This is a genomic window from Streptomyces noursei (assembly GCF_016917755.1).
Classification (GTDB): domain Bacteria; phylum Actinomycetota; class Actinomycetes; order Streptomycetales; family Streptomycetaceae; genus Streptomyces; species Streptomyces yunnanensis.
Genome location: NZ_CP070326.1, coordinates 7,772,140 through 7,886,222, shown reverse-complemented (window position 1 = coordinate 7,886,222; position 114,083 = coordinate 7,772,140). Strand labels below are relative to the sequence as shown.

Genomic DNA, 114,083 nt, shown 5'->3' with positions numbered 1-114,083 from the left:
GCCGCCGGCGGCAGGTCGGTGACGAGGTCGATGGCCTCGCTCGCCCAGACGGGCAAGGGGGTCACGGCGCCGCGCGTGACATCGTCCTGGTAGGCGAGGCGGGCCGCCGCCGGGTCCGCCGCGAGTTCCGCTTCCCGGCCCCGCCATTGGTCGAGGTGCGGGTGACCCAGTGTGCGAGCCGTGTACTTCGAGGGCCAGCGGGAGCTGCGGGCGATGTCGAGGATGCGGTTGCGTTCCGTGTCCTGCCCGCGTCCCCGGACCAGTGCCTCGGCGATCGAGGGGTCGACCAGTGCCTCGGCCGTTGCCTGGAAGCGGGTGCCGATGAGCGCCCCGGCGGCACCGAGGACCAGTGCGGCGGCCACGCCGCGGCCGTCCGCGATCCCGCCGGCCGCCAGTACCGGCACACCGTCCGCCAGATCCACCACGACCGGCACGAAGGGCAGCGTGGACCGCCCGTGCCGGGCGCCGTGCCCACCGCTCTCGGTGCCCTGCGCCACGATGACGTCGGCGCCCAGGTCCACCGCCTGCCTGGCCTCCTCCAGGTCGGTGACCTGCAACAGCACCGCCGCACCGGCCGCACGGACACGCTTGATGTAGGGGGTCGGATCCCCGAAGGAGAACATCACCGCTCGGGGGCCGTACTCCAATGCCTGCTCGATCGCCGCGACGCTGGTCGCCCAGGTCTGGAAGCCGACACCCCAGGGCTTCCCGGCCCCGGCCGCGATCGGCAGCTCGCGCGCCAACCACTCCGACTCCCCGCCCCCGGCGCCCAACAACCCGAGCCCGCCGCCGCGCGAGACGGCCGCCGCCAACTCACCGCCGGCCGATCCGCCCATCGGCGCCAGTGCGATCGGGTGCCGCACACCGAACAACGTGGTGAACGCCGTGGACAACGTCATGACTGTCATGATCACCTTTCCCGTCAGGAGGAGGAGACCGGCGCGGTGGCGCCAGGTGTGTCAGGTGCGCCGGACGCGGGGACCGCCGCTCGATCCGTGCCGTGCTGCGGTTCCCCGGCGACCAGCAGGCGGTAGCCGTAGTCCACGGCGTCCTGACCGAACAGGTCGGCGTGGCGGCGCTGCCAGGCCCCGGATTCCAGGTCCGCGCGCAGTCTCTCGATCGCCGGTTCCACGACGGACGGCGGGAGTTGGGCGAAGGTCGAGCTGGCACGCCGGACGGCAGGGGCGAGGTAGCGCTCCGGGCGGCGCCAGTAGGCGATCTGGAATCCGTCGGTGAAGTCGTGCGGGATGGCGAAGGTCAGCACCGTGTGCGCGTCGAGTGCCTCGACCACCTCGGACAGCGGGGTGAAACGGGCGTGTTCGAGCCGCCGGATCTCCGGCAGGTACTCCTCCAGCAGCCACAACTCCCGGAGATGCGTCGGGTCCCAGGTGAAGACGACCTGACGGCGGGCGACCCGCCGCAGTTCGCTCAGTCCACGGTGCAGATCGGGCCAGTGGTGCACCGTCATCACCGCCATCGCGGCGTCGAACGCACCGTCCTCGAAGGGGAGTTCCTCGGAGCCCGCCAGGACCTTCCGCGAGCCAGGATGCTGGTCGAGCATGACCTGCGAGGGGTCCACCGCGGTCACCTCCGCGTCCATCGGCTCGTAGGAACCGGCACCCGCACCGACATTGACGACCGTACGCGCCCCGGCCAGGGCGTCGCGGATCAACGCGGCCAGCCGCGGGTCCGGTTGCCGCCCCCGACGGTAGCCGATGCCGATGCGGTCGTACGTCGCCGTGGCCGGACTTCCCCCGGCGGCAGAAGCAGTCATGCCCTCGATCCCACCAGGGCGATCACCCGCCGGGCCGGGGATTTAGTCTTGGCCGAATGTTGGTACTCCGGCTTGATCTGGACGGCCTGGCCTCCGTCCGCTTCGCGTGCTCCCCCCTGCAGGAGACGGTCCAGAGCCTGCGTGCCTGGCGGAGCCCGGTCCGCTTCGCCGCCCATCAGCCCCTCCTCCGGCAGTCCGCCCCGCTCCTCAGGCACCTCGACTGGCCCCTGCTGCAGGCACTGGTCGGGCCCAGCCGGCTGATCGCCGACTTCCTCACGCCTCATCCGCCGACACCCAGCACCGACATCGACGACGAATTCGCCGTCCTCCGCTCGACGCCGCCCGACCGCGTGACGAGCGAGCTGCTCCGAGCCGCCGACGGCCGTCCCCTGCACCCGCTGCTCCAGGAGGCCCGCACGGACCCCGACGGCCTGCTGGCGCGCATCGCCGACGCCCTGCACACCTACTGGCTCCTCGTGATCGCACCGCACTGGCCACGTATGTACGCGGTGCTGCGCGCCGACATCCTCCACCGGGCCCGGCGCCTCGCCGACGGCGGCGCGGCCGCCCTGTTCGCGGACATCGACCCGCACCTGACCTGGCAGTCGGGCACCGGCACCCTGGCCGTCGACGCCTTCCCCGCCGAACACCACGACCTCGCCGTGGACGGGCGCGGCGTCACGTTCACCCCCTCCCTGTTCTGCGACCACGCCGTCACCGTCGTCGATCTCGACCTGCCGCCCCGCATCTGGTACCCCGCTCGCGGCCTCGCCACGGTCTGGCACACCCAGACATCCGCCCCGCGCACCGTCCTGGCAGACCTGCTCGGCCGCACCCGCGCCCGCATCCTCACCCAGCTCGCGGAACCCGCGAGCACCACCGACCTGGCCCACCGACTGGCCCTCAGCCCGGCAACGGTGAGTCAGCACCTCGGCGTCCTGCACCGCGCCGGACTGGTCACCCGGGCCCGCCACGGACACCTCGTCCTCTACCTGCGCAGCCCACTGGGCGACCAACTCCCCGGCTGACCGGCCCGACACCGCGGGGGGCGAACACCGGGCGGAGGGGGGTGTGTTGGGGTGCGGTTGGATGGGGGTGCGAGGTCGGGTGCGGCTCGGATGAAGCGGTGGGCGGAGATGACTGACCCGGAATGGTGGGACGACAGCGCCTATGAGGCCGAGTTGCGGCGGTCGCGGCGAGTGGCGCGCTTCGGGTGGGCCGCGATGGTGGCGATCGGCGTCGGCACGACAGCCCTCATGGCCCTGGCCGCATGTGCCGTGATCGTGGGATTCGTGATGCTGGCCGTTGGCCAAGACTATTGACGGTGGTCGGCCCGCTCCTCGCGGTTCGCGGGGCCGACGACGAGAGCGGCGGCGCCGCCGCGGTCCGCCGTGTGCGGTGCGTCGCGTCACCGTGCGAACCCACCGGGCCCGCGGGCCGAGTCCACGGTCGCGAAGTGAGCCGCGCCACATGCTGTCACAGTCGTCGACCGCACGGTGTCTTGAGGCCGGAACCCTGGAAACGAAGGAGACACCATGACCGGGAACACCGAGGTGGTCGTGATCGGCGGCGGTTACGCCGGAGTCATGGCGGCCAACCGCCTGACGCAGCGCAACGACGTGACGGTGACGCTGATCAACCCGCGCCCGACCTTCGTCGAGCGGATCCGCCTGCACCAGGTGGTGGCCGGCAACCACCACGCGGTCGTCGACTACCGGGAGATCCTGCCCGACGGCGTACGCCTGGTGGTCGACACCGTGACCCGGATCGACGCGGCCGGGCACAGCCTGACGCTGACGACCGGCGACACGATCGGCTACGACTACCTGATCTACGCGGTGGGCAGTGGCAGCGCCGATCCGCGCGTGCCCGGGGCCGCCGAGTTCGCCCACCCGATCGCCGGTCTGGAGGAGGCGCGGCGGCTGCGGCCGGTCCTCGCCGCCGCGCCTGCGAAGGCCCCGGTGACGGTCGTCGGCGCCGGTCCGACCGGTATCGAGACCGCCGCCGAACTGGCCGAGTCCGGCCGCTCCGTGACCCTGGTCTGCGGCCGGGTCCTCGGCCCCTACCTGCACCCCAGCGGTCGGCGCTCGGTCGCCGGGCGACTGGCCCGACTCGGGGTGAAGGTCATCGACGGCCCCGACGCGAAGGTGACGGCGGTGACCCGCGACGCCGTGCGGCTCGGTGACGGCCGCACGCTGCCGAGCGAGGTGACCATCTGGACCGCCGGATTCGGCGTGCCCGACCTGGCCGACCGCAGCGGGCTGAGCACCGATGCCCTGGGGCGACTGCTCACGGACGAGACGTTGACCAGCGTGGACGACGCGCGGATCGTTGCGGCCGGGGACTCGGCGGCGCCGTCGGACCTGCCGTTCCGGATGAGCTGTCAGGCCGCGGGGCCGCTGGGTGCCCAGGCCGCCGACACGGTGCTCAGCCGGATCGCGGGGGAGCGGCCCGCGACCCTCACCGTGGGGTTCGCCGGCCAGTGCATCAGCCTGGGGCGTCGGGTGGGCATCTTCCAGTTCGCCAGCAAGGAGGACGCCGCGAAGAGGTACTACCTGGGCGGCCGAGCGGGCGCGAAGCTCAAGGAGTTCATCTGCGCCGGCACCGTCAAGCAACTGGTGGACGAGGGACGCAAGCCCGGTTCCTACCGCTTGCACAGGATGTTCAAGGAGGGCAAGCGCCAGGAACTGCTGCGGGCCGGGCGCGACGGGGCGCCCGTCACCGCTGAACGCGGCGCCTAGCCAGGCATGGTGGCCGACTCGTTCGACGGCCGTCGTTCGGCGGCCGGCGGTCCGGGGCGGGCCGTGCGCGTCCGAGCTCCTCGTGATGGGACCCGGGGCGTGTGCAGGGACCGAGTTCGGGCCGGTCCCTCCCCCCCCCCGGGGGCGCCGGCCCGAACGCACGACGCCTGCGGCGCCGGGCCGTTGCTACGGGCGGACGAGGAGGATCGAGTTGATCGGCGTCAGGTCCTTGTCCACGTAGTAGCCGACACCGAGGTAGCCCTGGCAGTCGCCGGTTCCGTTGACGCCGGTGCAGGTGCGGGCCGTCGCGCCGTCCGTCTGGTTGTTCAGGACGTAGTGCTGCCCGAACTGGTTGTGGAGGTTGTGGGCCCCGTAGCTGTAGAAGGCGAGCGACGGGCGGTCGCCGTTCCACCCGGCGTTCTGCGGGTAGACGCACACCGCGCCGGACGGGCAGCCGTGCAGACTGCCCGCGGCCGGGGCGGCTTCGGCTCCGGTCGCACCGACCATGGCGAGCGCCGCCACGGCACCCGCCAGCGCGCCGGCCTTGATGATCTCTCGCATGTTCTTCCCCCTCTTGCGGTCCGGTGGCGCGACCGCCCGACTCCCCGCCCGCGGGCGGCGTGAGGGGACGCATCGCGGCCGCAACATCGCTGTTGCACAACGGATTCTGCACGAAATGCGGCGCAGCGCGCTATTCACTCTTTAGGGTGAATGTGGGGATAGGTGGCGATGAGGGGGCGGCGGGTCGGGCGGTCGGCGGCGGACGCCGGACGAGTCAACGGTTCTGTCCTGGCGGCGAGTTGGCGTGCGAGACCGGGTGATGCGCGCGCGGTCAGGCCCGGGTGGGCGTTCCGGCGGTCAGGCTCGCCCGGATCGACGCCGCGGTGTGGCACAGCAGGTAGCGAGTGCGGACGGACGCCGCGAGGACGGGGTTCAGCAGGTCGTCGGGGCCGGTCACGCTCAGTGCGACGGCGCGCTCCGGCGCTTCCGGGCACGGCACGACGGTCGCCAACTCGGCGGTGTGCGCGTCCGGCTTCGGAGCGAACACACAGCGGCCGTCGTGCGGCAGGGCCAGTGCCTGCGCCGCCGCGCAGGTGGGCGGCAGCACGTCACCGGTCGCAAGCCGCTGCGGGCTGTTGTCGGGCCGGAACACATGGTGGATGATCTGGGCGCCGCACGGATGGGCCACGGCGAGCCGGACGCTCATTCCGCTGCGCGAGGCCAGTTCGTCGGTCCAGATCATGGCCGCGGCCCGCAGGCAGTTGTAGTCCTGTGGTGGGGCGGCGGCCCGGTCGTCGAGGTGTTGCGCCGCCAGCCGCAGGGTCGAGACGGCACGGCGCAGCACGGTGGTTGTGCGGTCCATGGTGAACAACTCCTCACCCGGGTTCGACGCGGATCCGGTCGTCGACCGGTCCCTCGGTCCCTTCCGCCACCGTAGGGGCCGGGCCCGGGCCGTGGTGTCGGCCGTCCGGGGGGACAGGAGGTGGACGCGAGGGGGCCGGTCGGTGGACGTGCCGTGCACTGATCGGTGGACGGAGGCGTCCACCGATGACGTGTCGCCGAGGACCCGAACAGCTCGGCCGCGACGCCGGCTTCGGGCCGTCGTCATCCCGCTCGGTCGTTGGCGGGCCACAGCCAGCGGTGCGCCAGCACGGTGATCAGCCCGCCAAGGAGGTTGAGCGCCACCCGGACCGCGGCCGCGTACCAGGGCACCGACTCGTCGAAGTCGCTCAGCAGCAGGAGCAGCACGGGCGAGGCCAGGGCCCAGTAGGCGTAGTTGGCAGGGCGGAAGGCGTAGGCCGCGGCGCCGGAGACGCCCACCACCGCCGCCACCGCGTACGCGCCCGGGTGGGCCAGCAGCAGCCCGGCGGCGACCACCCCGCCCACGCTGTTGCCCAGCACCCGCTTCGCGGACTTGGTACGCGTGCCCTCGGGTGTGGGTTGGAGCGTCAACAGCAGGGACGTGACCAGCCAGTGGCCCTCGCCCCACAGCGAGCCCTGCCAGCCGGTGGCCACTGTGGCGGCCCCGCTGAGCAGCGCCAGTCGGCCGGCATGGCGCACGGTGGCGGTCGAGGAGCCGGTCGTACGCGCCGGGCCCGGCGTGCCGCCCGGAGTCGTGGCCGGCCGCAGTGGCAGCAGCAGGGCGGCCGTCCACAGGCACCCCACCAGTTGGGCAAGGCCGGGCAGCACCAGGGGATGCGCACCGTCGCCGGTGATGCCCACCAGCAGCACGGCGAGGGCGGCGGTGGTCCCCATCCGGGGCAGCAGCGCGCCGAGGAACGCCGCCACCGCCACCCCCGGCGCCAGGGCCGCCACCCCGCTGCCCGCCAGGGCGACGAAGACTCCGGCCGCGGTCACCCCCACCGTGCGGACCGCCAGGCAGCGAGCCCGTTCGGCTCGGCCCGCACCGTCCGGGAAGGGCATCGCCACCAGCACCGCGGGCATGGCGACCGACGCTCCGGTGGCCGGATGCCCGGCCCAGGCACCCACCACCAGTGGCGCGGCCAACGCCACTCCGGCCGCGACGCCGTCGGCGTACCGGGGTCGTCCCTCGGGCCGCAGCAGGGCGGTGACCGTATCCGACACCACGCGAACCTTCGAACGGATCACCACGGCACCACGGTACGGGCTCGGTTGCGGCATCACGTGAGGGCGCGCCTCCTCCGGCAGGAGGGGCGGGGCGTCTGCGGTTCCCGCACGGTGAGGGGCTGTCTTGGGTGGCCGGACGAGTCGGCGGGGCGGCATCGGATGGGGGGCCGTGGTTCACCGCCGTTCGGACACCGGACGGTGTTGCTGGGCCCGTCCGGCGGCCTCGGAGCGGACGCCGAGCCGCAGGTCGCTCAGGCTGGCCAGGAGGGTGCCCAGCACCGCGACGCCGGCTCCGGTCAGGAAGATGACGGAGTACTCGCCGCGGTCGGCCGGGCCCGTCGCGAGGGCCGGGGCGACCCCGCCGCCGGCGAACATTCCTGTTACGTACAGTGACACCATCGTGCCGCGCACCCGCGGCAGCACGGTGGCCGCCCCGGAGGCGCGAGGAGTTGGTGAACATCCACCCACCACCGAGCAGGGCAGTGGCCACCACCACGGTGGACAGCCGGCCCCCGGTCGCGGCGACCAGCAGAGCGGCGGTCGCCAGGACACCCCCGATGGCGATCAGCCCCCACCGGGGCACGTGCGCGGTCAGCGTCCCGTACACCAGGGACCAGCCCAGCCCGGCGAGCCCGAAGACCGCCGAAATCAGGCCGGCAACCGAGGCCGAGGCGCCGTGGTGTTGCAGCAGGGCGGGCAGGAACGTCACACAGCCCAGCACCACGGCGCCCATCAGGAACCCGCACAGGATCACCAACATGGCCGGCCGGGCAGGACGAACACACAGCGCCAACTCGCCGCGCTCACGATGACGCCGCCCAGGGCGATACCGGCGGCGATGGCCACCAGCACGGTCGTCCTGGCGAACCGGTCGAAGGCCGACCAGAATCCCGCCGTCACCAGCACGAACGGCATCCGGTCCGGCTGACCGGGCTGCCGTGTCGGCGGTGCCGCCTGCTTGGCCGGGGCCATGATTTCACCGTAGCGGCGCCTGTCCGTGCGCTCATCTCCAGGCCGGACCGGTACCGGTGACGGACCACTCCGAGCGGGCCGTCACTCCAGCAGGCGCCGCCTCATCGCCTCGGCGACGGCGGCGGCCCGGTCCGAGACCCCCAGCTTCTCGTACAGCCGCTGGGTGTGGGTCTTGACCGTGCTCGCGCCCAGATACAGCTCCGCCGCCACCTGCGGGATGCTCTTGCCCTCGGCGAACCCGCGCAGCACCTGCCGCTCGCGCTCGGAGAGGACGGGCGTGTCGCGATCGGCCCGCATCCTGATCTCCTCGGCCAGCCCACCGGACGCGTCCTCCGAGATCACACGGCCACCCCGGGCGACCTTCAGCACCGCTTCCACGATCCGGGTACGCGGGGCGTCCTTGCCGAGATAGCCGTAGGCACCCTCCTCCACGGCCTGGTACACGACCGCGCTGTCCGTGGTGGCGGTCAGCAGGAGCGCCCGGGTCGGCAATCCGTCGCGGGTCATGGCGTGGATGACGGCGATGCCGTCCATCGACGGCAGCCGGTAGTCGAGTACGGCGACCTGCGGGCCGAATTCTCGGATCGCCTGGAGCGCCGACTCGCCGTCCGCGCATTCCGCCACCACGTCGATCTGCCCGCTGAGCTGGAATCCCCGGGTGAGCCCCTGGCGGTAGACGGGATGGTCATCGGCGATCACCACGGTCACCGGCCTGCCGGAATCGGTCTCCATGCCGTCACTCCCGTCAGGTGCGGAAACGGGAAACAAGCACCTGAAGCACAACGTAACCGTCGGTCATGGAGATCACAAAAGCTGGACCGCGGAGGGGGGCGAAAGCCGGACGGGGGAGGGGGCGCCACCCGTCCGATGGCCCGTTCGGCCGATCCGCCCTGGGATGAACCATCCGTATCGTGAAATTCGAGGAAAAGGGATGAGGAGGGATCACTCATGATGAACACGGTGAATGCGGTGCGCCGCGTGGTGGTCGGCGTCAACGGCTCGGTCGGCAGCTCCCGCGCCCTGCGACGGGCCGCAGACGAGGCACGTCGCCACCACGCACAACTGTGCCCGGTGATGATCTACTCCTCCCCCCAGGGCGACTACATCGACATGCTCTGGCCGCCGGACGCGGAGACGGAACACGAACTCGCCAGCGACGCCCGGCACCGCCTGGCCGGCATCTGCCACCGCGTCCTCGACCAGCAGGGGGACGGTCCGTGCTGCGCCCCCGTGGTGGCTCGCGGCCCGGCCGGTCCGCTGCTGGTGCAGGCCGCCGACCGCGACGGCGACCTGCTGGTCATCGGCGGCGGCTCACGGGGCATGCTCAGCCGCTTGGTCAGTGGCTCGGTGGGGCGGTACTGCGTGCGGCACGCGGAGGGCCCGGTGCTGGTCGTACCCGACGAGGAGTCCGCGGACGAGGCATCCGACGCCGCCTGAGGGGGGTCGGGGCAGGTCGCTCAGGACGGAAGGCGCACCTCGACCGTGGTCGGGCCGCCCGGCGCACTGTCCACCTGCCACTGTCCGCCCGCACTCTCCACCCGTGCGCAGTGGCTCGCCAGGCCGATATGGCCCTCGTGCAGCCGCTGTTGGGCAACGGCCGGGGTGAATCCCCGGCCGTTGTCGTGCACGGCGAGCACCGTTTCGCCGCACTGCGTGCGCAGGTGCACGGAGACCTCGGTGGCCCGTGCGTGTTTGACGACGTTGGTCAGCAGCTCACGTGCCACGGAGTAGAGGAGTTCCTGGTGGGCGAGCGGCGCGGGTGCCTGGATGTCGTACTCCACGCTGAACCCGCCGCGCTGGGCGCATCGTTGACCCATGGCCTTCAGGGCCGGCCCCAGGCCCTTCGTGGACAGCGCCTGCGGGTGGAGATCGACGATGATGCCGCGGATCTCCCCGATGGTCGTGCGCAGCTCCGAACGGATCCGGGTGAGCGGGTCGCCACCGGCCCGTTCGGGCACCTCGTCCAGGTCCTGCACCGCGACCGTCAGGGTCTGTACCGGCCCGTCGTGCAGCGCGTCCGCGAGGTCGCCGCGCTCGCGGCTCTCCGCCTGGAGGGCGTCCTCCAGCAGCAGTTCACGGGATCTGAGCAGGTCATCGATCCGTTGTGTGCGGCGGTTCAACAGCTTGGCGATGACGACGGAGGCCAGCACGGTCCACAGCAGGTACGTCTGGTCCGACAACACCGACCAGGTCCAGTCGGCGCGATGCGTCGGCAGACCCGGAACGGACATCACGGTGTAACCGGCCATGCAGATGAGGCCGAAGACCGCGGTCACCACGGGCAGCTGCCAGAGGACGGTGGCCATCGGCCACATGAAGTAGGCATAGCGCACGGCGGAGTTCCGCCCACCCGACACGGCAGCCAGGGCAGTGATCAGGGTGAGGTCGACGACCAGTGCGGCCGCCGCGCCGCGCGCATCGGTCACCGGCCACCGGTACACCCACAGCAGGCGGCCTCCCGCCCACAGCGCATAGCCGGCCGCCAGCAGGCCGAAGGGGAGCGCCGCGATGGAACGGCCGGCCTGCAGCCCGGCCGGGACCAGCGGCACCAGCATCAACAGGCGGACCCACGCCACGTGCCGGGAGGTCTCCGCCGCCGTGTCACCTGCTGTTCCCCGGGACCACGGCGGCAGCGGAACGAGGCGCCCGAGGGGGCGGTCGCTTCTGCGACGGTGCATGGTGCGACATTACCGAACGGCTGGCCAGCGGGCCGGCGATGACGGGCCGTCGGTTTCCGTCCGTATGGCGGGCGGTCGCCGACCGCACGCCGTACGCCCCCACCGCGGGCCGGTGCCGCCGCGCGGCTGTCACGGCTCGTAGCGCAGCAACAGCGCCGCGGCATCGTCGTGGAGCGAACCGCCGGTGTGCGCGCGGACATCCGCGTGGAGCCGGGACAGTACGTGCTCGGGGTCTCCGGCCTGCAGCGTGGCCAGGCGCTCAGGCAGCGGATAGAACCGTCCGGCGCCGTCACGGGCCTCGGTGATGCCGTCGGTGTAGAGGAGCACCGCGTCGCCCTGCCGTACCGGGTGGTGCAGCACCGGCGGGCGGACGTCCTCCGGCGGCAGTACGCCCAGCGGCGGCACCGGATCCGGGGGATCCAGCGGCACCGGCGCCCGGCCCGGTTGGAGCATCAGGGGAGCGGGATGCCCGCAGTTGACCACCTGGAGCGCGGCGGACGTGCCGCACTGCGGTGTCGGCAGACACAGCATGGCCAGGGTCACGAACTCCTCCGTGCCGGGCGGCAGGCTGCGGTTCAGGGAGACGGCGATGCGGCGGACGACCTCCGCCGGGCAGTGTTCGTCATGGGCCGCCTCGCGGAAGGCGCCCAGCACCACGGAGGCGGCGGCCACCGCCGGCAGGCCCTTGCCGCGCACATCGCCGATCAGCGCCCGCACACCCCACCGGGTCAGCACCACGTCGTACAGGTCCCCGCCGATCCGGGCACAGGCCGCCGCGGCGGAGTAGTCCACCGCGATCCGCGCGGGTCCCAGGCGTGCGGGCAGCGGGCGCAGCAGGACCTGCTGGGCCACCTCGGCGGTGACGCGGACCTGGGCCAGCTCGCGGTCCTGGCGGGCCCGCGCCCACACGGTGGCGCAGCCGATGACCGTGGTCAGGGCGACGGCGTCCAGCGTGGCGAGATGACTGGCGAGCAGGACCTCGTCGGTGCGGAAGGCGTCGATGAAGCTGGCGGCCGCGGTGACCACACCGAGCTGCACCGGGTACCAGACCCGGCGTCCCACCGCCGCGGCCAGCGCCGGCACCGCCGCCAGTGCCGGCGCGATGACCACCCAGACCGGCAGCGCCGCGTCGACGGCCACCAGCACCACCAGCAGCGCCCAGGGCAGAAAGGGCGCCCAGGCCCGGCGCGACAGCACCACGCCGCCCGCCGGGGCGTGACGCGCAGGCACGTCGCCGGTGCACAGCACGTCGCTCGGGTCGCCGGTGGACAGGTCATCGCGGAGGTACCGGGACTGCCGGTGCATCGTGTACATCGCACCCTCGGGGCGGGAGTCGGTCGCTTGTCTCCCCCTCACGCTAGGAGCGCGCTGATCTGCGGGGGATCGGCCGTCCGGCCCACCGGCGGGCCCGGCGGCGCCGGCCGATCGGTGGACCCGCGGGCCCGGTTGCCGGCCGTATCGGTGACCGGGGCCTGGTGTGCGGAGAACGCTCAGGCGGCGTCGTCGGCGGAGTGCACCAGGAGCACCGGGCAGTGGGCGTGCCGCAGGCAGTAGCGGCTGACCGAACCGTGCAGCAGCCGGTGCAGCGAGCCGTGCCCGCCGTCGCCCACCACCAGCACGTCGGTGTCCCGGGCGGCACAGGCCACCAGGGCCATCCCGGCCGGTGCCCGGACCGTCCGGGGCAGCACCCGCGCACCGTTGCCTGCGGTGCCGGTGCCGAACGCCTCCTGGCAGGCCCGCGTCAGCGTGGCATCGGCGTCGCGCTCCCAGTGCGCGCGCACGTCCGCCGGTGCCGGGTGGACGGCGTCCGCCGCCTCGCCGCCCGGGGGCGCCCAGGCGTGCACGGGGCACAGCAGCGCGTGATGGCGGGCGGCCTCCTGGGCGCCGCGTCGGAGCGCCGCGACGCTGCCGGGCGAGCCGTCCACTCCCACCACCACCCGCTTGACCATCGTCGACATCTCGCCACGCCTCCTTCTTCGTCGTCCGGGGAGTTCCGAAGATAGGAGGCGGTGCGGGGCGGCGGCATCGGTCGAACGGTTGAAACGGCAGGGGACGGGTGCGTCGATCGGCACGGGCCAGGCCGCTGGCTGCCTGCCCGCCCTTGTCTGTGGGGCCGTCACTCGCCGGGTGCGGTGGGCGTCTCCTGGCCGGCCGCGGCCAGCGCCCGGAGCGTCGGCAGTGCCGCGGTGAGGGCGGCGCGCTGGTCGTCGGTGAGGGTGGCCGGGGTGTCGGCTGCTCCGGCAGCCTGGGCGCCGACTCCTTCAACACCGCCGCCCTGCGCGCGACCGCCGCCCTCGCCGGCCCCGCGATCGGCCTGTACATATGGGACGGCCGGGCCAGCTCAAGAACGCCCTCGACTGGGCGTCCCGCCCCTACGGCAGCTCCGCGCTCTCCGCCAAGACCGCCGCCGTCATCAGCGCCAGCCCAGCGCCTACGGTGCCCAGTGGGCCCAGGAGGAACTGCGCAAGGTCCTGACTGCCTGTGGCGCGCGGGGCATCGACCAGGGTGTGGCGATCACCGAGGCCCATACCGCCTTCCACCCCGACAACTCCCCGCGCGATCCCGGCCTCCGCGCCCGCCTGGCCGCCCTCGTCGAGGGACTGCACCGCCACGTCACCGGGTGACTGCCCAGGGCCCGCCGGTGGACACCGCGATCCACCGGTGGGTCCGGCGCCTGTGGGATGGGCCGGAGCAGCCGCCCGCGGTGACGATCGAACCCGTGCCTGTACCGAGGAGAGTGGGGAGGCGTAGCGGTGTTCGGAGCGTATCGGGCGATGTTGTCGGCCCCCGGGGCCCGACCGCTGGTGGCGGTGGGCTGGTTGGCGCGGATGCCGCGCGCCATGATCGGCCTGGGCCTGGTGGGCCTGGTGTCCGGGCGGCACGGCAGCTACGGCCTGGCCGGCGCGGTCTGTTCCACCTTCGTCCTGGCCAACGCCGTGATCAGTCCCTGGGTGGCACGCGCGGTCGACCGGTACGGGCAGCGCCGGGCCGCCGTGCCCGCGCTGATGGTCTCCTGTGCGGGACTGGTGACGCTGGTCGCCTGTGGCGTCCTCGTGCTGCCGGGCTGGGTGTACTTCCCGGCTGCGGTCACCGCCGGCACCCTGCCCAACGTGGACTCGATGCTGCGCGCCCGGTGGAGCGCGCTCTACCGCGACGACCCGAGGTTGCACACCGCCTTCTCGCTGGAAAGCGTGGCTGAGAACGTGACCTTCGTCGCCGGTCCGATACTGGCACTGTGCCTGGCCACCGGCATCGCCCCCGAGGCGGGTGTACTCAGCGCTCTGGCCTGCGCCCTCGTCGGCACACTGGCCCTCACCGGGCAACGTGCCACCGAACCCGCCCTCGCCGCGCGCCACCTCCACACCACGGCCCCGTCTCTGCTGCGCAACGGCGCGGTGTGGGTGCTGTGCACGGTGTTCGTGGGCGTCGGTGCGGTCTTCGGTTCGCTGGACGTCACCTGCGTCGCCTACGGGGCCTCCCTGGGGCACAAGGCCGCCGCCTCGCTCGCCCTGGTGTGCCTGGCGGTCGGGAGCACGCTGGCGGGACTGGTGATGGGCGGGCTCCAATGGCGCTCCACGTTGCGTACGCGCCTGTTGCTGAGCACTGCCGTCTTCGCCCTGCTGCTGTTCCCGCTGTTCGTGGTCGACGGCCTGCCGGCACTCGGCGCGGTCCTGCTGCTGTCCGGGATGTTCGCCTCGCCGAGCATGATCACCGCCAACTCCCTTGTGCAGCGCCTGGTTCCGGCGGTGCGGCTGAACGAGGGGCTGAGCTGGTTGCTGTCCGGTCTCTCGGTCGGCATATCGGCAGGCGATGTGCTGGCAGGTTGGGCCATCGACACCGCAGGCCCGCATGCCGCCTTCGTCACCCCGGTGGCCTGCGCGGTCTTCGCGGCACTGGCCGTCGCCGCCGGGTGGAGGGCGATAGCGCTGTGAGTCTTACGGCTGCCGCCGCGCAGTGGGTGCGCCGGGCCCGCCGGCCCGCACGTGCGTCAGCGGCGGAACGGCCCGCCTCCGCGTGTCACTTCTCCCCGCGGACGACCCGACCGACGGCGTTGCCGAGATACTCGCGCTCGTCGTCCCGCAACGGGGGCAGGGGGTGGCGTGGGCCGGGTGGAGGGAGTCGAAGAGCAGGGCGACGGAACGGGCGCGCATCGAGGCGGTGGTGCCTGGCAGGGCCAGGCCCGCGATGCCCATCACCAGGCAGTGCGGGATATCGGCTTCGGTGAGGTCGTCCCGGACCTCTCCCGCTTCCTGTGCCCGTACCAGCAGCGGGTGCAGGGAGTCGCTGAACTGCTGGAGTGCGTCGACGGCGCCGTCGTGATCGCCGGTTGGGCGGCGATCGTCGCCGTCGTGGTGTCGTTGCTGGCGGTCAACCGATTCCGGTGCCCGGCCGGTGCCCGGCGTGGTGGTTTCGGGCGACGGCTCCCTGGCCATGCTGCAGTTCCAATTCGACGAACAGACCTATGAGTTGCCGTCCGGCACCATCGACAGCCTCGTCACGGCCGCCCGGCAGCAGGCCGACCGCGGACACCTGGAGGTACTGCCCTCGGCGACGATGACGGAGCTGCCCGAGGTCGTCGGCGTCGGCGTCGGCGAGATCATCGGCTTGGTCGTCGCGGCCGTCGTCCTCCTGGTCGCCCTCGGATCCCTGGTGGCCGTCGGACTGCCCCTGCTCGTGGCCCTGTCCGGCGTCATCGTCGGCGTGGGCGGCACCTTCGCGCTCTCCAGCGTCTTCGAGATCCACTCGCTCACCGCCATGCTGGCCCTGATGCTGGGACTGGCGGTCGGCATCGCCCTGACGTTGCTGCCCGCCGCGCTGGGCCTGGTGAAGGAGGGTATCTGCTCCACCCGCGCCCGAAACCGGGCCCGGGACCGTGTGAGCAACCCCGAGGGGCGCGGCACCCGGTGGGGGAGTGGCCTGGCCCGTCGCAGGGGGCCCGCATTCCTCGCCACCTGTCTGGTGACGCTGGCGCTGGCCGTACCGCCGTCGACATGGAACTCGGCCTGCCCTCCCAGGCCAGCTATCACCCCGACACCGCACAGCGCCGAACTACCAGGAGGTCAGCAGGGCATTCGGTCCCGGCTACAACGGCCCGTTGATGGTCGTGGCGCGCTCCATGGACCAGGGACACCCGCTCGCACCGCAGACCCTGGCAGCCGTCGCCCGCGACCTCAAGGCCACCGAGGGCACCGACTCGGTGAGCCTCGCCGCGCTGAACTCCACCGGCAGCACGGCCGTGTTCGGGCTCGTTCCGCAGGACGGCCCCGACGACGAGGGCACCAAGCAACTCGCCACCGCGGTGCGGGCGAAGAGCCGGGACATGAGCGCGGCACACGGCGTCCCCCTGGGCACCACCGGCTTCACGGCGCTGGCCATCGACGTCTCGGACAGCCTGGCCGACGCGCTGCCCCTCCACCTGCTCACCGTCCTGGGACTGTCGCTCGTCGTGCTCCTGTTGGTATTCCGCTCCATACTCGTCCCGGTGCTGGCCACCGCGGGATTCCTGCTCAGCGTGGCGGCCACCTTCGGCGCCACGACCGCGGTCTTCCCATGGGGCTGGCCCCAGCCGCTGCTGGGGCTCGACGCGGCCACCCCCGTGGTCAGCCTGCTGCCGGTCGTCGTCACGGGGGTGTTGTACGGACTGGCCATGGACTACCAGATGTTCCTGGTCACCTCGATGCGCGAGGCGCGCGTGCACGGCGCGGACCCGGTAGGGGCCACGGTCCGTGGGTTCGCCCAGGCGGGTGCGGTGGTCGTCGCCGCGGCCACCATCATGGTGGCGGTGTTCTCCGGATTCATCTTCAACGGTCAACCCGTGATCAAGCAGCTCGCCCCCCCACCGGCACCACGTCCGCCCGTCGTTCCGGTCCCGCCGGATCAGGCGATGTCGGCTTGGTGCCGGTGGGCGTGCCGGCGGAAGTCCTCGCCGAGCCGGGCCAGTTCGGCCGCGGAACAGACCCGGCACACCTCGGGGAAGAGCCAGCTCTCGCAGTACCAGACATGCCGCTTGAACGCCGACGCCAGGGCCTGGACCCGCTCGTCGAAGCCGGCATCTCGGACCGAGGCCGACACCGCCGGGTACAGCGTCCGCATCACTTCCGCGTACTCGTCCTCCACCCGACCGGCCAGGACGTCGCCGCCGCGCACCTCGCACCGCACCACCGGCAGCAGGAAGCGACGCTCGGCCACGGCGTGCCGCTCGAACTCCGCGGCGGCGTGGCACACGAGCCGCTCGCGGTCCGCTTCGGCGGCGCAGTCGATCCGATCGAACACGGTCTGGATCGCGCGGTGGTCATGCTTCAGCTCCCCGGTCAGGTCGGACCGGTGCATGGTGTGCGTCATGGGAATTCCTCTCGGGCCATGAAGGGGGCGACGGGACGGATAATGCGATGCATTCGTCCCCGTTTTGCTCCTTGCGCCTTGCGCTTTACGTCCCCCGCTTTACGTCTTCTGCATTCCGCTTTTCGCCCTCCGTTATCGTGCGGAAAGCGGGCGGGGAATGCGCGCGGGGTTTTCCATGGCGCGGTGCAAATGTCTGACCTCGACGTTACCGGGGGCGCATGGCCGAGGGGATCGGCCGAACGGAGGGTGGGGTGGGGGAACGGTGCTCCACCGGTCCGGTCCGGATCGTCGCCGACTTGTCCCCCGCCGCCTCCTCCGGTCGCCCGAACCGCTCAGTGCCCCTCCGCTCCTACAGTCGAAACGGACCGGGCCCGGAAGACATCGGCGCGCCGCGCTGCCGCCGGTGTACCGAGTCCCCGACGCAGCCCGCCGCCCGCCGCACTCACGGGGGCCGCGTCCCTCACCACGGCGCGGCAGCGGGGGCTGCCGGCTCTTCCACGCCCCACCGCGAGGTCTGCGCGGGGCTCCCGAAGTGAGAGAGAACGATGATGCTGCTGCCCGGCCAGACGTCTGCCCGCACCGGTCTCGACCGTCGCACCGTGCGGCCCCGCAGCGGGACCGGATCGACGGACCTGCGCACCCTCCGCGGGCGCATGTTGGCCCTGGTGTGCTGTCTGGCGGTCCTCATGGTCGGCCTCGACAGCACCGCCCTGAACGTCGCCCTGCCCGACATGCAGCACCCACTGCACACCTCCGTCTCGGGCATGCAATGGGTGATCGACGTGTACAACCTGGTCGTCGCCGCGCTGATCATCCTGGCCGGTTCGACCGGGGACCGGATCGGTCGACGCCGGATCTTCGGCCTCGGGCTGCTGCTGTTCGGCCTCGGCTCCGCGCTGTGCGCGCTCGCCGCCACCCTGCAGGTCCTCATCGCCTGTCGGGTCGTCCAGGCACTCGGCGGAGTCATGATCGCCCCCGTCTCCCTCTCGGTGATCACCCACTCGTTCACGGACACCGCCCAGCGGAGTCGGGCGATCGGCATGTGGAGCGCGGCCTTCGGCACCGGGCTCGCGGTCGGCCCCCTCGTCGGCGGCGCCCTGGTCGCCGCCGACGGCTGGCGCTCGATCTTCTGGATCAATGTGCCCATCGCGTTGTCCACCCTGGCGCTGACCCGTCGGTTCGTACCGGAGTCGCGTTCGTCGGAGGTCCGGCGCACCGACGTCCTGGGCCAACTGCTGGTGGTGGTCCTGCTCGGCGCACTGACGTACGCGATCATCGAGGGCCCGCGCCATGGTTGGAGCGCGCCGCCGATCCTGACCTGCCTGGCCGCCGCGGCGGTTGCCCTCGTCGCCTTCGCGGTATGGGAGCGCAACTGCCTGCAACCCCTCGTCGACCTGTACTTCTTCCGCAGCGTGCCGTTCACCGGATCGGTGGGCATCTCCGTGGCCTCGTTCGCCGCGCTCGGCGGGTACCTGTTCGTCAGCACCCTGTACCTCCAGGACGTGCGGGGCCTGAGCGCGTTCGCCGCCGGGTTGTGGATGCTGCCGATGCCTCTGATGACGGTGGCCTGTGCTCCGGTGGCCGGCCGTCTGTCGGGCAGCCAGGGCCCGCGTCTGCCCCTGGTGCTCGCGGGTGTCGCGATGGCGTCCAGCGGCCTGCTGATGGCCGTCTGCCACGGGCAGGACCAGGCCGTGTCGCTGTGCCTCGCCTACGCCCTGTTCGGCGCCGGGATCGGCCTGGTGGACGTACCGGCGACGGCGCTGGCGGTGGCCGGCATGCCCCGGACCCGCGCGGGCACCGCCTCCGCCATCACCATGGCCGCCTGTCGCATCGGCGTGGTCCTGGGAGTGGCGACCTTCGGGGCGGTGCTGTCGTTGGGACTGACCCACGGTCTGCACCCGGGCCCGGGCGGCAGGTTGGCCTTCACCGCGGCCTTCGGGCAGGCCGAACAGCCGGTCTGGTGGATCGTCACCGGCTGCGGAGCCGCGGTGGCCCTGCTGGGGCTGTGCGTCACCGGCACGTGGGCCCGGGCCACCGCCCACCGCTCAGCCATCGCCCTGGACACCGCCCCCGCGGCGGGGCACACCAGGACATGACTGGCCCGCCTCTCTCGTCACCCGTCCCATACGGTGGGCACTGCCAGGGCTTCGCTGTCCGGCGGATCAGAACCATGGCGGATACGCAACGCGTCGACGGCAACCCGACCCACGGAGCCACGGGAGACCGGTGGCGGTCCCGTGGCCCGTTGCTCGCGGTGTGCGCCGGGTACTTCATGGTGATCCTGGACGTCACGATCATCAATGTGGCCGTGCCGGTGGTGGGCCGGGAACTGGGCACCTCCCTCACCGGGATCCAGTGGATCACCGACGGGTACACCCTGGTCTTCGCCGGGCTGCTGCTGACCGGTGGCGCCCTGGGGGACCGGTTGGGCAGCCGGCGGGTCCTCTGCTGGGGCGTGGCGGTCTTCCCCCTGGCCTCGCTCGCCTGCGCACTCGCCCAGAACCACCCGGCCTCGCTGGTCGTGGCCCGGCTGGTGGCGGGGGCCGGCGCGGCGCTGATCGTGCCCGGTTCCCGCGCCCTGCTCCAACAGGCGTGCCCCGCGCCCGCTCGCGGGCCTTCGGACCGTGGGGATCCATGGCCTGGCATCGCCGCATCCGCCGGCCCGCTGCTCGGTGGGCTCCTGGTCACCACGCTGGGCTGGCGCTGGGTGTTCCCCATCAACCTGCCGGTCGGCGTCGCCTGCCTGGCGCTGACCCTGCGGTGCGTCGCGCCCTCGCGCCGGCACGCCGCCCGGTCCCTGGACTGGCCGGCCCAGTGCGCCGTTGCGGTGATGGTCGCCCTCTTGACCGTCGCCCTCAACGAGGCCGGCCGGCGCGGCTGGTTCGACCCGGCGGTCCTGGCCATGGCGGGACTCTCGGCGGTGTGCGCAGCCGCCTTCGTACTGCGCGAGCGGCTGGCCCGCATGCCTGTGCTGCCGGTGCGCCTGCTGCGCTCGCGCGCGAGGGGCGGGGGAGCCGCCATCGGCCTGCTGTTCGACTTCGCCTTCTACGGCATGGTGTTCACTGCCAGTCTCGACTTCCAAAGACAGCGCGGTTACAGCGCTCTGGAGACCGGAGTGGCCCTGTTGCCGGCCGTGGTGATGACCACGTTCGCCTCCGCTGTCCGGCCGACTGGCCCGCCGCACCGGCCACCGGTCACTGGCCCCTGGTGGTCGCGGGCATGCTGGTGGCGGCCGCGGGCCTGGCGGGCTGGGCGGCAGCCGGCCCCAACCCCTCGTATCCCTTGCTGGTGGCCCCGATGATGGCCGCCGGATTCGGAACGTCCTTCGCCCTGACCGGTTCCACCCCGTCGGTCATGACCGCCGCCCCCACCGGTTACGCAGGCACCGCCTCCGCCCTGTTCAACACCACGCGCCTGACGGCGCACGGGCCCGATGAGGGGAGCCGCCCCACCAGCGTCCGGCACGCGCGCTCAGTAGCGATAGCCGAGGTCCGCCGTCCGGCCGGCGCGCAGGTCGTCCAGCACCCGATCGACGCGGGTGGCGTCGTACGCGATGCCGGTGAGCCACGCCTCCAGGTCGGCGACGAGGACGACGGCCGCGGGCCCGGTGCCGGCGCCGTGGGCCGTCGAGGCGATCAGCGGGCCGGATTCGTCGGCCAGGTATCCGCCGCGCTCGTGGGGCTCGACGTCGCCCGAACGCCGGACCAGTTCGGCCGCACGGCGGCAGTCGTCGGCCACGCGGGCGGCGAGGTCGACGAGTTGGCCGGCGACGGCCGGCGGCGGCGGGGTGGTATCGGTGGCGTGTTCGGTGAGCAGCAGCGCGCCGCCGCCCACGGTGCTGTAGCCGGCGGCCATGGCGAGTTCCCAGGGCAGTTCGGGGTTCTTCCTGGAGGCCCCTTCGGTGCGGTACTGGGCGTAGGCGGCTTGGACGAGCCGGAGGGTGCGGTCGGCGTCGCGCAGCACCTCGCCGTCCGCGGCGGCAACGCCCTGGCCCCTGGGCGGCAGGCACAGCCGTTCGGTGAGGTCCTGGCATGCCTGGGCAGATGCCGCCATGAAGCGGACCACGGAGCGCCGGAGTTCGTTCTGCGCACCCCGGGGCCAGGCGAGCAGGGCGGCGGTGGCACCGATGAGACCGCCGATCAGCACGTCCAGGAAACGCCACGTGGGAATGCCCAGGCTGGGCGGTTCGACCTGTGCGAAGACGGTCACCAACGTGAGCGTGAGCGCCGCCTGGACCCAGACCGGCCCCAACAGCGGCCCCACCCCGAAGCCGAGGAACACCACCAGGGGAGCCGCGACCATGTAGACGGCCGGGGTGTTACCGGCGACGACGACCAACGAGGCCGCCACCACGGCACCCAACCCGGTGCCGAGGAACGCCGGTGCCAAGGCTCCTCGGGTGTCCGAGGCGGAGGTGCGCAGCAGGCTCAGCGTGGCCAGCAGGACCCAGAAGCCGTGCGGCAGGTTGAGGCTGCCGACGAGGAGCCTGGCCCCGGCGAGGGCGAGGGCCGCCCGCAGCGCGTTCTGGAACAGCACCGACCGCGGCGTCAGATGCAGGCGCAGTCGGTACCAGTAGCGGACGGGGGCGCTGACCGTGGCGTACCGGAAGGGGGTGTCCAGGCGGCGCCACAGGTGCTGCGGCGGTGCGCCGAAGGCGATGCGGGCGGCCTCGGTGAGCAGCACTCCGGCCGCGGCCGTGTCGTGGACGACCGCGGCCAGGCGCAGTTGTCCGGGGCTCGCGGTGCCGACCGTGGCCCGGCGGGCGCATCCGAAGGAACGCACCGACTCGGCCAACGTATCGGTGGCCAGTTCCTCGGGAGCGGCGGCACGGAGGACGCCGGCAGCGCGCCGCAGGCTGCCGGCGGTGGAGTCGAGAAGGCGAGCGGCGTGAGGAGCGGGACCGTGCCGGTCGAGGGCGATCCGATCGAGTTGGTTGACCAGATGACGCAGCGCGGCCCGTACGTCGTACAGACCGCGGTGCCGCAGTGAGGCTCCGGTGGGGCGTTCGGGCAGCGCGACCTGCGTCAGTCGGGTGGCGAACAGGGTCTGGCTCACCCTGTCGTGCGGGGGAGCGACGGTGTCGTCGGACGGCTCCGCGATGCGGCGCGCCAGTGCCGTGCAGTACTCGGCGGTGGCGTCCACCGCGTCGGCGAGCAGCACACGGTACGGCGGCGGCAGGGGACCCTGCCACAGCAGCCGGTCGACGAGCGCGGCAGCGAGCATGCCGACGGCCAGTCCACCGAGCCGCTGCCCGAGGGATTCCGGGGCGTAGGGCGGGAAACAGGGCAACAGGTAGTAGAGCTGGAACGAGGTGGCCAGTCCGCCGGTGGCCGGGCCGCCCACGCCCAGGTAGGACGTGACGAAGGTGACGACGAACATCCCCAGTGCCGCGCTCCAGGAGTGCGCGGCCAGAAAGGTCCCCGCGGTGACCAGCAACAGTCCCACCGGCAGGGCGGCGAGCAAGGGGGCGGTGCGCTCGCGCGCGGTACCCGGCAGCCGGGAGAAGAGGGTGATCGGAATGGCCCCGAACAGCGCATAGAGCGCCATGGCCGGCTCGTTGAACCCGTACCGCAGCAGATAGAAGACGCCGAGGCTGGCGAGCGTGGCCCAGAGCGCCCGGCGCAGTTGCGCGGCCGCGTCGGGACGGCGCAGCACCCAGCCGAGCGGGCCGCGCCGGCACACCCGGTTCACCAGCCGTTCCTTCCGCGCCGTACCGCCCGGCACGACGCACAGCCGTGCGCGAGCCCGTCGGCGGTCGACGAGGTCTGGCGGGGGCTCGTTCCCATGGACTCAATCTAGGCGGCGGCCGGTCGGCTGCAACCGGTGTCCACACGGCACACGGCGTTTCGACGACCGCACCGGCACCCCTGGCAGCTCCTCCGTGTCCCCTCCGCGTCTCCCGTCGGACTCCGCCGGAGCAGCGCCCTGCGGCAGCCGCAGCGGGGTCACTGGGCGGGGGAGACGTAAGGAGTAGAGGGACGGGGTGTCGAGTCTGCGGGAGACGAGCATGGCTCCGCAGACGGTGAAGAGCAGGGAGACCATCAGCCTGTGTCCAGAGCGTTGTTGCTGGCCTTCACGAGCGGGATCAGGGCCTGGCTGCAGTGGAGGTTCGCCGTCGAGATGCCGACTGGGAATCCCGACATCCCGACAGGGAAGCTCGACCGGTCCATGTCGCCGCAGGAGCCGATTTCGTCGAGGACCGGGCGGTGGTGCTTGGCTCACATCCTGGCCTTCGTCCACTCGGTGAACCTGCCGTGGGCCGTCGCACCGGACGGCCCGAACGACGCGGCAGGCAACTGCTGCCACGTACAGCCCGACGTCGCCACGAACACGATCGCCGCCAGCACCCCCCGGTCACCGTGGCAACGCCGGCCGCCACCCTCAGGCCGCGAGGGCGCCTCCGGCGCCACCCGCCGGAACAACTGCCACAACCCATCCGGCACCAGCCGCTCAACGATCCCCACGCCGGCAGGCTACCGACCTTGAGGAAAATGCCCGCAGTCAGCGGCCCAGTCGGGCCCGCTTGTCAAACCGGAGCAGCACCCGGACCAGCCGCCACATTCCGGCCGCCGCTCCAAGCAAGGCGCCCCCCACCAGCACACTCTTCTTCGCTGGCCCAGAGACGCCAAAGGCCAGTGTGAGAGTCAGAGCGACGGCGAAGACCGCCGCAGCCAGCGCGATGGCAGTCACCAGGGCGAAAACGATCTCCACCGTCATTGCGTCCTTTTCCCACCGTGACTCGCGCCCCATGTCCATGCTGCAAGTCTTACATCACGGTCAAGCCATGATGCACCGGACAGCCGGCCTCTCACATGCGGAGGCGAAACGCATTGACCGCCGACCTCCAGGTCGTCGGCGAGGGGCCTGTCTGGAGTCGTGAGCACGTGGCGGGCGCTGGTCCGTAGCCGTCGCGCGCCCCGGTGCGACGGATCGGGCCAGGCCGGCAGGGACAACTCCCTGTCGGCCTGGCCCGTCAGTCGGTACCGGCGGTGGTCGGACGCCGTGCGGGTGTGTTCATCCCTTCCGCAGGCCGCCGGTGCCGTTGCGGTGCTTGAGGGACTGCTGCGGGTCGTAGCCGGGGAAGGGGCGATCGAAGAGCCAGTTGTAGAGCATCTCCCGACAGATCTGCGGCTGGAACGCCGGCACCTGGTGTCCGGAGCCAGGCACGCTGACCTGCGTCAGGTTCCTGTGGTGGCGCACGAATCCCTTCGGGTTCCCCTGCGCCTGCGTCCAGACCATGCGGGGAGCGTTGCGCCATTCCGCGTGCGCGTGTTCGCCCTTCTGTCGCATGAGGTCGTCGAGGACCACCTCGGTGCTCCGGTATCCGCAGGCGGTGTCGAAGTTCCCGGTGTAGAGCAGGGTCTTGTAGCCCTTGTCGAGGACCTCGGCGTACTGCCCGGAGCAGTCCGCCATGTTGCCGTTCACCAGCCATTCGGCGACCGGGCCCTCGTTGTCGGCGCACTGCCAGGTGACGCCCGCCGGGACGTGCAGGGACTCCTTCACGTTCTTGCTGTCGAGGTAGGCGCGCAGCGCCCCCATGGGCAAGTCGTCCCACCGCCGCACGTCGTAGAGGTCGAAGTTCCCGCCGTATGCCAGGGTCGTGGTCACCAGGTCATTGCCGAGCTTGGTGGCCTTCGCCATTTCTCCGGCATCGAGGGCGGCCTGGTAGTCGGCGTGGGCGTCGTACAGGGCGTCCCGCTGGCTGATGCCGAGGAACCCGGTCGTGTAGACGTAGTCGATCATGGCGCGGAGCGACAGCTCGGGTTTGATCCAGCCGTTGCCGACCGCGATGCCCTTCAGGTTGATGTGCCGTCCGCCGGCCTTCCGGCGGTTCTGCTGGTCGATCTCCAGGGCGATCGTCGGCACGTACTTGCCGGCGTAGCTCTCCCCGCAGACGTACACCGGGCATTGCGCGTACTCCGGGTGTGCGGCGAAGAACTCCTGGAGGCCCTCCCAGAACATCCGGCCCAGGGTGCGCTCGTCCTGGACGTACTCGCCGACGTCGGAGTAGCTGTATCCGGTGCCGATGGGCTGGTCCCAGTAGACGACGTGTGCTTCCTGGTTCCAGGTGTTGGGGTTCACCGATACGGTTCCGGCGGCATCGTCGCCGATCGACAGCGGCCCGTTCTCCAGGAACAGACCCAGCAGCGAGGAGGCGCCGGGCCCGCCGTTGAGCCAGATCAGCAGCGGCGTCCGGCTGATCAGCTCCTGCTGGTCGTGGACCGCGACGTGGGGGTTGCAGGTCTGGCTCTCGAAGAACCAGTAGAACAGGTGGTTCTTGGTTCCGGGGAAGTCCTTGCTGTCGATGTGCACGTGCCCGGAGTAGGAGCGGACTTTCCTGGTGTCGCCGGTGTAGAAGTCGATGCGCAGGGTGTCGGGAACGTTCGCCGGAATCGACCCGACGAGGTCGTCTGAGGACACGGTTCACCTTCCGTTCGGCAGCGGGATCACGGAGCCAGAGGGCGGCGCCGTCGGGACTGCGTGTGATAGGCGCCGGTGAACAGCCCGGCCGTGCGCTTGGGTTGCTCCAGGACGCCGATGCGCTGGCCCTGGAGCAACTGCAGGGCGGGGAACCGTCCGGGTTCGAACAGCAGAATGTTCAGCGACCCGCCGTACATGAAGTTCCCGATCTGCTCTCCCTTTTCCACCGGGACCGGTTGCTTGATCGGGCTCTTGAACTTCTCCAGGAAATTCACGGAGGCGATCGAGTTGAGGCCGACGGGCACCACGCCGACGTACCCTTCGCCGTCTGGTTTCCCCTCCACGTCCAGGTACCGCGTCTTGATGATGACGTATCCCCGGCGGAAGTTGTCGAACATCGCGTAGTCGTAGCCGTAGCCGACGTTTCCCTTGTTGAGGAGTTCGGGGAAGTCCCGCATTCCGTAGTAGACGCCGCCGATGTCATCGCGGGCCTCCACCACCTCACCCCTGACCGGGGAGTGATACCAGTGGTAGCTGTCTGGCATCAGGATGCAGGACACCGCGGTTCCGCCGAGAAAGCGTTGGGCGTGCTCGGAGTTCTCCAGCAGCTGCTTGACGTTCATGGTCACCGTTTTGACCGGGATCGGCGTGGTCTCGGTCAGGTCGTCGACGATCATGTTGATGACACAGTCCGCCGGGGCGACCACCACGCTGTCGTCGCCCTGGGCGTCGATCGGCCGCTTACCGTCCTTGAGCTGCCGGATGAAGAAATCGTTGAAGCTGTTCCAGGGGCCGGGCCGGTAGTCGGCCATACGCTTCGTCCCGAGTTCCTTGACCCACTCCTCGATGAGTTCCTGGGACTCCGGCGTGTCCGCGTCCATCTGCAGGCCCTGCAGGTGCGTGAAGTCGGCGGTCATCTTGTACCCCGGGCCCGAGGTCGCAAAGACCATGCCGTAGTCGTTCTCGTAGGTGAGCCAGCTGAACTTCTCGATGTAGTCCAGCCCGTTGTTGACCCCGGGATGCCACTCGTACCACTCCCTGAAGAACTCACACAGGCAGTCGAAGTCCCGGTCCTTCCAGTCGTATTGGACCTCGACAGGGGTGTCTTCCGGGTACGGGACCACGTTCTTGACCGCGGCGTCGTACATGGTCTTGAAACCCTCGTGGTCGTTCTCGTACCACAGGGTGATCTTCTTGATGAACTCGTCGAGGCTGTCCGAGTACTGTTCCTCGCCCTGCATCACGTTCTCCTGTCTCCTGCCGCCTGAGGGGACGTTGACGACCCCGGTGTCCGTGAACGGTCGCTCTCGGTGCCTGGGAAGCGGCGGGGGAGCGTGGTCACGCCGTCCCCGCCGCTGTGTGAGGTGTGCGGTCAGCCGCAGAGGGGGTTGACGGCGAGGTCGTCGACGTTCACCGCGTATCCGTCGCAGCCGCCGCGGATGTTGGAGAAGTGGTACTGCAGGTGGGGCCGGGCCACGAGGGGCTTGACCAGTGAGACGTACTGGTAGGCGTCACCGTGGCCGGCGTCCTGGAGGATGTCGTACGCCTCGTCGGGTGTCAGGGCGGCCTGGTCGGTGATCGGCATGACGCCGCCCCACGACGACGTGTGGTAGATCGGCTGGTCGATCTCGCCCTCAAGCGTGGCGTGGAGTTCGATGGACTTGATGCGGGAAGCACCGTCACCGGTGTTGTAGACGAGGCGCCAGTCTGTCACCTGCGACATGTCCTGGGTCTTGCCGCTGGGCGAGCTGCCGTCTGCCACCATGAGCGTGGCGTTCGGGAACGTCATGTGGACCTCGTCCGCGGCCGCGTCGAGGAGTTGCTGCAGGGACAGCTGGTCCGCCGCCTTCACCCCCTGGCCGACCGACGCGGAGGCCGGCGTGGCCGCCTGTGCCGCACCGGTTCCCGCTATGCCGGTCACTGCCAGTCCGCACGCGACGATGACGGCCGCGACACTGTTCCTGAGCTTCATTGCCTCTCCGTTCTCTTCTCGGAAGGGGACATGCTCGTCCGGCACCGCGTCGGCACAGGGACGGCGATTCGCCTGGACCGACAGGAAGCTCTGAGCGCGACCCAACCATTCCGTCACGATGAGTGCTCACTCAAGAGCGAGATGTAGCCACGGAGTTGGGGGTGAGCGTGCGGCCAAGACGACCGAAATCACCGCCGCTGCCTGGCGCAAGGCAGCGGCGGCAGATGCCGCGGGAAGGGGGGAGGCCGTCGCTGGCAGTCGTCGGTGACCGGCGCCTCAGGCGAGCGGCACCAGCACCCACACCGTCTTGCCACCCGCCGGGCCAGGGATGACACCCCACGAGCCGGCGGCCACATCCATCCGCAGCAGGCCCGCCCCGACTCGACCTCCCCGGGCCGCGTACCCAAGGCGGATGCCCGCTCCTCGCACGCATTGACGACCTCGATACGCAGCATGCCGGCCTCGGATTCGAGGGCCGGAAGTCGCGACCCGGCAGCTGCCCCTGGGGCAAGGCGGGGCCGCGAGTTCCGGGGCGTGCGCCCTGATGCGCGGGCCGTATGCTCTGATGCCTCGATCGAGGGATCGTCGGTCGGAACGTTCATGGGCAGGATTGCGGCCGGAGATCTTGCCCCGGATCCGGTCGGTCTTCTGGCGAGGCCCACGAGCGCGGTTTCCGTGCGGCTGCGCGTGAGGTCATGTGCGCCCGGGCCCCGCGGTGGTCAGAGCCGGCCGGCGGCGAGAGCGAGCTATGCCTGTCTGTGGCGTGTTCCCTCGCGGCAACGTCCTCGGCCCGGGCGCACGCCTCACCCCATCGTTCCCGCCCCCATGGCCGGTCCCCTCGCGTTCGGAACTGCGACAACCGCACGCTGCCCGTGGCCGGTGACAGCCCGGTCGGTTCGCGCAGAACGCCCGTTCGCTCGCGGAAAACGGTCCGGTCCGACCGGACACCGCGTCGGACCGGTGGGGGAGTCTGTCGCGGTGGTGGCCGTGCTACGCGACCTTGGGGCCGCAGCGCATGCCGATGTAGACGCAGGCTGTGCCGTCCTCCAGCGTGGAGAAGACCACCGGCATGTAGTCCTGGCTGAACGCCGCGCCCACCCCGGTGCCCGCGAAGACCGTCTCCGTCACCGGGACCAGGTCTATTTCCAGGGGCTCGGAGAAGTCCTTCATGCCGTCGACGAACTCGTACACCGCGTGGGCCGCACCGTCCCGCTCGGTCACGGTGATGACCACGCCCTCGCGCCGGTAGGTGCCGACGAGCGGCGCGAGGTCGACCGTGGGCGGTTGGGCCGGAGGGGCGAAGGGCTCCGGCATCGTCACCCCGGCCAGCTCGGCCAGGAGTTCGCGGTAGAGCGCCGCGTACAGTTCGCGCGCACCGCCGCCGTTGGTGAGCAGCGCGACCGCGACACCCGCCGAGGGCACCACGCGCAGATAGCCGTACTGCCCGATCGAGGCGCCGTCGTGCCCGTATCCGCGGACGCCGTTCCAGTCGTACAGGGTCCAGCCCAGGCCCCAACCGTCCGCGCTGACGGTCCACTTGTCGGGGGAGTCGACCTCGCGCCGCTGCATCAGTGCGACCGTCTCTTCGGAGAGCACGCGCGTGCCGTCCTGCGCGACACCGCCGTCGAGGTGCATCCGCGCGAGCCGTGCGACGTCACCGGCCGTGGCGATGACCCTGCCGTAGGGGCCCGCCGAGCGCGGCATCAGGTCCCAGGACGGTGCCGGGTCCGGATCCTGGCCCGCTTCGCCCAGGTGCCCCATCGCCGCACGGAACCGCAGCGCCTCCTCGGGAAGCGTCATGGTGTGCGTGAGGCCGAGCGGGGTGAGGAGCAGGTCCTTGAGGGCCTCGTCCCAGACCTTGCCCGTGACCACCTCGATGATCCGGCCGAGCACGTTGTACCCGATGCCGCTGTAGGAGATCGCGGTGCCGGGCGGGCAGTCGAGCGCCACGTCCTTGGCGGCCTCGACGTACTTGGCGAGGCAGTCGTCGCCGCGCCCGCTGTCGTAGGTGAAGTCGCAGGTGAGACCGCTTGTGTGGCTGAGCAGTTGGCGCGTGGTGATGGACCTGGTGGCCTCGGGGTCGGCGACCGAGAACTCCGGCAGCACGTCCACGACCGGCGCGTCCAGGTCCAGTTGACCCGCATCGACGAGCCGCATGATCAGGGTGGCGGTGTAGATCTTGGCGATCGAGCCCATCTGGTAGACCGAGTCGGTCGTCGCGGTGACGCCCGTGCCGCGGTGGAGCACGCCGCTGGCCAGCTCGTGGACCGTCCCGTCCACGAGGATCGCGAGGGACGCGGCCGGAACGTGGTGCTCGGCGCGCAGTGCGTCCAGTCGGCTCTGCCAGTGGGCGAGGTCCAGCTTCTTGCCCGTCGAGTCCCTGGTCCCCCAGTCGCCCTTGGCCTCCCAGTTGCCCTGCGCGTCCCAACTCACGTTCTCGGACATGTCGACTCCCCTTCGATGCGTACGTCGTTCTCCCGATGTGAACACTGTACGCACGAAGTAACGCTGTACGCAAGGTGCGTACGGCGTGCGCTAACGTGAGGGGACGACGGACGTGGGACGACACGGGACGAAAAGGAACGAGGGCCGCATGCCGAACGACGAGAAGCCGACCACCTCGGTGTGGACCCGGCCGCGCCCCCGGCAACGGGAACACCTGACCCGCGAGCAGATCGTCGCCGAAGCGATCCGCCTGCTGGACGCGGAGGGCGTCGAGGAGCTCAGCATGCGCAAGCTCGGCACCCGCCTGGGCACGGCCGCCACCTCCTTGTACCGACACGTGGCCAACAAGGACGAGCTGATCGAGCTGGTCGTGGACGACGTCTACGGCGAACCGGACGTACCGACCGTCGTCGACGGGACCCGGTGGCGGACGGCCGTCACCCACACCGCCACCGAACTGCGGGCCATGACCCTGCGCCACCCGTGGATCGCCCCCGAACTGGGTCAGGTCGGCCTCGTCCACATCGGCCCGAACGCCATGCGGATGTCGTCGGCGCTGCTCGCGCAGTTCGAGGCGGCGGGCTTCCCCGCGGACGAGATGGACCAGGCCATGGCCACGCTCATGGCGTACGTCATCGGGATCGCGACCGCCGAGGCCGCGTACCTCTCGGTGATCGCCCGCAGCGGCCAGACCGAGCAGGAGTGGGTGGCGGGCCTGCGACCGGCCTTCGACGAGGCCACACAGGAGCACCCCCGGCTGCGCGCGGGAAGCTCCGCCCAACAGGACGTGCATCCGCAGCGGATCCGTGACGACAACTTCGCGTACGGGCTCGACCGGGTCCTCGACGGCCTGGCGGCCCGACTCACGGCCTAGTTAGGGCGGGCCGCCTGCGATCTGCTCGACGTCATCGACGCCGCGGGCGGGGAAGTACGGGGTTACGCAGGCTGGACGCTGTCAGGGGCCGTGGCGGCTCGGGGTGCGGGGCCGGTCGGCCGACGGTTGGGACTACCGGGCCGAGCGCTACCAACACGTCAACGCACCACCTGTGTCCCAAAGTCCGGTCCTCCACCACGACGTGGACCTACCGGATGCCTGGTGGCACGACCTCCACCGGGCACTCGACCACCTCGCGTTCGTCGACACCAGCCGCCAGGCGGCACGCGAGCGGTACATCCCCACCATGTCCCGCAGCGGCCGCACGGTGCCACGGGTTGCGGCCTCGGCGCGCTCGGGCGGAATCCCGTACCGTCCGGCATGCACGATCTGCTGCTCGACGTAGTCAGGTGGTGCCACGGCCCCGGCCGCGGCCCTTAGTTGCTCGCCCACCTTCTCGGAGTCGGGGTACTGACCGGGCTTCCCCCACCAGAAACCGTCCAGATCGACCGCTGCCGGGGTGCGGTGCGGTCACGGTTGCCTGCGCGCGTACTCGACGGCTACCAGCCCACCAAACGAGGTGCCGACCGGGATCGCCTCCGGTACCCCACGCGCCTCCAACACGTCCTCGATGCCCCGCAGTACGCCGGAGACGGCCCAGTGATCACGAACGTGCGCATCACGCCGTCCGCCTCGCGCCCGTGCCGTAGCCCGCGGTCAGCCGCCACAGGCCCGCTGCCCGGTAGTAGACGCCGTTCACCAGCTGCAACAGCACCATCGTGACGGGCCAGAGCAGACCACCGAGTCCAGGCACGACCTCGACTGGCAGCGCATACGACATCACGACCCGCGCCACGGCGTCGGCGAGCAGGGCGATTCCCCACATCACCGTGGAAACACGCCAGATGCGCCGGAACGCCGCCTCGTTCTCCCACAACGTCTCCCACGGCGTCCCATCGGAACGGAACCGTCCCTCCAGCAACGGTCGTGCCCCCAGATAGGCCAGGGGACGACGCGCCCACGCCGATCCCAGGAAGCACAATCCGGCCGCGCCGGTCACCCAACCGTCCTTGGCCAGCATGAACCGCGTGCCCCCACTGACCAGCGAGACCACCATCCCCAGCACCATCACCCCCGCCATGAACGCCGCCATCGCCTCCAAGCGACGATCCCGCAACCAGTACACCCCGTGGTCACCACGGGCAGCACCGCAACGGCCAACAGCGCAACGAACGTGCTCGCACCCAGCCCACGCAGCGCGTAGAACACGACGATGGGTGCGCTCACGTCCCAGACGAGTTGGAGCAAAAGGCGGCGGTTGCCGGAGCCCCCGGCGCGGGTCGTCACGACTCCTGCCTAGTGGCCAGGCGGGCCAAAGTGGTCAGTTCACGGACGCACTCCGCCAAGGTCAGCCGCGGCGGACGCGCCAAGCGCACGATCGCCGCATCGATCGCGGACTTCAACGTGAGCGCCATCAACTCCGTGTCGAACTCGCGGAATTCACCGCTCTCCTGCCCCGCACGCAAGATCGGCTCCAGGGCCTCGACATTGGCGCGCGCCGTGACCTCCACGCCAAAGCGCAACACACCCTCCGCATCACGCTCGTTCATGCAGATCTCCGACATCGCCACACTCGGCCAGGGTCTCGATCGCCGCCTCAGGACCGCGGCGAGGTCGCGTTCTCGATGCGCCTGCACAACCAACCAACACCTCAGGGCCATCGGGACTGCGCATCGGCACGTGAGCCCGACCACCGGCCCCTGGAAGATCGACGGTCGGGTTGTTGCCCGGAGTCCCCAGACTTCCTCACCACTTCACCATGACCAGGGAATTTCCGCCCAGCACCGTGATCTCTGCCCGACGGTGATCGCGAGACCGTCCCGAGATGTCGACCAGAGCCGCTTTGTACGTCCGCCGCCAGTCCGCCTACGTCAACTGCAGCCTGGTCAATGACCATCGTCGAGTGTGCTCGCCGGCCGGCGATGGTCTCCTGACCGTACCGACCTGACGTCGATTCGGTTGATCCGGCTCAGTGCCGTACAGTTCATCGTGCCGTCGCGGGGTGGAGCAGCTCGGTAGCTCGCTGGGCTCATAACCCAGAGGTCGCAGGTTCAAATCCTGTCCCCGCTACTCAGAAGTGAAGGCCCGGTATCCACCGGGCCTTCACTGCATGCGGACCCCAACAGATCTGGGTCTCTCCCATGAGCCGGGGTAGACCACCGGGCATCCGGTGTCGCAGGCGGTCGCAGAGGCGATGGTCGGCCTGCACGCCACCGACCCTGCGACCGTCTTCCTCGCCACGGCCGCCCGCATGCGCCGGCCCACCGGCGCCGCCATCGAACGCGCCCTCCACGACACCGCCACCGGCACCCCGGCACGTCGTCACCTCCCCCGGCAATCCGTATGAGTCCCAGCAGCGCGTGAGCGCCTCCAACCTGGGCGTGCTCGCCGCCGAAGGCCGCATCTGCCGGGCTCGGCCCGCAGGTTCCTGGACCTCCGCACCAATTCCGATGGCCCCGGCCCATTCCCTGCCGTAGATACCCATGGCCGCAGCCGAGACGACGCTGGCCCACCACTACCTCACCGCTTCCCCTGCGGGTATGTAGCTGGCGTCCAGGCCAGCCGGCGTCGCCCGGACCGGCCGGGTGCGGGCAGTGGATGGCGAAGGTGAGTCGGGGCGAAGTTGGTCTTCGGTTCAGCGCGTGCGTTGCGCCGGCGGAGGTAGGCGGCGATGGTGGCGTTCTGCTCGGCGTGGGTGCGGTGGGCGGTGCCGTCGAGGGCGAAGTGGCGCAGGGCGGCGGACTCCGCTTCGTTCCGGTTCAGCCAGGAGCCGTAGGTCGGCAGGAAGACCAGTTCGGCGTCGTTGTCGGCGGCCCAGGTGCGGATCTCGGTGTGCTTGTGCGGGGAGAATCTGTCCAGCACCAGGTACAGCTTCTCCCCGGGCCGGCGATTGCGCAGGGCTTTGAGTAGACCGAGGAACTCGCGCCACCGCTCGCGTTTGCTGATCCGGTAGAAGATCTTCCCGGTGACCAGGTCGAGAGCGGCGGGCATGTGCATCACGCCGCCGTAGCGGTGGTCGGTGGTCCGCAGCCGGCGGGGCCTGCCGGCTGGACGCCATGCTGTGCCCTTTCGGGGCATCAGGTTGAGCGGCCCGAACCCGTCGACACATATCACCCGCCCGTCGGTCGGCGGGGTGTCGTACAGGGCCAGGACCCGGTGCATCTTGCGGATGTGCTCGTGCACCCGCTCACTGATCGTCTGGGGGCGCCCCCGCTCCATTTTGCGTCCAGCGCGTCGAACCCCCGTTGAAGGCGTGGATGACGTCGCGGACGTAGTCCTCGCTGACCTGCGTCAGCGAGGCGATGCCCTTGGCCGTCTGGCCCTGGGTGGGCATCAGCACCACGATCGCCCGCTGCAGCCGGACCCGGTCCCTCGCGCTCCGGCTGATCCGCTGAAGCCGACGCCCCTCATCCATTCATCCATGCTGACCGGCCGTACGAGAACACTCGGTCGACGTCCCACGACCACCTCCAGCATCAAGATCTGGAGACGGTCTGCTGACCATCGGGCAACACGTCGATTGCCCGGTCAACGATGCAAGCCGAGCCACCAGCCGCAGCCCTCGGCTGCCACAGACGCCTGACCCGCCTCACCGCACAAAACACGGTCTTGGCCGCGGCACTATCGTCTTCGGCCATGACGGAAGGCCCACCCCCGCGCTCAGGCGGTGTCACGCTCCTCTCGACGGCCTCCCCTCTCAGACCGATCCGGAGGCGGCCCGGACGTGGTAGTTAGGTGGCCGATGCATGACCATGGCGACGACTGCACGGGCTGACCGCTGCCCGATGGCGCTCGCGTACGCGCTGCGGTCCTACAGCTTGGTCATCTTGTCGTACGGGCTCAAGATCCGCATTTGCGCGGTGCCGAAATCCACGAGCGCCGCGATTCCGTCCTCGATGCCGATCACCCGGCCGAGGCCGTACATGTCGTGTGTGACCTGGTCGCCCACGGCGAAGTGCTTGGGAGTCGGGGGGACCGGTGCTTTGAAGGGACTGGTGAGCAAATGACGCTTCGGTGCAGCAGGCTTTGTCATTGCCCCCAGTATGCACCTCGCACTGCGCTGGTTGCTCACTCTTGAGGTGAGGAGTGGGTGACGTTGGACTCCACGCCGGCCGGAGCCGAGGCCGAGCCCGCCGATCGGCCAGCAGACGGGCGGATACGGGTGGTTCGGCCGGACTGGAGGCCGAACCACCCGTACCCTTCGTGGTGTCTACGGCGTCACATAGCGGGCGCCAAACACTGGAGGCAATACCTCGTGCTGATTGCTCAGCGTCCGTCACTGACCGAAGAGGTCGTCGACGAGTTCCGCTCCCGGTTCGTGATCGAGCCGCTGGAGCCGGGCTTCGGCTACACCCTCGGCAACTCCCTCCGCCGCACCCTCCTGTCGTCGATCCCCAGCGCTGCCGTCACCAGCGTCCGCATCGACGGTGTCCTGCACGAGTTCACCACCCTGCAGGGCGTCAAGGAAGACGTCACCGACCTGGTCCTCAACATCAAGCAGCTGGTCGTCTCCTCGGAGCACGACGAGCCGGTCGTGCTGTACCTGCGCAAGCAGGGCCCGGGTCTGGTCACCGCCGCCGACATCACGCCGCCGGCCGACGTCGAGGTGCACAACCCCGACCTCGTCCTCGCCACGCTGAACGGCAAGGGCAAGCTGGAGATGGAGCTGACCGTCGAGCGCGGTCGCGGCTACGTCTCCGCCGTGCAGAACAAGCAGGCCGGCCAGGAGATCGGCCGGATCCCGGTCGACTCCATCTACTCGCCGGTGCTCAAGGTCACGTACAAGGTCGAGGCGACCCGCGTCGAGCAGCGCACCGACTTCGACAAGCTGATCGTCGACATCGAGACCAAGCAAGGAATGCGGCCGCGTGATGCCATGGCCTCGGCCGGCAAGACGCTGGTCGAGCTGTTCGGTCTGGCCCGTGAGCTGAACATCGAGGCCGAGGGAATCGACCTGGGCTCGTCACCGACAGACGTTGCCCTGGCCGCCGACATGGCGCTGCCGATCGAGGAGCTGGAACTCACCGTCCGCTCCTACAACTGCCTCAAGCGTGAGGGCGTCCACTCCGTGGGCGAGCTCGTCGCGCGCTCCGAGGCGGACCTGCTCGACATCCGCAACTTCGGTACGAAGTCGATCGACGAGGTCAAGGCGAAGCTGGCGGGCCTGGGCCTGGCCTTCAAGGACAGTCCGCCCGGATTTGACCCGATCACCGCCGCCCTCGACGCAGACGACCAGGCGAGCCCGGGTTTCATGGGGACCGAGCAGTGATGAACGCCGCGCGTCGTCGTGACTGCCGCCGAGCCGCGGGCAGACACGCAGCTGGTAGCGAGGCTGTCTAGTGCCGCATCGAGCAACGTTCGCCCTGCCTGTACGGTCAGGACATGGATGCCAGCGGTCAGCCCACTCTCGATGAGATCGAAGATCGCTTCGTCGAGCTTGTCGCGGGGCGGCTGTCCCGCGACGAGGCCGACTGTTGGGCGGCGAGGTGGGTGACGGAGGACGGGGCCGTCTGGGACGTCCTTTCCTGGTGGGCACTGAACCTGCTCTACGGAATCGATCTCCCCGCAGGCGAGAAGGGCGATTACCTGCACGACGACGAACAGGTTCGGGCATGGCTCGCTGAGCTGAGAAGACGCCGAGCGGAGTGAAACAGCCACAGCGTCCTCCCCCTCACGGTCGCTGCCAGGCCGTGCGCTGGCCGAACGGGTACGGGAGCTCGATGACGATGAGGGCCAAAAGGCTGCTGCGTCATCCGTAGGGTCACGGGGTCGGTGGTGATCTGGCGGCGGGCCCTGTTGGTGCTGCTGCCCGCGCAGGGAATACCCGTGGCGAAGATGGCCGAGGGGAGGTTCGCCAGCGCGGACCGGGTCCGGGACGTGATCCACCACTTCAACGTCGACGGCTTCGACTCCCTCTACCCGAAGTGCAAGGGCGGCCGGCCCAGAACCTGCACCCTTCCCGCATGCCGGGAGATCAAGAAGATTGCCGAGTTCAAGCCGGCCGAGCACGGCCCGAGGCCGGGTAGTTGGCGCTTTCTGCGCCCCGGCAAACGCCGGCTGCGAGGGGGCGTGTGAGGGCGGAACGCGACCAACGGAGCTCCGTTGGCACAGGCAGTCGACCAAGGCAGCCTGTTGCCGAGGAGTCCCGTTGTCCGAGCGCTATGTCCTGCCATCGGGCCGGACGGTTTTCTCTCGGGTGACCACTGTGGCGCAGGGAGTGTTCGCGCCGGGCATTTGGGGGAGTTGGCTGCGCAGGTGTCGTTCGGGCTCGTCGATGCGGTCCTGGAGGAGACTTCGGCAACTAACTCTTCCCATCCGGTTCTTCGGACGGCGGTCCTTCGGGTGGCGGCCCCTCGGACGGTGGCCGGATGAGCGTCCCGATGCCGGCGCAGAGCAGGTCCAGGCTGCGGGTGAACTTCTCGTCCGGCCCGTGCGCGGCCGCGGCGACCGCCGTCCGGGGGAAGCCCCGGTGGAGGGCGGTGACGTCCTCGGTGGAGACCGGCACCGCGGGTGGCTCGCTCTGCTCCTGGAGCACGTAACCGGTGACGTGGCTGAGCACGGTGTCGGCGGCGGTGCCGCAGTGCTCCGGGGGCACGCCGGCCTCGGCGAGGGTGGCGAGCAGCCGTTCCATCAGCGAGAGGGCGCCGGGGCTGAGGGTTTTCGGGCTGCCGGCGAGCATGATCGCCCCGCCGGGGTGCTGCTGGATGCTCTGCCGCAGGGCGACGGCCTGCGCCGTGACCCGCGCCGGCCAGCCTGCCTGCGCCGGCAGTCCGGCCAGGGCGGCGGTGCCGGCCTCGTATGCCTGCCCGGCCACCCGGTCGGCCATCAGCTGGAGCAGTGCGGCCTTGCTGGGCACGTGGTAGTAGAGGCTGCCGGCGTGCACGTCGAGGCGGTCCGCGACCCGGCGCATGGAGAATCCGTGGTAGCCGGTCTGGGCGAACACCGCCATCCCCGCGTCGATGATCAGGTCTGCGGTCAGCTTCACGGTCGCAGTCTAGCGAGCCGAGCCAGCTTTCAAACAGTGTTTGAAAAAACTCCGGGGCGCGCTAATGTCGTGATCAGCGAAATCGAACACGGCTTGGAGGGGGGTGGTGACGATGGACATCCTGTTGTTCAACGTGACCACGGCGGCACTGATGGTGCTGATGTTCAACGGCGGTCTGGCCCTGGTCGGCCAGAGCACACTGGGACGGCGGCGGATCCCCTGGGCCGGCGTCGGCCTGACCGGGCTCGCGCTCGCCGGGGTGGCCCTCCAGCTCTGCTGGTCGGGGGCGATGGATGCGCTCGACGCGGACCCGTCGAAGTCCGGCTGGTGGCGTGTGGTCACCTCGGTCTTCATGCAGAACGGTGGCTTCGGCGGGGCGGCCTGGAACATCGTCACCCTCGCCGCCGTCGCGGCCTTCGCCGACTGGTTCTGGGGTGCGCCACTGACGCTCGGTCTGTTCGCCGCAGGCATCCTGCTGCCGGAGCAGATCGACAGGCTGTGGGGCCAGACCTCCCACAGCACCGACCCCCGCAACTTCGCGGGCAGTTCCGGTGCCACCTACTTCCTGGGCGCGACGCTGGCCGCGGCCCTGCTCTTGCGCGGCGGCGCCGACGAGAACTCCGGCAAGGCCGCCGGGGAGGGCTCCGACGACGAGGGCACGAGTCGCGGCAAGGCCGTCCGCAAGAACCGGCTGCTGGCGCTCGGCGTGCCGGTGCTCGGACTGGCGATGTGGTTCGCGCAGGAGAACGGGCACGGGCTGGTCTCCTGCTACGGCTTCGCCCTCGGCGCACTCGCCTGGGCCGCGTTCCGCACCGTCCTGCACCCGGACCGCGACCTTCGGAAGCCGCCGCGCACGACGGTCGCCTCGCTGACCGGGCTCGTCGGCCGGCGGTCCGGCAGCGCCGGCTAAGCCGGCAGGCCCGCCCCATCCCACCCGCGCCCTATTCACCGTGACCATGAGGGAGTCAGCATGTCGGAAAACCTGCGCTGGGAAGTGTCGAAGGTCGTCGACCAGGAGGTGGCCAAGATCCTGGAACAGACCGACCGTGACGTGGCCCGTACGGTCAACCGCGCGCTGGGCGTGAGCGACGGCGCCCCGGCGTTCGACACCGCCCGCTGGCAGGCCCGGCTCGGCGAGCTCCTGACCACTCACCACATCCCCGGCGCCGCCCTCGCCGTGCTCGCCGACGGCGAGATCCACGAGGTGGCCGCCGGCGTCCTGCACACCGGCACCGGCGTCGCGGTGACCCCGGACTCCGTGTTCCAGATCGGCTCCGTCAGCAAGGGCTACACCGCCGCCATGGTGGTGCTGCTCGCCGACGCGGGGAAGTTGGACCTCGACGCGCCGGTCACGGACGTCCTGCCGGACTTCGCGGTCGCCGACGCCGGTGCCACCCGGACGATCACGCCGCGCCAGCTGCTCAACCACACCAGCGGCATCGAGGGTGACTACGTCAACGACACCGGCCGGGGCGACGACTGCCTGGCCCGCTACATCGAGGGCGCGCGGACCGTCGGCCTGACCAACCCGCCCGGCGCGACCATGTCGTACTCCAGCACCGCCTACAACGTCCTCGGCCGGATCGTCGAGGTGGTCACCGGCCAGACCTGGGACGAGGCGCTCAAGGAACTGCTCCTCGCCCCGCTCGGGCTGGAGCACACCATGACCCTGCCCGAGGAGGTGCTGCGCTTCCGCGCCGCCATGGGGCACATGGGCGAGCCGGGCGAGACCCCCGTCCCCACCCCGCTCTGGAACATGATGCCGCGCTCGGCCGGCCCGTACGGCGGGATCAGCGCGACCGCCGCCGACGTGGCCCGGTTCGCGCGGGCCTTCGTGGACGGCGGCGCCGCGCCGGAAGGCACCCGGGTATTGCCGGCCGCCGTGGTCGACGCGATGCTGACCCGCGAGGTCGAGATGCCCGACCAGTGGTTCCTCGGCGCCCACTGGGGCCTGGGCTGGGGCCTGTTCGAGTGGGACGGCGCGCGCGGCTTCGGCCACGACGGCAGCACCTTCGGCCAGCTCGCCTACCTGCGTGCCATCCCGGAGAAGGGCCTCGCCATCGCCCTGCTGACCAATGGCGGCGGCGCCGCGCCCAAGGTCTTCGAGGCACTCTGCCGCGAGCTCTGCGCCGAACTCGCCGGGGTCACCATGCCCGCGTTCGCGCCGGCCTCCGAACCCGTGGCGGTGGAGACGGAGCCGTTCCTCGGCAGCTACAAGCGCGAGGGCTTCCTGATGACCATCGCCGACGGCGACGGCGGCCCGGGCACACTGCGGCTGAGGTACGAGGGCGCGGACGGCCTGGCGGGCACCTTCGACCCGCTGGTCTGGCACCTGACTCCGGTCTCGCACACACCGGTGAAGACGGTGTTCGCCGGCCGCCGCAACGAGAAGGACGCCTGGATACCCGTCGTGTTCTACGTCCTCGCCGACGGCAGCCGGTACGTCCACTTCGGTGTCCGCGCTACGGCCAAGTCCGCCTAGTGCCGTGACCGCATAGGACGCCCTTGACTACGGATCAGGTTCGCCGGGTTCGGCCTTGTTCCAGGATCCGATGGGCATGGGGGACCTGTTCATAGCCGCCGGCGTGCAACCCGTGCGGTCGCCGTGGCGTCAGTCGTGGTGGCCGCACGGGTTGTGCCGTTCGTCGTGCTTCTGGTCCTGCCAGGGACGGTGGTGGACCACGGTCTGGTCGGTGCCCACCTTGCCCCAGCAGACCGGATGAACGCGGTGAACAACGTGCGCACCACGCTCCTGCAGGCGATCGGTGGCGCGGTCGTCCGGTCTGGCGCGTACGCCACCTGGCGGCAATTGCGTGTCAGCCAGGACGGGCTGAACGCCACCCGAGAGGGCGACGTCACCGATCCGTGCGCTCGCTGGAGACCCACACCGCCGAGGCTCAGGGGGCGCTCACCCGCCTCGGGGGCCTTGGCCAGGAACGCAACCCGGGTTCGCTCAACGTCGGCTTTGCCTACCTGCGCCGAGCCGACGGCGACGGGCTGTGGCTGAACGGCGTCGACCTCGACGGCACATGTCTGGAAGCGGCGAACGTGTACCAGGTCAACCTGAGTGGGGCGTCACTGACCGAGGCTGACCTGCGGCATGCCGAACTCCCTGACCTTCACTGCGCCTTCGGCACGTTGTTGTGTCCTACGGCAGTTGGCCGGCGCCACGTTGGCGTCATTCAGCCTGCCTGAGGATCATGGTGGGGAAATCCCCCGGACGGGTGGGGTGTTCGTCCCAGTGTGCCGAGCGTTCCGGGAGCGGCAGAGTTCAGTCATGGACTTTTCTCGGCTTTGTGGAAGATCAGCCAAGCGCGGTGTGCTCGCTCTGGTGTGCGCCGTGACCGTACTGACGGTGACAGGGTGCGGCGATGACCCTCAGCGGTCCTCCTCGCCTGCCGCCTCTCCCTCGTACCAGCAGCCCGCAGCACGCGGATCGGTGATCTCTGCGACCGCCGTGGCGGACTTGGACGCCAAGGAGGTCGTGGCTCGCCTGGCGAAGACCGGCATCGATGTGACACAGGTCCGCTACGGCGTGCGGGCCCACCGGATCGTGTATCGCACCGTCGACATCAAGGGCAGGCCCACCACGGCGAGTGAGCTGGTCGCGATGCCGAAGAGCGATGACCGCGACCTTCGGGTGGTGTCCTGGCTGCACGGCACGCAGGTGTACCGAGGGGAGGTGGCCTCGGTGAATGACCGGTCCCCCGACCGGGCCACGGCGTTGCTGTTCGCCTCGACCGGCCGAGCGGTGTCCGCACCGGACTACCTCGGCCTGGGAAAGGGCCCTGGGACCCATCCGTACGGGAACCCGGAGGCGACCGTCAGCGCTTCGGTGGATGCCTTGCGGGCGGCTCGTGCCTTCGCGCGCCAGGACGGTCGCACGCTCGACCGGCGTGTACTGGTCAGCGGGTTCTCCCAGGGCGGACCGGCCACGATGCTCGTCGGGCGGGCCCTGCAACAGGGCGTCGACCCGTATTTTCGTCCGGGTGCTCTGGCTCCGATCTCCGGCCCGTTCGATCTGAGTGCCTTCGAGGCCGCAGCAGCAGCCGACAAGGTCGCCCGGTCATCGCTCTACCTCGCGTATTTCGCCACCGCCTGGAACCGGATGTACGGCCTGTACGACACGGCGGCCCAGGCATTCCGTGCCCCCTACGACAAGGCGGTGGACACCCTGTTCGACGGAGAGCACCAGGCGTCGCAGATCGCGGCCGCGCTGCCGGCGACCTCGAAGGAACTGTTCACCGAAGAGTTCCTCCGGAAGATGCGCAACCCCACGGGGAATCTGCAACGGAAACTGCAGGTGATGGATACCACCTGTGACTGGCGGCCCGCAGTCCCGGTGCGCCTCTTCCACGCCAGGGGCGACAAGGACGTCTCCTATGCCAACTCCCTGTACTGCCAACGTCAGCTGGCTTCCCACGGGGCCGACCAGCAGCTCAGCGATGTCGGGCAGTTCGACCATTCCACGACGGTCCTCAAGGCCCTGCCACAGGTGGTGCGCGAGTTCGACTCCGCCCGCTGAGCCGGCCCACGATCGGCTGGCGGCCACGGGGAGGCCGAACCTTCTGGCAGAGGTCGTCTTCTCCCGTGCAGCGGGCCGAGGGGTCTCGTCGTCGTGGCGTTGGGAGCGTGGCCTCAGCCGATCTGCCCGGAGCGGGAGTGCACATGCGGGAACGGATGTACGCAGTCTGCGGATTGCTGCGGCAAGGGATTCGTGGCACCCGCGTGAACCGCTCGATTCCGGCAGCCCGGACAGGCAGCGGACACTGCATGTCGCCTGCGGGGCGTCGAGGGAGTCGCAGTCGCTGCCGGGTCCACCATCCCAGCGATCCCGGAAAGCGGCACCACCACGACCGCCCTGCTCGCCGCAGCAGGAAACCTTCCGGTAAACCGAGCCCTTGTTCTCGCCACCGGACCAGCGCTCCCGCATCTGCGGCCCGAACCCTCCGCGGAGAGCCTCAACACCACCCACGCGAGGAAGGAGCCGGTCATGCGCGCCCTCAAAGTGCGTGTCGAAGTCAACCGTGCGGAGCTCGCAGTGGGAGCCTGCGCCGGGCGTCGTCACTGGGAGGGCGCGCGGGTGGTCCGGTCCGGCTGGGCCTCGATCCAGCCGGAGGGGACTTGCGAGTACCGCGGACGGAAGGCCACTGGGGCGGTGCAGATGGTCTCTTGGCCGCCTGATGCCGATGTCGAGGCCGTTGACCGACTGCTGATCCGCGGTGTGCTGCACGAGGTTCAAGGTGGGCCGCTGCCGTGGCGGTTCGGTTCGTTCCTCTCATCCATGTCAAGACGCGGCAGGTGACGGGCCGAGTGTCCTGGGATCTGACTGATGTCCACCACGACCAACTCCTCCAGCTCCCCGGACGGCGGATCTTCCGGCTCCGGAGACGCAGGGGACGATCCCGGTGCGACCGTGCACCTCCCCTCCGCCGCACGCAAGGAAGATGTCTCCCTCCCCTAGCTCGGTCCCGTCGGCTGGACGCGTTGGATCTGGCGTCAGCTGACCTCCATGCGGGTGGCGCTGATGCTGCTTTTCCTGCTCTCACTCGGTGCTGTTCCCGGCTCGCTGACCCCGCAGGCCAGCACCGAACCCGGTCAGGGTCGACGAGTTCAAGACCGCCCACGCGACCCTCGGCGAGATCTACGACAAGTTGGGGATGTTCCACGTCCACAGCTCGGTGTGGTTCTCGGCGGTCTACCTGCTGCTGTTCGTCGCCCTCATCGGCTGCATCGTGCCGCGTGCCTGGCAGTTCGTCGAACAGTTCCGCCGGCGCACGCCGGCCGCGCCGCGGAGGATGACCCGGCTTCCTCTTCCTCGGAACGGGCGGCGCGGAGCACAAGGCATCGATCGAGGTGAACGACCCCCTCGACATGGCCGATTCCAAGGTCTACCTGATCTCGCACGGCTACGCGCCGACGGTCACCGTCAAGGGCGGCCGCGGCAAGGACGTCTACCGGGGCTCGGTGCCCTTCCTGCCGCAGGACGCGAAGAACTTCACCTCGACCGGCGTGATCAAGGTGCCAGACGCCAAGACCAAGGACGGCAGGCCCGACCAGCTCGGATTCCAGGGCTTCTCCTCCTCACAAGACCCCGCCCAACCCACCGACCGCATGTGATCGTGTGGCGTGTCGCGGGGCGTGGTGCCGTCGCGCGGTCGCCCGGCGTTCCTCTTCCGGGTGGTGCCCGTCTGGGGTATGGGCCGGCGATCTCCGGCTGCACTCCTGCGAGTTGACGCAGTTTCACCTCCTCCCGTGTTGTTGCCGCGAGCCCACGCCCCTCAGCGTCCGGTGTCATCCGAAGGTCTGACACGGCTTCGCGCGGTCCGACCGAGGTCGCCCATCGGAACGGGAACTGCGGCTGATTTCACGGCCTGCTTGCGCCGGGACGATGGAACGGTCCCCACAAGGCAGTTCCCCTACGGACAAGCGAGTGTCGTGAGCGTCGCCTGATCCCATACGGCGGTGTCCGGCCTCGGTGCCGTGGGACAACCGACAGCGAGAGGACGTACCGAAGATGGCCAAGCTGCAGAGCCTGGACCCGAATACGCCGATGTTCGCGCAGTTCAAGGAGAAGACCGGACCCATCGTCCTGGCCAACACCTTCTTCGTCCCGAAGGAGAGGACCGAGGCATTCCTGAGCCTCTTCGGAAGGCAGGCGGAGTTCATGAAGGCTCAGCCGGGATTCGTCTCCCTGCAGATGCACAAGGGAACGGCGGACAGTCAACTCCTGATGAACGTCGCGGTCTGGGAGTCGACCGAGGCGCTCGCCACGGCGTTCGGCAGCCCGGAGTTCCAGCGCATGGCCGTCGAGTTCCCCGAGGACATCGTGTCGTACCCGCACATCTTCGAGCAGATCGACGTATGACACGGCAGCTGTGACCGGGGGAGGGCAGCCGGAGAAGCCCTGCCCTCACCCGGGCAGACACCCATCCATGCACCATGTCGGGCCGCCACGGCCGCCGAGGGCCCCACCATGCGTAGCCCCGTCCCCGAGGAGGAGTCGCCATGCTCGGGGAACGGAACCACACCCTCGCCCCCCCCGCCCGTGGTCGCGGAAAACGTCACCTTCAGTGGTGGGGATCAGTGTCCCGGGTCGCATGGCCCGCCCCTGCCGGGTCACCAACACCGTGGGTGACCCGAGGGTGGCTTTGTCGATCAGTTATGGGAGGGGTCGGGGCCGACGGCCGTGCTGAGAACGTCTGCCGCCAGTGCTCGGCCGCCTGGATCATGTCGTGGGTGAGGTGTTGGAAGAACTGGCTCGTTGTGTGCAGTCGGGCACCGACGGGCGTGGAATTGCCGAACAGTTCGGCTCCCCGTTGGGTGAGTTCCGCCCACCTGACCATCGATTGGGTGCTAGCCTGCCATGCCTGGTACCCGGGGGAGTCGTCGATGAGGTACCGCTGTCGCCGGCCGTCGCGTTCGCGCCTGACCAGCCCCCGCTGTTCCAGCCAGCCGACGGCCTTGGAGACGGAGGCCGGGCTGACCTGTAGCCGGGCGACGAGCCCGGCGGAGCCGATGCTGCCGGTGTCGCTGGTGAACAGGCACGTCAGGACCCTGGCCATCATCGCCGGGACCCCGGTCTGGATCATCATCTCGACGAGCCCGTCCTCGAACTCGCGCTGTGCCTGCGGGTCGCACCCATCGGTGCCCGCCGCGGGCGGCGTGCCGGGGTGCGTCTCACGGCGGCGGGCCCGCCACTTGGTGGCCTGTTGCGCCTGGTTCGCCCGATAGCCGCGAGCCCCACCGTTACGCGCGACCTCGCGGCTGATGGTCGACCCCGGCCGCCCCAGTCGGCGAGCTATCTCGGCGCAGCTGAGCCCCGCTGCCAACCCGGCCGCGACATGCCGTCGCTCCTCGTAGGTCAGACGACCTCCAGGCATCCTGCCCTCCCGTTCCACCGCCTCGTGACGATGCACGAACCGATGCATTCAGCTGCATGTCATTGCATCGAACTTCTCGCTTCTACCTGCATTGATACAGGAGTTGACTGGTGGCCATGCGAAGTGCGGCTCTAGTTTTTCGCGTATCGCAAACGAAGCATGTGGAAGGAGCAGCCCGCTATGACCGTAGTCCTGCCGACCCAGCGTCCTGCCGACCGGCCGTTCGACCCGCCCGAGGGACTGGCCGAGCTGCGCGCGCAGCGTCCCCTGAGTCGGCTCAACTACCCGGACGGGCATGTGGGGTGGCTGGTGACCGGCCACGCCCTGGTCCGCGAGGTGCTGGCCGATGCGCGGTTCAGCGCCAGGTCCGAGCTGCGGCATCTGCCGTTTCCCGGCGCACCCGCCGGCAACCAGCCCGCACCACCGGGAATGTTCACCGCCATGGACGCCCCCGAGCACACCCGCTACCGCCGCCTGCTCACCGGCCAGTTCACCGTCCGTCGTATGCGTCAGCTCACGGAGCACATCGAGGCCATCACCGCCGAACACCTCGACGCGATGGAGCGGCACGGCGGCCCGGTGGACCTGGTGGACGCCTTGGCGCAGCCGATCCCGGCACAGGTGATCTGCGAACTGCTCGGCGTGCCCTACGCGGACCGGGCCCGCTTCCAAGGGCACGCGCTGGACCTGTTCCGCCTGGATGCCTCACCGGAGCGGATGGCGGCCGCGTATGCGGCGGTGCAGGAGTTCCTCGGCGAGCTGGTGGCGGCCAAACGCGCCGAGCCCACCGAGGACCTGCTCAGCGGCCTGACCACCACCGATCTCAGCGACGAGGAGCTGGTCAACATCGGCTTCGTACTGCTCGGCGCCGGCCTGGACACGACCACCAACATGATCGCGCTGGGCACCTTCGCCCTGCTGACCCACCCCGACCAACTCACCGCCCTGCGCACGGAACCGCGCATCGCCGCCCAGGCAGTCGAGGAGCTGCTCCGCTATCTGAGCATCATCCCCGGCACGGTACGTACGGCACTGGAGGACGTCGAACTGCACGGCCGGCTCATCAAAGCCGGCGAGTCGGTCACCGTCTCGGTCCCCGCAGCCAACCGCGACCCCCAACGCTTCCCCGATCCCGACACCCTCGACCTGCACCGACCGACCAGCGGACACATGGCCTTCGGGCACGGCGTCCACCAGTGCCTGGGCCAGCAACTCGCACGCGTGGAGATGCAGGTGACACTTCCCGCACTGCTCACCAGATTTCCCACGCTGCGCCTGGCAATCCCGGCCCAGGACGTGGCCATGCGCGCCGACATGCTCATCTACGGCGTGCACGAGCTGCCCGTCGCCTGGCAGGTGTAGAGGCGAGGGAACCGATCGCCGGCCCTGCCGTCGCCGCCGCCCACACCACCGGCCAGACCGCCATCGAGCCGGCTCAGGAGCTTCCCACGCTGCCTGGGCACGGTCCCGCGAAGGGCGAGGAGAGATGGACACCGCCCGGCCTCGCGGTGGGCGTGGCGCCGCCCGTCCGGGCCCGGAACGTGCACCGAGAGCCAACACCCGACGGGTTCGGCCGGGGCGAGCGGCATGTCGGTGGGCCGATCGCGCGCCGAGGCCCCAGGAGTGACCGGGTGAGAACGGGCAGTCCCCGCACTCCGGCGGGCAGAGCCGTGGAACGAGGAAACCAGACGCGGTCCGCCATGCCCGTACACCGCGTCGGACTGGTCGTCCACCAGGGCCGGGACGCCGCCCGGGAAGCATCCAGCGTCGTGCACGCCTGGTGCGAGGCGCACGAGGTCCCCTGCACCGAGATCGACGTCTGGTCGACGGATCAGCACCGCCGTTCCGCGCGCGAGGAGGCCCGCGCGGCCGGCGCCCCCGACCTGGTCGTCACCCTGGGAGGGGACGGGACTTTCCTGCGCGGCGCCCGGATCGCCGTGAAGACCGGTGCCACCGTGCTCGGTGTCGATCTGGGCAAGGTCGGCTTCCTCACCGAAGCGCCGGCCTGCGACATCACCACCGCCCTCGACGCCGTCCATGCCGGCCACGCCCCGGTCGAGGAGCGCATGACGCTGACCGTGCGCGCCTCCCGCCTCCCGGAGGTGCCCGCCGAACTGGAGTCCTTGCTCTGCTACGGACGCGGCCCAGCCCTGCCGCCACCGCAGGCGCGACCGGAGAGCACCGCGGGCGACGGCTGGGGTCTGCCGCTGGACGTCAACGCCCTCAACGACGCCGGGCTCTGCACGCGCGTCTCACGCTTGATCTTGTGGCAGGTCGAGGTGGGGTGGCAGAGGTACGTGGGAGCAGATCGGCGCAACCGGCCGCTCTGCGACGCCTCGCCAGAGGCCGGGCCCACTGCCGGATCCAACAGGCCCGGCCCCAAAGCCGACTGCCGTGATGCCGGGACCGCACCGGACGAAGGGCGATGCCCCGCAGTTCGGCGCCGAGCAATCTGCGCGGCGTGTGAGCCGAGGCGGTGAACGGCTCCGCCGTGGTGACCGAGATGCGGTGACATTCATTGACGGTCCTGCTCGCGGGTCCGTACCGTCGCGGTCAATCCGCGCTCACCTGGAGGGACAGCCGCCATGCACATCGCCATCCTTACGTTCGAGGGGTACAACGAGCTCGACTCCCTGATCGCACTCGGAGTCCTCAACCGCATCAAGGCCGACGACTGGCGCGTCACCATCGCCACCCCCGGCCCCAAGGTGACGTCCATGAACGGGGTGGTCGTCGAGCAGATGTCCACACTGGAGGAGGCGTGCACCGCTGACGCCGTCATCATCGGTAGCGGCATCGCCACCCGTGAGGTCGTCGAAGATCCGGCGGTCATGAGTGTCCTGCGGGGGCTGGACCCCTCGCGCCAACTCATCGCGGCACAGTGCTCCGGCGCGCTCGTACTGGCCAAGCTCGGGCTGCTCAAGGACATCCCCGCCTGCACCGACCTGACCACCAAGCCCTGGGTCATCGCGGCCGGCGTCGAGGTGCTCAACCAGCCCTTCTACGCCAAGGACAACGTCGCCACCGCCGGCGGCTGCCTGGCTTCGCACTACCTCGCCGCCTGGGTCATCACCCGACTGGAAGGCAAGGACGCCGCCGAGGGCGCATTGCACTATGTCGCCCCGGTCGGCGAGAAGGATGAGTACGTCGAGCGTGCCTGGCGCAACATCACCCCCTACCTGCCCGTCCCCGCCCCCACGCCGACGCTCGTCTGACGCTTCGACCACCTTGCCCACGTTGACCTCGTCGCGGGCCAGCGGCTCCAGCGGTCCGTACCCGCCGGTGGCGACCCGGGCAGCCTGCTCCGTCGGCCGCGGTCAGCACGATCCGGGCCCGATGCACCTGCCGGGCCTGTGCTTTCGCCGAGGAGGTGACCTGTTGCAGCAGCTCGTGTGACTCCCCGTCCAGTGCCATGGCCACCGCCGCCCCTCGCCCCGATCCCGCCCTCCCAACGAGCGATCATGGCGGGATGCGGCCCGGTTCGGCAGGATGGGACCGTGCCGAAGAACCCGCCCGAGTCCATGCAGCACCACCTCCGCCAGCGCCTGAACGCCCATGCCGCCGGTCGCTGGCCGCAGTTGGCCCGGGTCCACGTCCGCTTCCGGACGGGCTTCGCCTACCTGGACGGCGAGTTGAAGGACGGCGAGCGAGTGCCTCTGTGCCGCCTGCGCTTCACCGGAGTACTGCACACCTGGGGCTTCGCCCTCTACCAGGCCGGCAACGACAGCTACCGGGACGGCATCCTGCCCAGCGGCCTGCCCGCCGGCTCGGCGGAGGAGGCCCTGGACCGCGCGGGCGACCTCTACCTCAAGCCTCACGCGCCGGGCGGCTCCGGGCCGGCCCGCGTGCCGGCGGGACTCGTGCTCCTCGTCGGCCCTCCGGCTTCCGGCAAGACCAGCTTCGTGCGGGCACTGATCGCGCGTGGGCAGATCGACGAGGACGCCGTGGTCTCCAGCGACGTGATCCGCGCGGAGCTCTTCGGCACCTCACCTACCGACGCGGACTCCGACGCGGCGGACGCTCGGATCTTCGAGGAACGCGACCGCAGGATCGTCGCCCGGCTCGCCGCCGGACACACAGCACTCGCCGAGTCCACGAACGTCACCCCACAGGCGCGCGCCCGACTCATCGCCATCGCCAGGCGCTTCAATGCCCCGGTGACCATGCTGCGATTTCCGCCCGACCTCGGCGCTCTCCTCCAGCAGCACGCGGAGCGGGACCGTACTGACATCACCGCCGCAGACGTCCGCGCCTACGCCGCAGTCATGGCCCGACACGCCGGGACTGACCAACTGCACGCCGAGGGCGCACACGCCGTCCACGACGTCCCCGGACGCCATCAAGGGGCCACGCCCGCCGAGGCCGCAGCCCACTTCTCATTCACCTGACACCCCGACGCATCCAGACGCGGCTTCCCGAGGCCCCACGCAGTTCTGCGGAGCAGCACTGGCGACTGGCGGGAACTGCCGGGAACTGCCGGGAACTGCCTGTCTGTCGGGGGCCGGTCGATGCGGTTCACCGGCGGACGGAGAGTGCCGTCGCTCGCTCCGCGGCTTTGGCTGTCATGGGTGGGGGTGGCGCGGCCTCGGGCGAGGCCGCGCCTCGGGTGTCGTCAGCGACGGGTGAAGGCGGTGTCGTAGTCCAGGCGCCCGCCCTTCATGCTGATCCACGTGCCACCGGCGGGCGTCGTGGACGCCGCCGGACGCCTTCCGATCCCGGTGTCGGGGCTGCCCTGGGCCACCGTCTGGGTGACCAAGACGGCGCCGTTTCGCACGTAGCCGTCATCGTCCTGCTCGTCGGTGAACGAGGCGGTCACCGCCATGCCCTTCGACGTCTGGAAGGGGATGTCCACCTCCTCCACGTAGCGGACCCACTCCTGCCGGCGCCCCGGGCGGCTCTGATAGTGGCGGATCTCGTAGCACATCAGGATGCTCCGATCTGCGGGAAGCGTGTGCGGGCAGCGGATCAGGTGGTGACCCGAAGGACGACCTTGCCGCGGGTACGACCGTTCTCTCCGCGGGTGTGGGCTGCTGCGGCCTGCTCCAGCGGAAAGACCTCCTCGACCTCCACCAGCACCTTGTCGGCGTCGAGTTCCCTGAGTTACGTGTGGCGGCCGCTGCTCGTGGTGGCGATGACATGAGCCCCACGTGCTTGGCGAACTGGACGGCGAAGTGGCCGACGCCACCGGCGGCGCTGTCGGTCGGCTGGCCGGTCGTGAGGGGCCGCGCCTCCGCTGGGGCGCGAAGCTACCCATCCCAGGCTGGAGTTGACGTGGTGGGTCCGGAAGCCTGAGGGTCGCCGCCCGGCTGTACCCGTCTCCAGCCCGCCGTGAGCCACTCGACCGCCACAGAATCTCCGACGCTTCAGCCCTCCCCGCTTTTTCCCCCAACCCGAGCAGCAGGGCTGCTCGTTTGACTGCGCAGCAGCGTCCGGTCGCAACGCGATGAAGACCGCCGGCGCCATGCGGGTCGGCCGAGGGTGCAACGGCCGGGCGGACCGGGCGCGCGAGCCGTCCTCGCCGGCGCCCGGGGGGCCGAGCTAACCAACGGCGTCCGCATGAGGTGTGGCTCTTCCCGACAGCGCAAGCAGTGCTGCTTGGGACGGCGATTCGGGCTCTGCCGCGTACAGCAGCATCGTCAGTTCCTGGTCCGGTGGGGGCAGTCGCACTGCCTGGAAGTGCAGCTCCAGCTGGCCGTACTCCGGGTGCTGGATGCGCTTGACGCCGTGTCCCTTCCTCTCGACCTCCTGTGACTCCCACAGTCGGGCGAACTCCGGGCTCTGTTCTCGTAGTTCGCCGACCACCTCGCACAGCCGGCCGCTGTCCGGGGTACGGCCGGCCTGGGCGCGCAGCTCGGCGACGACTTCGCGGCGGATCTGCGCGGCCTCCGGGTGCCTGGTCGCCACGTCCGGGTGGAGGAACATCAGCCTGGCGATGTTGCGCTCCTCCGACGACTGCTGCGCGAAACCGCACAGGAGTTGCCCGCCCAGCCGGTTGCACGCCAGCACGTCCATGGCGCGGCCGTAGATCAGGGCCGCGACGCCGTCCATCGCGTCGAGCACCGCGTGCAGGCCGGGCCGCACGACCTGCGGTGCTTCCCGGACCGGGCGGCACGCGGTCCCGCCGCGCGCTGCCCGGTGCACCACGTTCCGCAGGTATGCGTGCTCGGCCGCGGTCAACCGCAGCCCGCGGGCGAGGGCGTCCAGCACCTCCGGTGAGACGTTCCCGCCGCGGCCCTGCTCGATGCGTGTGTAGTACTCCACGCTGATGCCCGCCAGCCGGGCGGCCTCCTCACGGCGCAGCCCGCGCACCCTGCGCCGTGTCCCGCCGGGCGGCAGGCCGACGTCGGCCGGGTCGAGGGTCGCCCGGCGGGCCTTCAGGAACGCGTTGATCTCCGGCTCGGCATGCATCGGACCATCTTCCGGCATGCCGGGGCCAGTCTGGCCCTGCGGGTACCAGGATCCGCCGGGTCTGGTTGGTGCGGGGGCCGACGGCCAGGGTGGATTCCGACACCAGGTACACGAAGGGCATGGGAGCAGGCATGAACCGCAGGATCCTCGGCGGCACCGGGATATCCGTCAGCGAGTACACCCTCGGCGCGATGATGCTCGGCGCGTGGGGCACCAAGGATCACGACGAGGCCGTGCGCATCGTGCACACTGCCCTCGACGCCGGCATCAACACCATCGACACCGCGGACATGTACTCCGACGGCGAGTCCGAGGTGATCGTCGGGAAGGCCCTGAAAGGCCGCCGGGACGACGTCGTCCTCGCCACCAAGTTCCACAACCCCATGGGACCGGACGCCAACCAGCGTGGCAACTCCCGGCGTTGGATCGTCCGTGCGGTCGAGGACAGCCTGCGCCGCCTCGGAACCGACTGGATCGACCTCTACCAGGTGCACCGCCCCGATCCGAACACCGACATCGACGAGACCCTGTCGGCGCTGTCCGACCTGGTGCGCTCCGGCAAGGTCCGGGCGATCGGCTCGTCCACCTTCCCCACCGGAGAGATCGTCGAGGCCCAGTGGGTCGCCGAGAAGCGCGGTCATGTCCGCTTCCGCAGCGAGCAGCCGCCGTACTCGATCCTGACCCGCGCCATCGAGCGGGACGTGCTGCCCGCCGTGCAGAAGTACGGAATGGGCGCGCTCACCTGGAGCCCTCTCGCGGGCGGTTGGCTGTCGGGCAAGTACGGCGGCCCCGACGGCGCGGCACCGAGCGAGGCCACCCGCTCAGGTTTCCTGCCGCAGCTGTTCGACACGAGCCTGCCGGGCAACGCCGCCAAGCTCACCGCGGCCACCGAGCTGAAGAAGGTGGCCGCCGACGCGGGACTGACCCTGCCCGCACTCGCCACCGGATTCGTCCTCTCGCACCCCGCGATCACCTCCGTGATCATCGGCCCCCGCACCCACGACCAGCTCACCTCGCTGCTGGACACCGCAGGAACGGTGCTCAGCGGCGACATCCTCGACCGCATCGACGAGGTCGTGCCACCCGGCACCGACCTCAACCACGACATCACCCACTACGATCCGCCCGCGCTCACGGACAAGGCGCTGCGCCGCCGCTGACCCGGGCCGCGGGGCGCCCCACCCCCCCCTGGCCGGTGCTGGGTCGAAGCCCCAAGCCGGGGGTGTCTGACTTGTTGAATCGGCCGCAGGAGCTCGGTCTGCAGCCGTTGCGTCCAGGGTGCCGGTCGGTATGGGCTCGTGTCGTGTCTTGCCGCCCTGCGGGCTGGCTCATGATGAGTGTGCCGCCGCCGCCCGGCACCCGCGAGGTGTGCCTCGACAGAGGCATGAAGGTGCGTGACTGCTACTTCAAGTCGGAGTGCCCGCCGCACAGTTCTGTCCGTCAGCAGCCAGCTAGCCGGCCGGCTCCTCGACCCGGGGAAGGCCGGCGATCATCAGGTCGAGGGCGAATTCGAAGCGCTGGTCGAAGCTGTCGGGGCCGACGTGCGGCCGGACCGCGGCCAGGGCCGGGTAGGTGTCGGCCGGCACCTGGTCCGGGAGGAGGGCCGGTGCGGTCTGCTGGGCGGCCTGCTGTTCCTGGGTGAGACCCAGGGTCAGGTAGAAGATCGACCAGTGGGTCCACGCGGCCGTGCGTGGCGAGTGGCCGGCCGCCAGCAGGGCAGCGATCACGGTGTCGGCGTAGCGCAGCGTGTGGGGCTCGGCGGCGAACACGCCCGCGACCATTCTGGCGGCGTCGCGGTGGGAGAGCAGCGCCGCGCGGCAGCGGCGGCTCAGTTCCTTGAGCCGGTCGGGGAACGCCTCGGGCAGTGGCTCGTCGAGACAGTGCGCGAGGAGTTCGTCGGCGGCCAGTTCGAGCAGGCGGCCCTTGCTGGAGGCGTGCCAGCGGACGGTGTTGTGCTGCACCCCGAGCCGGGCCGCGACGGCGCGCATGGTCACCCCGTCCAGCCCGTGTTCGTCGAGGACCGCCAGTGTGGCGGCGACGATCTCACCCTGTGTCGTGCCCATCCGATGCGCCTTCCCGGTCGGCTTCCGCGCCTGTTGTCCCACCCCTGTTGTCCAATGGACAATTCTAAGGCATGCTCGCTCTTGTCCAATGGATAAGAATGAGGGGAAGTGGTCGTCATGCTCGACGTGCTCATCGCCGGGGCCGGCCCGGTGGGGCTCTGGCTCGCCGCGGAATTGCGCCTGCACAGGGCGGAGGTGACCGTCGTGGAACGCCGAGCGGCACCGGACGGACGATCGCGCGCGGTCGGCATGCAGGCCGGCACGCTGGACACCTTCGCCACCCGAGGACTTGCGGAGCGGTTCATCGAACGCGGCACCCCGGTGCCGACCGGCCACTTCGGCGCGGCGACCACCCGGCTGGACTTCTCCACAGTCGGGGCGGTGCACCCGTTCATGCTGGCGCTCGGCCAGTCCGTCACCGAACAGCTCCTGGAGGAGCACGCGGTTGCCGTGGGCGCCCGGGTGCTGCGCGGCGAGGAGGTCGTCTCGCTCACCCAGGGGCCGGACGCCGTCGAGGTGGTGATCCGGGCCGGCGGCACCCACCGGACCGTGCAGGCCCGCTGGGTGGTGGGCTGCGACGGCACCCGCAGCGCGGTGCGCCAGGCGGCCGGCATCGACTTCCCCGGCCAGGACACCACGCTGACCGGGTGGCTCGCCGACGTCGAACTCGACGATCCGCCCACCGCGCCGCTCGCCGCCACCGGGCCGGCCGGTTCGTTCCTGGCGGCCCCGATCGGCGACGGCGTCCACCGGCTGGCGGGCCTCTCCACGGCCACCATGCACCACGGCACCGGCGAACCGCTGACCCTGGAGGAGGTCCACGAGCAGACCCGCACGCTACTGGGACGTGACCTGGGCCTCCGCAACCCCCGGTGGCTGTCGCGCTACGGCAACGCCACCCGCCAGGCCGCACGGTACCGGGCCGGACGGGTACTGCTGGCCGGGGACGCAGCGCACATGTTCTTCCCGGCCGGTGGGCAGGGCATGAACCTCGGCATCCAGGACGCCACCAACCTGGGCTGGAAGTTGGCCGCCACCCTCCAGGGCCGGGCGCCGGACGGACTGCTCGACACCTACGACACGGAGCGCCGGCCGGCCGCCCGCGCCGTCATCGACAACACCCGCGCGCAGCTCGCCCTGTTCGCCGCGGTGAGCCCCGAGCAGATCGCGCTGCGCGAGGTCTGGTCCGCCGCGCTGGCCGAACCGCAGACCAACCGCCAGTGGGCCCGCCGAATCGCCGGCTTCGACGACCCCCACCCCGCCGTCACCGTGCCCGGCGCGCACCCACTGAACGGCACGCGACTGGCCGGCCTCGCCCTGGACGCGGCCGACGCCCCCACCGCCCACCCGCTGATGCACCACGGCCGGCCGCTGCTGCTGGACCTCGGCGGGACGCGGACGCCGTGTTCCGCAGACGGCCTGGAACAGCGGACCGTCACCGTCAACACCGAAGCGGCGGATCCGATCTGGCGGGACGTCACCGCCGTTCTGATCCGGCCGGACGCCCGGATCACCTGGGCCAGCACCGACACCGATCCGCAGCGCCGGGCCGCGGACTGCCTCACCGCCCTGCGCACCCTGTGCCGCTGAGCGCGCTCGGTGAGCCCCCCGCCGGACCCGCCCGGCGCCGCTCCCTTACGGACCAGGCCGGATCAGCGCGTGACTCCCAGCCCCAGCCGGGGGGTACCCCATCCATATCCATGCGTCCATCGCACGGCGGGGCCACAAGCCAGAGCGCACGCGCTCGTGGATGAACGACTACGGCACGCCGCGGCGCTGCACCGAGAGGAGAGGCAAGGTCGTGGACTTCTGCCTCTCCTCTGAAACTTCGTCCTGCCCGGTGCTCTCTCGTCAAGTCCAACGGCTTTGCGACGATGGTTGGTTCCCGATGGGGACGTGATGTTTCGCCCAGCCCGTTGACCTGTCGCAGCACACCCAGACGGCCCCATACTCCAGGGCCTGACGAACCGACGGGCGAAGGAGCACGGTGAGCGCAGCGGCGAGCGCAGGTACCTGGAAGCTCGGGGACCTGGAGGTGAATCGCATCGGCTACGGCGCGATGCGGCTGACGGGCAACGGCATGAGGGGGAACTCCGACGGCGCGCCGATCGACCGCAATGCCGCCGTCGGCCTGCTGCACAGAGCGTTCGAGCAGGGTGTCAACCACATCGACACGGCCGCCTTCTACTTCTCACCACTGCGGTCCGCGAACGAGATCATCAACCGCGCCCTCTCGTCCTGGCACGGCGACGTGGTCGTGGTGACCAAGGTCGGCCCGACACGCGATCCCTCCGGCGAGTGGCTCTCCACAGTCCGCCCCGACCAACTGCGCGGCCAGGTCGAGGAGAACCTGCGCCAGCTCGGCCGGGACTACCTGGACGTGGTGAACCTGCGCGCCGGCGGCCCCCGCACAGCCTCGATCGCCGAGCACTTCGGCGCCCTCGCCGAGCTGCGCGATGCCGGCCTGGTCCGGCACCTCGGGCTCTCCGCTGTCCTGCCCGAGCACGTGGCCGAGGCCCAAACGATCGCGCCCGTGGCCTGCGTGCAGAACTCCTACGGCCTGGACCGGCGCCGCGCCGACGAGAGTGGGCTGGTGGACCTGTGCGGGGAGCAGGGCATCGCCTTCGTCCCGTTCTTCGTGGTCTCCGGCCTGCGGCGTGAGGCAGCCGCAGGCCGGGAGCAGGACGCGCGCGTCCAGTCCGTTGCCCGCGCCCACCATGCGACGCCGGCCCAGGTGCGGCTCGCCTGGACCCTCCACCGCGGTCCGCATGTGCTGGCCATTCCCGGCACCAGGAACCCGGCGCACCTGGCGGAGAACATCGCCGCAGGAGCCCTGCGCCTGACCGACGAGGAGATGGCCCTCCTCGACAAGCCGGACGAGAGCACCGGCTGGGCCTGAGCGCGATCCGCATCAGTGTGTCGTCCCCGCACACACGGGGGTAGCTCTGTTGAGGGCCAGAGAGGGGCACGTCCCGCCGCGAGATCCCCGCCGACCACTCGCTCGCGCGGTTCGCGGTCACCGGCATGGGCCTGAAACGGCGGGTCCACCCGTTCGCTGCTGCCCTCACCTCCCCTCGACACCGCACTCCTCGACGACCTCACCCGTACCGCTGAACGTGACGACATCGAGAAGACCGTCGTCGGCGCCGTCATCGCGGACGGGGCCGGGAGGGTCCTACTCGTGCACTGGACGGCCGACTACTACCCCCGGCGGACTGCGGAAGCTTCCGTCCGGCGGCGTCGACGAGGGCGAGAACCTGATCGAGGCCCTGCGGCGGGAGGACGCCGAGAAGACCGGCCTGGCAGTCTCCGCCGTCGGCGACCACCTCGGCCACTTCGATGACCGCTCCGGCAGCGGACGCGCCACCCGCCGGTTCAACTTCGCCGCCGCCGCCAAGTTCACCGAACATCGCGGGCAAAGGCTCAGGCGATGCTCTCATCCGGCTTGTCGAGGAGGCCAACCAGTCACCCCCGGAACTGGACCTTCTCGCGGAAGTTGCGTGTATTCCTCGGCCTATTGGTCCGAAGCGGTCGGGGTTCTGACTTGCCTTCAGGGCAACCGCCCTGCCCCGATGGCCGCCGCCCTTCATGCTGCGGTCTTGGGCCGGTCGGGGGCGCTGCTTGCCGCGGAGGGCGCGGTGGGCTTGCTGAGGGCCGCCAGTTGTGAAAGGACCGCTGCCGCGAATCCGACAGCACTCAGCACGAGGGTGATCACCATGAAGCCGTGCACCGCTGCCGTGCGTCCGCCGCTCGGAGCGAGATCCAGATACACGGTGCCGAAGAGTGCGACGCCCAGTACGCCGCCCACTTGAAGGGTCGTGTTGAACAGCCCGCTCATATCCGGCGCGTACTGGTCCTCCACCGCGCTGGTCAGATGGGCGAGGGTGCCGCTGAACGCGGCTCCGTACCCCAGTCCGCCGAGGCCGAGCAGGGTCGTCAGGAGTACGCCGCTGGTCGTGCCGGCCCACGCTCCGACGCCGATGCCGGCGAAGGCGAGCGCGAGCAGCGTAGTGCCCAGGGGGGCACCCCAGTGCTTGACGGCGGCGGGCATGCGACCGAGCAGCGGGCCGGAGACGCCGAAGGCGGCCACCCAGGACACCAGGACGAGGCCCGAGTAGGTGGCGCTCTTGTGGAGTCCTGCTTGCAGGTACTGCGCAAGCACGAAGAGCAGAGCGAAGTACGTGGCCCGGGTGGCGGCCTGAGAGATTAGGGCATACACCACCGGCTTGCGTGTGAGGAGAGACAGAGTGATCAGTGGTTGCCCGCCTCGTCGGCCCACGCGGCGCTCAACTCCGACGAACCACGCGAAGGTGGGCAGGCTTGCGGCGAAGCACAGCCACGTCCATGTGGGCCAGCCCGCATCACGGCCCAGCACCATGGGCAGGACGAGCAGCAGCAGCGCCGCGGACAGGACGACCACGCCCGCTAGGTCCATGCGCTGCGTGCCGCGCTGTACGTCTGCCGGGAGGAAGTGCCGGCCAACAACGATCAGGCAGAGTCCGATGGGGACGTTGATCAGGAAGATCGGACGCCAGGCGGTCCCGAACAGATCTGCCGACACCAGGACACCGCCGATGACCTGGCCGAACACCGCGCTGCCCGACAGCACCGCCGTGTACAGCCCCAGGGCCCGGCTGCGGGCAGGGCCCTGGAAGGTGAGCTGGATGGCGGTCAGCACCTGCGAGGTGAGTAGCGCGGCACCGGCGCCCTGTACAACGCGGGCGACCACCAGGAGGACAGGCGTTGGTGCCAGGCCACAGGCCAGCGACGCGAGGGTGAAGGTCGCGAGACCGAGCTGGAACATCCGCGGGTACCCTCGCGCACCGCCCAGCCGCGCGCTGGTGATGAGCAGCACGGCGTAAGTGAGGGTGTAGCCGGAGACGATCAGCTCCAGTTGGGCGCCGGAGGCGTGCAGATGATGCTGGATCGAGGGGGCGGCGATGTTGACGATGGCGATGTCGACATTGCCTAGGAACATTCCGCCCAGTAACGCGGTGAGCAGCCACCCTGAGTGTCGCGGCCTTGGTGGTGTCTTGGTCATCGGCTCCCTCTTGCCCCTTCGAACGTGTCGGCGTGACGCATGTCGCGGCCATAAGCCAACCGGAGCCGGAAGAGCAGAACTGGCGGGATCCGGACGTGGTGTTCGTCCAGCACATGGCGTGAAATGGATACCCTCTGCGACCGTCGCTACTGACCCGAGAATCACATGGTCTACATCAAGGATGTAGCGGACGTGGGGCCACCGAAGTAGCCGCGGACGACGTGTGGTTGGCGCTGGCGGCGGTGGTAGAACCTGCTTGTTTCGGCGGCAAGTTGGGCCTGGTCGCGAGCCCGGCTGTGCATCGGCGGGCTGCGCTTGAGATCGGCGTTGACCAACTCGTCGGGGTTGGGCTCGGACGCATACGCGGGCAGGAAGTGCGGCTCGGTGCGTTCGGCGTGCAGGGCCAGCCAGTGTCGGACCCTGCGGGAGCGGTGGGCGCAGTGGCCGTCCACGACAAGGTGCACCTTGCGGTGGACGTGACCGGCGAGCCGATCCAGGAAGCGGCTCATGACGCCGGCGTCGAAGCTCTCGGTGAAGACCATGAAGTGCAGACGTCGGCGCCGGCCACCGCCTCCTCCACGCCCTGCCCAGTGATCACGTCGACGCCCGTGGACATGGAATGCGGCACGGCCTCGTGCCCTGCCACGTTCAGCTTCTTCACGACCTGCGATCCGATCAGGCCCGTACCGCCGATCACTGCGAACTTCATCGGTCACGCACGCTGCTGATGCTGTCCGGCAAGATCGGCCCTCGGGTGAGGGTGGTCAAGGACTACGACCGCTCCCTCCCCGAGGTACCCGCCTACCCGGCGGAACTCAACCAGGTGTGGACCAACCTCATCGACAACGCGGTGGCCGCCATCGGCAGCACGGGCCACGACGGCACCCTGACGGTCCGCACAGCCAGGGAGGGCGACCGACTCCTCGTGGAGTTCGGCGACACCGGCCCCGGCGTCCCCGAGGACATCCGCAGCCGCAGCGGACTCGGGCATGCGACATCCCCCCTCAAGGCCGGGCAACCGGGAGCGACCTCTCGACTCTCCAGCCGGCGTCACGAACCTGCCGCGCACGGACCCTGTCAGTCTTGTACCTCCCTGGCATGGCCTCAGACCGACCCCGCACCTCCATCACCGCCTGGAAGCCGCCAGTCCCAGGGATCGCCGAGGTCTTCCCCGCACGCTTCACCGACCACGCGGACCCGGCCCACACCCACGACACGTGGGACCTGATGATTCTCGACGACGGCTCGGTCGACGTCGCACTCGACCGCCGCCGCCATGGAGCCACGGCTACGCCAGCGTCCTCCTGCTGCCTCGCGGTGTCCCCCCACGGCGGTCGCACCGTCGCGACGTCTGGCTTCCGCAAGCGCAACTTCTACCTCGACGACTCCGGTGCTGCCGCAGTGTCTGGTCGGCCGTGCGGTAGACGGCTGGAGCACCAGGAGGCGGTGGTTCCGTGTGAAAGTCGCCCGGCGTGGAGCATGATTTTGCGCCCAGGCAACTCGACAAGGCCAGTTGAGGGACTATCCCGTTTGGCTGATCGGGCGGGCGGCCACCGCCTTCCGGGTGCAGAATCGATAAGGCGGCTGGCCGGAGCCGGTCGCGGGACAGGAATTGTCGGCGTGCGCGAGCGTATTACTCCCGCGCAGAATTCAAGCAAGAAAGCGACGTGCCATCTGAACCTCAACGGCGCCGCGCAAACGCAAGCGCCGCGGTGGCAGGCTCCGCTGAACGTCCGGAGTCCATGGTAAGTCCGTGGTCTGTGTTGCACGAGAAGACATCGGTACGAGAAGGGTGTTCCCTAATGTACGAGACACTCTCCCGCCTGTTGGTCCAGGAGTTCGGGATATCGTCAGACCTGGTCCATCCCCAATCAACGGCCCGAGCACTCGAAATGGACTCGCTGTCGTTGGCGGAGCTAACAGTGATGATCACGGAAAGGACGGGGCTGCGGTTCGATGAGAGTGGTGTGACGCTCGACAGTACGCTCGAAGATATTGCCACGCACTTCGTCTCCTCCGGCGAAGGTACCTCTCCGCACGGGGATTCCATGCCTTCCGTCCTGGAGTAGGCACTGCTGAGTGCCGCTGCGGCAACCCGAATACCCCGTCATTTGGGAACACTTGGGGGAGCGCCGCAGCCAGCTGATCGGGCAGAACACTCTCAGCCCTCCGGGCGCCGAATCGAACGCGAGCGGCTGGCCCGACGGTCGCGGGACAGGTATTGTCGGAGTGTGTGAGTGAGCCGTCTGCTGCTCGGCATTCAGTAGGAAAAGGAACGGCGACGTGTCATCCGAGCCGTGTTCTACACGGTGCAGCGGCTGTAGTGACAGACTCCATGGAGATTCCGGAGTTCGCAGTCTGTGTCCCAGTAGGACGTTTCTTCACCACATTCGTGGCCTGCGGGTGACCACCCGGTCCGTGAAGAGGTGTCGAACCATATCGACAGGATGACCATGACTGGCTGGATCGCTGATGCCCCCCTGATCGACGAGTTCACCTCCCGTCGCGACATCTACCCCTATTACCACGTCATCGAGGACCGGCCAACACCGGGCGAGGTCGTCGTCGATGGCATACGCGCGGTCAACGCAGCCTCGACGGATTACCTCGGGCTTACCGCCGACTCCGGTGTGCGCGCGGCGGCCTCACATGCCGCCGCCGAGTACGGTACCTGTTGGACCGGATCTCCGATGCTCGGCACTGTCCGACTCCATCATGAGCTGGAAGAGGAGTTGGCCGACTTTCTCCGCCGCCCCGCGGTCATGCTGACCGTAACGGGATTCCAGGCCAACCTGACTCTGTCCTCCCTTTTCGACACCGGCCACATGGTGATCGCGGACCAGCACATCCACGCCTCCCTGTTGGAATCCCTCCGCCTCGGACGAGCTGAGTGTCGCCGGTTCGGGCACAATGATGTCTCCCATGCCGAAAGGCTCATGCGGATCTCTGCCGACAAGGGAAAGGTCCCCGTCATTGTCACGGAGGGCGCGTTCTCCCTCGGCGGAGACCTCTGCCCGGTTCCGGAACTTGCCGCACTCGTCAAGCGCTACGGCGGCGGCCTGATCATCGACGGTGCGCACGACATCGGGGTGCTCGGAACCAACGGGCGAGGCGTCGGCGAGCACTTCGACGTAGAGGAGGGGATCGACCTCATCACCGGTACCCTCTGCAAGGCGTTCGGTTCCGTCGGCGGGTTCGTCGCGGGCTCCGTGAAGGCCATCCGCAGCCTGCGCCACTTCGGAAATGCGGCGATGTATTCGGCATCGATGGCGCCCGCGTCCGCGGCCGCCGCGTTGGCGGCCGTACGGACGGCTCGCGCCCGGCCCGAGCTCCGCGCCGCATTGTGGGAGTCGGCTCGACGTCTGCACCGCGGCCTGGCGCAGCAAGGGCACCGTGTGCCGTCCTGGCCGGGCCCTGCGGTCGCGCTGCCGGCGGGGAAGCCCGAACAGGGTCTGAAGACCTTGGAAGACGGCCTGAAGACATGGCGGGCGTTCCTCGAAGCGGGTGTCTTTACAGGCGCGTTTCTGCCCCCCAGCGTGGCGGGGGACCGGCTCGCACTCCGCCTTTCGGTCACGGCCGCGCACACCCCGCAGCAGGTTGACCGGATCCTTGAGGTTGTCGGACAGCTCCTGCCGCCCTGATCCGATGCGGCCGATGCCGCCGAGCTTCGCCCCGGCCGCACCACCGGCGCTGCCGCCCACCGGACCGTCAGGTCAGCAGAAGCGGCGACGTGCGCGAAGTGCCTGACCTGCCGTTCCGAACCACGCGGCCCAGCTGCTCGCCCTGCAACGAGCTGCCGGCACTGGTACGTGCCATCGCGGTCGCCCCAAGAGCATGGGAGGCCCGCCGCTCTGCCACCACGTCGCGACGCCCTACCGAAGGGAGCGGACATGCGATGCAAGGCTGCTGTCACCGGCATAGGGATGATCACCCCCGGCGGACTCACCACCGAAGCCACCTGGGCCACGGTGTGCCAGGGACAAAGCGTGGCTCGCACCGATCCCGACCTGGCCGGGCTCCCTGTGGACATCACCTGCCGGGTCGACGGGTTCGACGCCGACGCCGTTCATGGCAGGCGGTTGGCCCGACGACTGGACCGCTTCACCCACCTCGCTCTCGCCGCAGCCCAGCAGGCAGTCAGGGACGCCAAACTCGAACCGGGCGCCTGGAACGCTCCCCGCGTGGCCGTCGTCCTCGGCGTCGGTGGCAACAGTATGAACACCTACTTCCGCGAGTTCGAAGTCCTGAGCCAAGGCCACCCGGAACTGGTTTCCCCCCTCGCACTGCCGCGCAGCGTTCCGAACATGGCTGCCGCCGAGGTCGCCATCGCCCTGGGGGCCCGCGGCCCGAACTTCACTGTTGCCAGCGCGTGCGCCTCCGGGGCCACCGCCCTGGCGGTCGCCGCCAGTATGGTTACCTCGGGCGCCTGCGACATCGCTCTCGCGGGCGGCGCCGAATCCGGACTCTCGCGGATGACCGTCACTGGTTTCCAGCAGATGCACGCCCTCTCACAGCGCACCGACGCTCCTCGACTCGCTTCTCGTCCGTTCGACGTCGACCGCGACGGCTTCGTCCTCGCAGAGGGCGCTGCGGTCCTCGTCCTTGAGCGCCCTCAACACGCCCTACGTCGCGGTGCCGACCAGCGTGCACTGCTCGGTGGACATGCCTGCACCTGCGATGCCTACCATCCGGTGGTCCCGCATCCTGAGGGCATCGGCGTCGAACACGCGCTGCGTACCGCGTTGAAGGAGTCGGGCCTTGATTCCCGCGACGTCGGGCATGTCAATGCCCACGGCACCTCCACCCCAGTCGGCGACACAGTCGAGGCACGTGCCCTGCATCGCATCTTCGGCCCGGCGCCGCCCCCCGTCACCGCACCGAAGAGCATTCTGGGCCACTCTCTTGGAGCGGCCGGTGCCATCGAGGCGGCCCTGACCGTCCTCACCCAGCAACACCAGCTCATTCCCCCCACTGCCAACCTCCACCGCCAAGACCCTGACTGGGAACTGGACATCGTCACCCAGGCTCCCCGAGCCGCGGCCATCAACGCCGCCGTCAGCAACTCCTTCGGCTTCGGCGGGCACAACACCGTCTTGGTGTTTGTAGGGGAATGAGCGCATCGGACGGCGCTGCGCTCCCGTGAGCGCTCCAGCTCTCCAGCGTGCCACGGGCGGTGCCGCCAGCCGTTGACTCCGGTGCGGAGGCGAGCGTCCCACCTCGACGTGCCCACATGGGTCGCACTGTCCCTCTTCAGACATCCACTCGACTGGGCCAGTCTCGGTGACCAGCAGGCGGTCACGGGAGGCACCCACCTGGGAAGCCAACAACGACAGGGCGACAAGGCTCCTCCCGCCCCTGCCTCGCGCGCGACAGTCATGGCTCGATGGCGATGCTCTGGGCTGTGTGGTGAAGTGGGGACGTGACGGACCGTCGCATCCGGCGGCGGGCGCAGGGTCGAAGCCGTCCACTCCGTCCCACCCAGACGCTCGACCTACGCCGTTGCCACTGGCCACCCCGGATCAACCGATCTTTGCCGCAGGATTCAGAGTGGGCGCCGGTGCGACGGCACGTCGGTCACGTCTGGTGGCCGACCTTTCCGGCTCCCCAGGCGACATGCTGCACCCATGAGGTGCTCCGGCCGAGGTGCTCCGGCCCCACGCGGGTGAGGTAACGCGACGCTCAGTGCGATTGCAGAGGTGAGAGTGATGGGACATGGGTGGATGCGGTTCGGCAGTAGTGACCGGAGTAGTGGTGGCCCTACCAGCGATCTCCTACAGCCAGGAAGAGTTCACGCACATGGCGGACGACGGGGCCAAGCGGCGGCTCGTCGACCGGATCGCCGCGAGCTCCGGCATCTCGCAGCGCCATGTGCCGGTGAGCCCGGCGCTCGACGACGTGGCGTACTGGTCCACTGCCGCACGGATGCGGCACTACCAGGAAGAGCCTCGACATCGCCGAGAGCAGCCTCGACCTTCCCCCCCGCCCCGACACACTCGCTGCCTCCCGACACGAACTACGGGTACACGGCGACTGCGCCTCCGCGGTCCTGCCTTTGGCGGTGGAGGAGTTGCAGCGCCGGTCTCTGCTTCCGCCCGAGCGATACGGCCTGGCCGTAGCCTTCACAGTTCTGTGCCTGGGCGTCCGACCGCGCGAAGGGAACCGAACCTCTAGTGGACCAACAGGACTTCACCGTGTCCAACGCCACCAGAACCACCACCGCCGGAAGCCCGCCCCCCGGACCCGGGCTCGGGAAGCGGTCCGACCGTTCCCGGCTCGCCGCTCTCGGACGTCTCCTGGTCCGGCGCCGCGTACTCGTACTGGTTGCCGTGCTGCTGGCCGTGGCAGCCGCCGTCCCGATCGGCGGAGGTGTCTCCGACCGGCTGTCCGGCGGTGGCTTCACCGACCCGGCGGCGGAGTCGTCGAAGGCCGCGAAGTTCCTCGCCGACCGCTTCGGATCGGGTGCGCCCAATCTGGTGTTACTGGCCCGCACCTCGGGTTCGGTCGATGACCCGCTGGACGCGACCGCCGGTCGAGACCTCAGCCGCCGGCTCGCCCAGGAGCCGGGCGTGCTGTCGGTCACGTCGTATTGGACGACCCCGCACGCGTTGGCGTCGCCGCTGAGGGCCCGTGACGGGCGCTCGGCGCTGGTGCTCCTGCGGCTGGCAGGCGACGAGGACCGGGTACGGGACATCGCGAAGGAACTCGTCCCCCGTTTCACCGGCCGTCAGGGGGTGCTGAGGCTCGCTGCGACCGGGACCGCGCAGGTGTACGTGGAAGTCCAGAACCAGAGCGACCAGGATCTCTTCCGGGCCGAAGCGTACGCGGCCCCCGTCATGCTACTGATCCTGCTCTTCGTGTTCGGCAGTGCGGTGGCGGCCGTCCTTCCCCTGCTCATCGGCGTGTGTTCCATCCTGGGCACTTTCGTCGTACTGAGGGTCCTGTCCGAGCTGACCTCGGTGTCCGTATACGCCATCAACATCACTACCGCGCTGGGCCTGGGCCTGGCCATCGACTACAGCCTGTTCATCGTCACCCGTTACCGGGAGGAGAGGGCGCGTGGCCTGGACACCGCTGAGGCGGTCGCGCAGAGCGTCCGCACGGCCGGGCGCACCGTGCTGTTCTCCGCGCTGACGGTGGCGCTCTCGCTGTCGGCTCTGCTGGTCTTCCCGTTGTACTTCCTGCGCTCCTTCGCCTACGCGGGCGTGGCAGTGGTAGCGCTCTCGGCCCTCGCAGCCCTGGTGGTACTGCCCGCGGTGCTCGGCCTGCTCGGCCCACGGATCGACGCGTTGGACGTGCGGCGGCTGTTCCGCCGCGGACCGCAACCAGGCGCCGACCATGACACGTTGGCCGGGCCGGCCACCGGGACCGCGACAGGCGGATTCTGGCACCGGCTCGCCACTGCCGTCATGCGGCGACCGGTGCTGTGCGCGGCCGGAGTGATCACCTTGCTGGTGCTGCTCGGCCTGCCGTTCACCCGGATCTCCTTCGGCCTCATTGACGACCGGGTCCTGCCCATCAGCGCGCCCGCGCACCGTACGGCACAGTCCGTGCAGGAGGAGTTCTCCAGTCGCGAGACTTCCGCCCTGTCCGTAGTACTGCCCACCGTCAGTGGCTCCGCCGACCGCGACCGGATCGCCGCCTACGCCGCCCGCCTGTCGACTCTGCCGGACGTGGCCCGGGTGGACACCGTCACAGGCTCCTACGCCGCAGGACGGCAGGTGGTGGCCGCGTCCGCAGCCTCCTTCGCCGCGGGTGATGCCAGCTGGCTGTCCGTGGTGCCCTCGGTCGAGCCGGACTCCTCCGCCGGCGTCAAACTGGCGCAGCGGGTGCGGGCGGACAGCGCACCGGGCCGGGTGCTCGTCGGAGGCGACGGTGCGGAACTCGCGGACACACGTGACGCGCTCGCCGACCGGCTGCCCGAGGCAGCGCTGATCATCGGTGCCACGACGGTGGTGCTGCTGTTTCTGTTCACCGGCAGTGTGCTGGTCCCGTTCAAGGCCGTACTGCTCAACCTGCTCAGCCTGACGGCAACCTTCGGCGCGATGGTGTACGTCTTCCAGGAAGGCCATCTACGGTCCCTGGTTGGCGACTTCACGGTCACCGGCTCGGTGGACATCTCCATTCCGGTACTGATGTTCTGCGTCGCATTCGGACTTTCCATGGACTACGAAGTGTTCCTGCTCTCACGGATCAAGGAGGTGTACATCGAGACCGGGGACAACACCCAGGCGGTCGCCGCCGGGTTGGAGCGCACGGGACGCCTGGTCAGCGCTGCGGCCGTACTCGTCGCCGTCGTCATGCTCGCGCTGGCCACGTCGGGGATCACCTTCCTGAAGCTGCTGGGCGTGGGCCTGGCCCTGGCCGTGCTGCTGGACGCCACGCTGGTGCGCGGCGTGCTCGTACCGGCCGTGATGAGACTTGCCGGGCGGGCGAACTGGTGGGCGCCACCTCCTCTGCGCCGTCTCCACCGCAAGCTGGGGCTCTTGAGTGCGTAGCCGGCCACCCTCGCCCGCCACCACACCATCCATCTCCGGGACCTGCTCGGCTTCGACGCCTCCCGCATCACTCCGGGAGGCACCCCCTCCATCCTTGGCTGGAGGCAGCCCTTGCTCCACTCGGCTCGCTTCTTGGGTGAGTGCGGTTCGTAGGCAGCTTGAGGGACTGGTCAGTGCGGATTCTCTCGGGCCAGGCGCGGTAACAGGGCGCGGATGGGGTGGAGGGTGCGCGGTCGCGTTTCGGCCGGGACTGGGCGGCGCGGTGGCGGACAACGAGGGCGCGGTGCCGGCGTAGCAACGTGCCTGGCAGCGTCAGAAACCGCATACGACCGTCACGGATTTTCCAACCGTGCTGCCAGGGTCTCGGGAAGGGCGTCCCGGTTCGCTCGGGTCACCTGGACGAGTTCGACGCCGGCACGCTGCTTCAGAGCGTCGGTGAACGGGTCACTCTTCGCGTGGACCGTGGCGACGATGTCGATCTCAGTCTCGAACAGGCGCCGGACCGTGTCCTGGAACGCGGTGCACGCCAGCTCCATACGCCCGAGCTCGTCGATCAGCACGAGCGTCCCGGGAATCGGGTCCGTCGCCGCTGACCTGAGCGGCGGCAGTGCGAGCCGTTCCATGACGCCCAGGTCGATGCCGTACCGGCCCACCCGGGGTGCACCTGTGAAGTCGACATGGGCGAGCACGGCTCGCAGACCGCCCGTCAGCGTCTCCAGCGCGAATCCGGTCCGGATGCCGCCTTGCCGGATCTCCTCCGTGGTGAAGCCGACAGTCTTACGGGTGTGCAGCAGCATGGCCAATCTGCGGACAACCGTTGTCTTGCCCACGGCTGGTCGTCCCTCAAGCAGGATTCGTGTTGGCATCTCGCTCTCCATATCAGGTCCGTTCTACGAGGTTTCCACCGCACCCGGCGGCGTACGCGGCCAGTCAGGTGTCGTGTCCATCCGGACCCGTGCCGGCGGGTCGGTCGTGGGTAAAGCCGTGCGTATGACGGGTGTTGCACTCAGGAGCTCGACGTTCCGTGATCACGAGGCGATTCCTCGACGCCACAGCGGGGGAGGGCGACGCCGTCTCGCCACCGCTGACCTGGTCGGTGGTGCCGGACAGTACGTTGGAGTCGTACGGTGCGCGCTTCGGTGAAGGCACCCTCGTGGGCAAGCGGGCTCTGCTGTTGGTGACCGTCGGCGGCCCGGAGCCGCACTACGCCGCTCGCGGGATCAACGGCCCCATCGACGCTCTGCTGTTCCCGATCCAGCATGGCATCCTCTACTACCCGGGCATCGAGGTGCTCCCGCCGTTCGTGCTGTACGGCGTTGACCGGATGACCGCTGAGGAGTACTCGGACGGCGTCAAGACATGGGAACAGCGCCTGCTCACCCTGTAGTCGGCCGAGCCGATCGCCTTCCGGCAGCAGAACTTCGGTGACTACGAGATCCCCTCGCTGCACCTGAAGACGGGACTGGAGCCCGCGGGCCGCACGGGGGCGGGCTGCACGTACGCGGCTACTGACCTCGGCTCGTCAGGGTGACCTCTCCGGCTCGGTTTCAGCCCGCAAGTCCCCGCCCGGCGGGCCTCCGAGCACGACGAGCAGGCCGTCGCCGTGTGGAAGGAGGTGACCTGGGCCGAGGTAAAAGAGCGAGAGCCGCCTGCGGGGGCCACATCTGCTTCGAGGACGAGGCAGGCTTCACCCGCGGGCCGCCCAAAGGGTGCGCCTGCGTCACGGCGCGGCGTGACGTCGGTCGTGACGGTCAGCGGAGGGCGTTCGGGACGGTTGTCGGTGGCCGGGCTGATCGCGATGCGCCCCGGCTCCCGGACCCGGCTGTGCCACCGCCTGCGCGCCCACCCCGCGGGCAAGGACCAGCGCCGCAGCATGGACGAGCGGGGCTTCATCGCGCTGATCGATGGCGTCCACCAGCTCGTGAAGGCGCCGCTCGTGTTGGTGTGGGACCGTCTCAACACCCATGTTTCCCTCAAGATGCGGAAGATGAGCGCCGAGTGCGACTGGCTCAAGGTGTTGCTGCTGCCCGCCTACTCACCCGACCTCAACCCGGTCGAAGGTGTGTGGGGACACGTCAAACGCAGCCTGGCCAACCTCGCCGTCATGGCCCTCGACCGCTTCGAGATCATCGTCCGCAATCGGCTCAAACGCCTCCAGTGCCGACCCGAGGTCCTCAACGGCTTCATAGCCAGCACCGGCCTGGCCCTGGACACCCCAACGACACCCTGACGAGCGCAGTCATTCAGGAGAGAGGGGGCTGGCCAGTAAATCCGCGGTCCGACGCGTACTTACTTGCTCACGTCAGGAGCGTTGCCGACCGGTCATGCCATCTCCATCCGCGTAGCGCGTCCCTGGATACGGCTCGCCCGACCCCCAGAGCACAGTCCCGACCTGGAGGTCAGCCGCTGCGGGTCGCCCAGACCTCGACGTATGGGCCCCGGTCTACACCGTCGACCACGAAGCCCGTACTGGCCACCACGGCGGCGAACTCGTCCGGGTCCCAGACCGTGTACCACCGTCGGCCGTCAGGTTCGTCGAGCCATCCGGCGGCGCCGGGCCTCTACACATCGCGTCGGTCAGAGCCCGTCTTGACTGCACCTTCACCTTCACCTTCGCACGCAGCGGGCGGAGCCGGCCAAGGCGAGACGCGGAGAGGCAGTGGGTGCGGTGCCCTGTCGGCGGGCCGGCCGGACAGGGCCGTGCCGCGGGTGCGTGTCGTACCGGGTGCAGTTGCCCGGAGCTTGTGGACGGGAAGGAGAAGTCGGCGAGTGCGGCCGGCCGCCACCCTGCCCGGACAGCGCACCGACCTTGCTGGACTGCGTCTTGAGCCTTCAGACGGGGTGCGGACTTGGAGGGAAGGGAGCTGTGAGCCCGGTGGGTTGGGGGTGTAACTATGGTGTGCGTGGCCGTGTTCGATGCGACGAGGCGGGCAACGGCTGGAAAACTGTGGAGGCTTGAGGAGCGATATGAAAGACGTTCTGGTCACCGGCGCCAGCAAGGGCATCGGGTTGGCGGTCTCTCGGCGGTTGGCGGAGACGGGATACCGGGTCATCGGTGTGGCTCGCAGTGCGCCCGAGGACGAGTTCCCCGGCACGTTCCTGCGGTGTGATCTCTCCGATGTCGAGGACACCGCGCGCATGCTCAAGGAGGTCACCCGGGGGCGTGCGGTGTGTCGGGTGGTCAACAATGCGGGTATCGCCCGGCCCCAGCCCATCGAGGACCTGGACTTGGCGGTCATGCAGCAGGTGGTGGACTTGAACCTGCGTGCTTCGGTCCAGATCGTCCAGGCGCTGGTGCCGGGCATGCGTTCGGAGCGGTTCGGTCGGATCGTGAACATCACCTCGCGGGCGACGTATGGGGCCAAGGACCGTACGTCCTATGCGGCGGCCAAGAGCGCGCTGGTGGGTTGCACGCGGTCGTGGGCGTTGGAGCTGGCCCCGGATGGCATCACGTCCAACGCGGTGTCGCCCGGCCCGACGGCGACGGACTTGTTCCGTCGAGCGCGGCCGGTCGGCAGTGAGGGTGAGCGAAGGGCAATTGCTTCGATTCCGATGGGGCGTCTGGGCACTCCCGACGATGTTGCCGCGGCTGTGGCGTTTTTGCTGTCTGACGAGGCGGGCTTCATCACCGGCCATGTTCTCGATGTCGATGGCGGGAGCAGCCTGGGCGGGCGCTGAAGCCACGGTTCCTGATCGTGTCACCGTGGGCGCGATGGGCGCCAAGACACTTCCTCGCCCCTGGGCGCCGGCGAGCTTGCCCCTCACGAGGACACCTGGCCCGCGGTACCGCCCTCGCCCGGCAGTTGGTCGTCGGACTGTACAGGTGCGTAGCCCGTCCGTGGTGGGCTGTGCGTCCTCGCCTCCGGGGGGCGAACCGACTGGGGCGCCGTCTCACCCGCGTTGGACGAAGCACCTGGGGCCCAGGGGCAGGTTGTGCGGCGTGGCGGGGAGGGGCTGCTCAGACTGGGGCAAGCCCATCGTGCGCTCCTCCGGTCGAACTTCCCTTACACCAGCGAGATTTGCGCGATCACCTCCCCTTGTTCAGGTAGCAGTCTCCGGCAACAGATGCACGTCCGGCGCAGACATCCGTGCGTTCACGGCCCGTGCCCGGCTACACCCCGCGGCGGGACACCGCCCTGGAGGCGGCAGGTCGCGAGATGAGGGCGTGGAGGTGTTCATCGTGCAACTGTCCGTCGCCGAACCGCTTGGCCATGCGCATGATGCCTTCAAGGTCGAACCCGGCCTTGTGCGCGACCCTGCAGGAGGCGGTGTTCTCCACACCGTGGGTCAGGACGATGCGGTTGAGCCCCAGCTCGCCCAGGGCCCAGTCGGCGACGCTGCGCACGGCGGCCGTGGCAACCCCTTGGCCACGGGTCCAACGGGCGATGCGGTAACCCACTTTGGCCTGCGCGTTCACGTGATCGATGCCATGAAGGGCGATGTTGCCGGCGTACCGCCCGTCGCGGCCGTGCACGATGGAGAATGTCGCATGACTGCCGTCCGACCAGTCGGCACCCGCCAGACAGTCCTTGATCGCGGAGGCTTCGTCGGTGATCTGGCAGCGGGGGTTCCACATGCGCACGTCCGAGTCGAGGCCGAGTTCCAGGACTGCGGAACTCTCGTCCACACTCGGCGGCCGAAGAAGGAAGTCACCGGCAGTCAGGACCACGGGCTGGGCTGGCGGTTCAACAGGCATCCGAGAAGCATGCCAGTCCCTATGCCGGCGGCCACCGGCGGGTCCCTGCAGAGCGGCTCGAAATTCCACGCCGGCCGCCACGAAACCCGTGAAACCCGACGCCATGACCCGGATCCTGACCCGAACCGACCTTCTGGGACTGCTCCATCCTCATGACTGCATCCAGGAACTCCGGGAAGGTTTCGCGACAGCCCCGCAGCACCGGTCAGGATTTCTGCGGGCGACGTCGGCTCCGACGTGCTCATGATGGTGCCTCTCGCACAGCACGCTGGCGGCTTGCTTCAGACCCGGATGGTGTGCGATGGGTCAATGTTTGGCTAAGCGTCACGCTCGGCGACATACCGGCCGAGGAGTGAAACGTGGGGGATGAGGAACATCGGAACGAAATCCGGCGCAAAGACCGACCGGCAGTAGGCGATTCAGGATACGGCGGGAGGTGGCGAGGATGTGGCAGCGGGCGAACGGACGCACGGAGATGAGCTCACGGGGCGTCACGGCCGCTGTGGTCGAGGCGAGGTAACTGCGTGCTCAAGAAGGAAGTTGACGTCGACTTGGGTCCAGGCCGGGTGTGCAATGACTGGTGCGCGGATGTCGAAGACGGTTACGGTTACCCTGCCGCCTATGCATATCTCCGATCCGCAATGACAGATGCCTGTCCGCTCCCGCGCCGATTCCTCGTGACGAGTGATGGCCGGTGGGGCGGAACGCTGATCCGTCCTGTCCGTGCGTGACCGGACGCGGCCATGGCCAGGCGCCGGCACGCCCACTTCGGGGAACCTCATGCCAAGCCCCGACAGGGGCGGTGCGTCCTATCGCACCGTCCTCACGCTGCCCCATGCCCGCAACCTGTTCGCCGCCGCTATGCTCGCGCGGCTCTGCTACGGACCGCTCGGCCTCCCCCTGTTGCTTGCGCTGCGGTACGTGTCGTGGTCGTAGCCACGGTCGCCCAGCGCGACGTCCGGTCGGCGCCGGGGCTGGCCGCGCTTGCCCCGCACGGGCGGCACTGCTTGGAGGAGTGGGATCAGCTGGGTGACGTCGTTGCGGTTGCCGCCGGTCACAGTGGAAGCGAGCGGGATGCCACTAGCGTCGGTGATCGGGTGATGCTTGCTGCCCGTCCTGCCTCGGTTCACCCGGCCAGGCGGCGTCAGCAGGTCATCCCCGAGCCGAAGTCGACTTCCTGCGGCAGGTGTTCCCAGGCGATCCCGGTGTGCAGCACGAACAGGATGCCCTGGAACACCAGCCGGTCCGGAGGCCGTTTGCGTACCGGACGCCGGGTCCGACGCTCGACCTTCGGCAGCTGAGGCTCGGTCACCGCCCACAACTCGTCGTCGACTTCCCACGGCTTCGGCCGTCCCACCCCACACCTTCGGAGCGGCATTCCGGGACGGACCCAACCACCTCGGAGATCATCTCGTTAGGAGTTCTCAATGTCTCTTGCGCACCGGATGTTTGGCACTGTGCTCCGGCGAACGGAGAGCGATTTTCACAGCCGACGCGGCGGGCGCACGGCATGGATGGCGCGCCCGCGGATGATGCGGCGTTCTCATGCTGAAACGATCGGTTAGTCCGGGATTTCCCACCGGATGAAGGTCGCAGACGTCAGGAGGCAACCCGCATGGAGGACTTCACCCGGTCGTACACCTGGCGGGTACGTTCCTTGCCGCCGGGGTCGTTGCTCTGCACTTCCACCACGATGGTGCCCTTTGGTGCCACCACCGCGAGCTTCCGGACCCAGATGTCGGGTATTTCTGCTGGCGGGTCGATCCGGTAGTCCATTTCCGCTGCCGGCTGTTAGGCGACCGTCGCCGACTCGTTTACGTACTGTTCGTGCGTGTACTCGCCATGGCTGGATATGTGCTCGCCGTCGTGGCCGCCCAGCACCTCGCGAGGGTTGTTTCCTTTGAGGTCGTCGATGTCGGCGGTGAGCTCCACCGTTTCCTTCCCCGCCCCCAATTCGAGCTTGCAGGCATGGGAGAAGTGGAACCACTTCTTCGTGCCCGAGTCGATCGATTCAAGCGGTTTCGCCTTCCAGGGTCCGCCCACCTCGAACGTCACCGGCAACTTGCACGCGGAACGGGCACCGCCCATCGACGCGACGCGCTCGCCCTCGTCCCGCGCACAGCCCAGGACCGCCCCGGCCACCAGCGCGGCACCCAGCACCCCAGCGGTCCATCGTCGTATGCGGCTCGACACCCGGATCTCCCTCCCTCTGATTCCGCCGAACGGTAGCCGACTTCCGCAAAACGACTCAACTGATGCAGTAGAGGCTGGGCGGCCGGAACATCGGCATGGCCGAACAGGTGCGCGCCCGGCAGGCGGAACGCTTTGCACGCTTCGGGATCACCCCCGCGCAGGCTCGGGTGCTCGGCCTTCTCACCCGCAGTGGGACATCGCCACGGATGACGAAACCGGCGGAGCGGTTGGGCGTGGTGCCACGAGCCGTGACGCCCCTCATCGACGCTCTGGAGGAGGCGGGACTGGTGCGCTGCCTGGCCGCACCGGGCACAATCGGCACTCAAAGCGGCCTCGGCGGCGGCCGGGCGGCTGCAGCCGATGTCGGCACGGCACGCGGCGTTTCGATGACCGTACCGGCCTCCTTCGCGCCCCTCCGCGCCTCCGTTAGGGCTCCGCCGGGCCTGCGCCGTGCGGCAGCCGCAGCGGGGTCACTGGGCGGGGAGGCGTACGGAGTAGATGGACGGGGTGTCGAGTCTGCGGGAGACGAGCATGGCTCCGCAGACGGCGAAGAGCAGGGGGACCATCAGCGCGTCGATGGTGCGGGTGAGTTCCAGCATCAGGACCACGGCGGCGACGGGTGCCTGCATGGCGGCGGCGAGGACGGCGGCGGCGCCGATGACCGCGAAGCCGGCGGCCGGCCCCGGCCAGGCATGTGTCCAGCCCTGGCCGGCGAGGGAGCCGAGCAGGGCGCCGGTGGCGACGGTGGGGGTGAAGAGCCCGCCGCTGGCTCCACTGCCCAGGCTGCCGGCGGTGGCGAGCGGTTTGAGGAAGAGCAGCACCACCAGTGCGGGGGCGGCGAGCTGCGCGCCGAGGGTGAGCTGGACGATGTCCTTGCCGTTGCCGAGCAGTTGCGGATACGGGACGGCCAGCACGCCGACCACGGTGAACACCAACAGCGGCATCACCAGCAGCCGCCACCCTGTCGGCCGGTGTCGGTGCGCGGTCCGGATCATCCGTACCCAGCCGACCGCGGCCAGCCCCGCCACGGGGCCGATCAGTACGGCGAACACGGTGAGCGAAGCGGATACCCCCACATTCGGCAGCCGGTAGGTGGGCCCGGTGGGAAGCACCGTCCACGAGACCGCCGTGGCGATACAGGACGTCACCAGGGCGGGCAGGGCCAGCCGCAGCGACAGGACGCCGAGCATCGCCTCCAGGGTCAGCAACGCCCCACCCAACGGGACGTTGTACACGCAGGCCATGCCGGCCCCGGCGCCGCAGGCGGCCAGCAGCCTGCGGTGCGCGGTGCCGATGTGCGCCCAGTCGGACAGCCGGGAGGCCAGCGCGGCACCGGTCAGGCGCGGCGCCGCCTCCCGCCCCAGCGAGGCGCCCATGCCCACGATCACCACGGACAGCACCGCGGTGCCCAGGCTCCGCCGCAGCGGCAGGCGTCCCTCGTCCCGCCACAACGCGGTGCTCACTTCCGAGCCACCGGGCCCGGTCCACCACCGCAGCAGCCACCAGCCGGTCCCCGCCACCGCCCCGGCGGCAGCCAGGGCCACCACCCGACGGGCCGCGCCGGCCTGCTCGACGGCGGTCAGCAAGTCGCCGGACCGGTAGGAGTACGTCAGGTGGGCCGCCGCGTGCAGGAGCACCATCAGGGCGGCACCGGCGAGCCCCGCCAGCACACCCGTGGCCACCGCCAGCAGCCAGAACCGCACGGACAGCGCGGGCACGTCCGCCGGTGCGAGAAGGTTGGGCTGCCCCACGGTGCCGGCTTTGCCGGCCCTGTCCCCGCCACGGTCACCGTTTCGTCCGTAACCCACTCGCCCACCCTTCCCGGGAAGCCGGCCACCATCGAGCCGTTGCCAGGCATCGTCTCCCGCCCCGGCGTCAGAAGGCCGCGCACGGCTCGCGTGTCGCGCCACCGCGCCCCCCGGTGCCGGAGGACCCCGCCTGTCCTGGCCTGCCCCCAACCCAACAGACACCACCACGATCACCACCACAACCATCGCCTTCACCACCACTGCCAACACCATGAACGCCCACATGCCCCGTGGAGCTGCGGGACACGGCTGTTGACTGGGACGCCCCTGAGCTCGACCGACGAGGAACGCCCATCAGGCATCGGGATATCGTGGAGTGTCGGAGCGTCTGGCGAGAGAGGTGGCTCATGGTGGCGACGGCGGAATCGGGGGCGGGTGACCTGATCGAGGTGTTCAAGGCCCTTGGGAACCCGGCCCGTTTGCAGATCATGCAGTGGTTGAAGGACCCCGATACGCACTTCAGCGAGTACGAGCCGATCGCGGACCGCAAGTCGGTCGGCGTGTGCGTCACGCACATCCAGGCGAAGTCGGGACTCGCCCAGTCAACGGTCTCCAGCTATATGAGCACGCTCGAACGGGCGGGGCTGGTGCGTCCCACCCGGGTCGGCAAGTGGACCCACTATCGCCGCGACGAGGAGCGGCTGGCGCAGGTGGCGCGGGCGATCGGCACCGCGCTCTGACTTCCGACTTTCGATTGACACATCGCAATACGTCGATATGATTTCCTCATGTCGACCTTCGATGCTGCTCCAACCGCCCTGATAGTCCACGCCCATCCCGAGCCCCAGTCGTTCAGCACCGCCCAGATGGCCACCGCGGCCCAGGCGCTGCGCGATGCCGGCTACCGCGTTGACGTCCTCGACCTCTACTCCGAGGGATGGGCCCCGACCCTCGCCCGCGAGGAGTTCGCGCCGGTGGAAGGCCACTTCAAGCCGCAGGCCGAGCAACAGCGCGCGGTCAAGGACGGGACGCTCGACGCGACCGTCAGGGACCATCTCGATCGGCTGCTCGCCGCCGATCTGCTCGTGCTGTCGTTCCCGCTGTGGTGGTTCTCTCTGCCCGCCATCCTCAAGGGGTGGGTGGACCGGGTCTTCGTGATGGGCGCGGTCTTCGGTGGGGACCACGGACTCTTCGGCGACGCGGCGCTCGCCGGGAAGCGGGCCATGCTGCTGTTCACGACCGGCGGGTCCAGCGAGTCGTTCCAACGGGGTGGCACCTTGGGCTCGATGGACGACTTCCTGTTCCACATCCACCGCGGCATGCTGGAGTTCGTCGGCTACCAGGTCCTCGACCCCGTGGTCACCTACGGACCGGCGCACCTGACCGACCAGGAAAGGGCGACGGCGCTGGACACGGTCCGGGAGTCCGTTGCGCTCGCCGCGGCGGACGCACGCCCCGCCGTTCGCTGACGCCCCGCACGGTGCGCCGTCGGCCGTGTGGAGTCGCTATCGGCTACCCCGTGTGGGCCGAGGGGGCGTGGGGGCGAGAAACCGGGATGAGGACCTGCCCGTAGCCCTTGTGGCTACAGCCAGCCTGCCAAGGCATCACGGAGATGGTTGTCCTCCCCACGCGGGAACAGGGCTGGTATTTCCACATCGGGGCTTGTCGCAGCTCGCTCGTCGTCCTCCGCCGTGCCCCCGTCGCCGGGGTCGATGACGAACGGCTTGTCGTCCGAATCGCCGCCCGGCCGCTGCTGCCGCACGAGCCCGTGGCACCTGCAGAACACCTCACCGAAGTACCAGTAGGCCGCCTGGACGAAAGGCGTTTGCTCGGCAGCCTCGATCTCCCTGATAGATGAGTAGCGGCTCCGGATGAGGTCTTCAAGCCGGTCCAGCGAGGCCATGCTGAAGTCCCATCCACCGCCAGTCTCCTGCGACCACCCCTCGAATCCAGCCTTCTGGCGGGCCAGCCACTCCTGCCACAGTGAGCCGCTCGTCCAGGCATTCTCTTCGCTCAGGTCCATGGCCAGCGGCCTTGCGTCAGGACATGCAAAGCCCCGAACTTGCCTACGATGCAACGGTATTGAAGTGTTGGTTCACCGCATCGAGAGTCCGCAGTCTTCCACGGCGGCGGGGAACACGTAAGCGGGCCATGACATCCGTAAAGGCAGGTGCGTCACCGGCCTGTCTCCGGCCGGGGCCCTTTCCTGCGGGCCCCAGCCGCATCCGCAGGCGGTGGTAGAGATCCGAACGAAACGGCCTACCCCCGGTCTCCTGACACCAGCATCGCCAGCGCCACCAGAGCGAGGAGGCCGACGTAGGCCCGGGCGTAGATCCGGTCCGGGATCCGCGGCGGTCGGCGCCGGAGCACCGCGATGACCGGCAAGCCCCCCACGAGCAGCGCCGCGGCCGCGCCGACGTCGACGAGACCCACCAGGTGCACGTGGGTGCCGCCGGAGGTCGGAAGCGCGGCGCCCAGCAGGGAGACCACAGTGGCCGGCAGTGCGATGGCCAGGGTCAGGGGGTTGGCCAGCGCGGTCGCCACATGCATGGTGTGGCCGGCCCGCCGCGCCGCGGGCACCGTCATGACGCTGCCGCCCACGCCGAGGAAGGCGGCGATCGCACCGATGGGCGCGCCCAGCAGCGCAGGCAGCTGCCGTGGCGCGGCGGCCCTCGCCTCCTCGCGTGTGCGCGGGCGAAGGAAGCCGGGGCGCAGGAGAAGGTCGACGATGGTGAGCGCCACGTACCCGACGAACGCCCAACGGACCAGCGTGGCCGGGGCGAGACGGCCGGCCGACGCGCCCATTGCGGAGCCGGCCGCCAGCAGCACCAGCAGCCCGCCGCTGCCGCGCAGGGTGACCAGCACCCGCCGTGGCGTGACGGCCGTCGCGAACCCGGCGTTCACCACCATCACCAGGGCCGAGGTGGCGGTGGCCACCCGCATCGCGTCCGCGCCGAGCGCGGCGTCCGCCCACACCACCACCGGAACGGCGACGAACCCGCCGCCGAACCCAAACAACACGGTCGTCACCCCGGTGAGGAGGCCGATCCCGATCAATGCCACAACGTCCATGGGACCACTCCAGCAGTTCCACCGGACGTCCCGCATGCGAAGATCGGCAAGGATTCTTCGCGTCTCGGCCACTACAGTTGCCGGGTGAAGAACGTCCCCTTGGACACCGTCGACCACGTCGACCGCGCGGTTCTGCCGATCGGCACCGACTACCCGCCCGGCCATGTGCTCGACTGGCATCAGCACCGACGCGCGCAGTTTCTCTACGGCGCCACCGGTGTCATGGTCGTCGACACCGCCCAGGGCACCTGGACCGTGCCGCCCGAGCGTGCCGTGCTGATTCCGGCCGCCACTCAGCACCGGGTCCGCATGGTGGGGGTGAGCACCCGGAGTCTGTACATCGAGCCGGACGCGGTCCCCTGGTGGCCCGCCGGCTGCACGGTCGTGGACGTGCCCCCGCTGCTGCGCGAACTGCTCGCGAGCGCAGTGGAGTTCGAGGCCGACTACGCCCTGTCCGGACGGGACGGGTGCATCGCGACGCTGCTCCTGCACGAGATCGCCGCGCGCACGCCCCTGCCGTTCCACGTCGCGATCCCTTCCTCCGGCGACCTCGCAGAGCTCTGCCGCGGCTACCTGGCCGCGCCGGATGTCGCCGTCACCAATGCCCAATGGGCCGACCGGTCGGCCATGAGTGAACGGGCCTTCACCCGCCGGTTCCGCTCGGAGACCGGTGAGAGCCCTGCTGTCTGGCGGGCCCGTGCCCGTCTCCTCGCGGCCGTTCCGCTGCTGCGTACCGCGTCCGTCAGCGCGGTCGCCGGCCGCCTGGGCTATGCCTCTCCCGCCGCGTTCACCGCCGCCTTCACCCGCGCCTTCGGGCTGCCGCCGTCCCGCTTCGCCGCGACCCACCACGGCGGCGAACGCAGCCCCACCCGCCGTCCCCTGCACACCACCTGAACGCGACGCGGGTCGCGTCAACGGGAAGCGGGTGGGGGAATCGTGCAGGCCCGTGGATCGTGTGTTCTAGGATCACGGGATGGGCAACGAGCCGTTCTCTCTCACGGTCCTGGGGTGTGCGACGCCCTATCCGAGCGCGGACAACCCGTGCTCGGGCTATCTGGTGTCGAGCGGGGACACCCGTGTCTGGATGGATGCGGGCAGCGGGACCCTCGGCCCGCTCCAGCGTCATGTGCGCCTGGACGAGCTCGATGCGATCTGGATCTCGCACCTGCACGCCGATCACAGCGCGGACCTGCTCACCGCCTACTACGGCGCCCTGTACGCGGACATCCGCCTGGCGGCGCCGATCCCGCTCTACGGCCCGGTGGGGATCGCGGACCGGTTGGCCGGCTTCCTCACCAACACCGCGACCCGCAGTCCGATCGAATCAGCCTTCGCCGTCACCGAGTTGCATGACGGCCACCAGGCGACGATCGGCTCGCTGCGACTGGCCAGCCGGGCGGTGGCGCACGACGTTCCGGCCTTCGCCGTGCGCATCGAGGCGGGGGACAGGTCGTTGGTGTATTCCGGCGACACCGCGCCATGCCCGAGCCTCACCGAACTGGCCGCGGGGTGCGACGTGTTGCTGTGCGAGGCCGAAAGCGCACAGGCGCCTGTCGAGGGCGAACAGGTCCACCACACGCCCGAGGACACCGGTGACACGGCGCGCAGGGCCCGGGCGGGCCGGCTGATCGTCACTCACGTCGGCCGTTTCCTCGCACCGCAGCAGGCGGTGGCGCGGGCCTCGGCCCGGTTCGACGGTCCCGTCGAATACGCCGCGCCCGGCGCCACCTTCACCATCCGTTAGCTCGCCGCAGCCTCAGGGCGTTCGCCGAGGCGGCCGGGCGGGCAACAGGCCCTGGCACCGGAACGGAGCGGGACGGCCAAGATTGACATAGGCACGCCAAAAATCATGGGGCATCTGCCTTGTTCTCTTCAGGGGCGCATGCCTCAATTGGCACCCCCTCACAAAGGTGGTCCCCCATGAGACACAGCAAGCTCGGCATCGGCTCATTACTCGGCGTCGGCATCGCCCTCGCGGGCACCCTCGCGATGGCACCGGTCTCCGCCGCGGTGACTCCGGACACCGCGACCCTCTCGTTCGACTGCGGTAGCTACGGCTCCGGCACGGCCACGCTCACCGCCACCCAGAACGGCACGGACGCGACCATCAGCGTTTCCACATCGGCGATCTCCTCGCCCATCGACCTCGGGGCGAACTCGGTCGCCTCGCAGCTCACGATGACCAAGAACGGCACGGACACGACGGTGTTCAGCGGCAACTCCAACCCGGCGATCCCGGCCGGTGGCGCGGTCTCCACCGGACCGCTCACCGGCACCGTCGCCCCGGGGGACAAGCTGGAAGGCTCCTCGCTCCAGGTGGTGGTGCTGGGCATCACCGCAACATGCAAGGCCACGTCGCCGCAGACCCCGGGACCGTTCGTGTTCTGACGGCGGGCATGACGGCACGGCCCGACGGACAGTGGGGTCGGCGGCCGGACAGCGGGGTCGACGGACAGCGGTCGTCGACCCCGCGCGTCACTGCGGGACCTCGTTCTGCCTCGTCACCGCACGCGGCACACCTGCGGCGCCGTCTCCTTGATGCCGAGCAGGCGGAAGTAGTTCTCACCCAACGCGATGTTGCGGAACGCCGTGTCGTCCAGCGCCTTGTTGATGCGGCTCGTGACTTCGAGCTCTTCCTGGTAGACCTGGAAATCCTTGTTCCGGGAAGCCACGAAGTCGGTTCCGGGAATGGCTCTGGTCGGATTGCGGTCGAGGAAGGACGCGTACTTCGCCCGCACGCCCGGCTTGCTGAAGTACTGGTCCTCCAGGACGCGCCAGCTGAGGTCCAGCGTCAGGTTGGGGTGTTCGTCGAGGAGGCGCTGCATGAGGCGGATGTGCTCGTCCGGGTTCATGGTGGACAGTTCCTTGGAGAGTCCCATGTGAGCCCAGACGATCTTGTTGTCGGGGTAGCGCCGCAGCACCTCTTCCATCAGGTGCAGGTATTTCGTCGGTTCGGCGTTGCTGCCCAGGTCGGAGTGGAGGGTGATCGGAATCCCCCGCTCCCGCAGTGTTTTCATGAACGGCGCCCAGTTCTTGATGTTCTCGCTCGTCGCGGGCTTGTGGTGGTTGGGGAATAACGCCTGCTTGACGAGGTTCACCTCGCCGGCCCAGCGGAACATATCCGGGTACTCGCTGTCGTAGAGCGCGATCCCGGCCGGTATCGTCTCCGGGCGGTTCAGGTCCATGAAGGTCATGGACAGGGTGAGTTCGGGATCCTTCGACTGCTCCTGCGCATAGTCGGACGCGTTGACGAAGTCGTTCTTCATGCTCGGCGTGACGGGCGTGCCGGGGCAGTCGAGGTAGTAGGTGCAGCCCGAATTCACGGGCAGTGTCTGGCCGATGCCGTACATGCTCGCGTGGCGCACGCCGCTCTTGCGGAGATATCCGGTGAGCTCGTCGAAGGGAATCGCCTTGCCGCCGAAGGGGCGGAAGTGAAGGTGACTGTCCACCGCCGAGGTGTACGGCTCGGTCGCCCGGTCGTAACAGCCGCGCTCCAGTCGCCCCGCGTTGGCGCCGGCGGGCGAGGCGACGACGGCGACGGCTGTCAGGGCCGCTCCGAGCACGGCGAGATGCCGATGGATTCGTGCCTTGCTCATGGGACCTCCGTTGTTGCTGATGCCGAATGGGCCTGCAGGAATTCTTACGGACCCGTGCCGGGGCACACCGCGAAATTCGGACGATGTGCGGGGCGCGCCATTCGGAGCGACCGCATTGCTGTCACGCGCCACCACATGCCCAACGGGAAAGCCTTTCGACAGACTTCGCCTCCTGAGCAGGCACGTCGAGAATCTCCGCCCCTCTCGCTGCCGCCGCTCTGCGCCAACTCACAGGAACCGCTGGAAAATCGCCAGCACGATCATCATCGCGAGGGAGGCGGCCGACGCGATCGCCGCGCCCACGGACACTCTGCTGAGCAGCCACAGCAGAGCCCCCCAGGGTTGCGGATTGGCGCCCAACCGCACACCTTTTCCGAAGGAGACTTTCAGGGGCAGCAGGCACAGGAAGAGCAACAGCGCCGCCGCGCCGCTCACGATGCCGAAAATGACCGAGAGCGCCGTCGCGGCGCGGTCCGCACGGGGCTGTGTGTACCCGCCGTCGGACCGTCGCTGCACTCGTAGGGGGCTGTCGCCGATGCGTGCGACGTCGTAGGTGTGCGCGGAGCCGTCGGTGAATGCCCCGGTCGACGCGACGAACGTGCCGCTGCAATCGCGTTTGCTGTACTTGCCGCTGCCGGTGACGTGGCAGTGCGCCGCGGTCAGGGTGCCCGGAGTGCCGGCCAGGCCCGCCCGATACGCGAACGGGCCCCAGAGCATGGACACCAACCACACGGCCAGAGCGATCACGCCTGCCGCGAGGAGCAGGCCGAGAGCGGTCCACGACAGACTGGGCGACAGTTCGGGCTTCTCTTCCATGCCTGCGTTATATCCGCGGTCCTGCGGTCCGGTCGGTGTCCCGCCGGTCGGACGACGGATCTGTACACGACATTGACGTGCGCACATCCGCGGTGCCGGAGACCGGAGCCCGCGGCGCAAACGTGGTCACGCGTCGGTCGGGCCCGCCATTCGCCGTCCATCCGCCCTCTGCACAGTTCGTGCGACCGTCCCGCCTCGCCGGCGGTGTCTCAGTCGCTGATCAAAGGAGCGTACGGCTCGCCCTCCGGCGTGAAGACGAGGACGAAGTCCTCCCCGGCTCCGAGGGCTACCTCGCGCAAGCGGGCCAAGGCGTCCGCCTCGGCGGGAAGGGTGAGGCCGAGGGCCGCGGCGGCGCGGTCCCGCCGGGCCGTGAGGTCGGGCATGTCCTCCTCGTACTCGGCCGCGAGGTCGCGGCTCTCCTCCGCGGTGAACGTTCGACAGTCGCGCCACCACGGGGCGACCAACAGGAGCCGCAGGAGTTCGGGCAGGCCGATCGCGACCAGCGCCGCGCCCCCTTCGGAGTCCGCGTACAAGACAGGCCGTTCCTCGCCGCCTTGGCCGCAGAAGAAGAACGTGCCCCCGGCGCCGTCACCGGCGAAGCCCTCCAACGCGGCACCCGAGGCCAGGTGGACCTCCTCGACGTGGTCGCCGCGATCCAGGTCGAAATCGCCGGGCCAAGCGAGGTAGGACGCGGCGTCGTCGTGTTCGCGGAGGACGGTGAGCAAGGATTTCATGTCTGAAACCTTAAGGGCGTCACAGATGACAGGCATCATGAGGGGCGTCGTGGTCGCGTCGGTCACCCGGGCTCAGGTGCCGGATCCGCGGTGCGCGCTGCCGCCAAGATCCTTTCGAGGGCGGATGCGTGCCGTTGGAATGCCTGGCGGCCGTGTGCGGTGAGCCGGAGGTGGGTGTGGCGGCCCGTGTGGTTCCGTGTCTTGCGCACCTCTACGCAGCCTGCGTCGGCCAACGTGGTGATCTGCTTGGACAGGGCGGAGTCGCTGGTGTCGACGGCGTCCCGGACGAAGCCGAATGCCACCCAGTCGGCCGGGGCCAGCAGTGCGACGATGGACAATCGGGCCTGCACGTGCAGGAATTCGTCGAAGTCCGGGTCCATCAGCCCTGGTCGTCCCTCTTGGCGATGCGCTTGACGAGGGGGCGGGTCGCGTAGGCGGCCACCAGTGTCGCCACGGCGGCGACGGCCGCGGCGGGCACGGAGGGAATCGGCAGGTGGGCCAGGCGGGCGGCGATCACCGACGCGACGAACACCGCGATGACAACTGCCGCCATCCACAGGGTGAACAGCGCCCCCGCGACGGGGGTCCTCTTGTGCATGAGGTGGCCGGCGGTGCCGCGCGGATGCCTGGGAGCGCGTTCGCAATGGCACGGCCGCCGCATGATCGTTGCGCGGCTGGTCGCCCGTCTCGACGGGGCCGCGATCGCCGGGAGGGCTAAAACCTGGAGGTCAGGCCCTTCCCGGTGTCGCCGGGTTCCGTGCCCAGGCCCTGGGAGTCGGGGAGTCGGGCCAGGCGGCCGTCGAGGTCCTGCGGCCAGTGCGCACCGACCTCGGCGTCCATCGTCGCCAGTCGGGAGCGCAGTGGCGTGACCTGTTCGGCGGTGCATGCCTGGGCGACGGTGGCGTACAGGGCCCGCAATCGCCGCTGTACCTGCATCGAGGCACCGCTGTAGTGCCGGATCTCGTCGGTGGCGATACAGACGTAGTCGGGCCAGGAGCGGGTGCGGTGTTGGAATGCGGCCGACGGGTCCGCGGGGCGCCGGGCGGCGAGCCTGGGCGCGATCATCACCAGCAGGTCCTCGATGTGGTCCAGGCACTGCACGGCGCGCCCGGGGTCGTTGATGGCCGGGGACAGTGCCTTGAGCGCGATGTCGACGAACGCGCGCAGTGCCCCGGCCGGATCGGTGCCCGCGCTGTAGGTGGTGCCGAACAACAGGTGGCGCGTCAGGCCCATGCGGTCCGGCGGCTTCGTGCCCGGGTGCACCAGGAACAGCGGTGCCTGTTGGGCGACGAAGTCGCCGGTGACCGGCACGAGTTGGATGCGTGCCCCGGTGCGTCGGGCGAGCCGCGCCAGACCGTGGTCGTCGCAGGCGATGAGTGTCTGGCCGTGCCTGGGCGGGGTGCCGAGCCGGATCACCACGGGTTCGGCGTCGGGCCGGGCGTCCGGGCCGGCAGCCTCCTCGGCAGGCGCGGCGAGCGCGTCCTTCGGGTGTGTGCGGTCCACCGCCTTGCGGCCCTCGGTGGCCAGATAGCGCAGCAGCTGCCCCGAGTTCAGTACCGTCGTCACGCGCGCGACGAGCGCGAAGAACAGCACGGCGCACACCAGGGCGAGCAGGATCGCGAAGAACATCGAGATGACCGGCCGATAGTCCTCCTGGGTGACGGCGAGTCGCACCGAGATCATCAGTGTGTAGACGAACGTGGCCATGAAGGTGCCGATCGCCCAGCGCATCACGGGGTCCTGCCGCAGGATCGGCACCACGCGCACCGACAGTTGCGAGGCGCCGAACTGCATGGCCAGGGTGATCGCCGTGAACACCAGACCGGTCAGGGTGATCATGCCGCCCGCGACCGCTGACAGCAGCGTGGACATCGAGCCGCTGTCCAGGTGGACGAAGAAGCGCTTGCCGAGCTCATCCCCGTAGTAGGTGACCTCGCGGTCGATCAGCGGGAACAGCCAGGACAGGAACAGCGCGGCGCACAGCAGGGTGACGGGCAGCGGCCAGAGCCGGGGAGCACGCAGCCGGTGGCGCGTGAGGTACCACTTCCAACGACCGCGACTCATGTGCCGAATGTATCGATCGCCGGTGCGTTGTCAGGGCCTGCCGCACCCCGGGACGTTCCCCCGTGACACGTTCGGCCGGCGCCGAACGACGCGTGCTACGTCCCGGCGAACTCGGTGGTGCTGCTCCGGCCGTCGAGCAGCCCGACCAACGCCTCGGTGGCGGCGCGCGGATCGGTGCCGCGCCAGGCGACGACGTGATCCGGCCTGATGAGCAGGGACTGGTCGGAGGGAAGGAAGTCCACGTCCAGGCGGTGCACGACGAGGCCGGCGTGCCCGGGATCCGGGTGCGGTGAGCGGGGGCCGGTCAACAGGGCCCAGCCCGGCCCGGCGAGGTCGATGGTCGATCGGGTGCGGGCCTGGTCGAGCCAGCGGTGGGGAATGCGGGTGCCGATGCGGCCGATGGGATTGAATTCGGTGATCGGTTCGGGGTCGTTGGGTGTTTCCGGGGTGACTGCGAGGGCTCCCTCGGTGTATTGGAAACCGCCCGCGCCCAGCACGAAGTGGTGAGCGAGCGTGGGATCGGGGGACGACAGCTGATCACGGAGGTTCAGCGTGCGGCGGCTCGACTGGTCGGCCGCGAACCATCCGGCCGGACGGCGCTCCGCGTGGTAGCTGTCCAGCAGCGCCGGTGCCGCCTGGCCCCGGAGGACTGCGGCGAGTTTCCAGCCGAGGTTGTGCGCGTCGGCGATGCCGGTGTTGGCGCCGCTGGCGGCGAAGGGCGGCATGACGTGTGCGGCGTCGCCGGCCAGGTGCACGCGGCCGGCGGAGTAGTGGTCGGCGACGAGCATCTCGGCCTGCCACGGCAGCACGCTGCGGACTTCCAGGTCGGGGGCCGGAACGCCGAGAGCCGTGCGGATCAGGGCGGGCCAGTCCCGGTCGGTGGCGTTCCCACCGCCCATGAACACCCATCGGTGCCGGCCGTCGACCGATGCCAGTGCGCCGGGACTGTCGGGGTGCTCGATCTGGCAGAGGTTGAATTCCCGGCCGCGCACGACGTTGCCGAGATCGGCGTGGAAGTAGACGTTCACGCTCGGCTCGCCGATGGGCCCGCGCCCCGAGCGGCCGATGCCCAGTGCCTGGCGTATCGGGCTGCGCGCGCCGTCGGCGGCTATCACGTAACGGGCCCGCAGCGGTGCACGGTCCCCGGTGGCGCGGTCGAGGAGTTCGGCGGCCACCTCGTCCTCGTGCTGCTCGAAGGCGACGAGTTCGGTGTCGAACCGCACCGTGGCCCCGGCCTCGACCGCGGCCTGGCGCAGCACCGGCTCCAGCACGTCCTGGGCGATCAGGCAGGGCGCCTCCGGGCTGACGTCCACGACGGCTCCGCCCGCACCAGCGGCGTGCCACAGGGGGAGTTGCTCGGACTCGGCCAGCGTCCGTCCCGCGGCCATGTGGTCGTGCCCGGCGAGATCGCGGGCCGCGTGATGGACCAGGCCGGCCAGGCCGAGCTCGCGGAAGATCTCCATGCTGCGCATGTGGAAGCGGCGTGCCTTGGGCTGTGGCGAGGTGGTCGACCGCTTCTCCACCACGGTCACCGCCACGCCGTGGTGGCGCAGGACCAAAGCGGAGGTGAGTCCCACCAGTCCGCCGCCCACGACGAGTACTTCAGAGGTCGGTGTACGTTGTCCACTCATGGTGTACAACGTACACCACCGCTACAGTGAATCCACCATGACTTCTTCTGAACGCCGGCCCGATACCGGTGGGCTGGTGTGGTTCGACGAGCCCGCACCACCTCGCGCCACCGAACAACTCAGCCGCGAGCGCATCGTGGCCGCCGCGATGGAACTCGCCGACGACCAGGTGCCCGGCGAGATCACCATGCGGGCACTGGCCGCGCGCCTGGGTGTACGCAGCCCGATGGCCCTCTACCGCTACGTCGGCAGCAAGGACGGTCTGGTCGACCTCATGACCGACCAGGTCTACGGGCAGATCACCGTGCCCCGGGGCGACGGCTGGCGGGCCGCGCTCCAGGGGCTCGGCCGCACCAGCTGGGAGGCGGTGCAGCGGCACCTCTGGTTCGCGCGCCTCGCCTTCAGCCGTCCCCCCATGGGACCCAACGCCCTCCACCTCTACGACGCCGCACTCGCCGAACTCGAACCGCTCGGCCTCGACGCGGCAACCCGCATGGGGTTCGTCAAGACCGTGCTCGGCCACGTCCTGGGCTCCGGACTCGCGCTGCTGGAGGAGCACACCATGCGAGCCCGCGTCGGACTCCACTCCGACAGCGACCTGCACGCCGCCGTGGCTCCCTACCTGGAACGCATCGCGGCCGCGGGCGAGCACCCCCACTTCATCGGTTGGGCCACCGACCCCCAACGCCTCGCGCCCGAACCCCAGTCGTTCGAGCAGGTCCTGGAGTGGCTCCTCGACGGACTGGCCACCCTGCTCCCGCCCGAGGACCGGTCACCGGCCTGACGGGCCCATGCCGCGCCGCGGCGCCGATCGACCGCCGCGCGCTCGGTGGCGGCGCACTCGCGGTCGACCGGCCGTGGTCAGTCCTGTTTGGCGAGAACGGTGCGCAGGACCTCGGCGAGGGTCGCGGCCGGATCCGCCGCGCCGGCTTGGCTGCGCCAGGCGACGAAGCCGTCCGGGCGGACGAGCACCGCGCCGCGCGGGCCGATGCCGTGCGCCTCCTCGCCGTCCGCGATGTCGATGTCCGCACCGAGGACGTACGACCGGACCTCGACGCCCGACACGGTGCCCGGGTCCTTCGCGGACCTGGCCCACTCCTGGCCCTCGCTGCCGGCCAGGAGGACGAAGGTCTCGCCGTACAGGTCGAGGGTGGAACCGCCGTCCGCGGTCGGGCGGTGCGGAGCCCGCGTGCCCGGCTGTGCACGCAGCTCGGCGGCGGGGACCGGGGCGGTGTCGTGGTTGCCGGGCACTGCCGCCGAGGCGTACCGGAAGCCCATCGTCACCGCGGCGTAGTCGAGGAGTTCCCCCTGCGCGCCACCGGCCATCCGGTCGCCGAACCGGGCGAAAGCCTGCTGCATGGCGAGCTCGCCGTAGGGGCGCCGCTCGGCGTCGTAGGTGTCGAGCAGGCCGGGGCCGGCCCGCCCGGCGAGGACGGCGGCGAGCTTCCAGGCCAGGTTGTGTGCGTCCTGGACCCCGGTGCTCCCACCGAAGCCGCCCGTGGGCGGCTGGATGCGCGCGGCGTCCCCGGCCAGGAACACCCGGCCCGAGCGGTACGACCGTGCGACCTGGGCGCCGATCGGGAAGCCGAGCACGGTGACGTCGGTGCCGGGGATCTGCGGTCGCAGCGACACCTCGACGTCGTCCAGACCGGATGCGGCCCGCACCATCTCCGCCACGCGCTCGGTGGTGAAGTCCGCCACCGACTCCTGCCGCGGGTCGTACCCGGTGCTGAACAGCCATCGTGTGCCCGAGTCGTCGTGCGGCATCATCGAGCTGAACGGGCGCGGCTTCTGCAGGTAGGCGATGCCGATCCGGCGGCCGCGCACCGCGGCCGACAGGTCCGCGTGGACGAGCGCGGTGATCGTGTCGAACAGTACTCCCGGTCCGTCGGTTTCGATCCCCAGCCATGTCCGGACCGGGCTCCTGGAGCCGTCGGCCGCGACGAGGTAGTCCGCGCGGAGCGCTCCCTCGTCGCCGCTCGCGCGGTCCCGGATCGTCACCGTGACGCCGTCCGCGTCCTGGTCGAGGGCGGTCACCTCGGTGAAGTGCCGTATGTCGGCCCCGAGTTCGCGGGCGCGGTCGCGCAGCAGGAGTTCGAGCCGGTCCTGGTCGATCCCGGCGTAGGCGTCGGCGCTGAAGGTGCGGGGGTCGTCGAATTCCGCCCCGGTGGGCTCCGCCACCGGTTCGTACTCGTCCGCGAGCGTGTTCGCCCGGAGCGGCACGAAGGCGCCGTCCTCGGCGCTGAAGCTCTCCCGGCGGATCGACGGACCGAGCCCGACCTGGCGGAAGACCTCGACGGTTCGCGGGGTGATGCCGCGCAGTCTGGGGTGGGGGAGCAGGTCGGGGTGGCGCTCGACCACCGTGACCCGGATGCCCTGATGGGCGAGGAAGAGGGCGGCGCTCAGCCCGGTGAGGGCGCCCCCGACGACGGCTACCTGAGTCCTCTGCTGATTCATGTGCGACAGAATCAACCGCCTGGATGAACTTGTCAAACAGATGGATGATTAGGTTAGTCGGCCGGATGGCAGAATCCTGGCCATGACCAGCAAGAAGAGCGACACCAACGCACCGCGGGCGACGCGTCGGGCGCCGGCGGCGCACGAGCGGCAGCGCGATCCCGAGCGCACCAAGGCGGCGATCCTCGACGCCGCGATCGAGGTCTTCTCCGCCAAGGGCTTCGCGGGCGCCCGGGTGTCGGAGATCGCCGCGCGCGCCGGCGTGAACCAGCAGCTCATCTCGTACTACTTCGACGGCAAGGAGGGCCTGTACCGGGAGATCGGCCGGCGATGGCGGACCTACGAGGCCGAGACGATCCCCGACGACACCGACCACGCCGAGATGATCAAGCGCTATGTGCGGGCGAGCATCGACCCCCGTCTCGGCGGGCGCCTGCTCGCCTGGGAGGGACTTGCCGACACCGGTGAGGACGACGACGAGGACGCGACCGAACGCAACGCCCGGCTGCACCACGAGGTGGCGCAGATCCGCGCGCGCCAGCAGGCCGGCGAACTCGACGACCGGCTCGACCCGGCCGCGCTGCTGCTCATCGAGATGAGCGCGTCGAACGCGCTGGCCGTCTACCCCCAGCTGGCCCGCGGCCTGTTCGGCGCCGACGCGAACTCGCCCGAAGTGGTCGAGCACTACGCCGGGCAACTCGCCCGGCTGATCGGCTGCCTCGTCCGCGGCGACGCCGACCACTCCGACTGACCGTCGAAGGGCGCGTCCCGGTCGGCCCGCGCGGACGCCGGGACGGGGGAGTGACTGCCGGCCGCCTAGCAGAGGAAGGCGGTCGGAGCCCCGTTGGGCAGCTCAGGGGTGTTGAGCATCAAGTCGCTGTCCGCGACCCCCGCCCAACCGAGCATGTAGCCGACGAGCGAGGTGTGCCCCGGCGCTCCGACGTAGAAGCCGGTCTGCCGGGCCTGCGCCAGCACCCGGTGCTGGTAGGACCGTGCCCGATCGATCAGCGTCGGGTCGTCCAGCTGGCGGGAGGCGGCGAGCAGGCACTGGACCACCCCGGAGGTCCCGTGGCACACCGACAGGTCCACCGGCCGGTCGTCGGGCAACGCGACGGCGGCCTGCGCCAGGCGTTCCGCATGCGCACGCACCAGGTCGTCGAGCCCGGTGCGCCGGCCGATCTCGCCGGCCGCGAGGAGAACACCGGCGGCGCCGTTGCACCAACCCGCGAGCGTCGCCCGACAGTCCGGCAGCTGGCGTTCCAGCCACTCGGCGGCCTCCCGCCGCCACTGCGCATGGGACATCAGCTGCCCGGCCCGGGCTTTGGCCCACATCACGCCGAGCTGCCCGTGCGCGACCTCCCACCTGGCGCCCTTGGGCTGGGGCCCGTGCGGATCGAAGGCCGTGCGCGCCAGAGCGTCCAGAGCTGCGGCACGCGCCGGGATGCCGCTCTCCATACGGGACAGCAGCAGCATCAGGGGACCGGCCGGCCCGTTGGACAGATCGCCCTCGCGGTCCTCGCCCCGCTTGGCGATCTTTTCGAGCAGGGTGTCCAGCCAGGCGTCGTCGATCGCATCGGGCATCGACAGCAGTTGTGACGCGAATCCGGAGAACACCGATTCCGGGAGGGCGTCCAACTGCTCGCCGTACGTGTCGGTGAGTTCGCGGAGGCCGACTTCGGCGGCATGCGCCGTGCTGTGGCGCCCGGCCGATACCAGCGCGCGTCGAATGCCTCCCATGTCGTGGAAGGCCACGTGGTTGCCCGGGTTGATGGTGGGCGTATGGCGGTCCGGGCCGATGCTGCCGAGCCATCCGGCGCCGGCGCCGTGCTCGGGCTCGTTGCCACTGGTGACCGCCAGATCGCCGATCACCTCGGCGATCCGCCCGCCCCAGGTGCCGGGCCCGGCCGGTAGAAGGGTGGGGCCGAAGACCGAGTGCCGCCACACCCCGCCGGCATCGGGGGCGATGTGGCCGAGGCACTCTTCGACCAGGAACCGGTGGAACCTGTCATGGCGCTCTCGTGCCATGGCCAGTCCGCGGCGGGCCGTGGCGAGGGGAGAGTGGTGGAACAACGGCCACGGCTCGCCACCGTACGCACAGACGTCGGTGTCGCCGGCGAGCGTGGAGAAGTACGGGATGTCACCGGTGTCCAGGGCCGCGTGCTCGGCGGCGGCCAGCGCATCGTTCTGCTCCGGCGTCAGCGTCCTGTGGAACCGCCGTAGCAGACCGAACAACCGGCGGGATTCGCTCTCGTCGCGCAGATACGTCGGGTGGGTGGAGGCGTCCAGGTAGCGGGCGTAGACCTCCGTCGCCCGTATGAGGCACCGCACCGGCATGTCCGCGAAGCGGTCCAGTACCGCGTCGATCGTGCCGGACCGCACGCATTCCAGGGCATCCCGATAGCCGCTCATCACGTCGACGAAGTAGTCGCCGATGGCGAGCTGTTCGCCCTTCAGGGACGGGACGTTGGCGGAATGCCGGTGGGTGAACGTGCGCCATTCGACCCGAATGCCGTCGCTCTCGGGGTCCACGACCGTCGGGTTCTTCAGCGACGACTTCTGCTCACCGAGCACGCCGACACCGGCAAGCATCACATCGATCACCGAGTGCGGGTTGTTGACCGGCAGCAGCAGCGTGGACGCCGGCGAGAGCCTCATCTGCTCCACCAGCGTGTCGGTGAGCGTGTCCTTCATCGCGGCGCCGAAGTGGGCGCGCAGCAGGGTCTCGGTGTCGACCACGCACGGGAACTCGCCGCAGGCGAGCAGGTTTTCGTCGTGCAGGTCGGTGGCGCCGAGAGCACCGAACAAGCAGATCAGAGCCCCGAGACGGTAGAAATAGCGCCCCGCCTGCGCGTCGGAGGTCATGGGCTTACTGGCCAACATTGCCTGCCAGCCGTGGCCGCCCGGCGAGAGCGAGGCCGGAACGCAACCGGAGAGGCCGTGTTGCATGTACGGCTCGGCGGCGTCGAACACGGCACGGGCGAACGCGTCCCCGGCCAGCGGCCTCGGCTTGAAGACCAGCTGTGCGCCCGAGGCGGTGGTGACGAACATGACCCGCTGATTGCCGTTGTGCGGATCGGAGTTCGACAGACTCACTTCCCGGATGGTCTCCTGCGGGCCGATTCCGGCGATGTGGGCCAATTGCGCACGGTCGTCGTGGAAGGCGACGAACATCCTCGCGTACGCCTTTAGCAGGTTCTCCGTGATCTTCTCCAGGCGGCGCCGCAACACCGGGTACGCGTCCAAGACCGCCTCGCAGGTGTCCGGATGACGCAAGGCGAGGCGGAACGCGTCGATGCCGGTACTGCTGCCGGGATCCAGGGGGAGGCCGCGCTCTGTACGGAAGTGGTGGAAGCGCTCTATCAACGTGCGGTAGCTATGGTCCTCCACGACATGCAACGCCACCTGCCACAACTTGGCGGTGACCTTCCCGCGGTCCTCTTCGGCCACGGTCGCGGAGAGTTGCGGCGCCAGGTTCTCCGCGAACGTCTCCAGCGGAAGGACGTGCCGATAGAAGGGAAGGAACGCCTGCACGCCCAGAGTCGGATTGCTCATCCTCGCTCGCCAATCAGAGAAGAACCGGCGCCCGCCTTCGGAACACGGTGACGCGCCCGGTTGTCGACCAGTTTCCGGTGGGGACCGTGCCGGATTTCCGGGCGGAGACTCCGTGGAGAAGTCGCAATGCGGTACCCCATTGCGCGCAGATACGAGACAATGCGAGCTGACCCAGCGGGGTGAGGGTCACGATCCGACCCTCACCCCGCCGGGCGGTCATGCCGCAGTTATCTGGGCAACGATGTCATTGCTCAGTCGCGGAAACAGAAGCTGAAGCTGCACCCGATCTGGCTCGCGTTGGGGGCCGACTCCTGCTCCGGCTCCTGGCTCATCTCGATGAGCTGAGTCTCGTCGTACGTACCCAGAAGATCATCGCTCATGGCTGTTCATCTCCCTTTGTGTGGTAGGTGCTTACTCTGTGACCTTGACAGGGGGGAGTGAAATGTCGATGAAATCTCGATAGTGCGCCACATCTCGGGCTTCATCGGGGCGTGCCCCACGGCAGGGCCGCAACGGGTTGACCGCGCATGCTCAGTTCAGGCGCCGTCGGTAATAGGAGAGCGTGACGACCACGAGCAGTGGTCCCCATAGCAGCAGTGGTGCGTAACAGGCGTTCATCACGACGAGCGCCGGCCCGGTCGGGGCTCCCTGGGCCCCTCCGAAGCCGCCCGCCCGGGGGATCGTCAACAGCATCACAACGGCCGCGCCGAGCAACGCCGGGATCACCGCCGCCAGCGGCGCGACACGCTTCCCTCCGATCAGCGGGAGCCAGCCCGGCACCACCTCGCCCCATGGCTTGACCAGCCCGAGTGTGAGCAATGTGAGCCCTTCGGTGGCCAAGCTCATCGCGATGCACATGGCGCTGAACCAGCCGGGGATGTCCCATCCCGTGGTGTTGAATCCCACCGGTATGCCGACCCCCAACGCGATCCGCCAGATCCCGGACGGCACAGCGGTGAGTGCCGCAAGGTGGGCGACTCGGACCACCCAACGGGCGGGGGGCCGACTCCCTGAGACGGCAGCGGCTGTCGGTGTCCCAAACGTGACCATGGCCCCATGCTGTCTCGCAGTCCGCTCCGCCGAATCGTGCGCAAGGTCCAATTCGCCTCCCCCGCATGGGGGAGGGAGCCCTTCGACCTCGATCGGAGGCTGCCGACCCCGACGGGTGGCCCCGCGGCACGCGCGGACGACTGGGAGGCCGATCACCTGTGCCTGGTACGGCCGTTGAAGGAGCAGGGCTACGTGACGGTCGACGAATGCCGCAACGAAGCGCGCCAGCAGCGCTGGACGATCGAACCATGACGCAGTAGCCGCGAGACGAACAGGGCCCGGACCGGTCGCCCACGCGCCCGGTCCGGGCCCCAGCCGCGCTCACGGTCGGACGAGGCCCACGACTGTCAGCGATCGGCCAACGGCGTCACTGTCAACTACACGCGGACTCCGCCGTTTCGGCCGGAGCCGGTGCCCACGAATCCGCGGCCCCTGAGCGGCGGCGGGCGACGGTGATGATTTCCCGGCTGGAGGTGGTGATCGGCTCGCGGTTCCAGTCGCCGTATTGCGCCTCGATGTCGAAGCCTGCCGCCGCGAGGAACCGGCCCAGCGATGCGACATCGAGGAAGCGCAGATCGTCGTGGAGGACCCGGAGCACCGTGCCGTCCGGTTGCGCGACCGTCCCGCGGAGGGTGACCACGTCGCCGACGACGGAGTCCACCTGGTGTCCGTATCGCAGGGGCCGGCCGGTCGCGTCGACGATCTCGACCATGTCATCGGGGTTGGCGGGTGTCCAGTTCTCCCAGGCCCGTGCCTGTGGGTGCCTGGTGTCGAAGAGGAAACGGCCCCCGGGGCGCAGTGCGTCGTGGATCGCGGCGAGTGAGGAGCGCACGTCGTGATCGGTGATCAGGCACTGGAAGCCATGGCCGGTCATCGTCGCGAGAGCGAAGCCGGCACCGCTCGGTGCCTGCGCCGCGGTGCCCTCGACCCAGGTGATGTCGGACCGGCGCCTGGCCCGGTCCAGCGCGGCGCGGTCCGGGTCCAGACCGACCAGCCGGCCACGGTGGCCACGCTCACGGGCCAGTCGCAGCATGGCGCCGGTGCCGCAGCCGACGTCGAGGACCGACTCGACACCCATCACGAACGGGAAGTAGAAGCCGTCGTCGGGACGCCCGTCGGGATCCCACGGGTTCAGTACGTCGTACAGCGCGGCAGCGTCAGCGTCGGAGAACATCGCGAAAGTGTCCACCGCCTGCCGCGGCCCCGCAACGGCCCGTCCGTGGCGTGAGGCGGACTCGCTACCGCTGCGCCAACGACGAACGGCTCCAACGGCACGCCCGCGCGGCGCTCACGTCATGCGGGAAGGAGTGGTCTCCGTCGACTGTGGTCGATGGCTGAGCGGTTCCCACGGAGACGGTGACGACCGCCCCTGCGGCAGCCCCCTGCCCGGCATCCGGGTACGCGGGCGCGCCGGCGACATCCTCATCTTCCCCGGCTCCCAATCCCCACCTTCCTCGCCTCCCACGGAATCCATGTCCGGCTCGCACCGCTGGCCTTCGGTGCGCTCTTCGACCGCACACCGGAAGTCGTGAACGGTGCCTGTGCAGGTACGGAGTCGCTCGTGGACGGCGCGCCAGCGCGGGGAATCGTGTGATTTCCCACCATAGTGGGGCGTCATGAGCACGGAGCCCACGCATCCAGTCACCCGCGACCCACACTCCCAGGACCAGCCCCCGGACCCGAGGATCGTGGCCATCGGCGTGGTGGCGGTTCTGCTGGTGGTGGCCTGGGCGTCGCTCGGGAAAGGCAACTTCGCCGCCGTGTCGGACGCCGCACTGAACTGGGTGCTGGCCAACTTCGGCTGGCTCTTCGTGGTGGCTGCCGACTTCTTCCTGGTGCTGTGTGTCGTCCTGGCATTCAGCCGGTTTGGCATGATCCGACTCGGCCGGGACGACGCGGAGCCGGAGTTCACCAATCTCGCCTGGATCGCGATGATGTTCAGCGCCGGCATGGGCATCGGCCTGATGTTCTACGGAGTGGGCGAACCGCTCCAGCACTACCTGTCACCACCGCCCGGCTCCGGCGCCGAGGCCCGCACCGGTCACGCGGCCCGTACGGCGATGGAGTACTCCTTCTTCCACTGGACGCTCACCCCATGGGCCATCTACGGCGTCGCCGGCCTGGCCCTGGCGTACGCGGGCTTCCGCAAGGCCCGCGGCAACCGGCTCAGCTCGGCGTTCGTCCCGCTGATCGGCGAGCGTCGAGCCAACGGACGGACAGGCACGGCGATCGATCTCCTGGCGGTCTTCGCCACCGTCTTCGGCACGGCGACCAGTCTCGGACTCGGCACGCTCCAGGTCGCCGAGGGCCTCAACCTGACGGCGGGCACGCCCAATTCCCGGACCCTGCAGCTGGTCATCATCGTCGCGCTCTCGGCGGCCTTCGTGGGCTCGGCCTTCTCCGGGCTGCACCGGGGCGTGAAGTGGCTGAGCACGCTCAACATCGCGCTGGCGGCGCTCCTGATGACGTTCGTCTTCGTGGCCGGCCCCACCGTGTACGTACTGAACACGATCCCGGCGAGCCTGGGCGGATACCTCGGCAACCTGCTCCCCATGGCCTCACAGACCGGCGCCTTCACCGATCCCGGCTGGATGGGGCGGTGGACCATCTTCTACTGGGCGTGGTGGTTGTCCTGGGCGCCCTTCGTCGGCACCTTCCTCGCCCGGATCTCGCACGGCAGGACCATCCGTGAATTCCTCGTCGGCGTGCTGCTGGTCCCCAGTGGCGCGACCATGATCTGGTTCTCCGTCATGGGCGGCAGCGCGATCCGCCAGGACGCGACCGGTCAGGCCGACCTCGCCAAGACGGTCGCCAAGGGTGCCGAGGCGTCGCTGTTCGGGCTGCTCGACAGTCTGCCGCTGGGCACCGTCACCTCCTGTGTGGCGATGGTGCTGGTGATGACGTACTTCGTGACGAGTGCCGACTCGGCCTCGCTGGTCATGGGCTCGCTGACCAGCCGTGGCGCGTTGCACCCCAGGACCTGGTTGGTCGTCCTCTGGGGTGTGCTGATGGCCGCCGTCGCGGCCGTGCTGCTGATCGCCGGCGGGCTCACCGCGCTGCAGGCGGCGACCATCCTGGTGGCGCTGCCGTTCGTGCTGGTGATGCTGACGCTGTGTTGGTCGCTGCTGGCCGAGTTGCGCGAGGACCCGGGCGCGGGCTCGCCGCGGCACGCCCTGCACGGGCTGCGGGACGCGGTGACGGCCATGGTCGGCGATGCGGTCACCGAGCACCGCAGACCGCAACACCCGCGGTTGCAGCGCTTGCACCGCACGGCCACCATGCGGCGCGGCGAGGCCGGCGACCGCGGACAGGAAGGCCAGGGGGACGGTGACGGCGCGGGGCGGTGACTGACCTGCGGGTTTGTCGGCGGGGCAACGGGGCGATGGGGGCGCGCGCGAACACCTCTCAACGCCCCGGGGGCGGGGTGGGCTTGCCCGAAGACGGAGCGGCAAGCCCTGCCCGGGAAGCCTGGCACGTCGGAGGGGTGGAGTCACCTGCCTGTGTTGCGGATTCGGACAACTTCTGGTGGGGCGGGGGGTGGGCGGGCGAGGGATTCCGCTCCGGCCAACGGAAGTGATCACTGTGCTGTTCACGGAGGTGCCGGGGTCGGTATGCGGGCGTAGGGGGAGCTCGTGACGATTGGCGTGAACTCGTCCCTCTTTGCCTGGTCGACGCCGGCGCCCGTCACAGTTCTACTCGCGAGTAGGCATGATGTTGATCATGAACAGGACAGTCGCTGCCGGCGCAGCCCCCCGTGACCCGCAGGCACGGGCACAGCAACATCCGCAGAGCCCACTGACCGCCTATCAACGGGACATCTGGGCCGCCGGTTCGCAGGCTCCGCAGTCGCCGCAGTTCAACTGCGTACTCCACGAACGCTTGCGCGGCACGATCGACCACGACGTCCTCGCCGCATGCGTCGAGAGCGCACTGCACCGCCACGCGACGTTCCGACTGCGGTTCGCGGAGCACGCGGGCAAGCCCGTGCAGTGGGTGGCGGCGGACGAGAGCATCCAGGTCGGCCGGGTCGACCTGGCATCCGAGCCCGAACCGGGAGCGGCCTGTGCCGAGTGGATGCGGCGCTCGATGGCGACGGCACTGCCGCTCACGGAGGGCGGCGCGCTGGTCGAGGCCACGCTGCTGCTGGAGGGCTCGGACGTCACGCATCTGCATGTCAAGGCGCACCACATCGTCGCTGACGGCTGGACCGTCAACCGGCTGAGCCACGAGATCCTGGAGGACTACGCGCGAGCCACGGGTGACGGCGGACGGGGTGCCACCGGTCCTTGCACGTCGTCCTCCTACCTGGCGTTCATCGAGGAGGAGGCGGCCTACCGCGCCGGCACGGCGGGCGACCGTGACCGCGCCTTCCACCGGGAAGCCCTCGCCGGCGTGGAGCCCGCACTGTTCACCCGTACCCCGGGCGGGGCCGGCCGCGGCCGCCACTCGTTCGTCGTCGACGGCCGCATCGCCGAGCGAGTCCGGGCGGCCGGACTCGCGCCGTTCGCCTACCTCGCCGCCATGTTCGGCACCTGGCTGACGCGGGTGCACCGCAGCCCGGAGGCGGTAGTCGGCGTCCCCTTCCTCAACCGGCCGGAGAGCCACCACAAGAACACCCTGGGCCAGTTCGCCAACACGCTGCCGCTGCGACTGCCGGCGCACGGAGGGCGGACAGTGCGGGAACTGGTCGCCGACACCCAGCAGGCAATCGTCGCGCTCCGGCACCACGAACGGCTCGCACTCGGCGATGTCCTGCGCGAACTGCCCACCACCGCCGGAGGCCCCCGCCAACTCTTCGACGTCACGCTCTCCTACCTGCGCTGGCCGCGGCCGGCACCCCTCCCCGGAGTGGCACGACGGACGGCCATGACGGCCCCCTCGCACGAACAGGACGCCCTGGGCGTCATGGTGTCCGCCTTCGACGACACCGCCGACCTCCGTGTCGATCTGGACTACGCCCACGACGTCTTCGACCAGGACCTGCCCATCGCGTCGGTCGCCGGCCACCTGAGCACACTGCTCACGCACGGTGTGGACATGCTGGACCAGCCCGTGACGGCCCTGCCGATGCTGACCGCCGCCGAATACGAGGACCTCACCTCGGGGCGCAGCCACGGGCCGACCGTGCCCTACGCGGAAGAGGCCACGCTGCAGAGCCTGTTCGAGGAGCAGGCCAGGCGCCGCCCGGGCCAGACGGCCGTCATCGACGCCGCGGGCGAGACCCTGACCTACGCCGAACTGGACGAACGGGCCAACCGCATCGCCCGGTCCCTGCGCGAGGAGGGCGTCGGTCCGGGCGACCGGGTCGCGGTGACGATGGAGCGGGGGCCCCGCCTGCTGGTGGCGCTCCTCGGCGTGCTGAAGTCCGGCGGCGCGTACATACCGGTGGACCCTGGCTATCCGTCGGACCGGGTGCGGTTCCTGCTCGAGGACAGTCGCGCCAAGGTGGTGATCACCGACGACGAACGGTCTGCCACCGCGGCGCCCGCGGCGACGACGGTACGGTGCATCGCGGAACTGCTGCGTTCGAGCGGCGCCCCGCTCCCGCCGCTCGGCAACTCCCGTGACCTGGCCTACGTGATCTACACCTCCGGATCGACCGGCCGCCCCAAGGGCGTGATGGTGGAGCACCACAGCGTCGTCAACCGCCTCGCCTGGATGCAGCGCCGCTATCCGCTCGGCGACGGCGACGTCCTGTTGCAGAAGACGCCGGTCTCGTTCGACGTCTCGGTCTGGGAACTGTTCTGGTGGGCCGTCGAGGGCGCCGCGGTGGCCCTGCTGCCGCCCGGCGGCCAGCAGGATCCGCAACAGATCCTGCGGACCGTCCGCGAACAGGGCGTCACCGTCGTGCACTTCGTACCCTCGATGCTCGCCCCCTTCCTCGACCTGCTGCAGGCCACACCACAGGCCCGCGCGGACGCCCGCTCGCTGCGGCAGGTCTTCTGCAGCGGCGAGGCCCTGCCGCCCGAGCGCGTCGAGCAGTTCAACGACGTCTTCGGCGCACCCGATGCGGAGTGCCGGCCGAGCCTGGTGAACCTGTACGGACCGACCGAGGCCACCGTCGACGTGTCGTACTACGACTGCCCCGGCGACCCCGACCGCGGCATCGAGCGGATCCCGATCGGCCGGCCGATCGACAACACCCAGCTGTACGTGCTGGGCCCCGACGATCTGCCCCAACCGGTCGGCGTCGCCGGCGAGTTGTGCATAGGCGGAGTCGGCGTCGCCCGCGGCTATCTGGACCGCCCGGAACTGACCGCCCAGAGGTTCACCCCCGCCCCGTTCACCGCCCGCGGCCGCCTCTACCGCACCGGCGACCTCGCGCGATGGCTGGCGGACGGCACCCTGGAATACCTCGGGCGGATCGACGGCCAGGTGAAGATCCGGGGCAACCGCGTGGAGCTGGGCGAGGTCGCCAGCGCCCTGCGCACGGCCCCCGGCGTACGCGACGCCCTCGTCACCGACCACACCACCCCCGCTCGCGGCACCCGGCTCGTCGGCTACTACGTCGCCGATGACGTCATCGACCCGGCGCACCTGCGCGAGTTGCTCGCCCGGACGCTGCCGGCGTTCATGGTCCCGGCCTCCTTCGTCCGCATCGACGCCGTTCCCCTGACTCCCAACGGCAAGGCCGACCGCCGCGCGCTGCCCCTGCCCGAGGACACGCCGACCACCGGTCAGCAGCCGCGCAACCGCACCGAGGCCGCCCTGGCCGAGATCTGGGCCAGCGTGCTGGGCCGGGAGACCGTCGGCGTCCACGACGACTACTTCACCCTCGGCGGGGACTCGATCCTCATGCTCAAGGTGCGCGCCCGGGCCGAGGCACAGGGACTGCGGTTCTCCCTGACCGACCTCCTCCGCAACCCCACCGTCGCCGGGCTGGCCACCTGCGTCGACGGCCGGACGGGGCCCAGCGACGACCAGGCCCTCGCGCCGTTCGCCCTCATATCCGGCGTGGACCGCGCCCGCCTGGAAGACGCCCAGGACGCCTGGCCGCTCACCCGCCTCCAACTCGGCCTGGTCTACCACAGCCGCCAGCACGCCACCTCCGCCACCTACAAGGATGTCTTCCAGTACAATCTCGAACTCCCCTGGGACGAGGACGTCTTCCGGTGGTCCTTCGACAGGCTGGTGGCACGCCATCCGGCCCTGCGCTCGACCTTCGCCCTGGCCGGCTTCTCCGAACCGTTGCAGATCGTCCACGCCCGGACGGCCGGCGGCCTGGACGTCGTCGACCTGCGCCCGCTCGACGGCGCCGCCGCCGACGCCGAGGTCCGCGCGCACATCGACGCCCGCCGCCGCCACGCCTACGCCTTCGACCAGGCACCGCCGTACCTCTTCCGGGCGCACATCCGGCCCGACGGCGTCGATCTGGTTCTCAGCTTCCACCATGCGCTCCTCGACGGCGGAAGCGTGGCCACCCTCCTGCAGGAACTCCTCCAGGACTACGCGCACGGACTGGGACTGGGCATCGACCCCGTCGACGATCCGCAACCGCCCACCGCGGCCTCCTTCGCACAACACGAGCGCGACGCCCTGGCCTCCCCGCAGGCGCGACGGTATTGGAGGGAGAAGCTGGCCGGCTGCGAACCCTTGCAGATCGAGGCGTTCACCGCGCACCTGCCCACCGCCGACCGCGAACCGGTCACGCACCGCGCCGACCTCTCCGGTGAACTCGTAGCAGAATTACGGAAGTTCGCCGCCGAGCAGCACCTGCCGGTCAAGTCCGTGCTGTTCGCGGCACACTGTCTGACACTCGCCGTGTTCGCCGGCACCCACGACCTGACCACCGGACTGCTCACCCACGGACGGCCCGAACTCGCCCACGCCGAACGCACCGCAGGACTCTTCCTCAACACCCTGCCCCTGCGCCTCGACGTCGCACAGGCCACCTGGCTGGACGTGGCACGCGAAGCCTTCCGTCAGGAACGGGACAGTCACCCCCACCGCCGCTACCCGCTCAGCGCGATCCAGGAGGACCACGGCGGCCCCGTCCTGGACACCGCCTTCAACTACGTGCACTTCCACCAACTGGCCGAAGTCCTCGACCTGCCGGGCGTCCATCTGCGGTCCTTCCGCACCTGGGAGGAGACCAACTTCCGGCTCCTGGTCAACGCGGTCACCGAACCCGACGGCGGACGCGTATGGCTGCGGATCGACGGCGACGGCGACACGCTCTGTGCCGACCAGGTGCGCCTGTACGCCCGTGCCTACGCGCGGATCCTGCGCACGATGGTCCAGGACCCGCACGCCGAGCCCGACTTCGCCTTCCTCGCCGACCGGCCGGCACTCGCGCCGGCCACGCCCCACCCCACCGTCGTCGAGCGCTTCACCCAACAGGCCACCCGCACCCCGCACGCGACGGCCCTGGTGATGGGGGAGGAGCGGTGGAGCTACGCCCAACTGGCCAGGACGGCCGACACGGTGGCCCGCACCCTGCGCGCACTCGGCGCCCCGCCCCAGGCCCGCATCGGCATCGCCATGGACCGGTCACCCCGGACGATCGCCGTCATCCTGGGCGTGCTGCGAGCCGGTGCGGCCGTGGTGCCGCTCGACGTCGGCTACCCCGCCCAGCGACTGGCCCACATGCTCGAACAGGCCCGGCCCTTCCGCGTCATCGCCCATGCCGCCCACGCCCACCTCCTCCCCGACCCCGCGCTGCTCCTGCCCGCCGAGTCGACGACCGAACCGGCCCCGGACCCGGTCGCGGACCTTCCGCCCCACGTCCCCGCCGACAGCACCGCGTACGTGCTGTTCACCTCCGGCTCCACCGGCCGGCCCAAGGGCGTGACCATGCCGCACCGCGCCCTGGCCAACCTCGTCGCCTGGCAGATCCGGGCCGTCACCGGAGTCCCGGGCGGCGCCACCCTGCAGTACGCGCCGCTCAGCTTCGACGTCTCCTTCCAGGAGATCTTCTCCACCCTGTGCTCCGGCGGCACCCTGCACCTGATGGGTGACGCCGAACGACGCGACATGCCCGGTCTGCTGCGGCGCATCGACCGCGAGGGCATCGAGCGGGTCTTCCTGCCCTACGTGGCCCTCCAGCAACTGGCCGAGACCGCACAGGCGCTGGACATCACCCCCCGGGCGCTGAGGGTGCTGATCTCCTCCGGCGAACAACTCCGCATCACCCAGGAGATCCGCGGACTGTGCGCGGCGCTGCCCGGCGCCGTCCTGGAGAACCAATACGGACCGACCGAGACCCACGTCGCCACCGCCTTCACCCTCAGCGGCGACCCGGCCGCGTTCCCCACGCTGCCCCCGATCGGCAGCCCCATCGACGGCGCCGAGGCCCACGTGCTGGACGATCGACTGCGCCCGGTGCCCGCCGGAGCGCGCGGCACCCTCTACCTCGGCGGCGCCTGCCTGTCCGACGGCTACGAAGGCCGCCGCGACCTCACCAAGGAGCGCTTCGTCCCGCACCCCTTCGCCGGCGGCGACCACCTGCTCTACGACACCGGCGACCTCGGCCTGGTGCTGGCGGACGGGACGATCGCCTACGCCGGCCGGGCCGACACCCAGGTCAAGGTGCGCGGCCACCGCGTCGAACTGGCCGAGGTCGAACTGGCCCTCAACGGCCTCGCCGGCCGGTACCCGGGCCTGCGCGACGCCGCGGTGGTGGCCAGGCGGCACGACAACGGTGACTGCTTCCTCGTGGCCTTCCTCGTGGGCGACGACGACACCGGCGCCGACCTCGCCGACATCCGTCGGCACCTGCGCACCACCCTGCCGGACCACATGGTGCCCTCCCACCTGCAATGGACGGCGCACCTCCCGCTCACCCCCAGCGGGAAACGGGACGATGCCGCCCTGCGCCGCCTCCCGCTGGCCCCCACCACCGACGCCACCACGGACGAGCCGCGCGACGCCTACGAAAGCACCCTGGCGCAGGTGCTCGCGGACCTGCTGCACCGGCCCACCCTCGGCGTCCACGACAGCCTCTTCGACCTGGGCGGCACCTCGCTCACCGCGATGCGCCTGGTGGTCCAGATCGAGCAGCGCTACGGGGTGAACATCCCGCTGGCCGAGTTCATCGCGACCCCGACCGTGGCCGGACTCGCAGCGCGACTGCGCGCGGGCAACGCGGTCGCCACCTACGACCCCCTGGTGCCCATCCGCCCGCACGGCACCCGCCCGCCGCTGTTCATGGTCCACCCCATGGGCGGCAACGTCCTGTGCTACCTGCGCTTCGCCCGCCACCTCCCGGACGACCAGCCGCTCTACGCCCTCCAAGCGGCCGGGGCGGACCCCGGCACCACGCCGCTGCACACCGTCGAGGAGATCGCGCACAGCTACCTCACCGCGCTGCGCAAGGTACAGCCACAAGGCCCCTACACCCTCGGCGGATGGTCCTTCGGCGGCTTCGTCGCGTTCGAGATGGCCCGCCAACTGCGGGCCGCGGGCCAGGAAGTGGACCACCTGGTACTCCTGGACACCACGGCGCTCAGCCAGGGCGAACGCCACCGCCACGACGACGACGCGCTGCTGGGCTGGTTCTTCTGGGAGCTGCTCTGGCTGGAACGCGGCGGCGACTCTCCCCTGCAGGACATCCCGCACGAACTGACCTCGCTGGAGGAGAAGTTCGACTTCATCGCCCGCCTCGCCACCGAGCTCGGGGTGCTGCCCGTCGGCAGCTCCGGAGCCGTCATCCGTCGGCTCTTCCGCGTCTACCAGGCGAACTGGCAGGCGGCGCTCGACTACCGACCCCGGGCGACGGACCAGGAACTCACCCTGATCCGCGCCCTGGAACCCCTGCCCGACGTCCTCACCGCGATGCACGGCGCGGCCGGAAGCCGCCACACCGACGCGACCAACGGCTGGCGCGACATGACCGACGGCCCGCTCCACGTCGTCGGCGTACCCGGCGACCACCTCACGATCATGGAAGAACCGCACGTCCACCACGTGGCGAAGACAGTCGCGGACCTGATCCGCACCGCACCCGACCGACCCCACCAGGAGAACTGACCATGCCAAGCCAACAGCCCCTCAAGGCCCTCGTCATCGGGGCCGGCATCGGCGGCCTGACCTGCGCCACCGTTCTCCGAAAGGTCGGCATCGACGTGGCGGTCTACGAGCGCGCCACCGAGCTGCGGGCCGCCGGCTCCGGCCTCTCGGTGATGAGCAACGCCCTCACCGCACTCGGCACGCTGGGCATCGACCTCGGCCTGGACAAGCGCGGCCAGGTCGCGGAGTCCTTCCTGGTCCTGGACGAGCGCGGCCGGACCATCAGGGACCTGCCCTTCAAGGAGGTCTGCGACCAGGTCGGCGCCCCCAGCGTCTGCCTGAGCCGCTCGGACCTCCAGGAAGCGCTGCTCGACGCGACCGCGGACTGCCCCCTCCACCTCGGCGCCATCGCCACCGGCTTCCAGACCGACGACACCGGGGTCACCGTCCACTTCGCCGACGGACGTACGGCCCACGGCGACCTCCTCATCGGTGCCGATGGATTCCACTCGGCCATCCGCGCCCAACTCGTCGGACCCGAAACCTCCCAGGACAGCGGTTACGTCTGCTGGCTCGGCGTCGTCCCCTTCGACCACCCCCAGCTCACCCCGGGCTGCGTACGCCACTACTGGGGCAGCGGACAGCGCTTCGGCCTCATCGACATCGGCCACGGCCGCTTCTACTGGTGGGGCACCAAGAACATGCCCGCCGAGCGCTCCCACGCCTGGGACGGCACCAAGGACGACATCACCCGGGCGTACGCCGGCTGGGCCGACGAAGTGCGGGCCGTCATCGAAGCCACCCCGGCCGCCGACATCCTCGCCGTGCCCTCCCGCGACCGCGCCTTCCTCGAACGCTGGGGAGAGGGACCGGTCACCCTGCTCGGCGACGCCGCGCACCCCATGCTGACCACCCTCGGCCAGGGCTCGGCCATGGCCATCGAAGACGCCGTGGTCCTCGCGCACACCCTGGCCGAGCCAGGAGCCCGCGACGACCTGCCGCTCGCCCTGCGCACGTACGAAGAACGCCGCCGCGACCGCACCCGGTCCATGGTCGTGGCCTCCCGGTCGATGAGCGACCTCGAACAGGCCGACACCCCCGCGACCCGACAGGCCCGGGACGACTACTTCCGCCTGACGCCCCATCAAGAACTCGCCCGGCAGAACGCCCAGGCCCTCACCTTCCCCGGCATCCCCTCCCCCCAACCCCACGTCCGACGCGCCCTCAGCCCGCTGGAGCGCTGGTACTGGATCGCCGACCGGACCTCACCGCTCAACGGCATCATCCGCACCCGGCTTCACGGCCACCTGCAACTGCCGCTGCTGCGCCGCGCCCTGGACGTCCTCCAGGCCCGACACCCCCTGCTGCGCGTCGCGATCAGTGGTGACGACGGGGGAGCGCCCGCCGCGTTCCGACCGCTGGCCGGGCAGCCGATCCCGCTTCGCCACGTCCAGGTGCCGGCCGACGCCCCCGACGCCGACACACGTTGGGAACACGAGGTCAACGCGCACGAGCTCGCCGAAGGCGTCGACTGGCACACCGGTCCGCTGCTGCGCGCCGTACTGATCACGCGGGAGGGCGCCGAGCGCGCCGAGGACGTCCACGACCTGCTCGTGACGTCGTCGCACTGCATAGCCGACGGCATGACGGGGCTGTCCCTGCTCAGGGAGTGGATCGACATCGCCGCGCAGCTCACCGACGGACAGGAACCGGCGACCACGTCGCGTCGGGCACTGCCCGCCGCCGAGGACCTGCTGCCGCGCCACCTCCGGGGCCAGGCGGGGGACAGCCCCCTCACGGCTCTCATGCAGCGGGACGAAGAGCAGCGCCGCCGGCTCCGGCCACGGCGCATCGCCCCCAGCCAACCGGTCCCCTTCCAGCTGCGGCGCACCCGGATGGTGCACAGGTCCCTCACCACGGAGGAACTGCGGCTCCTGGTGAGCGCCTGCCAACGGCACGGTGCCACCGTGCACGGAGCCCTGGCCGCCGCCATGGTGACCGCCGTCGCCCAGGAGACGGACACGCAACAGCCGACCCACTTCTCCATCGGCACCCCGCTCGACTTCCGCTCCAACCTGCACCCCGCCGTCTCCTACGACGAGGCCGGCACCTACGCGGCCACCCTGCCCACCCACGTCCGGTACCAGCCCGGGGCACCCCTGTGGGACATGGCCCGCGCCATCAGCCAGGACCTGGTGGACCGCCGGCAGCGCGAGGAACACCTGGCCCTGGTCAACCTCCTGGACCGGGCGGGGCCCAAGACCTCGGCCGACGGTGAGGCGTTCATGCGCTACATGGACGAACAGGGCCCGCTCAACCTCACCCTCTCCAACCTCGGTCGCCACGACTTCCCCGACCGCATGGGCCCCTGGCGCATGTCCCACACCCAGCTGGTCGCCGGCATCTCCGTCACCGGAGCCGTCGTGGCGACCGCCATCACCACCCACGGCCAACTCGCCTGGAACTTCAGCTACGTCGACGACATCGTCCCCACCCCCCGCGCCCACCACCTCGCCGACGCATCCCTCCACGCCCTGCGCTCCGCCATCTCGTCCGACACCCCCGAAACCCCGGACACCCCCGACATCCCCCACACCGGCCACTGACCGGCAGATCAGCAACCGCACCACCCCCACCACGGAAGGAAGGTCACGTGTTCCACCAGAAGGCCAAGCCCCTGAGCCCCGCCGGACGCACCGTCGTCATCACCGGGGCCTCCACCGGACTCGGCAAACACTGCGCGCTCCAACTCGAACGGCGCGGCTTCCACGTCTTCGCCGGCGTCCGCAAGGCCGAAGACGGTGAGAAGCTGCGCGCCGAGGTGTCCTCCGCGCGACTGCGGCCGCTCCTCCTCGACGTGACCGACGAGGAGAGCATCCGCACCGCTGCCGCCGAAGTCGCCGAGTCCGTGGACGAACACGGCGTGTGGGGCCTGGTCAACAACGCCGGCACCTGCGTCTCCGCCCCGCTGGAGTGCGTGCAGCCCGCATGGCTGCGGCAACAGCTGGACACCAATGTCGTCGGCGCCGTCGCCGTCACCCAGGCGTTCCTCCCACAACTGCGACGGAGTCGCGGTCGCATCGTCAACATCTCCTCGGGGCTGGGCAGCGTTGCGATTCCCTACCTCGGCGCATACGCGACCGGACAGTTCGCAAAGGAAGGAATGAGTGACGCGCTCCGGCGCGAACTGCGGCCCTTCGGAATCTCGGTCTCCGTCGTGAAGCCGGGCGCGATCGCGACCCCGATATGGCACAAGGTGCGGGAGACCGGCGAGAAGATCTTGGACAAGACTCCCCAGGACATCGCCGACCTCTACCGACTGCCCTTCGAAGAGTTCCTGCGGATGAACGAACAGCGAGCGGAATCCAGCCGCACCCAGCCGGAGGACTTCGCTCGCACCGTCTTCCGCGCCCTGACCTCCGCCCAGCCCCGGACCCGCTACTGCGTCGGCAATGACGCCCGGACCGCCGCGCTGCTCTCACGGCTGCTGCCCGACGCCGCCCTGGACCGCGGATTCCACCAGCTCACCAAGGAAACCAGCAGGAATCCGTGACGCGCATGAGCGCCGCATAGCGCGTCCGCCCGGCCACCGGGACCGCACATAAAGCCCACGCGGTCCCGGTGGTCCCGGTGGTCCCGGTGGTCAGCGAGTCCCGATGGACGCCCGCACCTGATTGAATTCCCAACCTTCTTTCGGTGTTTCTCCGCCTTTCGGACTACCGAATTCACAAGAGCTTCGGGACTAAAGTCCCGGGAGTTGTCGCAGTTGTGTCACCGCGCCCCTGCCTTCGGCTTGCTGTTACAAATCCGACGGATTGCCGTGATGTGGGATGAATAACTTTCCTGACATCGCCGCCGAACGGGGCGGATGACGACAATCGACTCGGACCTGCAAAGGAACTCCCGATGACTTCCTCTCACCGCACGGCCACGCGCCGCCGCAATCTCGTCCGTACCTCCGCGATAGCCGCCGTCGCCGGCTCGGCCCTGCTGCTCCCGGCCGCCGCCGCGTTCGCCGACAGCCCGGCCCCCGCGAACCCCGCGTCCCCGAATGCCGAGCAGGACAAGAAGCAGGACGGCAATCAGAACCAGGAAAACGGCACCCCGGACAAGGACGCTCAGGACAAGAGCAGCCAGGACGGGAGCAGCCAGGGGAAGAACAAGGGCAGCCAGGACAAGGACAAGGGCAAGGACAAGAAGGGCGAGCGGAGTTTCGTCCGCGCCCAGAACCTGGCCGGCGGCTTCACGGCCAAGATCTACAAGCTCGGCCAGAACCACTACCAGGCCGACATGTACGCAAAGGCGCCCGACACCGGCAAGCTCGTCAAGTACGACACGTTGGAGACCACGGGTGGTAAGCCCGCCTACGGTCAGCACAACGGCGCCCACTTCGTCCTGCAGCCCGACGGCGCCATGACCTCCTGGGTCGAGGGCGGCAACAAGAAGCCGGACCACAAGGACGGCAAGGGCAAGGACGGCAAGGGCAAGAAGCAGGACCAGGGCAAGGCCACGCCGAAGAACCAGGGCAAGGTCATCCCCAAGGGCGGCGTCAAGGCCGGTGCCGAAGGCGTCCAGTCCGGCGACCACAGCATGCTGCTCGCCGGTGGCGGCGCCGCCACGGCCGCCGCGGGCCTCGGCTTCGCCGCACTGCACCGCCGCAAGGCGGGCCGGTCCGGCAACAGCGCCTGAACCACCGGCACATCACAGGAGAGTTGAGGTGGCCCGCTCGTCCCTCACCGGAGCGGGCCACCCCACTTCCGCCCACCGCCGTACTGCCGTCCTGCCATGCACCTGGAGTCGCCGTGACCACCACCCCCACCCTCCGTCTCCGTCGCATCGCGACCGGTGCCGCGCTCGCTCTCGCCGTCGCCGGCGGACTGACGGCCTGCGGCAGCGGGGACACCCCCGGCCCCGATGTCAACGTCAAGAACGCCGCGACCACCCCGGCCAAGGAGACCGCCCCGCCCATGGCGCCCTCCAAGCCCAAGCGCCTGCAGATCCCTTCCGCGGGCGTGAACGCCGGACCGTTCGTCCCCCTGGAGGTGGGCGGCGACGGCGAGTTGGGCGTGCCCCCGGTGGACAAGGCCGAGCAGCCCGGTTGGTGGACCAAGGGCCCCACCCCGGGAGAGAAGGGCGCCGCCATCGTCGTCGCCCACTACGACACCAAGAACGGCCCGGCCCTGATGCGCAACGTCAAGAACATCAAGGTCGGCGACGAGATCAAGGTGCTGCGCGAGGACGGCTCCACCGCCACCTTCAAGGTCCGCGAACGCCAGCAGGTCAAGAAGGACGCCTTCCCCACCCAGAAGGTCTACGGCGACACCGACCGCCCGGAGTTGCGCCTGCTCACCTGTGGCGGCGAGATCGTCGACGGCCACCGCTCGGCCAACATCATCTTCTACGCCGACCTCGTGAAGTGATCCGCGGCGCCGATCCGGCCCCGCGGCGCGGGTTGCCGCCCGTGCACCACTACCTGTATCGCACAGGAGTATGTTCGCCCCATGGTTGAGCATCGCATGATCGACGTGAACGGTATCCGGCTGCACATCGCGGAGGAGGGCGAGGGGCCGCTCGTCGTGCTGCTGCACGGCTTCCCCGAGTCCTGGCACTCCTGGCGCCACCAGTTCGCCCCGCTGGCCGCCGCCGGCTTCCGTGTGGTCGCCCCCGACCAGCGCGGATACGGCGGCAGCGACCACCCGCAGGACGTGGACGCCTACAGCATCCTCCACCTCGTCGGGGACGTGGTCGGGCTGATCCACGCCCTCGGCGAGAAGGAGGCATTCGTCGTCGGGCACGACTGGGGCGCACCGGTGGCCTGGCACACCGCCTTGCTGCGGCCCGACATGGTGCGCGGTGTGGCGGGGCTGAGCGTGCCGCCGCCGTTCCGCGGGGAGCGCCCGCCGCTCGTGGCCATGCAGGAGCGGTTCGGCGGCCGGTTCTACTGGAACTACTTCAACCGACCCGGGGTCGCCGACGCCGAGTTCGCCAAGGACACCCGCACCGCCCTGCGCAAGCTGTTCTACTCCGCCTCCGGCGACGCCCCGGGCGCCGGCCGCGCCGACCAGGCACTGGTGGCCGACCCGACGCGGGGCTGGCTCGCGGACATGATCGACCCCGAGGTGCTGCCGAACTGGCTCACCGAGCAGGACCTGGACGAGCTCACCGAGAACTACGCCAAGGGCTTCACCGGGGCCCTGAACTGGTACCGCAACCTGGACCGCAACTGGGAGTTGACCGCTGCCTGGCAGGGCGCGGTCGTCAGCCCGCCCGCGCTGTACATGTACGGCGACCGCGACCTGGTCCCGGCGTTCCCCGGCACTCTCGAACTCATCGCGAAGCTACCGGAGTTGATGCCCAACCTGCGCCGGGAGCCGATCGCGCTGCCGGGCTGCGGCCACTGGACCCAGCAGGAGCGGCCCGAGGAAGTGAACGCCGCACTGATCGAGTTCCTGACGGAACTGCGGGGCTGAGCCCGGGCGCCTCGGGCGGCCCCCGGGGCGATCGACTGTCGTGCCGGGCCTCCTCCTCGCACCGGGAGGAGGAGGCCCGGCTTTCCGTTTGCCCTCGCCGCCGCGGGCGTTGCCCCACCTCAGGCGTTGCCCCACCCCGGACGTTCATGTGCTCCAGGCGCTGATTGATCGCCAGCCGTGAAGAATGCGTTCGTGGAGTGCGCCTTGGTCCGGGGGGTGTCTGCCGCTTGACTTCAGGTGGGGCGGAAAAGCCGCCCGGACGCAACGACGAGACAGGGGACCTCTCATGACGAACACCGAAGCCCGGGACGTGGTGCGGCGCTACTTCGACGCGCTGGCGGCCGGCGATCAGGATGTGATCTGGGAGTCCTGGGCCGAGGACGGCAGCTGCTGGTACGGCGGCGACCTGCCGATCTCGGGCACCTGGCAGGGCCGGGAGCGCGTGATCGACGGCTTCCTGGCGACCGCCTTCGCTCACCTGGACCCGGACCGGGAGGTCGGCGTGCGGATCACCAACGTCTTCGGGGAGGGCGAGCAGGTGCTCGTCGAGTGGGACTCCTGGGCGACCGGCAGGACCGGCCGGCCCTACCAGCAGAAGAACATCGGCGTCTTCACCGTCCGGGGCGGCAAGATCGTCGAGATGCGGGAGTACGCGGACACCCAGCACTGGGAGCGCGCCCTGGTCGCCGACCCCTCCTGAACTGCCGGAGCTGCGGTCTGCCCGGCAGCAACGGCGGGTCGGGGAGTGGCGGTAGGGCACCGGGCATCCGCGGTAGGGGCGCGGTCGTCCTCGGCGGTGGCCGCGGACGACGGTCCCGACCCCTGGAGGCTCAACTGGTATGGGCCTCCAGGGCGTCGATGATCTCCGGCCAGAGTTCGCGCGGGCGGTCGTGACCCATGTCGGGGATCAGCAGGAGCTTGGCGCCGGGCACCAGGTCCGCGGTGCGTTGCCCACCGCTGGGGTCGATCAGTGTGTCGTCCAGTCCGTGGACGACCAGCGTCGGCACCCGGAGCTCCTGGAGGGCGTCCGCCCGTGACCCGCTGAGGATCATCGCCGCGAGCTGACGCCCGACCCCGGCGGGGTAGTAGGCGCGGTCATAGCTCCGGGCCGCCAGCTCTCGAAGGACCGCGGTGTTGCCGTAGCGCTTGGAGGCCCACAGCAGTTCCCGGTCCGCCGCCGCGATGTACCCCTCGCGGTCCGCCGGCTTCGGGCTGAAGAGCACCGCCTGGGCTTCCGGACTGGACTGGCCGTAGGCGCTTTCTCCGGTCGAGGACATCATCGACGTCAGGGTCAGTACCCGCTCCGGATGACTG

97 protein-coding genes, 1 tRNA gene and 13 pseudogenes (2 of these 111 only partly in view) are annotated in these 114,083 nt (G+C 70.1%); 55 read left to right on the top strand and 56 right to left on the bottom strand.

Going from position 1 to position 114,083, the window contains the following annotated elements:
- Both JNO44_RS34460 and JNO44_RS34455 read right to left on the bottom strand, forming a co-directional pair.
- Positions 1-899, bottom strand: partial view of an NAD(P)H-dependent flavin oxidoreductase gene (locus JNO44_RS34460; protein WP_205367870.1) — the 5' portion only. It extends 64 nt beyond the left edge of the window; only the first 899 of its 963 coding nucleotides appear in the window; the start codon lies at positions 897-899; its stop codon lies off the left edge, out of view.
- Between the two features lie 23 nt (positions 900-922).
- Complete coding sequence (locus JNO44_RS34455; RefSeq protein ID WP_205367869.1) at positions 923-1,774, bottom strand: class I SAM-dependent methyltransferase; 852 nt, start codon at positions 1,772-1,774, stop codon at positions 923-925.
- 56 nt (positions 1,775-1,830) lie between these two features.
- Here JNO44_RS34455 and JNO44_RS34450 point away from each other — a divergent pair, with 56 nt between their 5' ends.
- The 3 genes from JNO44_RS34450 to JNO44_RS34440 all read left to right on the top strand — a co-directional run bounded on the left by JNO44_RS34450 (position 1,831) and on the right by JNO44_RS34440 (position 4,515).
- On the top strand, positions 1,831-2,802 hold the full coding sequence (locus JNO44_RS34450) for an ArsR/SmtB family transcription factor (RefSeq protein WP_205367868.1): 972 nt from the start codon (positions 1,831-1,833) through the stop codon (positions 2,800-2,802).
- 108 nt (positions 2,803-2,910) lie between these two features.
- The gene (locus tag JNO44_RS34445) at positions 2,911-3,096 is read left to right on the top strand and encodes a hypothetical protein (RefSeq protein WP_205367867.1); all 186 of its coding nucleotides are present in this window, start codon (positions 2,911-2,913) and stop codon (positions 3,094-3,096) included.
- Between the two features lie 213 nt (positions 3,097-3,309).
- Positions 3,310-4,515 carry an NAD(P)/FAD-dependent oxidoreductase gene (locus JNO44_RS34440; protein ID WP_205367866.1) on the top strand — a complete coding sequence of 402 codons (1,206 nt, stop codon included), beginning with the start codon at positions 3,310-3,312 and terminating at the stop codon, positions 4,513-4,515.
- Positions 4,516-4,701: 186 nt separating this feature from the next.
- Here JNO44_RS34440 and JNO44_RS34435 read toward each other — a convergent pair whose 3' ends face one another.
- The 7 genes and pseudogenes from JNO44_RS34435 to JNO44_RS34410 all read right to left on the bottom strand — a co-directional run bounded on the left by JNO44_RS34435 (position 4,702) and on the right by JNO44_RS34410 (position 8,808).
- Positions 4,702-5,076 carry a hypothetical protein gene (locus JNO44_RS34435; protein ID WP_102924718.1) on the bottom strand — a complete coding sequence of 125 codons (375 nt, stop codon included), beginning with the start codon at positions 5,074-5,076 and terminating at the stop codon, positions 4,702-4,704.
- A gap of 271 nt (positions 5,077-5,347) precedes the next feature.
- Complete coding sequence (locus JNO44_RS34430) at positions 5,348-5,878, bottom strand: IclR family transcriptional regulator (RefSeq protein ID WP_205367865.1); 531 nt, start codon at positions 5,876-5,878, stop codon at positions 5,348-5,350.
- 242 nt (positions 5,879-6,120) lie between these two features.
- A complete protein-coding gene (locus JNO44_RS34425) occupies positions 6,121-7,101 on the bottom strand; it encodes an FUSC family protein (protein ID WP_205367864.1) in 981 nt (326 codons plus the stop codon).
- A gap of 177 nt (positions 7,102-7,278) precedes the next feature.
- Positions 7,279-7,503 carry a hypothetical protein gene (locus tag JNO44_RS34420; RefSeq protein WP_205367862.1) on the bottom strand — a complete coding sequence of 75 codons (225 nt, stop codon included), beginning with the start codon at positions 7,501-7,503 and terminating at the stop codon, positions 7,279-7,281.
- A 103-nt stretch (positions 7,504-7,606) separates the two neighbouring features.
- Positions 7,607-7,837: pseudogene (locus JNO44_RS45300) on the bottom strand (hypothetical protein); the annotation flags it as partial.
- 17 nt (positions 7,838-7,854) lie between these two features.
- On the bottom strand, positions 7,855-8,076 hold the full coding sequence (locus tag JNO44_RS34415) for a hypothetical protein (protein WP_205367861.1): 222 nt from the start codon (positions 8,074-8,076) through the stop codon (positions 7,855-7,857).
- An 81-nt stretch (positions 8,077-8,157) separates the two neighbouring features.
- Positions 8,158-8,808, bottom strand: coding sequence for a response regulator transcription factor (locus JNO44_RS34410; RefSeq protein WP_205367860.1), 651 nt, complete (start codon positions 8,806-8,808; stop codon positions 8,158-8,160).
- Between the two features lie 216 nt (positions 8,809-9,024).
- Between JNO44_RS34410 and JNO44_RS34405 the strand changes: the two genes are divergently transcribed.
- Entirely contained in the window at positions 9,025-9,513 is a 489-nt protein-coding gene (locus tag JNO44_RS34405; protein WP_205367859.1) for a universal stress protein, read from the top strand.
- A 20-nt stretch (positions 9,514-9,533) separates the two neighbouring features.
- On the opposite strand, the gene JNO44_RS34400 is transcribed toward JNO44_RS34405, so the two are convergent.
- The 3 genes from JNO44_RS34400 to JNO44_RS34390 form a co-directional block, all read right to left on the bottom strand.
- Complete coding sequence (locus JNO44_RS34400; RefSeq protein WP_205367858.1) at positions 9,534-10,754, bottom strand: sensor histidine kinase; 1,221 nt, start codon at positions 10,752-10,754, stop codon at positions 9,534-9,536.
- A 129-nt stretch (positions 10,755-10,883) separates the two neighbouring features.
- Positions 10,884-12,068: a PP2C family protein-serine/threonine phosphatase gene (locus tag JNO44_RS34395; protein ID WP_205367857.1), complete on the bottom strand. Its 1,185-nt coding sequence runs from the start codon at positions 12,066-12,068 to the stop codon at positions 10,884-10,886.
- Between the two features lie 176 nt (positions 12,069-12,244).
- Positions 12,245-12,712 carry a universal stress protein gene (locus JNO44_RS34390; RefSeq protein ID WP_205367856.1) on the bottom strand — a complete coding sequence of 156 codons (468 nt, stop codon included), beginning with the start codon at positions 12,710-12,712 and terminating at the stop codon, positions 12,245-12,247.
- Positions 12,713-13,076: 364 nt separating this feature from the next.
- Here JNO44_RS34390 and JNO44_RS44620 point away from each other — a divergent pair, with 364 nt between their 5' ends.
- Positions 13,077-13,229, top strand: a complete 153-nt coding sequence (locus JNO44_RS44620; RefSeq protein WP_205367855.1) for an NAD(P)H-dependent oxidoreductase — start codon at positions 13,077-13,079, stop codon at positions 13,227-13,229.
- Positions 13,230-13,507: 278 nt separating this feature from the next.
- A complete protein-coding gene (locus JNO44_RS34380; protein ID WP_205367854.1) occupies positions 13,508-14,686 on the top strand; it encodes an MFS transporter in 1,179 nt (392 codons plus the stop codon).
- 3 nt (positions 14,687-14,689) lie between these two features.
- On the opposite strand, the gene JNO44_RS34375 is transcribed toward JNO44_RS34380, so the two are convergent.
- Positions 14,690-15,187 (bottom strand): SbtR family transcriptional regulator, encoded by a 498-nt coding sequence (locus JNO44_RS34375; RefSeq protein ID WP_205367852.1) that lies wholly within the window; start codon positions 15,185-15,187, stop codon positions 14,690-14,692.
- On the opposite strand from JNO44_RS34375, the pseudogene JNO44_RS43960 reads away from it, so the two are divergent.
- Both JNO44_RS43960 and JNO44_RS45295 read left to right on the top strand, forming a co-directional pair.
- Positions 15,186-15,500, top strand: a pseudogene (locus JNO44_RS43960) (MMPL family transporter); the annotation flags it as partial. The gene JNO44_RS34375 and the pseudogene JNO44_RS43960 sit on opposite strands and share 2 nt — an antisense overlap.
- Before the next feature lie 352 nt (positions 15,501-15,852).
- Positions 15,853-16,533: pseudogene (locus JNO44_RS45295) on the top strand (MMPL family transporter); the annotation flags it as partial.
- Positions 16,534-16,631: 98 nt separating this feature from the next.
- Here the strand turns inward: JNO44_RS45295 and JNO44_RS45290 are convergent.
- Positions 16,632-17,084 carry a hemerythrin domain-containing protein gene (locus JNO44_RS45290; RefSeq protein WP_420882769.1) on the bottom strand — a complete coding sequence of 151 codons (453 nt, stop codon included), beginning with the start codon at positions 17,082-17,084 and terminating at the stop codon, positions 16,632-16,634.
- A 557-nt stretch (positions 17,085-17,641) separates the two neighbouring features.
- Between JNO44_RS45290 and JNO44_RS34360 the strand changes: the two genes are divergently transcribed.
- Together JNO44_RS34360 and JNO44_RS34355 are read left to right on the top strand one after the other, a co-directional pair.
- A complete protein-coding gene (locus tag JNO44_RS34360) occupies positions 17,642-19,192 on the top strand; it encodes an MFS transporter (protein ID WP_240167789.1) in 1,551 nt (516 codons plus the stop codon).
- 74 nt (positions 19,193-19,266) lie between these two features.
- Positions 19,267-20,397 (top strand): MFS transporter, encoded by a 1,131-nt coding sequence (locus JNO44_RS34355; protein ID WP_205367851.1) that lies wholly within the window; start codon positions 19,267-19,269, stop codon positions 20,395-20,397.
- Positions 20,398-20,567: 170 nt separating this feature from the next.
- Here the strand turns inward: JNO44_RS34355 and JNO44_RS34350 are convergent, their stop codons facing one another.
- From JNO44_RS34350 to JNO44_RS34320, 7 genes and pseudogenes are all read right to left on the bottom strand, one after another.
- Positions 20,568-22,787, bottom strand: a complete 2,220-nt coding sequence (locus JNO44_RS34350; RefSeq protein ID WP_205367850.1) for an FUSC family protein — start codon at positions 22,785-22,787, stop codon at positions 20,568-20,570.
- Positions 22,788-23,167: 380 nt separating this feature from the next.
- Positions 23,168-23,560, bottom strand: a pseudogene (locus tag JNO44_RS43950) (transposase); the annotation flags it as partial.
- Positions 23,561-23,597: 37 nt separating this feature from the next.
- Positions 23,598-23,852 (bottom strand): DUF6332 family protein, encoded by a 255-nt coding sequence (locus JNO44_RS34340; RefSeq protein ID WP_205367848.1) that lies wholly within the window; start codon positions 23,850-23,852, stop codon positions 23,598-23,600.
- Between the two features lie 258 nt (positions 23,853-24,110).
- The gene (locus JNO44_RS34335; RefSeq protein WP_205367847.1) at positions 24,111-25,517 is read right to left on the bottom strand and encodes a S10 family serine carboxypeptidase-like protein; all 1,407 of its coding nucleotides are present in this window, start codon (positions 25,515-25,517) and stop codon (positions 24,111-24,113) included.
- Positions 25,518-25,543: 26 nt separating this feature from the next.
- Complete coding sequence (locus tag JNO44_RS34330; protein ID WP_205367846.1) at positions 25,544-26,758, bottom strand: phosphatidylserine decarboxylase; 1,215 nt, start codon at positions 26,756-26,758, stop codon at positions 25,544-25,546.
- Between the two features lie 131 nt (positions 26,759-26,889).
- Positions 26,890-27,489 carry a hypothetical protein gene (locus JNO44_RS34325; RefSeq protein ID WP_205367845.1) on the bottom strand — a complete coding sequence of 200 codons (600 nt, stop codon included), beginning with the start codon at positions 27,487-27,489 and terminating at the stop codon, positions 26,890-26,892.
- 990 nt (positions 27,490-28,479) lie between these two features.
- On the bottom strand, positions 28,480-29,934 hold the full coding sequence (locus tag JNO44_RS34320) for a serine hydrolase domain-containing protein (RefSeq protein WP_205367844.1): 1,455 nt from the start codon (positions 29,932-29,934) through the stop codon (positions 28,480-28,482).
- A gap of 148 nt (positions 29,935-30,082) precedes the next feature.
- Between JNO44_RS34320 and JNO44_RS34315 the strand changes: the two genes are divergently transcribed.
- Positions 30,083-30,808 carry a TetR/AcrR family transcriptional regulator gene (locus JNO44_RS34315; protein ID WP_205367841.1) on the top strand — a complete coding sequence of 242 codons (726 nt, stop codon included), beginning with the start codon at positions 30,083-30,085 and terminating at the stop codon, positions 30,806-30,808.
- Positions 30,809-31,487: 679 nt separating this feature from the next.
- Here JNO44_RS34315 and JNO44_RS34310 read toward each other — a convergent pair.
- Both JNO44_RS34310 and JNO44_RS34305 read right to left on the bottom strand, forming a co-directional pair.
- A complete protein-coding gene (locus JNO44_RS34310; RefSeq protein ID WP_205367839.1) occupies positions 31,488-31,985 on the bottom strand; it encodes a VC0807 family protein in 498 nt (165 codons plus the stop codon).
- A gap of 166 nt (positions 31,986-32,151) precedes the next feature.
- Positions 32,152-32,418 (bottom strand): hypothetical protein, encoded by a 267-nt coding sequence (locus JNO44_RS34305; RefSeq protein WP_240167788.1) that lies wholly within the window; start codon positions 32,416-32,418, stop codon positions 32,152-32,154.
- Between the two features lie 446 nt (positions 32,419-32,864).
- Here JNO44_RS34305 and JNO44_RS34300 point away from each other — a divergent pair.
- Both JNO44_RS34300 and JNO44_RS34295 read left to right on the top strand, forming a co-directional pair.
- Positions 32,865-32,938: transfer RNA gene (locus JNO44_RS34300), tRNA-Met, on the top strand.
- A gap of 100 nt (positions 32,939-33,038) precedes the next feature.
- Positions 33,039-33,215 (top strand): hypothetical protein, encoded by a 177-nt coding sequence (locus tag JNO44_RS34295; protein WP_205367837.1) that lies wholly within the window; start codon positions 33,039-33,041, stop codon positions 33,213-33,215.
- A gap of 173 nt (positions 33,216-33,388) precedes the next feature.
- On the opposite strand, the gene JNO44_RS34290 is transcribed toward JNO44_RS34295, so the two are convergent.
- From JNO44_RS34290 to JNO44_RS34280, 3 genes are all read right to left on the bottom strand, one after another.
- On the bottom strand, positions 33,389-34,087 hold the full coding sequence (locus JNO44_RS34290) for an IS630 family transposase (RefSeq protein ID WP_205371038.1): 699 nt from the start codon (positions 34,085-34,087) through the stop codon (positions 33,389-33,391).
- Positions 34,056-34,283 carry a helix-turn-helix domain-containing protein gene (locus tag JNO44_RS34285; RefSeq protein ID WP_205367835.1) on the bottom strand — a complete coding sequence of 76 codons (228 nt, stop codon included), beginning with the start codon at positions 34,281-34,283 and terminating at the stop codon, positions 34,056-34,058. The genes JNO44_RS34290 and JNO44_RS34285 overlap by 32 nt, the downstream gene beginning before the upstream one ends.
- A 396-nt stretch (positions 34,284-34,679) precedes the next feature.
- Positions 34,680-34,901, bottom strand: coding sequence for a hypothetical protein (locus JNO44_RS34280; RefSeq protein WP_205367834.1), 222 nt, complete (start codon positions 34,899-34,901; stop codon positions 34,680-34,682).
- 222 nt (positions 34,902-35,123) lie between these two features.
- Here JNO44_RS34280 and JNO44_RS34275 point away from each other — a divergent pair, with 222 nt between their 5' ends.
- The 3 genes and pseudogenes from JNO44_RS34275 to JNO44_RS43945 all read left to right on the top strand — a co-directional run.
- Positions 35,124-36,137, top strand: a complete 1,014-nt coding sequence (locus JNO44_RS34275) for a DNA-directed RNA polymerase subunit alpha (RefSeq protein ID WP_205367833.1) — start codon at positions 35,124-35,126, stop codon at positions 36,135-36,137.
- A 113-nt stretch (positions 36,138-36,250) separates the two neighbouring features.
- On the top strand, positions 36,251-36,517 hold the full coding sequence (locus JNO44_RS34270; protein ID WP_205367832.1) for a hypothetical protein: 267 nt from the start codon (positions 36,251-36,253) through the stop codon (positions 36,515-36,517).
- A 46-nt stretch (positions 36,518-36,563) separates the two neighbouring features.
- Positions 36,564-36,898, top strand: a pseudogene (locus tag JNO44_RS43945) (hypothetical protein); the annotation flags it as partial.
- 271 nt (positions 36,899-37,169) lie between these two features.
- Here the strand turns inward: JNO44_RS43945 and JNO44_RS34260 are convergent.
- Complete coding sequence (locus JNO44_RS34260) at positions 37,170-37,853, bottom strand: TetR/AcrR family transcriptional regulator (RefSeq protein WP_205367831.1); 684 nt, start codon at positions 37,851-37,853, stop codon at positions 37,170-37,172.
- A gap of 112 nt (positions 37,854-37,965) precedes the next feature.
- Here JNO44_RS34260 and JNO44_RS34255 point away from each other — a divergent pair, with 112 nt between their 5' ends.
- The 6 genes and pseudogenes from JNO44_RS34255 to JNO44_RS34230 all read left to right on the top strand — a co-directional run bounded on the left by JNO44_RS34255 (position 37,966) and on the right by JNO44_RS34230 (position 44,721).
- Positions 37,966-38,763, top strand: a complete 798-nt coding sequence (locus tag JNO44_RS34255; protein ID WP_205371035.1) for a hypothetical protein — start codon at positions 37,966-37,968, stop codon at positions 38,761-38,763.
- Positions 38,764-38,823: 60 nt separating this feature from the next.
- Entirely contained in the window at positions 38,824-40,335 is a 1,512-nt protein-coding gene (locus JNO44_RS34250) for a serine hydrolase domain-containing protein (RefSeq protein ID WP_205367830.1), read from the top strand.
- A gap of 383 nt (positions 40,336-40,718) precedes the next feature.
- The gene (locus JNO44_RS34245) at positions 40,719-41,048 is read left to right on the top strand and encodes a pentapeptide repeat-containing protein (protein WP_240167787.1); all 330 of its coding nucleotides are present in this window, start codon (positions 40,719-40,721) and stop codon (positions 41,046-41,048) included.
- Between the two features lie 244 nt (positions 41,049-41,292).
- Positions 41,293-42,378, top strand: coding sequence for a lipase family protein (locus JNO44_RS34240; RefSeq protein ID WP_240167786.1), 1,086 nt, complete (start codon positions 41,293-41,295; stop codon positions 42,376-42,378).
- A gap of 807 nt (positions 42,379-43,185) precedes the next feature.
- Positions 43,186-43,931, top strand: a pseudogene (locus JNO44_RS34235) (cytochrome c biogenesis ResB family protein); the annotation flags it as partial.
- A gap of 439 nt (positions 43,932-44,370) precedes the next feature.
- Entirely contained in the window at positions 44,371-44,721 is a 351-nt protein-coding gene (locus tag JNO44_RS34230) for an antibiotic biosynthesis monooxygenase family protein (protein WP_205367829.1), read from the top strand.
- Positions 44,722-44,923: 202 nt separating this feature from the next.
- Here JNO44_RS34230 and JNO44_RS34225 read toward each other — a convergent pair whose 3' ends face one another.
- The gene (locus JNO44_RS34225) at positions 44,924-45,736 is read right to left on the bottom strand and encodes a helix-turn-helix domain-containing protein (RefSeq protein WP_205367828.1); all 813 of its coding nucleotides are present in this window, start codon (positions 45,734-45,736) and stop codon (positions 44,924-44,926) included.
- Between the two features lie 180 nt (positions 45,737-45,916).
- Here JNO44_RS34225 and JNO44_RS34220 point away from each other — a divergent pair, with 180 nt between their 5' ends.
- From JNO44_RS34220 to JNO44_RS34205, 4 genes are all read left to right on the top strand, one after another.
- On the top strand, positions 45,917-47,098 hold the full coding sequence (locus JNO44_RS34220; RefSeq protein WP_205367827.1) for a cytochrome P450: 1,182 nt from the start codon (positions 45,917-45,919) through the stop codon (positions 47,096-47,098).
- 338 nt (positions 47,099-47,436) lie between these two features.
- A complete protein-coding gene (locus JNO44_RS34215; protein ID WP_338058592.1) occupies positions 47,437-48,216 on the top strand; it encodes an NAD(+)/NADH kinase in 780 nt (259 codons plus the stop codon).
- A 105-nt stretch (positions 48,217-48,321) separates the two neighbouring features.
- Complete coding sequence (locus tag JNO44_RS34210; protein ID WP_205367826.1) at positions 48,322-48,951, top strand: DJ-1/PfpI family protein; 630 nt, start codon at positions 48,322-48,324, stop codon at positions 48,949-48,951.
- Between the two features lie 282 nt (positions 48,952-49,233).
- On the top strand, positions 49,234-50,124 hold the full coding sequence (locus JNO44_RS34205; protein WP_205367824.1) for an ATP-binding protein: 891 nt from the start codon (positions 49,234-49,236) through the stop codon (positions 50,122-50,124).
- Positions 50,125-50,348: 224 nt separating this feature from the next.
- Here JNO44_RS34205 and JNO44_RS43940 read toward each other — a convergent pair whose 3' ends face one another.
- The 3 genes from JNO44_RS43940 to JNO44_RS34190 form a co-directional block, all read right to left on the bottom strand.
- Positions 50,349-50,660, bottom strand: coding sequence for a hypothetical protein (locus tag JNO44_RS43940; RefSeq protein ID WP_240167785.1), 312 nt, complete (start codon positions 50,658-50,660; stop codon positions 50,349-50,351).
- A gap of 41 nt (positions 50,661-50,701) precedes the next feature.
- The gene (locus JNO44_RS44885) at positions 50,702-50,806 is read right to left on the bottom strand and encodes a zinc-binding dehydrogenase (RefSeq protein ID WP_338058591.1); all 105 of its coding nucleotides are present in this window, start codon (positions 50,804-50,806) and stop codon (positions 50,702-50,704) included.
- Between the two features lie 468 nt (positions 50,807-51,274).
- On the bottom strand, positions 51,275-52,144 hold the full coding sequence (locus JNO44_RS34190) for a helix-turn-helix transcriptional regulator (protein ID WP_205367822.1): 870 nt from the start codon (positions 52,142-52,144) through the stop codon (positions 51,275-51,277).
- Between the two features lie 131 nt (positions 52,145-52,275).
- Between JNO44_RS34190 and JNO44_RS34185 the strand changes: the two genes are divergently transcribed.
- Complete coding sequence (locus JNO44_RS34185) at positions 52,276-53,304, top strand: aldo/keto reductase (protein WP_205367820.1); 1,029 nt, start codon at positions 52,276-52,278, stop codon at positions 53,302-53,304.
- A 291-nt stretch (positions 53,305-53,595) separates the two neighbouring features.
- Here the strand turns inward: JNO44_RS34185 and JNO44_RS34180 are convergent, their stop codons facing one another.
- A complete protein-coding gene (locus JNO44_RS34180; RefSeq protein WP_205367818.1) occupies positions 53,596-54,207 on the bottom strand; it encodes a TetR/AcrR family transcriptional regulator C-terminal domain-containing protein in 612 nt (203 codons plus the stop codon).
- Between the two features lie 117 nt (positions 54,208-54,324).
- On the opposite strand from JNO44_RS34180, the gene JNO44_RS34175 reads away from it, so the two are divergent.
- The 4 genes and pseudogenes from JNO44_RS34175 to JNO44_RS45280 all read left to right on the top strand — a co-directional run.
- Complete coding sequence (locus JNO44_RS34175) at positions 54,325-55,797, top strand: FAD-dependent monooxygenase (RefSeq protein WP_205367816.1); 1,473 nt, start codon at positions 54,325-54,327, stop codon at positions 55,795-55,797.
- A gap of 106 nt (positions 55,798-55,903) precedes the next feature.
- A pseudogene (locus tag JNO44_RS45285) lies at positions 55,904-56,026 on the top strand (IS5/IS1182 family transposase); the annotation flags it as partial.
- A gap of 168 nt (positions 56,027-56,194) precedes the next feature.
- The gene (locus JNO44_RS34170) at positions 56,195-57,106 is read left to right on the top strand and encodes an oxidoreductase (RefSeq protein ID WP_205367814.1); all 912 of its coding nucleotides are present in this window, start codon (positions 56,195-56,197) and stop codon (positions 57,104-57,106) included.
- A gap of 217 nt (positions 57,107-57,323) precedes the next feature.
- Positions 57,324-57,536: pseudogene (locus JNO44_RS45280) on the top strand (NUDIX hydrolase); the annotation flags it as partial.
- A 257-nt stretch (positions 57,537-57,793) separates the two neighbouring features.
- On the opposite strand, the gene JNO44_RS34165 reads toward JNO44_RS45280, so the two are convergent.
- The 3 genes and pseudogenes from JNO44_RS34165 to JNO44_RS34155 form a co-directional block, all read right to left on the bottom strand.
- Entirely contained in the window at positions 57,794-59,248 is a 1,455-nt protein-coding gene (locus tag JNO44_RS34165; protein ID WP_240168017.1) for an MFS transporter, read from the bottom strand.
- 170 nt (positions 59,249-59,418) lie between these two features.
- Complete coding sequence (locus tag JNO44_RS34160; RefSeq protein ID WP_420882768.1) at positions 59,419-59,757, bottom strand: transposase; 339 nt, start codon at positions 59,755-59,757, stop codon at positions 59,419-59,421.
- Positions 59,757-59,957 (bottom strand): annotated as a pseudogene (locus JNO44_RS34155) (LysR family transcriptional regulator); the annotation flags it as partial. The pseudogene JNO44_RS34155 and the gene JNO44_RS34160, both read right to left, overlap by 1 nt.
- On the opposite strand from JNO44_RS34155, the pseudogene JNO44_RS34150 reads away from it, so the two are divergent.
- The 5 genes and pseudogenes from JNO44_RS34150 to JNO44_RS34130 all read left to right on the top strand — a co-directional run.
- Positions 59,931-60,224: pseudogene (locus JNO44_RS34150) on the top strand (ATP-binding protein); the annotation flags it as partial. The pseudogenes JNO44_RS34155 and JNO44_RS34150 overlap by 27 nt on opposite strands.
- A gap of 826 nt (positions 60,225-61,050) precedes the next feature.
- Positions 61,051-61,317: an acyl carrier protein gene (locus tag JNO44_RS34145; protein WP_205367812.1), complete on the top strand. Its 267-nt coding sequence runs from the start codon at positions 61,051-61,053 to the stop codon at positions 61,315-61,317.
- Positions 61,318-61,701: 384 nt separating this feature from the next.
- The gene (locus tag JNO44_RS34140; RefSeq protein ID WP_205367810.1) at positions 61,702-62,889 is read left to right on the top strand and encodes an aminotransferase class I/II-fold pyridoxal phosphate-dependent enzyme; all 1,188 of its coding nucleotides are present in this window, start codon (positions 61,702-61,704) and stop codon (positions 62,887-62,889) included.
- 249 nt (positions 62,890-63,138) lie between these two features.
- Positions 63,139-64,362: a beta-ketoacyl-[acyl-carrier-protein] synthase family protein gene (locus tag JNO44_RS34135; RefSeq protein ID WP_205367808.1), complete on the top strand. Its 1,224-nt coding sequence runs from the start codon at positions 63,139-63,141 to the stop codon at positions 64,360-64,362.
- Between the two features lie 1,056 nt (positions 64,363-65,418).
- Positions 65,419-67,743: an MMPL family transporter gene (locus tag JNO44_RS34130; RefSeq protein WP_205367806.1), complete on the top strand. Its 2,325-nt coding sequence runs from the start codon at positions 65,419-65,421 to the stop codon at positions 67,741-67,743.
- A gap of 332 nt (positions 67,744-68,075) precedes the next feature.
- Here the strand turns inward: JNO44_RS34130 and JNO44_RS34125 are convergent, their stop codons facing one another.
- Positions 68,076-68,621, bottom strand: a complete 546-nt coding sequence (locus JNO44_RS34125; RefSeq protein ID WP_240167784.1) for a nucleoside-triphosphatase — start codon at positions 68,619-68,621, stop codon at positions 68,076-68,078.
- Between the two features lie 245 nt (positions 68,622-68,866).
- Here JNO44_RS34125 and JNO44_RS43935 point away from each other — a divergent pair.
- From JNO44_RS43935 to JNO44_RS34105, 3 genes and pseudogenes are all read left to right on the top strand, one after another.
- A pseudogene (locus JNO44_RS43935) lies at positions 68,867-69,255 on the top strand (NAD(P)H-dependent oxidoreductase); the annotation flags it as partial.
- A 25-nt stretch (positions 69,256-69,280) separates the two neighbouring features.
- A pseudogene (locus tag JNO44_RS34110) lies at positions 69,281-69,973 on the top strand (transposase); the annotation flags it as partial.
- Positions 69,974-70,710: 737 nt separating this feature from the next.
- The gene (locus JNO44_RS34105) at positions 70,711-71,421 is read left to right on the top strand and encodes an SDR family oxidoreductase (protein ID WP_205367804.1); all 711 of its coding nucleotides are present in this window, start codon (positions 70,711-70,713) and stop codon (positions 71,419-71,421) included.
- Positions 71,422-71,854: 433 nt separating this feature from the next.
- Here the strand turns inward: JNO44_RS34105 and JNO44_RS34100 are convergent, their stop codons facing one another.
- The 5 genes and pseudogenes from JNO44_RS34100 to JNO44_RS34075 all read right to left on the bottom strand — a co-directional run bounded on the left by JNO44_RS34100 (position 71,855) and on the right by JNO44_RS34075 (position 76,383).
- Positions 71,855-72,439, bottom strand: coding sequence for a GNAT family N-acetyltransferase (locus JNO44_RS34100; protein WP_205367802.1), 585 nt, complete (start codon positions 72,437-72,439; stop codon positions 71,855-71,857).
- A gap of 884 nt (positions 72,440-73,323) precedes the next feature.
- Positions 73,324-73,817, bottom strand: a pseudogene (locus JNO44_RS43925) (transposase); the annotation flags it as partial.
- Between the two features lie 221 nt (positions 73,818-74,038).
- A complete protein-coding gene (locus tag JNO44_RS34085) occupies positions 74,039-74,215 on the bottom strand; it encodes a hypothetical protein (protein WP_205367794.1) in 177 nt (58 codons plus the stop codon).
- Between the two features lie 15 nt (positions 74,216-74,230).
- Complete coding sequence (locus JNO44_RS34080; protein WP_205367792.1) at positions 74,231-74,632, bottom strand: lipoprotein; 402 nt, start codon at positions 74,630-74,632, stop codon at positions 74,231-74,233.
- A 470-nt stretch (positions 74,633-75,102) separates the two neighbouring features.
- Positions 75,103-76,383, bottom strand: a complete 1,281-nt coding sequence (locus JNO44_RS34075) for a chloride channel protein (RefSeq protein ID WP_240167782.1) — start codon at positions 76,381-76,383, stop codon at positions 75,103-75,105.
- A 404-nt stretch (positions 76,384-76,787) separates the two neighbouring features.
- Between JNO44_RS34075 and JNO44_RS34070 the strand changes: the two genes are divergently transcribed.
- Positions 76,788-77,120, top strand: a complete 333-nt coding sequence (locus JNO44_RS34070; RefSeq protein WP_205367790.1) for an ArsR/SmtB family transcription factor — start codon at positions 76,788-76,790, stop codon at positions 77,118-77,120.
- A 48-nt stretch (positions 77,121-77,168) separates the two neighbouring features.
- On the top strand, positions 77,169-77,849 hold the full coding sequence (locus tag JNO44_RS34065) for an NAD(P)H-dependent oxidoreductase (protein WP_205367788.1): 681 nt from the start codon (positions 77,169-77,171) through the stop codon (positions 77,847-77,849).
- A gap of 113 nt (positions 77,850-77,962) precedes the next feature.
- On the opposite strand, the gene JNO44_RS34060 is transcribed toward JNO44_RS34065, so the two are convergent.
- Positions 77,963-78,403 (bottom strand): hypothetical protein, encoded by a 441-nt coding sequence (locus JNO44_RS34060; RefSeq protein WP_205367786.1) that lies wholly within the window; start codon positions 78,401-78,403, stop codon positions 77,963-77,965.
- Between the two features lie 236 nt (positions 78,404-78,639).
- Positions 78,640-79,452, bottom strand: a complete 813-nt coding sequence (locus JNO44_RS34055; protein WP_205367785.1) for a sulfite exporter TauE/SafE family protein — start codon at positions 79,450-79,452, stop codon at positions 78,640-78,642.
- 84 nt (positions 79,453-79,536) lie between these two features.
- On the opposite strand from JNO44_RS34055, the gene JNO44_RS34050 reads away from it, so the two are divergent.
- The 3 genes from JNO44_RS34050 to JNO44_RS34040 all read left to right on the top strand — a co-directional run bounded on the left by JNO44_RS34050 (position 79,537) and on the right by JNO44_RS34040 (position 81,840).
- Positions 79,537-80,346 (top strand): AraC family transcriptional regulator, encoded by an 810-nt coding sequence (locus JNO44_RS34050; protein WP_205367784.1) that lies wholly within the window; start codon positions 79,537-79,539, stop codon positions 80,344-80,346.
- A gap of 79 nt (positions 80,347-80,425) precedes the next feature.
- Positions 80,426-81,196, top strand: coding sequence for an MBL fold metallo-hydrolase (locus tag JNO44_RS34045; protein WP_205367783.1), 771 nt, complete (start codon positions 80,426-80,428; stop codon positions 81,194-81,196).
- 176 nt (positions 81,197-81,372) lie between these two features.
- Positions 81,373-81,840, top strand: coding sequence for a hypothetical protein (locus tag JNO44_RS34040; RefSeq protein ID WP_102924656.1), 468 nt, complete (start codon positions 81,373-81,375; stop codon positions 81,838-81,840).
- Between the two features lie 113 nt (positions 81,841-81,953).
- Here JNO44_RS34040 and JNO44_RS34035 read toward each other — a convergent pair whose 3' ends face one another.
- From JNO44_RS34035 to JNO44_RS34005, 7 genes are all read right to left on the bottom strand, one after another.
- Positions 81,954-83,048 carry an amidohydrolase family protein gene (locus JNO44_RS34035; protein ID WP_205367782.1) on the bottom strand — a complete coding sequence of 365 codons (1,095 nt, stop codon included), beginning with the start codon at positions 83,046-83,048 and terminating at the stop codon, positions 81,954-81,956.
- A gap of 228 nt (positions 83,049-83,276) precedes the next feature.
- The gene (locus JNO44_RS34030) at positions 83,277-83,864 is read right to left on the bottom strand and encodes a hypothetical protein (protein WP_205367781.1); all 588 of its coding nucleotides are present in this window, start codon (positions 83,862-83,864) and stop codon (positions 83,277-83,279) included.
- A 209-nt stretch (positions 83,865-84,073) separates the two neighbouring features.
- Positions 84,074-84,598, bottom strand: a complete 525-nt coding sequence (locus JNO44_RS34025; RefSeq protein WP_205367780.1) for a hypothetical protein — start codon at positions 84,596-84,598, stop codon at positions 84,074-84,076.
- Between the two features lie 62 nt (positions 84,599-84,660).
- Positions 84,661-84,978 carry a transcriptional regulator gene (locus JNO44_RS34020; protein WP_205367779.1) on the bottom strand — a complete coding sequence of 106 codons (318 nt, stop codon included), beginning with the start codon at positions 84,976-84,978 and terminating at the stop codon, positions 84,661-84,663.
- Entirely contained in the window at positions 84,978-85,196 is a 219-nt protein-coding gene (locus JNO44_RS34015; RefSeq protein ID WP_205367778.1) for a hypothetical protein, read from the bottom strand. The genes JNO44_RS34020 and JNO44_RS34015 overlap by 1 nt, the downstream gene beginning before the upstream one ends.
- Before the next feature lie 116 nt (positions 85,197-85,312).
- On the bottom strand, positions 85,313-86,662 hold the full coding sequence (locus tag JNO44_RS34010; RefSeq protein ID WP_205367777.1) for a DUF2254 domain-containing protein: 1,350 nt from the start codon (positions 86,660-86,662) through the stop codon (positions 85,313-85,315).
- A gap of 95 nt (positions 86,663-86,757) precedes the next feature.
- Positions 86,758-88,293, bottom strand: a complete 1,536-nt coding sequence (locus JNO44_RS34005; protein ID WP_240167781.1) for an FAD-dependent monooxygenase — start codon at positions 88,291-88,293, stop codon at positions 86,758-86,760.
- 37 nt (positions 88,294-88,330) lie between these two features.
- On the opposite strand from JNO44_RS34005, the gene JNO44_RS34000 reads away from it, so the two are divergent.
- Positions 88,331-89,077 carry a TetR/AcrR family transcriptional regulator gene (locus JNO44_RS34000; RefSeq protein WP_205367774.1) on the top strand — a complete coding sequence of 249 codons (747 nt, stop codon included), beginning with the start codon at positions 88,331-88,333 and terminating at the stop codon, positions 89,075-89,077.
- Between the two features lie 77 nt (positions 89,078-89,154).
- Here JNO44_RS34000 and JNO44_RS33995 read toward each other — a convergent pair whose 3' ends face one another.
- Entirely contained in the window at positions 89,155-90,750 is a 1,596-nt protein-coding gene (locus tag JNO44_RS33995; RefSeq protein WP_205367772.1) for an FAD-dependent oxidoreductase, read from the bottom strand.
- An 82-nt stretch (positions 90,751-90,832) separates the two neighbouring features.
- On the opposite strand from JNO44_RS33995, the gene JNO44_RS33990 reads away from it, so the two are divergent.
- The gene (locus JNO44_RS33990; protein ID WP_205367769.1) at positions 90,833-91,501 is read left to right on the top strand and encodes a TetR/AcrR family transcriptional regulator; all 669 of its coding nucleotides are present in this window, start codon (positions 90,833-90,835) and stop codon (positions 91,499-91,501) included.
- Between the two features lie 65 nt (positions 91,502-91,566).
- On the opposite strand, the gene lanM is transcribed toward JNO44_RS33990, so the two are convergent.
- The 3 genes from lanM to JNO44_RS33980 all read right to left on the bottom strand — a co-directional run bounded on the left by lanM (position 91,567) and on the right by JNO44_RS33980 (position 95,208).
- A complete protein-coding gene (gene lanM / locus JNO44_RS33985; protein ID WP_205367767.1) occupies positions 91,567-94,302 on the bottom strand; it encodes a type 2 lanthipeptide synthetase LanM in 2,736 nt (911 codons plus the stop codon).
- Positions 94,303-94,553: 251 nt separating this feature from the next.
- Positions 94,554-94,682, bottom strand: coding sequence for a hypothetical protein (locus JNO44_RS44610; RefSeq protein WP_268254004.1), 129 nt, complete (start codon positions 94,680-94,682; stop codon positions 94,554-94,556).
- Between the two features lie 151 nt (positions 94,683-94,833).
- Entirely contained in the window at positions 94,834-95,208 is a 375-nt protein-coding gene (locus JNO44_RS33980) for a hypothetical protein (protein WP_240167780.1), read from the bottom strand.
- Positions 95,209-95,358: 150 nt separating this feature from the next.
- Here JNO44_RS33980 and JNO44_RS33975 point away from each other — a divergent pair, with 150 nt between their 5' ends.
- Entirely contained in the window at positions 95,359-95,604 is a 246-nt protein-coding gene (locus JNO44_RS33975; RefSeq protein ID WP_205367763.1) for a hypothetical protein, read from the top strand.
- A gap of 121 nt (positions 95,605-95,725) precedes the next feature.
- On the opposite strand, the gene JNO44_RS33970 is transcribed toward JNO44_RS33975, so the two are convergent.
- Complete coding sequence (locus JNO44_RS33970) at positions 95,726-96,526, bottom strand: class I SAM-dependent methyltransferase (protein WP_205367761.1); 801 nt, start codon at positions 96,524-96,526, stop codon at positions 95,726-95,728.
- 442 nt (positions 96,527-96,968) lie between these two features.
- On the opposite strand from JNO44_RS33970, the gene JNO44_RS33965 reads away from it, so the two are divergent.
- From JNO44_RS33965 to JNO44_RS33930, 8 genes are all read left to right on the top strand, one after another.
- Positions 96,969-98,699: a BCCT family transporter gene (locus tag JNO44_RS33965; RefSeq protein ID WP_205367759.1), complete on the top strand. Its 1,731-nt coding sequence runs from the start codon at positions 96,969-96,971 to the stop codon at positions 98,697-98,699.
- 373 nt (positions 98,700-99,072) lie between these two features.
- A complete protein-coding gene (locus JNO44_RS33960; protein WP_205367757.1) occupies positions 99,073-106,320 on the top strand; it encodes an amino acid adenylation domain-containing protein in 7,248 nt (2,415 codons plus the stop codon).
- A gap of 2 nt (positions 106,321-106,322) precedes the next feature.
- A complete protein-coding gene (locus JNO44_RS33955; protein ID WP_205367755.1) occupies positions 106,323-108,905 on the top strand; it encodes an FAD-dependent monooxygenase in 2,583 nt (860 codons plus the stop codon).
- Positions 108,906-108,952: 47 nt separating this feature from the next.
- Positions 108,953-109,852: an SDR family oxidoreductase gene (locus JNO44_RS33950; protein ID WP_205367753.1), complete on the top strand. Its 900-nt coding sequence runs from the start codon at positions 108,953-108,955 to the stop codon at positions 109,850-109,852.
- A 353-nt stretch (positions 109,853-110,205) separates the two neighbouring features.
- Entirely contained in the window at positions 110,206-110,988 is a 783-nt protein-coding gene (locus JNO44_RS33945) for a hypothetical protein (protein WP_205367752.1), read from the top strand.
- A gap of 113 nt (positions 110,989-111,101) precedes the next feature.
- Positions 111,102-111,719: a class F sortase gene (locus JNO44_RS33940; protein ID WP_205367751.1), complete on the top strand. Its 618-nt coding sequence runs from the start codon at positions 111,102-111,104 to the stop codon at positions 111,717-111,719.
- A gap of 81 nt (positions 111,720-111,800) precedes the next feature.
- Entirely contained in the window at positions 111,801-112,769 is a 969-nt protein-coding gene (locus JNO44_RS33935) for an alpha/beta fold hydrolase (RefSeq protein WP_240167779.1), read from the top strand.
- 286 nt (positions 112,770-113,055) lie between these two features.
- Entirely contained in the window at positions 113,056-113,469 is a 414-nt protein-coding gene (locus JNO44_RS33930) for a nuclear transport factor 2 family protein (RefSeq protein WP_205367750.1), read from the top strand.
- A gap of 130 nt (positions 113,470-113,599) precedes the next feature.
- Here JNO44_RS33930 and JNO44_RS33925 read toward each other — a convergent pair whose 3' ends face one another.
- Positions 113,600-114,083, bottom strand: the 3' portion of a protein-coding gene (locus tag JNO44_RS33925) for an alpha/beta fold hydrolase (protein WP_205367749.1). It continues 398 nt past the right edge of the window; the window shows 484 of its 882 coding nt (coding positions 399-882); its start codon lies beyond the right edge, outside the window; its stop codon occupies positions 113,600-113,602.

Bases quoted from the DNA above. Each gene is read 5' to 3' on its own strand.
- JNO44_RS34330 (WP_205367846.1), bottom strand. From the start codon at position 26,758: ATGCAGGGCGAGGAACAGTACTCGGACAGCCTCGACGAGTTCATCAAG.
- JNO44_RS34290 (WP_205371038.1), bottom strand. From the start codon at position 34,087: ATGGAGCGGGGGCGCCCCCAGACGATCAGTGAGCGGGTGCACGAGCAC.
- JNO44_RS34395 (WP_205367857.1), bottom strand. From the start codon at position 12,068: ATGTACACGATGCACCGGCAGTCCCGGTACCTCCGCGATGACCTGTCC.
- JNO44_RS34045 (WP_205367783.1), top strand. From the start codon at position 80,426: ATGGGCAACGAGCCGTTCTCTCTCACGGTCCTGGGGTGTGCGACGCCC.
- JNO44_RS34165 (WP_240168017.1), bottom strand. From the start codon at position 59,248: ATGACCAAGACACCACCAAGGCCGCGACACTCAGGGTGGCTGCTCACC.
- JNO44_RS33935 (WP_240167779.1), top strand. From the start codon at position 111,801: ATGGTTGAGCATCGCATGATCGACGTGAACGGTATCCGGCTGCACATC.
- JNO44_RS34390 (WP_205367856.1), bottom strand. From the start codon at position 12,712: ATGTCGACGATGGTCAAGCGGGTGGTGGTGGGAGTGGACGGCTCGCCC.
- JNO44_RS34270 (WP_205367832.1), top strand. From the start codon at position 36,251: ATGGATGCCAGCGGTCAGCCCACTCTCGATGAGATCGAAGATCGCTTC.
- JNO44_RS34255 (WP_205371035.1), top strand. From the start codon at position 37,966: ATGGACATCCTGTTGTTCAACGTGACCACGGCGGCACTGATGGTGCTG.
- JNO44_RS34410 (WP_205367860.1), bottom strand. From the start codon at position 8,808: ATGGAGACCGATTCCGGCAGGCCGGTGACCGTGGTGATCGCCGATGAC.
- JNO44_RS33990 (WP_205367769.1), top strand. From the start codon at position 90,833: ATGACCAGCAAGAAGAGCGACACCAACGCACCGCGGGCGACGCGTCGG.
- lanM (WP_205367767.1), bottom strand. From the start codon at position 94,302: ATGAGCAATCCGACTCTGGGCGTGCAGGCGTTCCTTCCCTTCTATCGG.
- JNO44_RS34430 (WP_205367865.1), bottom strand. From the start codon at position 5,878: ATGGACCGCACAACCACCGTGCTGCGCCGTGCCGTCTCGACCCTGCGG.
- JNO44_RS43940 (WP_240167785.1), bottom strand. From the start codon at position 50,660: ATGTGCTACGAGATCCGCCACTATCAGAGCCGCCCGGGGCGCCGGCAG.
- JNO44_RS34145 (WP_205367812.1), top strand. From the start codon at position 61,051: ATGTACGAGACACTCTCCCGCCTGTTGGTCCAGGAGTTCGGGATATCG.
- JNO44_RS33945 (WP_205367752.1), top strand. From the start codon at position 110,206: ATGACTTCCTCTCACCGCACGGCCACGCGCCGCCGCAATCTCGTCCGT.
- JNO44_RS34160 (WP_420882768.1), bottom strand. From the start codon at position 59,757: ATGAGCCGCTTCCTGGATCGGCTCGCCGGTCACGTCCACCGCAAGGTG.
- JNO44_RS34435 (WP_102924718.1), bottom strand. From the start codon at position 5,076: ATGCGAGAGATCATCAAGGCCGGCGCGCTGGCGGGTGCCGTGGCGGCG.
- JNO44_RS34035 (WP_205367782.1), bottom strand. From the start codon at position 83,048: ATGAGCAAGGCACGAATCCATCGGCATCTCGCCGTGCTCGGAGCGGCC.
- JNO44_RS34360 (WP_240167789.1), top strand. From the start codon at position 17,642: ATGATGCTGCTGCCCGGCCAGACGTCTGCCCGCACCGGTCTCGACCGT.
- JNO44_RS34060 (WP_205367786.1), bottom strand. From the start codon at position 78,403: ATGGACCTGAGCGAAGAGAATGCCTGGACGAGCGGCTCACTGTGGCAG.
- JNO44_RS34105 (WP_205367804.1), top strand. From the start codon at position 70,711: ATGAAAGACGTTCTGGTCACCGGCGCCAGCAAGGGCATCGGGTTGGCG.
- JNO44_RS34455 (WP_205367869.1), bottom strand. From the start codon at position 1,774: ATGACTGCTTCTGCCGCCGGGGGAAGTCCGGCCACGGCGACGTACGAC.
- JNO44_RS34000 (WP_205367774.1), top strand. From the start codon at position 88,331: ATGACTTCTTCTGAACGCCGGCCCGATACCGGTGGGCTGGTGTGGTTC.
- JNO44_RS34375 (WP_205367852.1), bottom strand. From the start codon at position 15,187: ATGGCCAGGGAGCCGTCGCCCGAAACCACCACGCCGGGCACCGGCCGG.
- JNO44_RS34135 (WP_205367808.1), top strand. From the start codon at position 63,139: ATGCGATGCAAGGCTGCTGTCACCGGCATAGGGATGATCACCCCCGGC.
- JNO44_RS34020 (WP_205367779.1), bottom strand. From the start codon at position 84,978: ATGGACCCGGACTTCGACGAATTCCTGCACGTGCAGGCCCGATTGTCC.
- JNO44_RS34420 (WP_205367862.1), bottom strand. From the start codon at position 7,503: ATGGTGTCACTGTACGTAACAGGAATGTTCGCCGGCGGCGGGGTCGCC.
- JNO44_RS34010 (WP_205367777.1), bottom strand. From the start codon at position 86,662: ATGAGTCGCGGTCGTTGGAAGTGGTACCTCACGCGCCACCGGCTGCGT.
- JNO44_RS34445 (WP_205367867.1), top strand. From the start codon at position 2,911: ATGACTGACCCGGAATGGTGGGACGACAGCGCCTATGAGGCCGAGTTG.
- JNO44_RS34215 (WP_338058592.1), top strand. From the start codon at position 47,437: ATGCCCGTACACCGCGTCGGACTGGTCGTCCACCAGGGCCGGGACGCC.
- JNO44_RS33960 (WP_205367757.1), top strand. From the start codon at position 99,073: ATGAACAGGACAGTCGCTGCCGGCGCAGCCCCCCGTGACCCGCAGGCA.
- JNO44_RS34180 (WP_205367818.1), bottom strand. From the start codon at position 54,207: ATGGGCACGACACAGGGTGAGATCGTCGCCGCCACACTGGCGGTCCTC.
- JNO44_RS34355 (WP_205367851.1), top strand. From the start codon at position 19,267: ATGGCGGATACGCAACGCGTCGACGGCAACCCGACCCACGGAGCCACG.
- JNO44_RS34225 (WP_205367828.1), bottom strand. From the start codon at position 45,736: ATGCCTGGAGGTCGTCTGACCTACGAGGAGCGACGGCATGTCGCGGCC.
- JNO44_RS34015 (WP_205367778.1), bottom strand. From the start codon at position 85,196: ATGCACAAGAGGACCCCCGTCGCGGGGGCGCTGTTCACCCTGTGGATG.
- JNO44_RS34175 (WP_205367816.1), top strand. From the start codon at position 54,325: ATGCTCGACGTGCTCATCGCCGGGGCCGGCCCGGTGGGGCTCTGGCTC.
- JNO44_RS34230 (WP_205367829.1), top strand. From the start codon at position 44,371: ATGGCCAAGCTGCAGAGCCTGGACCCGAATACGCCGATGTTCGCGCAG.
- JNO44_RS34085 (WP_205367794.1), bottom strand. From the start codon at position 74,215: ATGGACTACCGGATCGACCCGCCAGCAGAAATACCCGACATCTGGGTC.
- JNO44_RS33995 (WP_205367772.1), bottom strand. From the start codon at position 90,750: ATGAATCAGCAGAGGACTCAGGTAGCCGTCGTCGGGGGCGCCCTCACC.
- JNO44_RS34185 (WP_205367820.1), top strand. From the start codon at position 52,276: ATGAACCGCAGGATCCTCGGCGGCACCGGGATATCCGTCAGCGAGTAC.
- JNO44_RS45290 (WP_420882769.1), bottom strand. From the start codon at position 17,084: ATGCACCGGTCCGACCTGACCGGGGAGCTGAAGCATGACCACCGCGCG.
- JNO44_RS34340 (WP_205367848.1), bottom strand. From the start codon at position 23,852: ATGGACATGGGGCGCGAGTCACGGTGGGAAAAGGACGCAATGACGGTG.
- JNO44_RS34250 (WP_205367830.1), top strand. From the start codon at position 38,824: ATGTCGGAAAACCTGCGCTGGGAAGTGTCGAAGGTCGTCGACCAGGAG.
- JNO44_RS34220 (WP_205367827.1), top strand. From the start codon at position 45,917: ATGACCGTAGTCCTGCCGACCCAGCGTCCTGCCGACCGGCCGTTCGAC.
- JNO44_RS44620 (WP_205367855.1), top strand. From the start codon at position 13,077: ATGGGACGGCCGGGCCAGCTCAAGAACGCCCTCGACTGGGCGTCCCGC.
- JNO44_RS34025 (WP_205367780.1), bottom strand. From the start codon at position 84,598: ATGAAATCCTTGCTCACCGTCCTCCGCGAACACGACGACGCCGCGTCC.
- JNO44_RS34070 (WP_205367790.1), top strand. From the start codon at position 76,788: ATGGTGGCGACGGCGGAATCGGGGGCGGGTGACCTGATCGAGGTGTTC.
- JNO44_RS34400 (WP_205367858.1), bottom strand. From the start codon at position 10,754: ATGCACCGTCGCAGAAGCGACCGCCCCCTCGGGCGCCTCGTTCCGCTG.
- JNO44_RS34320 (WP_205367844.1), bottom strand. From the start codon at position 29,934: ATGTCCGAGAACGTGAGTTGGGACGCGCAGGGCAACTGGGAGGCCAAG.
- JNO44_RS34125 (WP_240167784.1), bottom strand. From the start codon at position 68,621: ATGGAGAGCGAGATGCCAACACGAATCCTGCTTGAGGGACGACCAGCC.
- JNO44_RS34325 (WP_205367845.1), bottom strand. From the start codon at position 27,489: ATGAAGCTCAGGAACAGTGTCGCGGCCGTCATCGTCGCGTGCGGACTG.
- JNO44_RS34055 (WP_205367785.1), bottom strand. From the start codon at position 79,452: ATGGACGTTGTGGCATTGATCGGGATCGGCCTCCTCACCGGGGTGACG.
- JNO44_RS33965 (WP_205367759.1), top strand. From the start codon at position 96,969: ATGAGCACGGAGCCCACGCATCCAGTCACCCGCGACCCACACTCCCAG.
- JNO44_RS34140 (WP_205367810.1), top strand. From the start codon at position 61,702: ATGACTGGCTGGATCGCTGATGCCCCCCTGATCGACGAGTTCACCTCC.
- JNO44_RS34285 (WP_205367835.1), bottom strand. From the start codon at position 34,283: ATGGATGAGGGGCGTCGGCTTCAGCGGATCAGCCGGAGCGCGAGGGAC.
- JNO44_RS34440 (WP_205367866.1), top strand. From the start codon at position 3,310: ATGACCGGGAACACCGAGGTGGTCGTGATCGGCGGCGGTTACGCCGGA.
- JNO44_RS34100 (WP_205367802.1), bottom strand. From the start codon at position 72,439: ATGCCTGTTGAACCGCCAGCCCAGCCCGTGGTCCTGACTGCCGGTGAC.
- JNO44_RS33975 (WP_205367763.1), top strand. From the start codon at position 95,359: ATGCTGTCTCGCAGTCCGCTCCGCCGAATCGTGCGCAAGGTCCAATTC.
- JNO44_RS34040 (WP_102924656.1), top strand. From the start codon at position 81,373: ATGAGACACAGCAAGCTCGGCATCGGCTCATTACTCGGCGTCGGCATC.
- JNO44_RS34280 (WP_205367834.1), bottom strand. From the start codon at position 34,901: ATGACAAAGCCTGCTGCACCGAAGCGTCATTTGCTCACCAGTCCCTTC.
- JNO44_RS44610 (WP_268254004.1), bottom strand. From the start codon at position 94,682: ATGAGCGATGATCTTCTGGGTACGTACGACGAGACTCAGCTCATCGAG.
- JNO44_RS34450 (WP_205367868.1), top strand. From the start codon at position 1,831: ATGTTGGTACTCCGGCTTGATCTGGACGGCCTGGCCTCCGTCCGCTTC.
- JNO44_RS33955 (WP_205367755.1), top strand. From the start codon at position 106,323: ATGCCAAGCCAACAGCCCCTCAAGGCCCTCGTCATCGGGGCCGGCATC.
- JNO44_RS34210 (WP_205367826.1), top strand. From the start codon at position 48,322: ATGCACATCGCCATCCTTACGTTCGAGGGGTACAACGAGCTCGACTCC.
- JNO44_RS34030 (WP_205367781.1), bottom strand. From the start codon at position 83,864: ATGGAAGAGAAGCCCGAACTGTCGCCCAGTCTGTCGTGGACCGCTCTC.
- JNO44_RS34005 (WP_240167781.1), bottom strand. From the start codon at position 88,293: ATGAGTGGACAACGTACACCGACCTCTGAAGTACTCGTCGTGGGCGGC.
- JNO44_RS34405 (WP_205367859.1), top strand. From the start codon at position 9,025: ATGATGAACACGGTGAATGCGGTGCGCCGCGTGGTGGTCGGCGTCAAC.
- JNO44_RS33930 (WP_205367750.1), top strand. From the start codon at position 113,056: ATGACGAACACCGAAGCCCGGGACGTGGTGCGGCGCTACTTCGACGCG.
- JNO44_RS34415 (WP_205367861.1), bottom strand. From the start codon at position 8,076: ATGGCCCCGGCCAAGCAGGCGGCACCGCCGACACGGCAGCCCGGTCAG.
- JNO44_RS34315 (WP_205367841.1), top strand. From the start codon at position 30,083: ATGCCGAACGACGAGAAGCCGACCACCTCGGTGTGGACCCGGCCGCGC.
- JNO44_RS34305 (WP_240167788.1), bottom strand. From the start codon at position 32,418: ATGAACGAGCGTGATGCGGAGGGTGTGTTGCGCTTTGGCGTGGAGGTC.
- JNO44_RS34190 (WP_205367822.1), bottom strand. From the start codon at position 52,144: ATGCATGCCGAGCCGGAGATCAACGCGTTCCTGAAGGCCCGCCGGGCG.
- JNO44_RS34065 (WP_205367788.1), top strand. From the start codon at position 77,169: ATGTCGACCTTCGATGCTGCTCCAACCGCCCTGATAGTCCACGCCCAT.
- JNO44_RS33970 (WP_205367761.1), bottom strand. From the start codon at position 96,526: ATGTTCTCCGACGCTGACGCTGCCGCGCTGTACGACGTACTGAACCCG.